The organism is Rhodocyclus purpureus, assembly GCF_016653115.1.
Taxonomy (GTDB): Bacteria; Pseudomonadota; Gammaproteobacteria; order Burkholderiales; family Rhodocyclaceae; genus Rhodocyclus; species Rhodocyclus purpureus.
Genome location: NZ_NHRX01000066.1, coordinates 1 through 114,674 on the forward strand (window position 1 = coordinate 1; position 114,674 = coordinate 114,674).

Genomic DNA, 114,674 nt, shown 5'->3' on the forward strand with positions numbered 1-114,674 from the left:
CATAGCGTTACACACAACTCGTTCAGCATGAACCGTGCGTGATGCCAGTCGCAAATCCTGCCCCCAGATTGAATCTTCCGGGCCACTTCTTGCATACTGATCGCCGACTTTGCGAAAGGATGGCGATGGCGACGTGGGCGATGGAAGAATTTGCTGAGGCTGAACTGGGTGACGTGCGTTTGCGGAACCGGCTGATCAAACTGGCGGCGCGCTTTGCCGACAAGCCGACGGCCAGCATCCCCGGTGCGTGCAACGACTGGGCCGAGACGCAGGGGGTCTATCGCTTCTTCGATCAAGCCAGTGAGGACAAGCGCGGCCTGGGCTGGCAGACGGTTATGGCGCCTCACATCGCGCAGACCGAAGCCAGGATGGGACAGCATCCGGTCGTCCTCTGCCTGCAAGACACGACCGAACTGGACTTCAACGAACAGGGAATCGGGGGGCTCGGCCCGCTCTCCTATGAAGCGCAACGGGGAATGTATCTCCACCCGACCTATGCCGTGACGCCGGAGCGTGAGCCCTTGGGCGTCACCGACGCCTGGATGTGGGCACGGCAGGCGCAGGACGCTGACGGGAATCGTCCGGGAATACGCGAGAGCCTGCGCTGGACTGAGGGTTACGAACGGATCGCGGAAACGGCGCAAAAGATGCCGCAGACCCGACTCGTCTATGTCGCCGACCGCGAGGCTGACATCCTCGACCTCATGCAACGCGCCCATGCCTTGGGCAACCCCGCCGACTGGCTGATCCGCTCGCAGCACAATCGCTGCCTTCCCGAGGGGGGCAAGCTGTGGACGGCGGTGCTGGCCACTTCTGCACTGGGCGAAATTGAGTTCATGATGCCTTCGCGACCGGGCCAGGCGGCGCGCACGGTGCGCCAGCAGGTCTTTGCGCGCCCGGTCAGTCTGCCGGACGATCAGGGTGGTCGCATGCAGGTCACCTGCTTCATCGCCAGAGAAATCGATGCCCCTGCTGGCGTCAAGCCGGTCGAGTGGCGGCTCTTGACGAACCGGAAGGCCGAGACCTTCGAAGCGATCGTCGAACTGATCGATTGGTATCGCTGCCGCTGGGAGATCGAGACCTTCTTCAATGTGCTCAAAAACGGCTGTCGCGTCGAAGCTCTGCAACTCGGTCACGTTGCCAAGATCGAACTGGCCTTGGCCGTCTACATGGTGGTCGCGTGGCGACTGGCGCGGCTGGTGCGCCTCGGGCGAACGCATCCGGAGCTCGAAGCGACCTCGCTCTTCACCGACGAAGAGTGGAAGGGCGCTTACATCCTCGCCAAGAAGCCGGTCCCCAAGACGCCACCCACGATCCGCGAGGTGATCCGCCAAATCGCCATGCTCGGAGGCTTCCTCGGCAGGAAGGGCGACGGCGAACCTGGCGTGAAAACCCTCTGGCTGGGATACCAGCGCATCAGGGATTTTGTTCAGGGCGTCGAGCATATGCGAGCGCTTCATGCGATATGAGTTATGTGTAACGCTATGGGTTAGACCTGCGGCTGTGAATAGACCGCAAAACGAACCTCCGTTGGATCAATTCTTTCCAACGAACCGTTTGTCTTTCTTGAGAAGAAGCCTAGACGTAATTGACTCATTGAAATACATTTTTCAGATTCGAAATACAGAAATGCTTCCTCGTGAAATTCAGTCGGGTTTTCACGGACAGAGGCTTGCCAATTTATGTTGAACCCTTGCTTATTGATCCAGTAATAGATAGCGGCCAAAGACATTGACAGGAAATCTTTTTTTCCAAGAGAGGCGTGCTCGACAAAGAGAGCATTTCTCAGGAAGGAAAACCCTTTCCCATTCTCGTATTCGAAGAACGCTTCGGTACTAAAGCGATTGTTTCGGTCCGGGTTCCGTAACGAACCATGTTTCCAAAAATCTGCCGTGTCCAAAATGACTCTATGTTCAAAGCATTCTGCATTTACTTCTGAGTCTTTTAATCCGAGAGTATCGACTTGATGCCGGATTGCTACGGCAAGCGAACCAGCTAGACGTGTCACATCGGACAAGTCTGGTTGTAGCGCTAACCGCTTGGCCAGTAGAGCGTTCAACTCGTCCCACGGCTTAACGACGTCATTGAGAAAGCGGAGAGCTGACATGATGGTATAACGTGAAGTATCCGTCAAAACGGGAAGTAAACATCTTACGCGACTGGCGGATAAGCTGCCTGCGTCTTCCAAGTTACTGTATAAGCTCACCGTTTCAGCGATGGAGGATGTCGCCATGTCCGATACGCTGTCCACGGTTCCGACCTCGGACCTTCCGCGTAAGCTCGAGCGGGTGCGCGTGCGCGTGCGCGTGCGTCTCCGCGCGGAGCGCTGCGGCGGGCGTTCCGCGGTGGCCTGCGCGGACGGGGTGGGTAGCTTCATTTTCTCTCACGACAAATTTGGCTCGCCCTCGGCAGTCCTGTTGATGACGTAAGCGAATATTTGAGCATAGCCGCATTCCTCCGTCAAAACGCGGATGTGCTATGCGCTGTGGCGGGCGAGGTCGTGGGCGGAATCGTCGGCCCGGTGTGCGCACATTTCGACATCGCACCTGACGGCACCAGCTTGCCCACCCCCGAGCGGACAGGCGAGAAGGTCTCAGCGCAAGCGCGCGGGAATCAGCAGGCGCAGGTACTTCCCGAACAGCTCGCGGAAACGCGGGCTGTGGATGCAGGCGCCGCCGGCCAGACCGACCAGCGCGCCGAGCAGGGTGTCGAAGAAGCGCGCTTCGATCATTGCCATCGGCGAGGAAGATCGTCAGCGGCGTGATGAAGACCGCAGCGATGCCGTAGTGGCGGACGACCAGGGTTTCGATGATGAAGGTCAGCACCATCATCAGCAGCGCCAGGGTCCATTTGTCGAGCGGCGTGAGCAGGGCCCACGACATCAGCAGGCCGACACCGGTGCCGGCGATGCGGTGCGCCTGCCGGGTCCAGACGGCACGCAGCGACGCGCCCTGGATGACGGCGAGGCAGCTCACCGGCACCCAGTACGGGCGTTCGAGCTGCACAAGCTGCGCGATGACGAGAGCGATGCCGACGCAGGCGCCGATCACCACCGAATCGTAGACGACCTCGTCGAAGCTCGCCGGCAGCAGTGGCGGCCCCGGCTGCGGTGCTTGCCGGTGGAGTGTGACGACGCTATAGACGAGCGCGATCAGCTGTCGTCACCAGTCACTTGGGTGTTCCCATCAGGATGCCATTCAGCGCGAGGTTGATGTAGTAATTGCTTCGTCCGACCTTCTGCTTCTGGACGAAGCCGCCCTCGGCCAGTGCGTCCATGTATTTGGTCGCCGTCAGACGGGATACCTCAAGGTCGCGCTGGACGAATTCGATCTTGGTGTAGGGGTGAGTGAACAGGTTGTTGATCAAGTCCTGACTGTAAAACTTGTAGCCGGCACGGATGCGGTGCTTGTAATCGTAGAGTGCAGCCTTGATGGCGTGGATGGTCGTGATGGTCTGCCCGGCGGTTTGCTCCACGGCCTCCAGCATGTATAGCACCCAGTTTTCCCACCCGTCGTTATCGCGAACGGATTGCAGAAGGCGGTAGTAGTCCGCCTTGGTGCGCACGATGTGGCTGCTGAGATACAGCACCGGCACGTCCAGCAGCCCCTCCTTGACCAGGTACAGCACGTTCAGGATGCGCCCGGTGCGGCCGTTGCCGTCGTAGAAGGGGTGGATGCTCTCGAACTGGTGGTGCATCAGCGCCATCTTGATCAGCGGGTCCACCGCAAACCGATCCGGCTCGTTGATGAAGCGCTCCAGATCGCCCATCAGCGCGACGATGTCGGCCGGCTGCTGGGGCGGGGTATAGACGGTCTGGCCGGCGCCGTTCTTGAGCGCCGTGCCCGGCAGCTTGCGAAAGCCGGCGTTGTTCCGCTCCAGTTCCTCCTGAATCTGGAGGATATGGTTGACTGTGATGAGTCTGCTCTGGCGAACCTGCTCGAATCCTAGGCGTAGCGCCTGACGGTAGCGCAGGACCTCCTTGGCCGCCGGGTTGGCGAAGGTTTCCGGCAGCACGTCGTCTTTGAACAACTCGTCATGGGTGGTGACGATGTTCTCGATTTCGGAGCTATCCTTTGCCTCTTGCAGCCCCAGGGTGTTTATCAGGATGCCTTGGTTGGGGATGGAAGCGGCGATGCCCTTGAGTTCGGCCAAGGCCCTGCTGCTGCTGGCCAGCTTCTTCAGGATGGCGGGCGTATCGAAGCGACCGGGGTCCAGGTGCTCAAGAGGCAAAATGGCGGCCATCTAACGGCATCCTTTACTGAAATGTGTATAGGAAATTCGATTTTCTATAGATGTTACTCCGGACATGTATAGCAGACGGGCTTTTCTATACGAATCTCCAAAGCGCTGGGTGTGAGGCTCAGCGCAACCGCGCCGGAATCAGTCGCCGCAACTGCCCTCCGACCACTTCGCGGAAGCGCGGGCTGTGGATGCAGGCGCCGCCGGCCAGACCGACCAGTGCGCCGAGCAGGGTGTCGAAAAAGCGCGCCTCGATCATCGCCATCGGCGATCCTTCGCCGAGCGTCGCCGCCTCGGCGAGGAAGATCGTCAGCGGCGTGATGAAGACCGCAGCGATGCCGTAGTGGCGGACGACCAGGGTCTCGATGATGAAGACGAGCACCATCATCAAGAGCGCCAGGCTCCACTTGTCGAGCGGCAGCATGAGCAGGGCCCACGAGACCAGCAGCCCGACGCCGGTGCCGACGATGCGGTGCACCTGCCGGGTCCAGACGGCACGCAGCGACGCGCCCTGGATCACGGCGAGGCAGCTCACCGGCACCCAGTACGGGCGTTCGAGCTGGAGGATCTGCGCGATGACGAGCGCGATGCCGACGCAGGCGCCGATCACCACCGAGTCGAAGACGACCTCGTCGAAGCTCGCCGGCAGCAGTGGCGGCACCGGCTGCGGCGCCTGCAGGCGGAGTGTGACGACGCTGTAGACGAGCGCGATCAGCGCGGCGAGCAGGCAGCCCATGGTGAGCAGGCCGACCATCAGCGGCACCTCCTCGACCTCCATCGGAGAGTACGCGGCGATCGCCGCCGCCATGATGATGAACAGGCTGCCCGGTGGTCCGACCCGGTAGAAGCGCAGGATCATCGTCACCAGGATGGAGAGAACTGTGAGTACCGGCGCGATCAGTGGCGGGAAGAAGTGGCTGATCGAGCCCAGCGTGTAGCACGCGGACATGCCGAAACCGCAGGCCATCAGCAGCGACATGCGGTGGTGCAGCGGCGTGTTCGGCGTATGCACGAAGAGCATGCCGCCGAGCGCCGAGACCAGCCCGTAGTCGAGGTGGTCGAACCAGGCGCCGACCAGCAGCGGCAGCCCCGACGCCAGCGCCGCGGCGAAGGGCATCTGCCAGCGCCGCTCGCTGGCGTTGAACTTCGCCAACTGCGCCAGTTCGTTACGCGCCAGCACCTGGAACTGGTTCCACCCCATCCAGCGTTTCATCGACCTTAAAACCTCTTTTCAGCCACGAAAAACACGAAATCCACGAAATAAAACATAGGGTTGTAGTCGTTTAGTGGCCAACCTCGTGGGTTATGCCTACTCAGCCTCGAACGTCATGAATGATTTCGTTTTTTTTCGTGCGTTTCGTGGCCAACTGCTTTTTCCAGGATCAATCCTCTTTCGATTCGGTCGCGGTCGACGCTCTGCGCGAGAAGTGCCGAAGGGTGGGAAGTCTAGCGAGAAAGATCGCGCGTTTTTGTAATCGATTGTGCGGATCGCCGAGGTGTCGGCGGCGCGCTTCCTGCATACCGGCGGTAGAACAGCCGCTTCATGAGTTCGACGGCGACGAGGTAGCAAGGCACCAGCGCCAGCATGATCGCGAGGAACAGCGGCGGCGGCGCCACGAAACCGAGCGGTGCTGCCAGCGGCGTGTAGGGCAGGGCGACGGCGAGGGCGACCACCGCCAGCGAGGTCGCGACGAGCAAGCGCGCCGGACGGCTCCTGAACGGGTTGCCCTGGGTGCGGATGACGAAGATGACGAGCACCTGCGAAACCAGCGACTCGATGAACCAGCCGGTATGGAACAGTTCTTCGCCGGCGGCGAAGAATTGCAGCAGGACGACGAAGGTCAGGAGGTCGAACAGTGAGCTGACCGGCCCGATGCTCCACATGAAGTTGCGGATGAAGCCCGTGTCCCAGTGCCGCGGATGCGCGAGGTAGTCGTCGTCGACTTCGTCCAGCGGGATCGCCAGTTCGGAGACGTCGTAGAGCAGGTTGTTGAGCAGGATCTGCGCCGGCAGCATCGGCAGGAAGGCGAGGAAGAGGGTGGCGCCGGCCATGCTGAACATGTTGCCGAAGCTCGAACTGGTTCCCATCATCACGTACTTCATGATGTTGGCGAAGGTGCGTCGCCCTTCCAGCACGCCGGCGTGCAGGATCTTCAGGTCGTGGCGCAAGAGGATCATGTCGGCCGCCGCCTTGGCGACGTCGACGGCGCCGTCGACCGAGATGCCGACGTCGGCGGAATGCAGCGAGGGCGCGTCGTTGATGCCGTCGCCGAGGTAGCCGACGGTGTTTCCCTGCGCCTTGAGGCAGAGGATGACCCGGTTCTTCAGCGCCGGCGTGACGCGGCAGAGCAGGTTCGCTTCCTTGAGGCGTGCGGCGAGCGCCGGCTCGTCGAGCCTGGCGATCTCGCTGCCGCTGAGGACGCCTGTGACGGGCACGCCGAGCTGGCCGAAGACGTGCCTCGTCACCAGTTCGCTGTCGCCGGTGATCACCTTGACCTCGATGCCGCTAGCCGCCAGTGACTTGAGCGCCTGCGCGGCACTCGCCTTCGGCGGGTCGAGGAAGGCGGCGAAGCCGGCGAAGGTCAGTTCGCTCTCGTCGTCGACGACGGCGTGCGGGTGGTCGGGGGCCACCGCCCGCCAGGCGATGCCGAGCACCTTGAAGCCTTCTCGACCGAGGCTGTCGTGCAGTTCCTGCAGCCTTTGCCGGGCAGGCGCGTCGAGCGGCCGCGGGGCGAGTTCTTCACCCTGCGCGTACTGCGTGGACAGGCCTAGGATGTCCTCGGGCGCCCCCTTGACCACGAGCAGACGTTGCCGGCCGTCGTCGACGAGGACCGAGACGCGTCGCCGCTCGAAGTCGAAGGGTACTTCGTCGATCTTGTGCCAGGCGCTGGCGTCGATTTCCTTGTGTTCGAGGATCGCCTCGTCGAGCGGGCTCTTCAGTCCACTCTCGAAATGGCTGTTCAGGAAGGCGAGCTGCAGGACCTGCGCGCTGTCGCGGCCGTCGGCGTCGAGGTGGCGTTCGAGGCGGATCCTCGCTTCGGTCAGCGTCCCGGTCTTGTCGGTGCACAGCACGTCCATGCTGCCCAGGTTGTGGATCGCGGCGAGGCGTTTGACGATCACGTGCTTCTTCGCCATGCGCAGCGCGCCGCGCGACAGGGTCACGGTGACCACCATCGGCAGCAGTTCGGGGGTCAGGCCGACCGCGAGCGCGATCGCGAAGAGGAAGGATTCGAGGAAGGGCCGCGCGAACCAGGCGTTGATCAGGAAGACGAACAGCACGAGCAGCACGGTCAGGCGCATGATCATGATGCCGAAGGCGTGCGTGCCGCGTTCGAAGGCGCTCGCCGGCGGTTTCTCGGCGAGCGAATCGGCGATGTCGCCGACCGCCGTCGCGGCGCCGGTGCGGCAGACCATCACCGTGGCCATGCCGCTGATCACCGCGCTACCCATGAAGACCGCGTTGTCGGCCGCGCCGATGTCGTCGGTCGGCGTTGCCAGTTCGCCCGCGTGCTTCTCGACCGGGTAGGATTCGCCGGTCAGCAGCGCCTGATTGACGAAGAAGTCGCGCGCTTCGAGCACCCGGCAATCGGCCGGCAGCAGGTCGCCGGCGGCGAGCAGCACCACGTCGCCGGGGACCAGTTCGGCCATCGGCACTTCCCTGCGGCTGCCGTCGCGCAGCACCGTCGCGCGCACGGCGACCGTCTGCCTGAGCTTCTCCGCGGCGCGTCCGGCGCGGAATTCCTGGACGAAGTCGAGCGTCACGCTCATCAGCACGATCGCCCAGATGATCATGGAGCCGGTGATCTCGCCGGTCAGCGCCGACACCGCGCTGGCGACGAGCAGGATCATCACCAGCGGGTTCCTGAAGTGGTCGAGGAACTGCAGGAGCAGCGCGCGCTCGCCGTGTTTCCTGAGCACATTGGCGCCGAAGCGCGCCAGCCGCCGCCGCGCCTCGGCCTGGCTCAGTCCCTCGGGGCTGGATTCCAGTTGCGACTGAAGCTGCGTGAGCGGCAGGTTCCAGAACGGCGAAAGTGGGAGGTCCATGGGGATAAGCTGGAATGGTTTACTGAACGTGAAACTGCGAAGTGCCGAAGCAAAGCCGCTGCCCTGAGCCGCCGCGCGTCATCGCGAGCCCGCAGGGCGTGGCGATCCAGTGCGTAGGGCTGGAATGGACGAACGAACTGGATCGCCACGGCGCTACGCGCCTCGCGATGACGAGGTGGAGGCGTTGCGCATGAGTTCGACGGCATTGTCATCCTTGGTCGGATAGCGTGAAACTGCGAAGTGCCGAAGCAAAGCCCCTGCCTGGATCCGCCGCGCGTCATCGCGAGCCCGCAGGGCATGGCTATCCATTGCGTAGGGCTGGCTATTGCTGGGCGACCAGGCAGTCGGTGCTGAGGATGAGGCTGGCGACCGAGACGGCGTTCTGCAGGGCGCTGCGGGTGACCTTGCACGGGTCGAGGATGCCCATCTCGACCAGGTCGCCGTATTCCTCGTTGGCGGCATTGAAGCCGAAGTTGCCGCTGCCGGCGAGGACGCGGGCGAGGAAGACCGAGGGTTCGAGCCCGCCGTTGGCGACGAGCTGGCGCAGCGGCTCCTCGACGGCGCGCAGGACGATGCGGATGCCGCATTCCTCGTCGTGGTTGGCCGCGTGCGTCTGCACGAAATCGTCGCCGAGTGCTGCGCGCGCACGCAGCAGCGCGATGCCGCCACCGGGCAGGATGCCTTCGGCGACTGCCGCGCGGGTCGCGTGCAGCGCGTCCTCGACGCGGGCGCGCCGCTCCTTCATCTCGCTCTCGGTGGCGCCGCCGACCTTGATCACGGCGACGCCGCCGGCAAGGCGGGCGATGCGCTTCTGCAGTCCGTCGCGTTCGTAGTCGCCGCTGACCTCGGCGAGCTGGGCGCGGATCTGCGCGATGCGCGCGTCGATCGCTGCGCGCAGGCCGGCGCCGCCGACGAGGGTGCAGCTGTCCTTGTCCACCTCGACGCGCCGCGCCGAACCGAGTTGTTCGAGCGTCGCCTTCTCCAGGGTGAGGCCGGTTTCCGTGCTGATCAGCGTGGCGCCGGTGAGGACGGCGATGTCGCCGAGCAGCGCGCGGCGGCGGTCGCCGAATTCGGGTGCCTTCACCGCGCAGGCCTTCAGCGTCCCGCGCAGGCTGTTGACGACCAGCATCGCCAGCGCCTCGCCCTCGACGTCCTCGGCGATCAGCAGGAGCGGCCTGCTGCTCTGCGCGACCTGTTCGAGCAGCGGCAGCAGCTCGGGAGCGGACGCGAGCTTGCGCTCGCAGACGAGGATCAGCGCGTCTTCGAGCAGGCTGCGCGCGCCCTCGGCGGTGTTGATGAAATACGGAGACAGGTAGCCGCGATCGAAGCGCATGCCCTCGACCACCTCGAGCGTGCTGGCGAGCCCCTGGCCGTCCTCGACGCTGATCACGCCGTCCTGGCCGATGCGCTCCATCGCGTCGGCGATCAGCGCGCCGATGGCCGGGTCGTTGTTGGCCGAGATGCTGCCGACCTGCGCGATCTCGACCTTGGTCGCGCAGGGCCTGGCCAGCGCCTGCAGCGCGCGGACGATGCCGGCGGTGGCCTTGTCGATGCCGCGCTTGAGGTCGATCGGGTTCATGCCGCTGGCCACGTACTTCATCCCCTCGCGGACGATCGCTGCGGCGAGCAGGGTGGCGGTGGTGGTTCCGTCGCCGGCGACCTCGGAAGTGCGCGCGGCGACCTGGCGGACGAGTTGCGCGCCCATGTTCTCGAAGGGGTCGGCGAGGTCGATCTCGCGCGCGACGACCACGCCCGAGTTGATCACGATCGGCGGACCGTAGGGGCGTTCGAGCAGGACGGTGCGCGCGCGCGGGCCGAGCGTCGCCTTGACCGCATCGACCAGCACCGAGACGCCGTGCAGCATCCTGTTGCGCGCGTCCTCGTGGAACAGCAGTGACTTCGCGGCCATGGTCATTCCTTCCCGGTTGCGTCGTCCGCAGGCGGCCCCGTGCGCTCGGCTGCGCCGGCCTCGGCGCCCGCCGCAGCGCTGCGCGGCATGGTCTGGGCGACGGCGTCGTCCACATCGTCGATGAAGATCAGTTCGAGCTTTTCCCTAGCCTCCGGCGGGATCTCCTCGAGATCGCGGCGGTTGCGCGCCGGCAGCAGCACGCGGCGGAGGCCTGCGCGCATCGCAGCGAGCACCTTGTCCTTGATGCCGCCGACCGGCAGCACCAGTCCGCGCAGGCTGATCTCGCCGGTCATCGCGGTGTCGCCGCGCACCGTGCGTCCGGCGAACAGCGAGGCGAGCGCGATGAACATCGCGACACCCGCGCTCGGGCCGTCCTTGGGAATCGCCCCCGCCGGCACATGCACGTGGATGTCGGTTTTGGCGAAGGTCGCGGCTTCGATGCCGAACTGCTCCGCGTGTGTCTTCACCAGGGTCAGCGCGGCCTCGACCGATTCCTTCATGACGTCGCCGAGCTGGCCGGTGAGGATCAGCTTGCCGCTGCCGATCATCCGCGACGCCTCGATGAACAGGATGTCGCCGCCGACCGGGGTCCAGGCCAGCCCGGTGGCGACGCCGGGCATGCCGGTGCGCAGCGCGACCTCGTTGTCGAACTTGCCCGGACCGAGGATTCCGGCCAGATCGCCTGCGTCCACGCTGATGTGCTCGACCTCGCCGCGCGCGATCCTCACTGCGCCGCGCCGGCAGACGGCGCCTATCTGCCGTTCGAGCGAGCGCACGCCGGCCTCGCGCGTGTAGTCGCGGATGATCGCGCTCAGGGCCGCCACGCTGATGTCTACCTGTCCGTCCTTGAGCCCGTTCTGCTCGAACTGGCGCTTGATCAGGTAGCGCTGTGCGATCTGCAGCTTTTCCTCCTGCGTGTAGCCCGGCAAGTGGATGATCTCCATGCGGTCGCGCAGCGGCCCCGGCACCGTGTCGAGCAGGTTGGCGGTGGTGATGAAGATCATCCGCGACAGGTCGAAGGGCAGTCCCAGGTAGTTGTCGCGGAAGCTGTTGTTCTGCTCGGGGTCGAGCACTTCGAGCAGCGCCGAAGACGGGTCGCCGTGGATGCCGCTGCCGAGCTTGTCGATCTCGTCGAGCATCATCAGCGCGCCGCGCGATCCCGCGCGCCGGATCGCCTGGATGACGATGCCGGGCAGCGCGCCGATGTAGGTGCGGCGATGGCCGCGGATTTCGGCCTCGTCATGGACGCCGCCGAGCGAGGCGCGCACGAACGGGCGGCCGAGCGCGCGCGCGATCGACTGGCCGAGCGAGGTCTTGCCGACGCCGGGCGGGCCGACGAAGCAGAGGATCGGGCCGTGGCCGTCGGGGTTGAGCTTCCTGACCGCGAGGAACTCGACGATGCGCTGCTTGACCTTGTCGAGCCCGAAGTGATCGGCATCGAGGATGCGCCTGGCCTCGTCGATGTCGATGCTATCGGGTTCGGGGGGCTTCCACGGCAGTTCGGTCAGCCAGTCGAGATAGGTACGCAACATCGAGTACTCGGCCGAAGCCTCGGACATGTGGGCGAAACGCTTCAGTTCCTTCTTCGCCTGCGCCGCGACCTCTTCCGGCATCTGCGCCGCCTCGATCTCCTTGCGCAGGGCCTCGATCTCGGCGGCGTTGCCGGCCTCGCCTTCGCCGAGTTCCCTCTGGATCGACTTCAACTGCTCGCGCAGCAGGTACTCACGCTGCTGCTCGCTCATCTTGGCCTGGGTGCGCGCGTCGATCTCGCGCGAGAGGCGCAGCACTTCGAGGCGCTTGAACAGGTAATCGAGCACCCGATCCTGGCGTTCGACGAGATCGATCGTTTCGAGCACCGACTGGCGCTCGGCCGGCTTGATGTCTATCACGCCGGCGACCAGATCGGCGAGGCCGCCGGGCGAAGCGATGGTCTTCACCACATGCACCAGTTCGGAAGGCGTCTGCGGCATGAGTTCGAGGACCTCCAGCGCGCGTTCCCTGAGGCGGATGAAACGCGCCTCGATCTCGTTGTCGCTGTCGTCTGGTTCGTCGATGCGCTCGATGCCGGCGACCGGGAACGGGTAGCCGGCGAGCCAGTTGCGGATGCGGAAACGCTGTTGCCCCTGACAGACGACGACGTGGGTGTCGTCGGGCAGGGTCACGTAGCGCAGGATGCCGGCGACGGTGCCGACCGTGTACAGGTCGTCCGCCGTCGGCGTCTCGACTTCGGCCGTGCGCTGCAGCAGCATGCCGACCGGCAGGTCGGCCTGGACCGCGCGCTGGGCGGCGACGATCGATTCCGGGCGCCCGATGTTGACCGGAACGATCATCCCGGGAAAGAGCACCAGGTTGCGCATCGGCACGATGATCAGGGCGTCGCCGGGGATCGCCGGCAGCGACGGCTCGTGCGCAAAGCCCGCATTGCGCGCATCGCCGTGATTTGTCAGCGCGAGTTTGCCTTCGCTGTCGGTCGATGCCATGGTCGTCGGGCTTTCGTGGACGGTGCAGCGTGAGCGTCAGGAAGCCGTCCTCGATGCAGTTCTCTGCAAGTCGGAGGCTTCCCGGCGGCAGTACGACCTCGCGTTCGAAATCCGTTCGCTGCACCGGGTGGGTCTCCTTCCGTGCCGGAGGCTGCGTTCAGCGCGAGGGACCCTTCAGTGCGTCCAGTGCACGCGCAGCAGGTAGTCCTCGGGGTTGTAGTGGAACTCGAGTTCGCCCTGGTAGGCACTGCGCAGCGCTTCGCCGAGCGCACGCGCGAGGTGGATGTCGGTGGTCGTGACGAGGACGTTCTCCGCCTGCTCCTCGATGCCGATGATGCGCTGGAGCGGATGATCCTGTCGCGCACGCTGCTCCTGATGGCGGACGAGGCTCAGGATCTCGGCGCGATGCGCTTGCAGGAACGGCCCGCTCAGGCTGACGAAGCCGGCCGGCAGCTGGTCGGCAATGCGATGGCAGGCCGGGCAGACCTGCGCGTTCGCCTGGGCGGGGGCGTCGCCCCAGCGCCAGCGTCCTTCGTGGAAGACCGCCTTGCATTGCGGGCAGACGGTCGGCTCGGGGTACTTGCCCCTGGCCTGGTAGGGATCGTGCGCCTGCTCCGGGACCGGGCGGTCGTGAGTGACACGGTGAAAGCCGGATGGCAACTTGCTGTGGCTCATTGCTTGCTTCCTTTCCTCGATCGTTGATCGGCTGCACCGTTGCTGGCCGGAGCGATGCGCCGGCCAGCGCGGGCGTTCACTCGATGGCGATCTTCTTCGTCTCGGTCAGCGCCTTCTTCGGCAACACGAGGCTGAGCACGCCGTCTTCGTACTTCGCCGTGGCGCCCGCCTCGTCGACGCCCTGCGGCAGCGTGAAGGAGCGATACTGCTTGCCGTAGTAGCACTCGCGGAAGACCACCTCTTCGCCCTTCTTCTCTTCTTTTTCCTTTTTCGTCTCGGCGCTGATCGACACCTGATCGGCATTCACCGAGACGCTGATTTCGTCCTTGTTGAAGCCCGGCAGTTCGGCGCGGACCTTGTAGGACTTCTCGTCCTCGGTGACATCGACCGGAATCTGGCCACCGGTGAGATGCTTCGACGACAGCGGCGTCAGCAGGAATCCCTTGAACAGCTCGTCGAATTCACGCCCGAAAGGCTCGAAAGATGTCAGTGCACGGAAGGGGTTGAAGCGGGTGATGTCTGCCATGACGTTCTCCTCGGAGGGTTTCAGATGCCAACTGCACTTGCATTCAGTCCTCGCCCCGACGAAGGGCGCTCTGCCCGGCGCTCCTGGGCGCGACGGCCGTGCTCGCGCAGGGCCAGACCGTTCTCGTCGAGGCGCAGGCATTGCGCTGCCCGCTCGCCGCCGGCCGGTCCTTCGCCATGCGCGCCCACCGCGAAGCGCTCGATCCCGAGCAGTTCGAGGAAGCGGGTAGCCGCCGCGAGCGAATCGAAAATCGTGAGCATGCCGTCGGTGCCGCACAGCCAGCGCTGATCGAGGGTGAGGCCGAAGCAGGAGGGGGCATTGCCCGGCTGCCCGATCGGTCGCACGACGATTTCCCGATCGTCTGCCGTCCCCTCCGTAGAGATCACCGAAAAAGCCAGTTCGAGCCAGGTGACGGGTCTCATTGCGATCCTCCTGCGGGAGCGTGGTCGGGGACGGGGTCTGCGTTTCAGTGCATGTCCTAAGGATATGTCATGCAGAGGTGTTAAGGCAAATGTCATTTTCCGGCGGTGCCCGCAAGCACCGCCGGGCCTGCAAGCAGCGCCCGCTCAGTCGCCCCGGCCCAGGCGGCGGAACATTTCCCGGTCCTGTTCGATGCTGGCGCCCAGGGTCGTCAGGTAGTCGCCGACCAGTGCGGCGCTGATGCCCGCCGCCAGTGCCTTTTCCTGGATGTGGAAGATCAGGTTGCGGCCGCCGGCAAAGCGCAGGTGCGCGGTCGGATTGATGAAGCGGAACAGCGCGATGCTGACCAGGATCTCGTCGTCCGACAGCGGCGCGCTCCCCTGCAGCGGCGTGCCTTCGATCGGGTTGAGGATGTTGATCGGGATCGAGTCGACCGCCAGCTCGCGCAAGGTGAACGCCATCTCGATGCGCTGGGCCATGCTCTCGCCCATGCCGAAGATGCCGCCGCTGCAGACCTTCATGCCGAGGGCCTGCGCCTCGCGGATGGTGCGCACTTTTTCCTCGAAGCTGTGCGTGGTGCACAGCGTCGGGAAGTGCGAAGCGGCGGTCTCGATGTTGCAGTGGTAGCGCTCGACGCCTGCGTCCTTGAGCTTCTGCAATTCGGGGCTACGCAAGAGGCCCATCGAGGCACACAGGCGGATCGGGCTCGTCGTGCCGATCGCCCGGTAGATCCCGCACGCGGCCTCGACCTGGGCGGGCTTGAGCGCGCGGCCGCTGGTCACCAGCGAAAAGCGCTCGACCCCCTGACGGCTGTTGTCCTGCGCCATGTGCACGCCTTCCTCCGCGCTCACCAGCGGGTATTCGGCGACACCCGTCTTGAAGCGGATCGACTGCGAGCACCAGTTGCAGTCCTCGGAGCAGCGCCCGGACTGGGCATTCATGATCGAGCAGAGGTCGATGTGCGGGCCCATGAAATGGGCACGGATGCGGTCGGCCGCTGCGTAAAGCGCTTCCTTCTCGGGTGTTGCCGACAGCGCCAGGGCCTCCTCGCGGCTGATCTCGCCGCCTTCGATCACGCGTTGTTGCAGGGCTTCGATTTGTTCGCTGTTCATGAGGCTTCGCTCCTGGCTGGCGCAGCAATGGCGCCGGGCCGCTTCGTTGAAAGCGCAGGATTCTAGCGTCCCGGCGACGCTCCTTCGGTAACAGTGCCTTACATGGTGGTGCCGATGCGTGCCCGCGCTCTTGCTACAATCGGCGACTTTTCCCCGGCCCGCGGCGGCGGCGATGGCGCCGGCGCCAGCCCTGAAGCTATCCCTCCGATGAACGATCCAAAGAGCAACGCCGAGCTGCTGCAGCGCAGCCTCAATGCCGTCTGGCACCCCTGCACGCAGATGAAGCAGCACGCCGGTGACCTGCCGCTGATCCCGGTCGCGCGCGGGCAGGGCGCCTGGCTGTACGACTTCGACGGCCGCCGCTACCTCGACGGCATCAGTTCGTGGTGGGTGAACCTGTTCGGCCACGCCAACCCCCGCATCAACGCCGCGCTGCGCGCGCAACTCGACGAGCTCGAGCACGTGCTGCTGGCCGGCTTCACGCATCGCCCGGTGGTCGAACTCTCCGAACGCCTCTCGGCGCTGACCGGCGGCGCGCTTGGCCACTGCTTCTACGCTTCCGACGGTGCCTCGGCCACCGAAATCGCGCTCAAGATGTCGTTCCACAGCTGGCGCAACCGCGGTCGCGACGGCAAGCGCGACTTCCTCTGCCTCGCCGGCAGCTACCACGGCGAGACGGTCGGCGCGCTCGCCGTCACCGACGTTGCCATCTTCAAGGACGCCTACGCGCCGCTGGTGCGTACCGCGGCGACCGTGCCGACGCCCGACGCGCGCCTGGCCGAGCCGGGCGAGAGTCCAGCCGACGTCGCCCGCCGTGCCGCCGCCGCGCTCGAACGCCACCTCGCCGTGCACCACGAGCAGATCGCCGCCTTCATCGTCGAGCCGCTGATCCAGTGCGCCAGCGGCATGGTGATGTACGACCCCGAATACCTGCGCCTCGCGCGCGCGCTTTGCGACCGCTACGAGGTGCATCTGATCTGCGACGAGATCGCCGTCGGCTGCGGCCGTACCGGCACCTTCTTCGCCCACGAGCAGGCCGGCATCCGCCCCGATTTCCTGTGCCTGTCGAAGGGCATCTCGGGCGGCTACCTGCCGCTGTCGGTCGTGCTCACCACCGATTCGGTGTATGAGGCCTTCTACGACGACGCGACGGTGCGCGGCTTCCTGCATTCGCATTCCTACACCGGCAACGCGCTCGCCTGCCGCGCCGCGCTGGCGACCCTCGATATCTTCGCCGAGGACCGCGTGCTCGAACAGAACGTCGTGCGCGCGCAGAAGCTCGCCGCCGCAGTGGCGCCGCTCTCAGCGCATCCGCGCGTTCGCCACCTGCGCCAGCGCGGCATGATCGTCGCCTTCGACGTCGCCGACGCCGACCCGCTGTTCTCCAGGCGCTTCTACCGCGCCGGCCTCGAACGCGAGGCACTCACCCGTCCGATCGGCAATACCGTCTATCTGATGCCCCCCTACATCGTCGACGACGAGGAGATCGCCCATCTCGGTCGCGCGCTCGCCGGCGCCCTCGAGGCTTCGCTCCAACCATGATCTACGACCAACTCACGCAGGACCTCGCCGCCATCGACCAGGCCGGCCTGCGCCGCCGGCTGCGCACGCTCGAAGCCCCCTGCGGCCCGCTGGCGCGCGTCGACGGGCGCGAGCTGATCAGCTTCTGCTCCAACGACTACCTGGGACTCGCCAGCGAGCCGGCGCTGATCAAGGCGGCGGTCGCCGGCGCCCGGCAGTGGGGCGTCGGCAGCGGCTCCTCGCATCTGGTCAGCGGCCACTTCGCACCGCACGCGGCGCTCGAAAGACGCCTCGCCGAATTCACCGGCTGGCCCCGCACGCTGCTCTTCTCGACCGGCTTCATGGCCAACCAGGCGATCCTGCCGACCCTGGTCGGGCGCGGCGACGCGATCTTCTCCGACGAACTCAACCACGCCTCGCTGATCGACGCGGCGCGCCTGTCGCGTGCGGAGATCAATCGCTTCCCGCACAACGACATGGCGACGCTCGAAAAGCAGCTCGCCGCCTCGACGGTGCGGCGCAAGCTGATCGTCGCCGACGCCGTCTTCAGCATGGACGGCGATCTCGCGCCGCTGCCGGAGCTGTTCGCACTCGCCGAGCGCCACGACGCCTGGCTGGTGATCGACGACGCGCACGGCTTCGGCGTGCTCGGCGAGCACGGCCGCGGCAGCCTCTCCCACTTCGGCCTGCCGGCGAGCCCGCGTGTCATCTACATGGGGACCCTCGGCAAGGCAGCCGGCGCCGCCGGCGCCTTCGTCGCCGGCTCGGAGACGCTGATCGAATGGCTGGTGCAGCGCGCGCGCAGCTACATCTTCACCACCGGTTCGAGCCCGCTGATGGCCTGCGCGCTGCTCGCCAGCATCGACCTGATCGAGCAGGGCGACGCGCGCCGGCAGCAGCTGCACGCGCTCGCCGCGCAACTGCGCGCGGGACTGGATGGAACGCGCTGGCAGCTGCTGCCGTCGCCGACCGCGGTGCAGCCGATCGTGATCGGCGACAACCGCGAGACGGTGCGTGTCGCCGAGGAGCTCTTCGCGCGCGGCCTGTGGGTGCCGGCGATCCGGCCGCCGACCGTGCCGGCAGGCACTGCCCGCCTGCGCGTGTCGCTGTCGGCGACGCATACCGAGGCGATGGTCGCGCAACTGGTCGACGCCTTGAAGGAACTGCAATGAGCTCCGGAAGCGCCTGGTTCGTCGCCGGCACCGATACCGAAGTCGGCAAGACCTTCGCCACCTGTGCGCTGCTGCATGTGCTGCGCCGGCAAGGCATTCCGGCGATCGGCATGAAGCCGGTGGCCGCGGGGACCGACGCCGCGGGCAGGAACGAGGACGTCGAGCAACTGCTGCTTGCCGCGTCGGTGCAGGCGCCGCGCGAGCTGGTCAATCCCTACCTGTTCGCGCCGCCGATCGCGCCGCACATCGCCGCCGCCGAGGTCGGCGAGACGATCGACTTCGCGCGCATCGTCGCCGCGCTGAACGAACTGCGCCAGCGCGCCGATGCAGTACTGGTCGAGGGCGTCGGCGGCTTTCGCGTCCCGCTCGGACCGCAGACGGACGCCGCCGACCTCGCGCAGACGCTGGGCCTGCCGGTAATCCTCGTCGTCGGCATGCGCCTCGGCTGCATCAGCCACGCGCTGCTCACCCAGGAAGCGATCGCCGCGCGCGGCCTGCCGCTCGCCGGCTGGATCGCCAACCGCATCGACCCGCAGATGGCGCGCTTCGAGGAAAACCTGGAGGCGCTCAAGGAGCGGATGGCGGCACCGCTGCTCGGCGTCATCCCGCCCGACTCGACTCCGGAGAGCGCTGCCGCCGGGCTGCTGCTGCCGGGCGTCCGATCAATGCCGGCAAGCACCTGAAGTCCTGGCGCGGCGCATGAACCCTTGTGGGAACGCCGGCCAGGCCGCCGCCAAGCGTGCCTGAGCACGAACGGCGGCGATGCCGCTAACACGGCACGTGACTCCCGGAGATGGCGTCCCGCCGCGCAACATGAGTTTCAGAATTGGAGCGGCTGAGCGCTGCGGTGCTACCATAAGTGGACCACTGATCCTGCCCAAGGATCAACCCAGATGATGAATGTGATGCGCAGCGGCCTGCTGGCCGCCATCCTCTGCCTCCTCGGCGTTTTCGCCAGCTTTTCCGTGGCGGCGCGAGAAGCGGAGACGCTGACGATCGGGATGTTCGCTGATCGGCCGGCTGCCATCCTTGAGCCGGTGCATCAGGCCATGGTCTCGGCCCGCGTTGCGCCCGTCGACGAGCCGCTGGTGGTCAGCTGGTCCGAATTCATCCGCACGCATGCCGTGGCCAGTACCCTGTGGGGGCTGTTGGCGCTGTCCGTGCTGATCGCAGGCCTATGGATTGCCCTCGGCCATCGGCGGCTGCGTGATGCGCACGCCCGCCTGGCGCTGAAAAACGAGGAACTCGCCCTGTTGCGCAAGGGCTTCGAGCATTCATGGAGTTCGATCGTCATCACCGACGCCAATCCGGAGACGGGCTATCTGGTCGAGACAGCCAACCCGGCGTTCTGCGCGATGACCGGATACAGCCTGGACGAGCTGCGTGGCCATAGCCTGAAGCGGCTCCAGGGGCCCGACACCGACCCGGAGGTGATCGAGCGTCTTCGTCAATGCCTGCGCGAAGGTCGCTATTTCGACGGCACCACCGTCAATTACCGCAAGGACGGCAAGCCCTACACCGTGCGCTGGAACATTTCCCCGGTACGCGACGAACAGGGCAGGATCACGCATTTCGTATCGATGCAGCAGGACCTGAGCGCGCGCATCGAGGCCGAACGGATGCGCGACCTGCTCGCCAGTGCGTTCAACGCAACCAGCGACTCGGTGATCATCACCGATACTCGGCAGCGCATCCTCTTCGCCAACCAGGCGCTGGCCGAATTGACCGGCTACCCGCTCGAAGAGGTGCTGGGCAAGACCCCGGCCCTGTTCAGTTCCGGAAAGCACGATGCCGGGTTTTACGCACGCTTGCGTGACTTGCTCGGGAGCGGGAAGGATTTCCAGGCGACTTTCGTCAATCGACGCGCCGACGGCAGCCTCTATTACTCGGCGCAGAGCATTTCGCCGATCCTCAACGACAAGGGGGGCGTCACGCATTACGTCAGTGTCGGCAAGGATGTGACGAAACAGGTCGAATCCGAGCAGAAGTGGCGACAGGAGGCGGTCGAAGACAAACTCACCGGCCTGCACACGCGCCGCCATGGCGAAGAACTGGCGAAAAAATCGGCGCTCAGGGCGCATGCCCTGGCCACGCCCCTGGCCGTCATCGTCTGCGACATCGATCATTTCAAGCGCGTCAATGACAGCTTCGGTCACGCTGCCGGCGACCGTGTGTTGGCTGCGGTGGCGCACAGCTTGCGCCAGGCGGTGCGCAGTGCCGACGTCGTCATCCGCTGGGGCGGTGAGGAGTTCGTGATCCTGCTCGACAACTGCCCGCAGGCAGCTGCCGTCGACCTGGCCGAACGAATTCGTCGCCAGGTCGAGGCGCAGCCGGATGCGGAGGTGGGTACCGTGACGCTGTCCCTGGGCCTGGCGATGCTCCGTCTTGATGAGACGATCGAGCAGAGCATCGCGCGCGCGGATGCAGCGCTCTACCAGTCAAAGCACGGCGGACGGAACCGCGTCTCGCTGGCTTGAGCCGATCCCGGGCGGCGGATGGCGCCGGTCGGGTAGCTTTTCAGCCGTCGAGCAGGCGGCTGGTCCTGGCGGCCATGATGAAATCGTTTTCGTGCAGGCCGTCGATCTCGTGCGTGCTCCACACGATTTCCGCCCAACCCCAGCCGAAGCTGATGTCCGGGTGATGCCCCTCGCGCTCGGCCAGTTCGCCGAGGCGAGACACGAAAGCCAGCGCCGTGCGAAAGTCCGGGAACGCGATGCGGCGCCGCAGCCGCCGTCCTCCCTCGGCCAAGGTCCATTCCGGAACCTGCGGCATGAGCGCCCGGGCTTCTGCCTCGCTCAGCGGCGGAATGCCGCCCTGGCAGGGAACACAGGATCTGGTGCAGAACTCGCCGCTCATGGCATTCTCCTCGGGGATTCGGGCCAGCCGACAGGGGATCGTCTCGAATCAGCTCGATTCGAGACGGAAGCCGATCTTCAGCGTGACCTGGAAGTGCGCCACCTTGCCGTCGACGACGTGGCCACGTGTTTCGACGACCTCGAACCAGTCGATGTGGCGGACCGTCTTCGCCGTGGTTTCGATCGCATTGCGGATGGCGTCATCGCTGCTAAGCGACGACGAGCCGACGACTTCGATCAGGTTGTAAACGTGGTCAGGCATGGGCTTGCTCCTCGAGTGGGTCGGGCGAAGGGGACGCGCCGCCAGCGACAGCCGGGAAACGGCTGGCCGGAACGGCAGTGCCGCTGGCGCTGCTGCGTACGCTGCCCTTACAGCATACCGGCAAATCCCTTGGTATGCCAAATGAAACACGCGATGCTTGGCACCGCTGGCCGCCGCTGACCTCCTGGCCAATTCACTGCACGCGTTCCGCGTAGCCCAACTCGTCATGCAGGGAGAGAAGCCCGATTCAGTCAGGAGTTCGCTTCAATGCCGTCATTGCGAGGCGCGCAGCGCCGTGGCAATCCAGTTCGTTCTTCTGAACTTGCGGCGTTCCAGCTATACACGAGTGAATCTGCAAGAGCCCTACGCCCTGGATCGCCACGCCCTGCGGGCTCGCGATGACGCGTCGGCATCCCGTCATTGCGAGGCGCGTAGCGCCGTGGCAATCCGGTTCGTTCGTTCTTCCATTCCCGAGTCAATGCTGGCTATCCTCGGGCGAACCGATGTCAGCCCTACGCCCTGGATCGCCACGCCCTTCGGGCTCGCGATGACGGGGCTGCTGATCGCGACGGCTTCGGCAGGCCAGTTCAGCCGATGTTTCACGAAATTGTTCCACGTTTCACGTTAACCCATCGGGTTGTTTCCACTCTGCGTCGAACCCGATGAACGACTTCGTGTTTTTCGTGCATTTCGTGACCGACTGCTTTTGTCAGGATGCACCGGTTTGCTTCCCGAAGCAGCACAAGCAAAAGGCCACTCCTGAGAGTGGCCTTTTGCTTGAATCGATTGGTCGGGGCGGCGGGATTCGAACTCGCGACCCCTTGCACCCCATGCAAGTGCGCTACCAGGCTGCGCTACGCCCCGACGAAGGCCGCATTATAGCGGAAAAAATGGATCGTGCCTAAGAGGATCCTGCATTTTTTTCTTCGCCCGGGGTCTCGGCGCGCGTCAGCAGCCGGGCGATGTCGAGCAGTTCGGCACGCAGTTCGCTGCGCTGGTCGGTGCGCAGTCCGGCCAGCTCCGGCGAACGCTCCTCTGCGGCCGGCCGCGCCGCAGCGGGCGGGCCGGGCTGGGTGGGCTGGGCGACGCTCGGCATGTCGGCGAGACGGTTGCGCGCGCCGCTGATGGTGAAGCCCTCGTTGTAGAGCAGCTCGCGAATGCGGCGGACCAGCAGCACCTCGTGATGCTGGTAATAGCGGCGGTTCCCCCGCCGCTTGACCGGCTTCAGTTGCGTGAATTCCTGCTCCCAGTAGCGCAGCACGTGCGGCTTGACACAGCAGAGTTCACTCACTTCGCCGATAGTGAAATAGCGCTTCGCCGGGATCGGCGGCAACGCTTCGTTGCCGAGGCCTTTACTTGCTGGATCCATTGTTGGCATTTTCAACCTCGGCCTTCAGCTTCTGGCTGGCATGGAAGGTGACGACGCGGCGCGCGCTGATCGGGATTTCCTCGCCCGTCTTGGGGTTGCGTCCGGGACGCTGCGGCTTGTCGCGCAACTGGAAGTTGCCGAAGCCCGACAGCTTGACGCCGTCGCCTTTCTCGAGCGCGTTGCGGATTTCCTCGAAGAACGCTTCCACCATCTCCTTGGCTTCGCGCTTGTTGAGGCCGACCTTCTCGAAGAGCAGGTCGGCGAGTTCTGCTTTGGTCAGGGTCATGCTCTTCCCTCATCAGGCGCGCAGTTGCGCCGAAAACGCCTGGTGGGCATAGTCGATCAGTTGTTGCATCGCGGCATCGACTTCCGCGTCCTGCAAGGTCTTTTGAGTGTCTTGCATGACTATACGGAAAGCAAGGCTTTTCTTCCCGGCGGCGACGCCCTTGCCGGTGTAGATGTCGAACAGGCGAATATCCTGGACGAGCGCCGGGCGATGCGCATGGAGGCCGTCGAGCAGTGCCTGCAGCGGCAGCTCATGGTCGACGACCAGCGCCAGGTCGCGGATCGCCGGCGGCTGCTTCGAGACCTCGGCGAACTGCGGCAGGCGCGCACGCGTCAGCGCGGCGAGTTCGAGTTCGCAGACGACGGGCGCCTGCGGCAACTCGTACTGCTGCACCCACTGCGGGTGCAGTTCGCCGATGAAGCCGATCGCCTCGCCGTCGAGCAGGACGCGCGCGCAGCGGCCGGGGTGCAGCGCCGGGTGCGTCGCCTTCTCGAAGCGTGCGACCGCCGGCAGCAGCAGGGCTTCGAGGTCGCCCTTGAGGTCGAAGAAGTCGACCGCACGTGCCGGGCTACCCCATTGTTCGGGTGTCGCTCCGCCGAAGGCGAGCAGGCCGAGACGCCAGGGCTGTTCGAAACCTTCGACCTGCGTCCCGGTCCGGGTTGAAGTCTGCTCGCTGCGCAGGAAGCAGCGGCCGGTCTCGAAGATGCGCACGCGGTTCTGGCGGCGTCGCAGGTTGGCCTGCAGCGTGCCGACGAGTCCGCCGAGCAGGGTCGAGCGCATCACCGCGAGCTGGCTGGCGATCGGGTTGGCGAGGCGCACCGGGTTCGCGTTGGCGGCGAAATCGGCCTCGCGCGCTTCCTCGACGAAGGCGAAGTTGATCACTTCCTGGAAGCCGCGGTCGGCCAGCGTCTGGCGCAGGCGCGAAAGCGCGCGCGCATCCTCGCTCTGCGGCAGCATGGAGAGGCGCGCGCGCGGCGGCAGCGACGGGATGTTGTCGTAGCCGTGCAGGCGTGCGATTTCCTCGATCAGGTCCTCCTCGATCTCGATGTCGAAGCGGTACGAGGGCGGCGTCACGACGAAGTCGTCGCCTTCGCGCTGGCAGTCGAGCGCGAGGCGCGTGAGCAGACCGGCGATCGCATCGGGCGTGAAGTCGACGCCGAGGACGCGCGCGACGCGCGCGCTGCGCAGGCGGACCGGCGTGCGCTGCGGCAACTCGGCCACCGCTTCGCTGACCGGACCGGCCTGGCCGCCGCAGATGGCGATCACGAGCTCGCTGGCGCGTTCGAGCGCGCGGCGGGCGAGTTCGAAGTCGACGCCGCGCTCGAAGCGGTGCGAGGCGTCGGAGGCGAAGCCGTAGCGGCGCGCACGACCGGCGATCGCGGCCGGCGCGAAGAAGGCCGATTCGAGGAACAGCTCGCGCGTCTCCAGCGTGATGCCGCTTTCCTCGCCACCCATGATGCCGGCCATCGCCAGCGGCTTCTCGTCATCGGCGATGACGAGCACGTCGGCGGCGAGTTCCAGCGTCTGCTCGTTGAGCAGCAGGAGCTTCTCGCCTGGACGCGCCATGCGCGCGCGCACGGTGCCGGCAAGGCGTGCGTTGTCGAAGGCGTGCAGGGGCTGCCCGAGTTCGAGCATGACGTAGTTGGTGATGTCGACCAGCGCCGAGATCGAGCGGATGCCGCTGCGCTGCAGGCGACGGACCATCCATTCCGGGCTCGCCGCGCGCGCATCGACGCCGCTGATGACGCGGCCGCAGTAGCGCGGGCAGGCGGCCGGCGCCTCCAGCGCGACCGGACGGGTCACTTCGCTGGTGACGGCGACCGGGGCGATCTCCGGGAAGACGGCCCGGGCGCCGGTGAGCGCTGCGACCTCGCGCGCGATTCCCGTGAGCGACAGGCAGTCGGCGCGGTTCGGCGTCAGCTTCAGCGTCAGCATGCGGTCGTCGAGGTCGAGCAGGCGGCGCAGGTCGTCGCCGGCGACCGCATCGGCGGCGAGCGGCAGCAGCCCCGAGGCGTCCTCGTCGATGCCGAGTTCCTTGGCCGAGCAGAGCATCCCCGACGACTCGATGCCGCGCACCTTGGCGACCTTGATCACGAAGTTGCCGGGCAGCACGGCACCGGGCAGCGCGCAGGGAACCTTCATGCCGACGGCGACGTTCGGCGCACCGCAGACGATCTGTTGCACCGTTCCGTTGCCGATATCGACGCGGCAGACGTTGAGCCGGTCGGCGTTCGGATGCTTGCTCACTTCGAGCACGTGGCCGACGACAACCTGGGTGAAGGGCGGCGCGACGGCTTCGTCTTCCTCGACTTCGAGGCCGGCCATGGTCAGGAGGTGCGAAAGCTCGTCACCGCTGCATTCGGTGGCGACGAAGGAACGGAGCCAGGATTCGGAGAATTTCATGATCGGTGTTTAGCTCGCGGCGGGTTCTTGACGGATCGGACGAGGGGGACTGGCGGCAGACGCGTGTCAGTCGAGGTTAACTTCAGCGCGGGAGATCTCGGGCCTTACGGCCCTCCCACGGGGGCTGTGCTGCGGGAGCCCCCGTGGGAGCGGCGTAAGCCGCGAATGTGCGCGTTTCATGACATGGGGCGGCGGAGCTCGCCGTCAGGGTCAGACGAACTGGCGCAGGAAGCGCAGGTCGCCGTCGAAGAAGAGGCGCAGGTCGTTCACGCCGTAGCGCAGCATGGTCAGGCGGTCGGGGCCGAAGCCGAAGGCGAAGCCGGTGTACTTTTCCGGGTCGATGCCGGCGTGGCGCAGCACGTTCGGATGCACCATGCCGCAGCCGGCGATCTCCAGCCAGCGGCCCTTGAGCGCGCCGCCCATGAAGGCGACGTCGATCTCGGCCGAGGGCTCGGTGAACGGGAAGAAAGAGGGGCGGAAGCGCACCTGCAGGTCGTCGCTCTCGAAGAAGCGGCGCAGGAAGTCGGCGACGACGCCCTTCAGGTCGGCGAAGCTGACGTTCTCGCCGATCCAAAGGCCTTCGACCTGGTGGAACATCGGCGAGTGCGTCGCGTCCGAATCGACGCGATAGACGCGGCCCGGCGCGATGATGCGGATCTCGGGCATCGTCTCCAGGTGTGCGTATTTGGCGACGTGCGCCTGCATGTAGCGCGCCTGGATCGGGCTCGTGTGCGTGCGCAGCAGGATGCCTTCGGCGACGCCGCCGGCTTCGTCCTGCAGGTAGAAGGTGTCGTGCATCGAACGCGCGGGGTGATCGGCCGGCGTGTTCAGCGCGGTGAAGTTGAAGAAATCGGTCTCGATCTCGGGGCCGTCGGCGACTTCGAAGCCGATCGACGCGAACAGCGCCTCGATCCGTTCGAGGGTGCGCGTCACCGGATGCAGCCCGCCGCGCGTTTCGCCGCGACCGGGCAGGGTGACGTCGAGCGCTTCCTCGGCGAGGCGCGCTTCGAGGGCCTGGCGGCGGATCGCCTCGCGGCGCGCGTTGAGCGCAGCCTCGACGGCGGCCTTGACCGCGTTGATCTTGGCACCGGCGGCCTTGCGTTCTTCGTGGGGGAGGGCGGAGAGGCCCTTCATCAGTTCGGTGATTCGGCCGCTCTTGCCGAGGAAACGTGCCTTGACCTGTTCCAGCGCGTCAGCGTCGGCGGTGGCCGCGAATGCGGCTTCGGCTTCCTGGATGATGGGATCGAGTGTGTGCATGATTTACCGGAAAAACGACCGAAAAAAAAAGGAGGCGAGCGCCTCCTTTTTCGTTGCCTGTTCAGGCTCAGGCGGCGAGACCGGCCTTGGCTTGGACAGCCAGGGCGGCAAAAGCCGGCTTGTCGAAAACGGCCAGGTCGGCGAGGACCTTGCGGTCGACTTCGACGTTCGCCTTCTTCAGACCGTTCATGAAGGTGCTGTACTTCATACCGAGCTCGCGGGCGGCGGCGTTGATACGCGCGATCCACAGCGTGCGGAACTGACGCTTCCTCTGACGGCGGTCACGGTACTGGTACTGACCGGCCTTCATCACCGCCTGCTTGGCGATGCGGTATACGTTCTTACGGCGACCGCGGTAACCCTTGGCCTGGGCGAGGACCTTCTTGTGACGCGCGCGCGCCGTTACACCACGTTTGACTCTGGGCATCTTTACTCTCCTTACGCGTACGGCATCATGGCGCGAACCTGGGCCTTGTCGGAATCATGGACTCCGGTCATGCCGCGCAGCTGGCGCTTGGTCTTGGTCGACTTCTTGGTCAGGATGTGGCGCTTGAACGCCTGCGACCGTTTGATGCCGCCGCTGGAGCGGATCTTGAACCGCTTGGCGGCCCCGCTCTTCGTCTTCATCTTGGGCATTGAATGCTCCTTTTTGACATGGCTACGGGTGTCTCCCGGCGGGAGTCCTTGTCGACCCGGAACCAATTGGTGGTACTGCTGGTGCTGCAAGACCGGCCGGATATGCTGCCCTCCGGCCTGGGAAAAAACTTGGGCAAAGCTTACTTCTTCTTGTGCGGCGAGAGGATCATGATCATCTGCCGGCCTTCCATCTTCGGCATCTGCTCGACCACCGCGTACTCCTGCAGGTCGACCTTGATGCGTTCGATCTGGCGCATGCCGATTTCCTGGTGGGCCATCTCGCGGCCGCGGAAGCGCAGGGTCACCTTGACCTTATCCTCTTCCTCCAGGAAGCGCATCATGTTGCGCAGCTTGATCTGGTAGTCGTTTTCGTCGGTTCCCGGACGCAGCTTGACTTCCTTGACCTGGACCTGCTTCTGCTTGAGCTTCTGCTCGTGCTGCCGCTTCTGTTCCTGGTACTTGAACTTGCCGTAGTCCATGATCCGGCAGACCGGCGGGCTCGCCATCGGGGCGATCTCGACGAGATCGACCTCGGCGTCCTCTGCCATCTGCAGGGCGGTTCTGACACTGACGATTCCGAGCTGTTCACCTTCGACGCCGAGCAGGCGGACTTCCGGTGCGTTGATCTCTTCGTTCAGGCGGTGCGACTTTTGCAGTGCGATGGTCTCGCTCCTCGTTTCGACAAAAACTAAGCCGTGCCACTTCGCGCCGCGACTTCGGCCTGAAGTCGCTCGACCAAGGCCTCGATCGTCATCTGTCCGAGGTCCTGACCGCCGCGGGTTCGCACGGCTACCAGATTGGCTGCCATTTCCTTGTCGCCGACGACGATCTGGTAAGGCAGCCTGTTCAAGCTATGTTCGCGTATTTTATAAGTAATTTTTTCGTTGCGCAAATCGGCTTCGACGCGCAGGCCGGCGCGGCGTAGCGTTTCTGCAACACCCGCCGCGTATTCGCCCTGTTTCTCGGAGATGTTGAGCACCACCGCCTGCACCGGCGACAGCCACAGGGGCATCGCGCCGGCGTAGTGTTCGATCAGGATGCCGATGAAACGCTCGAGCGAACCGAGGATCGCGCGGTGCAGCATCACCGGAACGTGGCGCTCGTTGTCCTCGCCGACGTACTCGGCGCCGAGGCGCTGCGGCAACGAGAAGTCGAGCTGCAGCGTGCCGCACTGCCAGACGCGGCCCAGGCAGTCCTTCAGCGAAAACTCGATCTTCGGGCCGTAGAAGGCGCCCTCGCCGGGCTGCAGCTCGTAGGCCAGACCCTTGGCGGCGAGTTCCTGCGCCAGCGCGCTTTCCGCCTTGTCCCAGGTCTCGTCGGCACCGATGCGCTTCTCCGGCCGCGTCGACAGCTTGACCAGGATGTCGGTGAAGCCGAAGTCGGCATAGACGCGCTGCAGGAGGTCGATGAAGGCCGAGGTCTCCGGACCGATCTGTTCTTCGGTGCAGAAGATGTGCGCGTCGTCCTGAACGAAGCCGCGCACGCGCATGATCCCGTGCAGCGAGCCCGACGGCTCGTTGCGGTGGCAGGAGCCGAATTCGGCCAGACGCAGCGGCAGGTCGCGGTAGCTGCGCAGGCCCTGGTTGAAGATCTGGATGTGGCCGGGACAGTTCATCGGCTTGACCGCGTAGTCGCGGTTTTCCGACGAGGTGGTGAACATGTTCTCGGCGTAGTTCTGCCAGTGCCCGGACTTCTCCCACAGCGAGCGGTCCATCACCTGCGGCGTCTTCACCTCGCGGTAGCCGTTGTCGTTGAGCACGCGGCGCATGTACTGCTCGACTTCCTGCCAGATGGTCCAGCCCTTCGGGTGCCAGAAGACCATCCCCGGTGCTTCTTCCTGCAGGTGGAAGAGGTCGAGGTGCTTGCCGATGCGGCGGTGGTCGCGCTTCTCGGCTTCCTCGAGCATGTGCAGGTAGGCGGCGAGGTCTTCCTTCTTCGCAAAGGCGGTGCCGTAGATGCGCTGCAGCTGCTCGTTCTTCTGATCACCGCGCCAGTAGGCGCCGGCCACCTTCATCAGCTTGAACACCTTCAGCTTGCCGGTTGACGGGACGTGCGGGCCGCGGCAGAGGTCGACGAAGTCGCCCTGGCGGTAGAGCGAGACGTCCTGATCAGCCGGAATCGCCTCGATCAGTTCGGCCTTGTACTTCTCGCCCTGCTCACGGAAGAAGGCAGTGGCGTCGTCGCGCGGAAGCACCGAGCGCGTCACCGGCTCGTCCTTCTTCGCCAGTTCGCCCATGCGCTTCTCGATCGCCGCCAAGTCTTCCGGGGTGAACGGACGCGAGTAGGCGAAGTCGTAGTAGAAGCCGTTCTCGATGACCGGACCGATCGTCACCTGCGCGTCCGGGTACAGTTCCTTGACTGCTGCGGCCAGCAGGTGCGCCGTCGAGTGGCGGATGATCTCGAGGCCTTCGGCGTCGCGCTCGGTGACGATGGCCAGTTCGCTGTCGCGCTCGATGACGAAGCTCGTATCGACGAGCTTGCCGTCGACCTTGCCGGCCAGCGCGACGCGCGCCAGGCCCGCGCCGATCGAGGCGGCGACTGCGCCGACCGAGACCGGTGCGTCGAAAGAGCGGAGGGAACCATCGGGGAGTTTGATCTGGGGCATGAGTGTTCCGGTCACGGAAGTGAAAAAGTGCGGCCAAGCCGCACTTTTTGGAAGGGATGGCTGGCCGATGCTCAGTGTCGGGACCGGCAACGCGTTCGCCAGCACATGCGGATTTCTCCTTGTGCGGGCGCCGATTGTCGCAGAAGCCGGGGTTTAGCTCAACGGGAGCCGTCCCCCGCCCCCGTTCAGCCGCCACGCTCCCGGCGCCGTTCGCCGACCGCGCTCTCGTAGAGCGTCAGATAGGCGTCGGCCGCGCGCTCCCAGGACACGTCGCGGCGCATGCCGTTCTGCTGCAGGCGGCGCCAGAGCGTGTTGTAGCGCCAGGTCTGCGCCGCCCGTTCGAGCGCGAGCCACAGCTCGTGCGCGGTCGGTTCGGCGAAGACGAAGCCGCTGGCGCTGCCGTCGGCGAGCGTCCGCTCGTTGCAGTCGACCACCGTGTCGGCAAGGCCGCCGGTATGGCGGACGACCGGCGGGGTGCCGTAGCGCAGGCTGTACATCTGGTTGAGCCCGCAGGGTTCGAAGCGCGAGGGCATGACGAAGATGTCGGCGCCGGCCTCGATGCGGTGCGCGAGTTCCTCGCTGAAGCCGAAGACGCAGGCGATGCGTCCGGGGTGGCGGCTGGCGAGTTCGCGGAAGCCGGCTTCCAGCCACTTCTCGCCGGCGCCGAGCAGTGCGATCTGTGCCGGCAGGTGGGTGGCGACGCCGTCGCCGAGCGTGAGCAGGAGATCGAGGCCCTTCTGTTCGGTCAGGCGGCTGACGACGCCGAAGAGCGGCAGCTTGTCGTCGACCTCGAGGCCGAGCTGCGCCTGCAGCGCCGCCTTGTTCTCGCGCTTCAGGGTAAGCCGGCGCGCGTCGTAGGTCTGCGCCAGGGCAGGGTCGGTGCGCGGGTTCCAGACGTCGGTGTCGATCCCGTTGAGGATTCCGGAAAGCTGGGCGCTGCGGTGGCGCAGGAGCGGCGCGAAACCGTAGCCGAAGGTCTCGTCGTGGATTTCGCGCGCATAGGTCGGGCTGACGGTGGTCAGGCGGGTCGCGAACTGCAGGCCGGCCTTGAGGAAGGAGAAGTGGCCGTGATACTCGACGCCGTCGAAGCGCCACAGCGAGTCGGGAAGGCCCAGCCCCCACATCGCGCTGCGGTCGAAATTACCGGGGAAGGCGATGTTGTGGATGGTGAGGACGCTGGCGGCACCGCCACCGACGTGCAGCCAGGCGGCGGCGAGTGCCGACTGCCAGTCGTGCAGGTGCACCACGTCGGGTTGCCAGCCGAGCGGCGAGTCGGCCTGGCCGAGCAGCGCAGCGATGCGTGAGAGCAGGCCGAAGCGGCGGTCGTTGTCGGGCTGGTTGTTGCCGCTGGCGTCGAGGTAGGGGTTGCCGGGGCGGTCGTACAGTTCCGGGCAATCGATCAGCAGGAGCGGCAGCCCGCCGGCTTCGGCAGAGAGCAGGCGGCAGGCGGGAAGTTCCGGGGCCAGCGCCGGGATGTCGGCGACCGTCTGTGCCTCCGGGCACGCCTGGCGCAGGGCCGGGTAGGCCGGAACGAGGACGAGCACGTCCTGCTTGCGCCGGCGCAAGGCCGCCGGTAGCGATCCGGCGACGTCACCCAGGCCGCCGGTCTTGATCCAGGGCGCGATTTCGGAGACTGCGGAGAGGATTTTCAGAGCCACAACATCATTCCCATTTCAAAGCGATGAGTCAGCGACGGATGCGCCGGGTAGGCGCGCAGTCGGTATTCGATCTTGCCGCAGTGTTCCGGCGTCAGGTCGAGCGCGTAGCGTTGCTCGCCGTCTTCCTGGCCGTCGACCGGCTGCAGCGCGACGCAGGCGCCGCGCGGCGGCGTGTAATTGGTGCTGGCCGGGCGTCCGAGCATGACCTCGACGGCGATGTCTGTCGGCGACAGGCCGTTCAGGCGCACCATGACCTCGATGCGGATCGTCTCGCCGAACATCATTCGCGGCGGCGGCGTATCGACGCGGCGCAGTTGCACGCCCGACCAGGCCTCGCGCACGCGCGCCTTCCAGTCGGCGACTGCGCGCGCGACGGCGAAATCGTGGGCGGCGTAGTGCCGACCCTGGCGCGACGCCGGCGCGTAGAAGCGCTGCGCATACTCGCCGACCATCCGCGTGACGTTGAAGTACGGCGTGATGGTGGCGATCGCGTGCTTGGACATCGCCACCCATTCCGGCGAGAAGCCGGCGGCGCCGGTCCGGTAATAGGTCGGGATGACCTCTTGTTCGAGCAGGTCGTAGAGGTCGTTCGCCTCCTCGGCGTCGCGCCTCGCTTCGTCGAGCCGGTCGGAAGCCGGCTTGATGCCCCAGCCGTTGGCAACCTCGCTGGTGTAGTTGTAACCCTCGTCCCACCAGCCGTCGAGCACCGACAGGTTGAGCACGCCGTTCATTCCCGCCTTCATGCCCGAGGTGCCCGAGGCTTCGAGCGGATAGACCGGGTTGTTCAGCCAGACATCGACACCGGCCACAAGGCGGCGCGACAGCTGCAGGTCGTAGTCTTCGAGCATCAGGATGCGCCCCTCGAACTGCGGCAGGCGTGACACTTCGGCGATGCGCCGGATCAGTTCCTGTCCCGGCACGTCGGCCGGGTGCGCCTTGCCGGCGAAGAGGAAGAGCACCGGACGCTCGTCGTTGGCGATGATCCTTTCCAGTCGCCCCAGGTCGTGGAAGAGCAGCGTCGCGCGCTTGTAGGTGGCGAAGCGGCGCGCGAAGCCGATGGTCAGCACGTTCGGCTTTTCCGGGTCAGCCAGGCGCAGCATGCGGTCGAGGCGCGACGGCGAGCCCTGGTTGCGCACGTGCTGCCGGCTCAGGCGATAGCAGACGAGGTGCAGCAACTGCTCCTTGAGGATCTGCCGGATGCTCCAGAAGGTCGCGTCGGGGATCGTCTTCACCTTGTCCCAGAAGCCCGCGTCGGTCTGCCGCTGTTCCCAGCCGATGCCGAGATGGCGATCGAAGGTTTCGTGCCACTCGGTGGCGACGAAGGTCGGCACATGCACGCCGTTGGTGACGTGATCCATCGGGTTCTCGATCGGCTCGATCTGCGGCCAGTGGTGGGCGCAGATGCGCGAGGAGACGGTGCCGTGGATGCGCGAGACGCCGTTCTGCTGACGCGAACCGACGATCGCCAGCGTCGTCATGTTGAACTCGCGTTCTCCGGGCGTCTCGCCGAGCGCGAGCAACTGCTCCGGCGTTGCACCGACTTCCCGGCACCATTGCTCGAAGTGATGGACGATCTCCTCCTCGCTGAAGTGGTCGTGCCCGGCCGGGACCGGCGTGTGCGTGGTGAAGCACACGTTGGCGGCGACGGCTTCGAGCGCCACCGCAAACGGCAGCCCCTGCTGGCACAGGCCGCGGATGCGTTCGAGGATCAGGAAGGCGGCGTGGCCCTCGTTGATGTGCCAGACGGTCGGCTTGATACCGAGGGCTTCGAGCGCGCGCACGCCGCCGACGCCGAGCATGATTTCCTGTTCGAGCCGCGCGTGGCGGTCGCCACCGTAGAGCCGGTGGGTGATCTCGCGGTCGTGCTCGTTGTTTTCCGGGACGAAGGTGTCGAGCAGCAGCAGGCGGACGCGTCCGGCGAGCGCCTCCCAGACGCGCGCCTGCACCGTGCGCCCGGGCAGGTCGACGAAGACGCGCCGTTCGCTCCCGTCTGGGTGGGTCAGGCGAGTCACCGGCAGGTCGGCAAAGTCGGCGTCGGTGTAGCTCGCGTGCTGGCGCCCGTCGGCGTCGAGCTTCTGGTTGAAGTAACCCTGGCGGTAGAGCAGGCCGACGCCGATGAAGGGCAGTGCCAGGTCGCTGGCCGCCTTGCAGTGGTCGCCGGCGAGGATGCCGAGGCCGCCCGAGTAGATCGGCAGGCTTTCGTGAAACCCGAACTCGGCGCAGAAGTAGGCGACGACGTCGTCCTTCTGCAGGTGTTGTCCGTCCGGCCGGTTGCTGACGTCCTGGTAGGTGTCGTAGGTCGACAGGACCCGGTTCACGCTGCCGAGGAAGGCCGGATCGCGCGCAGCGGCTTCGAGTCGCTTCTGGTCGACGCGTTTCAGGAAGGCCTTCGGGTTGTGGCCGACGGCGAGCCACAGCGCCGGGTGCAGGCGCGAGAACAGGGCCCGCGTCGCCCGGTTCCAGCTATAGCTCAAGTCGTTGGCGAGTTCCTCGAGGCGCGCCAGACGGGCCGGGAGTTGCGGATTGACTTCGACGACATAGGTGGTTCCAGGCATGTTCAGCCCCATTCGTTGATCTCGATACGGAGGTTGAGACGAGCGTCATCCCCGGCGAGGGGGAGCGCCAGGCACGCTGCGACCATCGTTCCTGGCGTCAATGCGCGCGGCGCATCGTGCCACCGCCCTCGGGTGCACCGTGACCGGCGCCGACCGGCAGGTCGAGCGCGCCTGGTGCCGGCAGCCCGAGCAGGCGATAGAGGTCGCGCAGGTTTTCGCGGAAGAGGCGGTCGAAGGCAGAGACCGCGACGGCGGGGTTATAGTCGCCGAACCACCAGAACCAGTCGGAACTCTCGCACACGGTCAGGCGCGCCTCGATCGCGGCGACGCTGGCGTCGTCGAGCGTCCCGCCGTCGAGCACCATCTGCGCGTTCAGTTTCGCTTCGCACAGCAGGTCCCAGGCGCGGTTCTTGGCGACGTCGCCGATCCAGGTCGAGAAGTTGCCATAAACCCAGCTGCCGGCCGTCAGCTTCGGCAGCGTCGCACAGCGCTCGCGCTGGCTGGTGCAGGCGTCGTTCATGGTCACGATGCGCATCGTCGGGTGCGAGCCGAGTGCCCCGTAGAGGTCCTCGAGGAAATGCCAGCCGTTGTACGGGTAAGTCTCCCAGGCGTTCTCGCCGTCGAGGATGACGCAGACGACGCCCTCGGGGTGGTCGTGGCCGATGCGTTCGACGCGCGCGCAGAAATCCCGTGCGGCATCGCGCCCGTGCCAGCGCGCGTACTCGAAACCGATCAGGTCGGAGAGCTGTTCGTCGCGGAAGAAGAGTTGCAGGTCCTGCCCGTCGAGCCGCCATGGGCGGTAGATCTCGGCGGCGGGGCCCGCCGAATTGTAGAGGACCGTTGCGCTGCTCGCCGCCCAGCGTAGCGGACGCTGGCCGATGAGTTCGACGAACTCGGTCGAGATCGCGCCCTCGGCCGGCCACATGCCCTGTGGTGCCTGGCCGAAACGCCGCTCGTGGCTCGCCAGCGCGGCGTCGATGTGGGCAGCGACGCGACTGCGTCCGCCCGGATAGACGGGGGTCGCCGGCAGGCGGCAGTCGTGCCAGGCCTCGCGCGCGCTGGCAAGGTCGAGCAGCAGGGGCGCCAGCGGATGCGCCTGCGGCGTGCATGACAGTTCGACCTGCCCGCTCTCGGCGAGTGCGCGCCAGCGCGGAATGAGGCCGCGCAAGGCGCGGCCGAGCGCCGCGAGCAGGCGCTGCCGTTCCTCCAGGGTGAAACCGCCGCCGCGCGACATCAGCTCGGGAATCAGCGACTCCTCGCGGCGCAGCGATTCTCCGGTCCACGCCAGCAGGTACCAGACTGCCAGGTCCGTGTAGTAGATGCTGGAGACATAGCGTTCGGCGCCTTCGCCGAATTCCTCGATGTGACGACGGATGTCGCGCAGCCGACGGTAGGGCGCGAACGGGTCGATCATGGTCGGCTGGTGGCAGCGGAAGCCGATCCCCGTCATCCAATCGCGCTGCTCCTGCGTCAGCAAGTCCGGATCGGGGCAGGCGGCGATGGCCAGCAGCGGGTCCCGCCACTGGCCGGTCGCGAACTGGTCGCAGTAGTCCTCGATCTGGTCGAGCAGAACGGGGACGAAATTGACCGTGCAGCGCACCTGCGGGTGACGCTCGAGGTGCGCGGCCATGTCGGTGTAGTCCTTGATGCCGTGCAGCAGCACCCAGGGCTCGGTGAATTCGCCTGATACCGGCCGGCGGTAGTCCGGCTGGTGCATGTGCCAGAGGAGCGCGAGCGAGATCATGGTTTGTGCGGGTACTCGGGTTGGCCGAGCATCGTCGGCGTGATCAGGGTGATTCCCTTCTTGCTCACGTGGAAGCGGCGGCGGTCGTCCTCCGCGTTCACGCCGACGACCAGGCCTTCGGGAATCCGGCAGCCCTTGTCGATGACGCAGCGCTTCAACACTGCATGGCGACCGATGTCGACGCCGGGCAGGATCACCGAATCCTCGACCAGTGCCCAGCTATGCACCTTGACACTGGAAAAGAGCAGCGAGCGGCGAACGGTGCTGCCCGAGATGATGCAGCCGCCGGACACCAGCGAGTCGATCGCCTCGCCGCGGCGACCTTCGTCGTCGAAGACGAACTTGGCCGGCGGCAACTGTGCCTGATAGGTCCAGATCGGCCAGCTTTCGTCGTACATGTTGAGTTCTGGAGTCACCTTGGTGAGCTCCATGTTGGCCTCCCAGTACGCGTCGATCGTGCCGACGTCGCGCCAGTAGGGGACGCCGTCGTTCATGCCGACGCAGGAGTCGGCGAAGCGATGCGCGAACACCTTGTTGCGTGGAACGATGTGCGGGATGATGTCCTTGCCGAAGTCGCGCGAGGATCCGGCGGTTTCGACGTCGCGCAGGAGCTGATCGTAGAGGAACTGCGCGTTGAAGATGTAGATGCCCATCGACGCCAGCGCGCGGTCGGGCTGTCCCGGAATCGGCGCCGGGTTGGCCGGCTTCTCGGTGAAGGTCACCACCCGGTCGTCCTCGTCCACACCCATGACGCCGAATTCGCGCGCGTCCTCGATCGGCACCTCCAGGCAGGCGACGGTCATGTCGGCGCCGCGGTTGACGTGGAAGGCGAGCATCTTGCCGTAATCCATCTTGTAGATGTGGTCGCCCGAGAGGACCAGGATGTATTCCGGACGGTGCCGGCTGATCAGGTGCATGTTCTGGTACATCGCATCGGCGGTGCCCTGATACCACTGCACCTCGTCGATCTGCTGCTGGGCCGGCATCAACTGGACGAATTCGTCGAAACGGCCGTCGAGAAAGCTCCAGCCGCGCTGGATGTGCTGGATCAGGCTGTGCGCCTTGTACTGGGTGGCAACGCCGATGCGGCGGATTCCCGAATTGACGCAGTTCGAGAGGGTGAAGTCGATGATGCGGAACTTGCCGGCGAAGAAGACCGCCGGCTTGGCGCGGTTGTCGGTCAGTTGCATCAGGCGACTGCCGCGACCGCCAGCGAGCACCATGGCGAAGGTGTTGCGCGTGAGCTGGCTGATGAAGCGGGTGTCGCCGTGCTCTTTGAGATAGGCTTCGGTTCTGTTTTCTTCTGACATCGCTTTGCTCCGGACAAACGTGTTAGGTTGTTGGTTTATGGTTATCATACTGCGACATGATGACAAAGACAGCACACCCGGCCGAAATCGCGCCCAGCGCGCACGATCTCTACCTCTTCAACGAGGGGCGCAATACCCGGACCTACAGCATCCTCGGCGCGCACGTCCAGCCGGGTGGTGGTGTCGTCTTCCGCGTCTGGGCGCCGAACGCGACCAAGGTCGCCGTCGTCGGCGAATTCAACGGCTGGGACGGCCGTACCGATCCGCTGGTGAGCCTCGGTGCTTCCGGGGTCTGGGCCGTCCATGTCGCAGCGGCGCGCGCCGGCCAGCTCTATCGCTTCGAGCTGCATGACCAGCACGGGAACCTGCTGGTCAAGACCGACCCCTACGCCTGCGAATGCGAGCTGCGTCCGGGCAACGCCTCGCGCATCGCCGCCGCCGACGATTACGCCTGGGGCGACGCCGGCTGGATCGAGCGCCGCGCTGCTGCCGACTGGCTGCACGCGCCGATGTCGATCTACGAGGTGCATCCGGGTTCGTGGATGCGGCACCCGGACAACAGCCTCTACTCGTGGCGCGAGCTCGCCGAGAAGCTGGTTCCGTACGTCAGCGAGCAGGGCTTCACCCACATCGAGCTGTTGCCGGTGACCGAGCATCCGCTCGACGAATCCTGGGGCTACCAGACCACCGGCTACTTCGCGCCGAGTTCGCGCTTCGGCTCGCCGGCCGACCTCAAGTATTTCATCGATACCTGTCACCAGGCCTGCATCGGCGTCCTGCTCGATTGGGTTCCCGGGCACTTCCCGACCGACGGCTGGGCGCTGGCGAAATTCGACGGTACCGCGCTCTACGAGCACGAAGACCCGCGCCTCGGCGTGCACGCCGACTGGGGCACGCACATCTTCAATTACGGCCGCCACGAGGTGAAGAGCTTCCTGCTCTCCAGCGCGCACTGGTGGCTCGACGAGTACCACTTCGACGGCCTGCGCGTCGACGCCGTCGCCTCGATGCTCTACCTCGACTACTCGCGCCAGCCCGGACAGTGGATTCCGAACCGCTTCGGCGGTCGCGAGAACCTCGACGCGATCCAGTTCCTGCGCGAACTCAACGAGATGGTGCACGGCGAGTTTCCCGGGGCGCTGACCCTGGCCGAGGAATCGACCTCGTGGCCGATGGTGTCGCGGCCGGTCTGGCTCGGCGGGCTCGGCTTCTCGATGAAGTGGAACATGGGCTGGATGAACGACAGCCTGCGCTACTTCCACCGCGACCCGCTCTTCCGGCGCTGGCACCACGACGAGATGACCTTCGGCCAGATCTACGCCTACAGCGAGAACTTCGTGCTGCCGCTGTCGCACGACGAGGTGGTGCACGGCAAGGGTTCGCTGATCGGCAAGATGCCCGGTGACGACTGGCAGCGCTTCGCCAACCTGCGCCTCCTGCTCGCCTGGCAGATGAGCTCGCCGGGCAAAAAGCTGCTGTTCATGGGTGGCGAGCTCGGCCAGTGGCGCGAGTGGAGCGAACAGCGCGAACTAGACTGGGGGTTGCTCGCCGCGGCGCCGCATGCCGGCGTGCAGCGGCTGGTGCGCGACCTCAACCACCTCTACCGCGAGCATCCCGCGCTGCACGAACTCGACTTCGAGGGCAGCGGCTTTGCCTGGATCGACTGCCACGACAGCGAGCATTCGATCCTCTCCTGGCTGCGCCTGGCGCGCGACGGCAGCTTCGTCGTCGTCGTCTGCAACTTCACCCCGGAAGTGCGCCACGACTACCGCATCGGCGTCCCGCAGGCCGGCGCCTGGCGCGAGCTGTTCAACAGCGATGCGGCGCTCTACGGCGGCAGCAACACCGGCAACGCCGGCCTCGTCGAGGCGCAGCCCGGCGAATGGATGCTCCGCCCGGCCAGCATCGCGCTCACCCTGCCGCCGCTCGCCTGCGTGATCCTCGCCCCTCAGTGATGATCACGGGGACGTGATTGACAGTCATGGGGAGTTGCGCCGCCCCATAGAATGAAACGCGCCCGTTCGCTGCCGTCATTGCGAGGTGTGCAGCGCCCTGGCAGCACCGACGTCATTGCGAGGCGTGCAGCGCCCTGGCAGCACCGACGTCATTGCGAGGCGCGCAGCGCCGTGGCAATCCAGTTCGTTCGTTTGAACTTGCGGCGTTCCAGATGGACGCGAGTGAATCGGTAAGAGCCCCACGCACTGGATCGCCACGCCCTGCGGGTTCGCGATGACGGTCTCGGTCCCCTTCCATGCACTCCTGGCACTGCCGTCATCGCGAGGCGCGCATCGCCGTGACAACACTGCCGTCATTGCGAGGCGCGCAGCGCCGTGGCAATCCAGTTCGTTCTTCTGAACTTGCGGCGTTCCAGATGGACGCGAGTGAATCGGTAAGAGCCCCACGCACTGGATCGCCACGCCCTGCGGGCTCGCGATGACGGTTACGGTTTGGGCCCCTCTCCATGCACTCCTGGCACTGCCGTCATCGCGAGGCGCGCAGCGCCGTGGCAGCACCGACATCATTGCGAGGCGCGCAGCGCCGTGGCAATCCAGTTCGTTCTTCTGAATTTGCGGCGTTCCAGATGGACGCGAGTGAATCGGTAAGAGCCCCACGCACTGGATCGCCACGCCCTGCGGGTTCGCGATGACGGTTACGGTTTGGGCCCCTCTCCATGTACTCCTGGCACTGCTGTCATCGCGAGGCGCGCAGCGCCGTGGCAGCACCGACGTCATTGCGAGGCGCGCAGCGCCGTGGCAATCCAGTTCGTTCTTCTGAACTTGCGGCGTTCCAGATGGACGCGAGTGAATCGGTAAGAGCCCCACGCACTGGATCGCCACGCGCCCTGCGGGCTCGCGATGACGGTTACGGTCTGGGCCCCTCTCCATGCACTCCTGGCACTGCCGTCATCGCGAGGCGCGCAGCGCCGTGGCAGCACCGACGTCATTGCGAGGCGCGTAGCGCCGTGGCAATCCAGTTCGTTCTTCTGAATTTGCGGCGTTCCAGAGAGACGCGAGCGAATCGGTAAGAGCCCTACGTACTGGATCGCCACGCCCTGCGGGCTCGCGATGACGGTTACGGTCTGGGCCCCTCTCCATGCACTCCTGGCACTGCCGTCATCGCGAGGCGCGCAGCGCCGTGGCAGCACCGACGTCATTGCGAGGCGCGTAGCGCCGTGGCAATCCAGTTCGTTCTTCTGAACTTGCGGCGTTCCAGATGGACGCGAGTGAATCGGTAAGAGCCCCACGCACTGGATCGCCACGCCCTGCGGGCTCGCGATGACTTCGTGCTGTTCGAGGAACTTGCTGTTGCTTCACTCCTTTGGTTTCACGTCAATCGTCTTCAACGTCCGCATGATTGCGCGAGTGCCAGTGCGCCGAGCAGGCCGAGGCGTTCTTCGTGCACCAGCACGACCGGCATCGACTCTGCCAGTGGCCGGTGCTCGCGCTTGGCGTTGAAGGCGGCGAGGAAGATCGCGGCCTGCGCTGCGCCCATCAGCTTCGCCGCGATCCCACCGGCGAGCCAGACGCCGCCGCGGGCGAGCCAGGCGAGGGCGAGGTCGCCGGCGAAGGCGCCGTAGGCCTCCAGCCACAGCGACAGCGCCGCCGCCGCGAGCGGGTCGTCCCCGCGCAGCGCGGCTGCGCCGATCTCGGCCGGTGAGCGCTCGCCGCCTCCGAGGAAGGCGTGGATGCGCGCGAGTCCCGGACCCGAGACCACGTCCTCGCTGGTGACCCGGCCGTTCCGGGGGAACAGGTACTGCCACAGTGCGGCCTGTTGCGCCGACTGCGGCGAGAATCCCTGATGCCCGCCTTCGCCGGGGACGACTATCGTCTCGCCTCCGTGGCGCAGCACGCCGGCGACGCCGAGGCCGGTGCCGGCACCGACGACGACGCGCGCTGCGTCGGCGACGCCGCTACCGGCCTGCAGGACCGTGCAGGCCTCGGCGGGGAGGCTGTCGATGCCGCTGGCGGCGGCGTAGAAGTCGTTCACGATGCGCACCCGGCCGAGCGCGAAATCACGGGCCAGCGCCTGTGCGTCGAGTCGCCAGGGCAGGTAGGTGAGCCGGGCCGTCTGCCGGTCCGCGGGGCCATCGACCGGCCCGGCGACGCCGAAACAGGCCGCGGCGATCGCTCCCGGGTGGCGGGCGCGGAAGTCGGCGAGCAGCGCGCCGAAGTCGGGCCAGTCGCGGCTCGCGTAGCGCGCTTCGGCGACGATGCGCCGATTGCCGTCGGGAAGGGCTTCGGCCAGTGCCAGCAGCGTCTTGGTGCCGCCGAGGTCGCCGCCGAGCAGCAGCGCGCCGCCGCCGGTGTCTGCACGCCGATGGAGGAGGGGGGCGCCGGTGGCGGCAATCGTTTGCGTGGGTGGCATGGCTCTGTAACGCTCAAAACTCGGGGTGAAGGCGCATGCTAGCGCATCCGGTGAAAGTGCATGGGCCGGGATCAGTGGAGCATGCCGACGCTCGCCCCGCACGACAGCGTGGCGAGCGTCCCCGCCACCAGCGAGCGCGGCGCGATGGCAACGATCTCGGCTCGCCGCTCCGGCACCATCGCCGTCAGGCCGCCGATCATGATGCCGAGGCTGCCCAGGTTGGCGAAGCCGCACAGCGCGTAGAGCATGATCAGGCGGCTGCGCTCCGACAGCGCTTCGGGCGGCAGCGCCGCGAGGTCGATGTAGGCGATCAGTTCGTTGAGGATGGTCTTGGTCCCGAGCAGCGCGCCGGCGGTTCCGGCCTCGTCCCAGCCGACGCCGGCCAGCCAGGCGAGCGGCGCCATCAGCAGGCCGAGCGCGCGCTGCAGCGAGAGCGGACTGCCGCCGACCGGGACCAGCGCCAGCAGCGAGTTGGCCAGGGCGACCAGCGCCACCAGCACGATCATCATGGCGACGATGTTGAGCAGGAGTTGCAGCCCCTCGGCGGTGCCCCGGGTGATCGCGTCCATGCTGCTCGCGTCGACGCGTTCCAGGCTCACCTCGCTGCCGGTCGGCGCGCCTTGCGGCGGAATCAGCAGCACCGAGAAGACGATCGCCGCCGGCGCGCTGATGAACGAGGCGGCGAGGATGTGGCCGAGCGCGCCGGGAATGCGCGGCCCGACGATGCCGGCGTAGAGCGCCATCACCGTCCCGGCGACGCCCGCCATCCCGGCCGAGAGGATGATGAACAACTCGCCGCGCGAGACGCGGGCAAGGTAAGGCTTGACCAGCAGCGGTGCCTCGACCATGCCGACGAAGACGTTGGCCGCGGTCGACACGCCGACCGCGCCGCCGACGCCGAGCGTCTTCACCAGCAGCCAGGACATCGCCTGCACCAGTCGCGGCAGGATCCGCCAGTGGAAGAGCAGCGCCGACAGCGCGCTCATCACGAGCACGATCGGCAAGGCCTGCAAGGCGAAGACGAAACTGGCGCCGGGGGCGTTTTCCGCGTAAGGGAGCGGACCGCCGCCGAGATAGCCGAATACCGTCGAGGTGCCGGCACGCGTCGCCTTCTCGATCGCGATGAGCCCGTCGTTGAGCAGTGCGAAACTGGCCTGCGCGCCCGGCAGCTTGAGCAGTACCGCGGCGAGGACGAACTGCAGGGCGATGCCGCCGGCGACCGTCCGCCGGGGACGCCGCGGCGGTTTTCCGACAGCAGCCAGGCCAGCGCGAGGAAGGCGGCGTAGCCGAGCAGCGACTGGAATATGGGGTCCGGGGGGGCGATCATGGGCCGATTTTACGCAGCCTGCCCTTGCCCGTGCAGATTCATCCCGCTGCTGGCACTAACGATCATGGCGAGTCGTGCCACCCCTGAGCATGAAACGCAGCCATTTGCTTCAATGCCGTCATTGCGAGGCGCGCAGCGCCGTGGCAATCCAGTTTGTTCTTCTGTCTCCTCGCTCTTCACGATGCGAGACCTACGCACTGGATCGCCACGCCCTTCGGGCTCGCGATGACGGTTACGGTCTGGGCCCCTCTCCATGCACGCCCGGCACCGCCGTCATTGCGAGGCGCGTAGCGCCGTGGCAATCCAGTTCGTTCTTATGTCTCCTCGCCCTTCATGATGCGAGATCTACGCACTGGATCGCCACGCCCTTCGGGCTCGCGATGACGGTTACGGTCTCCGCACCTTCGCTCTCCATGCACGCCCGGCACCGCCGTCATTGCGAGGCGCGTAGCGCCGTGGCAATCCAGTTCGTTCTTCTGTCTCCTCGCCCTTCACGATGCGAGACCTACGCACTGGATCGCCACGCCCTTCGGGCTCGCGATGACGGTTACGGTCTCAGCCCCTCTCCATGCACTCCCGGCACTGCCGTCATTGCGAGGCGCGTAGCGCCGTGGCAATCCAGTTCGTTCTTCTGTCTCCTCGCCCTTCACGATGCGAGACCTACGCCCTGGATCGCCACGCCCTTCGGGCTCGCGATGACGGTTACGGTCTCCGCACCTTCGCTCTCCATGCACGCCCGGCACCACCGTCATTGCGAGGCGCGTAGCGCCGTGGCGATCCAGTTCGTTTTTCTGTCTCCTGGCTCTTCACGATGCGAGACCCACGCACTGGATCGCCACGCCCTTCGGGCTCGCGATGACGGAGGGGGGATCGCGACGGCTTCGGCAGATCAGGTCGGCCGATGTTTCACGAAATTGTTCCACGTTTCACGTTAAGGCTTGCCGATGCGGCGGGCGAAGGCGTCGACCTGCTGCCAGTCGGTGAAGTCCACGACGCTGCGCGGATCGGTCGGGCCCTTCGTCATCCACATGATGAAACGAATGATGTTGCGATCGAAGAAGGAGTACTTGGCGTAGTCGATCTTGCCGCCGAAGATTTCCACGTGCTGCGGCTGCCAGGCGATCCGGGTGAGGAACTTGCGCACGTAGGGATTGCTGTCCACCTGTCGCCGGTCCGGCTTCCTCGCCACCGCATTGACCGAGAAGAAGGCGTTCCTCCTGGCGTCGAGCAGGCGCGCGTGGCGGCGCACGAAGTCGTAAACCTGCCGGTGGTGCTTGCCGTAGCGGATGCTGGCGCCGAGGACGATCGTGTCGCGTCGGGCCAGTGCGGCGTTTTCCGGATCGGCGAGCGCCTGCGCCACCGGCAGCAGATCGACCGCGTGTCCCTCGTCCTGCAGCAGCGTGCGGATGCGTTCGCAGATTTCGAGCGTATGCCCGTCGGTCGTCGAGTATACGATCAGGATGTCGCGCTTCATTCGGGATCCCGGAATAGTTCGCGGAGGATGCTATAGTGATATGCAAAAGAACTTGCCCGTTCGGCTTTGCTGGGGGAGACAAAAATGTTCCTGAGTCCCATCACCCGTTGCGTGGTAATCCATCAGATGGTCCGCACCGACCAGTCGCATGCAGAATGTGCGCGCAAGAACGATTGTTCGGTGGAGTCGCTGTGTCCGCTGTGCGGCTACTTTGCCGAGCATAGCCGCATGAACCACGCCCAGGACCAAACGAAGCACGATACCGAGCGCTAGGGCAGCAGACGGGCCGGCGAGTTCCGCGCCCGGTCGAGCAAGTCCGCGGGAAGTCGGCGAGCCAGGCTCACCGGCCTCCCGCGAGTCGTTTCTGCGACATCGCGGCAACGCGGCTGCGATGCCGCCAGCGACTCACACGGCCTGCGCCGAACTGGCGAGCTTCACGCCCAGCGCCATCATCACCCCACCCGCAGCCCGATCGATCCAGGGCTTGCCGCGCAGGTAGGCCTGACGCGGTTTTTCCGCCGAGAGCGTCAGCGCGACCAGCGTGTACCAGCCCGTTTCCAGGATGAACACCAGCGCGACGATCGCCAGGCCGAGCGGCAGCGTCGTTCCGTTCGGCAGGAAGGCGGCGAAGATGCTCGCGTAGATGATCGCGGCCTTCGGGTTGGCCAACTGCGTACCGAGTCCCTGGAGCAGTGCGCGCATCAGCGATTGACGGCGTTCGCCGGCAGGTCCAGCCGCCATCGCGAGCGGCTGCCTGGCGCCACGCCAGATGCAGAAACCGATATAGACGAGGTAGACGCCGCCGGCGAGCTTGAGCGCCAGGTAGAGCGAGGGGACGGCGAGCAGCAGCGCCTGCAGGCCGAGCAGGGCGGCGATGGTGAAGCTGATGCCGCCGAGCCCCATGCCGACCGAGGCGGCGAGCCCTTCGGCGCGACCGGAGGCGACGGCCATGCGCGCGATCATGACGAAGCTCGGCCCCGGGCTGACCGTTCCGAGCGCCAGCGCCGCGGCGATTCCCGCCAGAGAAAGGATGTCGTTCAAGCTGCTCTCCTGGTTGTGAACGTGCAACTGCAGCGTGGGCGGGTCTTCATTCGGGCCTTCCGGCCCGCCCACGGCGGGCTGGTTCTCGTGGGAGTGGCGGCGTTATTGTCTTCGCTGTCGTTGGCCCAATCCGTCCCAGACGCGGGTTCCTTGCTGCAGCAGATCGAACAGGAGCGCGAACTGGCTTTGCCCTCCGCTGTTCCTCTTGAGCAGGTCACCCAGCCACCGCCTGAACTGAAGCCTCGCCCCAAGCTGCCGTTCTATGTCAAGGAGTTCCGCTTCGTCGGCAACACCTTGCTGACCGACGAGCAACTTGCGCTGGCGGTGGCCGGCTTCCTGAACCGAACCTTGAGTTTTGAGGACCTGCAGCGCGCTGAAGATGCCTTGGCCGCCCGCTACCGTGAAGCGGGCTGGATTGTGCGGGGGTACCTGCCAGAGCAGGACATCAGCGAAGGTGTGGTCACGCTGCATGTGGTGGCAGCGCTGAAATTCGATCTCGACAATCAATTCTCAGCATAGGCACGCCGCCCTTCAACACCCAGTCCCCGCGTCGGGCGCATACACCAGTTCCGACTTTAGCTCGGCTTTGAATGTACGCAGCGAGTCCGGATACTATCTTGACATATTTGGGATGTCATATGGATCCTATAAATATTAGATGGTTACGACGCGGATCATACCTCAAAAAGGTGGTGCGCCGGTGCTGGCGGTAGAATAGGCTGTTATGCTAAGTCACGAGGATTGCCTGCCGACCAGACCACCGCTGGTCTATGCCTTTTCGATGCTCAAGCGTAGCATCAAGGTCATCGAGTCCTTTGGCGAGAACTGGAATCCGTAGTGCTCGTTCAAGGTGTCAAAAAACGGCTGTCGCGTCGAAGCCTTGCAACTCGGTTACATTGCCAAGATTGAACTCGCACTGGCCGTCTTCATGGAGGTCGCGTGGGGCGAACGCATCCTGAACACGAAGCGACCTCGCTCTTCACCGACGAAGGGTGGAAGGATGCTTATATTTTGGCGAAGAAACCTTTCCGAAGACGCCACCCACCATCCGCGAGGTGATCCGCCAAATCGCCATGCTGGACGGCTTCTTGGGAAGAAAGAGCGACGGCGACCTGGCGTGAAAACCCTCTGGCTGGGCTTCCAGCGCTCAGGGATTTCGTTTAGGGCGTCGAGCATATGTGGTCGAGTTAGGCGATAGGAGTTGTGTAACGCTATGCGCTTGGGCAGCATTAGGGCGCAAGGTGTCGCGCAAAACTTCGGCGCGTAGGAAAATGTAGGCATTGCAATGCCATGGTAATGCATAGTCGTCTGCGCTCCGTGCAACCGATGCGACACTTGTTCAACTTCATCCTCCTTCTCGCCGGATTCGTCCGGTCGCTTGCCCGATGGCACCGGCCGGCATGGGCGACGGTACTCGCGGCCGCGCTGCTGCTGCCCTGCTTGGTCATGGCGCAGGCGCCCGCATCAGGCGACCCAACCGGCGGCTTGGCCAGCGGCAAGGGCCAGGCCGAGCATCGATACCTTCTCGCTCAGGCCTACTGGACCGATGTCGGCGGCAAGACATCCTTCGCGCAGGCGCGCGAACAGTCGTATACGCCCTACGAGGGCTTGTTGAACCGCGGCTACACCGATGCTGTTCATTGGCTGCGCCTGACCGTGGCGGCCAGCGAGACGCCGCTGGGCCTGTTCATCTCCCCGCCGTGGCTCGACGAAATCACGCTGTACGACCCGGCGACGGACACCCCGCCGATAACGGCTGGCGACCGCTATCCGGCAAGCCAGAGCGCCTTCCACAGTCTGGGCCATTCGTTCAAACTGCCGCCGAGCCCGGCGGCACGCGATGTCTGGCTGCGGCTGCAGAGTACCAGTACCCACATCGTCAATCTCGAAGTCATGGCTGTTGACGATATCCCGAGATCGATTACCGGCAACATACTCTGGGCGGCCGTGTATGCGACCTTGCTGCTGCTTATCTTCCTCGTCTTGCTGGTCATCTGGTGGCTGCAGCGGGACCGTATCCTTTCCGCTTACCTTGTCCGGCATGCGGTCTTCACGTATTACGTCTTTGCCTTCCTGGGTCTGCCCGCGCTTTTGCTTTCGGCTTGGCTGCCGCCCGCGTTTTTCGACAAGTTCTTCTCGCTGAGCGCCACCGTCTTGATGACACTCGGTCTCAGATTCGACATCGAATTGCTGTCGAGCTACAAGCCGAACCGGCATTTGCTGAGACTGATCGAGGCCATCCCCTGGATCGGCGTCGGCCTGGTCATCATGCTGCTCGCAGGTTATGAGCGCCAGGCGCTGCAAATGAACGTCTACATCCTCATGGTGACGACGCTGCTCCTGATGCTGACTGCGCTGTCGTGCAAGCCCGATCCCGGAGTCGAGCGACTCATGTCGAAGCAAGCCCTGCTTGCCTACTACACGATCATCATGGGCGGGCTGCTGGTCAGCCTCATCGCTCTCGTCGGCTGGATACAACCTCGGCCATGGACACTGCAGATCCTGATTTTCAACGGCATGGTCTCCGCGCTGGTCATGACCGGCCTGCTGTTCATCCGTAGCCAGCGTCGCGCCCGTGACGCCCAGCGCAAGAACTGGGAGCTGACAAAAGCGCAGGAAGACCTCGAACTGGAGCATCGGCGGCGGCAGGAGCAGTCCCAGTTTCTGCACATGCTGATGCACGAGCTCAAGACCCCGCTTTCCATCGTCTCGCTGGCGCTGGGTACCAAGGGCAACCGTGAGCAGAACCTCAATCATGCGGGGCGCGCGGTGCAGGACATGAAGGCCATCCTCGAGCGTTGCATCCAGGCGGATCGCAGCGGCGAACTGATGCTGAACAGGCGGGTCGAGCAGATCGACCTCGACGGCATCATCCGGAATCTGGGCGAGACGATTCCCGGATTGCAGAAGCGGCTGCAATTCGCTCCGCAGGCAGCCACCCACCTGCAAACGGACCGCCAGTTGCTAAGGATCGTCCTCGGTAACCTGCTGCACAACGCCGCAGCCTATGGTGACCCCGTCGCCCCGGTCACGGTGAGCCTGCGCAGCGCCCGGTACGAGCATCGGGACGGAACCCGCATTTGCATCGGCAACATCCCCGGCCTCGCCGGCTGGCCCGATCAGCAGCAACTCTTCAGCAAGTATTACCGCTCCCCGGGTGCCCAGCGCGAATCCGGCTCCGGCCTCGGCCTCTACTTGGCCCGGCAACTGGCCAGCAGCCTCGGAGGCTGGCTGCGCTATTGCCCCACCGACACCGAAGTGCGCTTCGAACTATGGCTACCGCAAACCCCCGCCTGAACCTCGTCCTGGTCGAGGACCACGACATCCTGCGGTTGATGCTGCAGCAGGCTCTCGAAGAAGCCGGGCACAGTGTCGTCGCCCTGTCGTGTGCCGAAGAACTCGAAGACGTTGCCGGCGGGCAAGCGGCGGACCTTTTCCTGATCGACCTAAATCTCCCGGGCGAGGACGGACTGAGCCTGACCGAACGCGTGCGCGCCGCCTATCCGCTGGCCGGACTGATCATCGTCACCGCCCGCTCGGGGCTGGAGGATCGCCTGGAAGGCTATGCCCGGGGCGCCGACCTGTACTTGAGCAAACCCGTCGAAGTGGAGGAGCTTTGCGCCGCCGTCGCCGCCCTCGGTCGGCGCCGGCAACGCGTGGAAGATCTGATCCATCGGCGACTTGCCGATGATTTCACCTTGCACCAGCAAACCTTGACGCTGAGCAAGACCGGGCGCGAGCCGGTCGCCCTGACCGCCGCCGAAACGTCGATCCTCGCGGCCCTTGCGCGGGCTCCCGGACAGCGGGTGTCGTACTGGCAGATCGCCGAGATCCTGGGGCTGGATCTGGATACCTACCCCAAGGCCAGTCTCGAAGTGCGTATCGTCCGCTTGCGCAAGAAGCTCGTGTCCGCGGGCGCGCCGCCCGGGTGCATCGAATCCGTGCGCAACCAGGGCTACCAGTTGTGCATCGCCCTGAAGCTCGTCTGAGCTGGGCCAAGGGCCAGTCGCCGCTGTCGCAACGGCACGGCAGGACGCCGCTCAAGCGGATGTAGGTTTTTGTAGGGTTGCCGGCGCTCGCCTTTCTAAGATCACTCCAGACCCTTGTTGCCGAGTCGAAACCGACAAGACGCGCAACTTTCAGCGAACTTTAGTGAGTCGAGCACGGGGTTGATCCACGGGATCTCGCGCAGGGATGTTTGCACCACGCGCCCCCGTCTTGTGCAACTCCGTCGAAAGCAACGTTGCAATGAACGTCCGGCTCGCCAGGTATCTGCTCATCCTCCTCATCGCGGTTTTTTCCACAGCCAGGGGCGCCCAGGCCGAGCCCGTTGCCGGCGATTCTGCGCGGCCCGCAAACAATCAGTCGCCGCAGGCGGTCCAGCCGGGGGCAGTGCCCCAAGCCCCGGAAGTTTCCAGGCTGGCGCTGGCCGTCGCTCAATTGGGCGTTCTCCGCTGTGTCGAACGTGCCGACCAGGTCGCCAGGTTCGTCGGTCGCGGCGTCAAGGAGGTGCTGATCGTCGACCGGCCCGCCCGCGGGACGTCGGCTGACATGGTCGCGGCGACCCTGCTCGTGCCGATGGAAGATGGCAACTACTCCACCGTCGAGATCAACCTTTTTCCGACTGCGAGCGGTTGCAGTGCGAATTACTCGGCGACGCTGCAAGTGCCGGAAAGCTGCACTCAGGCCGAAAAGAAATATTACGGTGACCTGGTTTTCAAGCCGCTTGAAGGTACGCCGTACAGGCTGTCGATGATCAACGACAACGCCCGCGCGCTGTCGAGAAAACTGTCGTCAGGGTGCCTGCTGACAAAACACGAAGCGATCAGATGAGAAAACAGTTTCTGTCCTCTGCCCCAACGCTGGCTGAGTCCATGCCGTTATGGCGGTTAACAACAGACCCAAACTCTTGTATTGAATGGAAGATTTGCAATGAACAAGTTTCAATCCGTTTTAATTGCCGCTGCTTTTGGTTCTGTGCCTCTGACTGCCATGGCTGATGGGATAACAGACGCAACGACCGTTAATAACGTCAACCTCAGTGGTATTGGTGACGGCTGTTATGGCGATGGAGATTTGATTACTCTTGGGTGTACAAAAGTCAATGGTTATGCGCGCGAGAACCACAACCCAAGTGCCTCCGTAGATCAAGTGCTTGTAAATGGCTTAAATACATCTGGTTCTGATGCTACTGGGGTTGGTAACACAAGCGGCGTAACCACGATCACAGGCAGTTCAACGACCATCAGCAGCCCAACGACCATTACCGGCGCCACCACGCTGAATGGTGCGACATTGGTCAACAACTCCCTGAGAACCAACAATGCCAGTGGCGCCAATCTAAGCGTCAACAACGCTGCCAACCAGGCCAGCCTGACGGCCAGCGGCGGGCAGGGGATCACCATCAACGGCACTACCAGCACCCAGATCAAGGGCGGGACGCACAGCGGCATCCTCACCCTGCAGGACGGTGACACCACGGGTGGCACTGTTCCTGCTGGGACAAGCCTGACGATTTCAGGATCTGATGCAGGGAGCCCTACTTCCACAGTCCTTCAGACCACCACCGCAGCGGACGGTACCAACGTCCAGACCAGGATCGGCACCAGCGCCACGGACCGAACCAGCACCGCGACGCTGCAGGCTGGCAACAACGGCGTATCGGTCAACTCCGGAGATTACACCGGGAGCACCGCCGCGGCCGTAACCATCAACGGCACGGTGACCAACAGCACCTCGACCACCGGTGTGTTGATCACCGGCAGCGGGCAGAACGCGAAGGGCTACACCAATGCCGACCGGGCGGCCGGCACCATCCCCACCTGGGCGGATGTCGCTATCCAGTCCAAGAGCTACGGCCAGGGTGATCCGACGCTCGGGTCGGCCATCCTGGTGACCGACTACGGTGTCCAGATCCTCTCGCCGCAGCCGATCGCCGGGCAGCAGATCACCAACAACACCGGCGTCAACAACTCCTCGGGTACCATCGTCAACAACAACGGGTCGAACACCAGTGACGGCAGTGTCATCAACAACAATGGCATGAATAGCGGCTCCGGCAGCGTTGTCAACAATACCGGTGGCACCAGTGGCAGCGGCAGCGCCACCAACAACATCGGCATGAACACCAGCGACAGCTATGGCAAGGCGACGAACAACATCGGCGGCATCAGTGGTAACGGCACCGTGAACAATGGCTTCGGCAACAACACCTCGAACGACAAGGGTGAGGCCAACAACAGCATCGGCATGAACAGCGGCAACGGCACGACGAACAACAGTTTCGGCGGCGGCAGCGGCAGTGGTCCCACCAACAACACGATCGGCCAGAACGCTGGCATTGGGACCATGACCAACGGCATCGGCAACAACACCAGTTCCGGGAGCACCACCAACACCATTGGTGTTAACAGCGGCCCGGGCTCGGTCACCAATGGCTTCGGCGACAACACCGGCTCGGGCAACGCGACCAACACCTTCGGTCAGAACAACGGCAGCGGATCCGTCACCAATGGCCTTGGCGGCGGCAGTGGCGCCTCGACCAACAACATCGGCGTGGGCGACGGCTTGGCGACCAACAACATCGGCACCGGACCCGGAATATCGACCAACACCATCGGCAGCACGACGCTGGGGTCCTCGGTGACCACCCAGGCGGGCAACACCCAGTCCTACATGGCCAACGGCGTTTCGACGACCAGCGTGGCGGCGGGCGGCGGCCTGGGCGGCAGTGTCCTGCCCGGTGGCACGACCACGAACGGCAACAGCGCGATCGTGCTCAAGGGCGCGACCGCCACCCATGTCGTGGTCGACGCGAACGGAAAGCTCTCGATGTCGAATGGCCCGGTCGATCAGACCTCGGCTTCCATGACCATTTCCAATGGCTACGGCAATGTCCACGGTTTGGTGGTGAATGAGCAGCAGGCGACACTCTCCGGCGGCACGCGCTCGACCAGCCTGACCCTGAACGACAACGGCGCCTTCTTCAGCAACTCGGCGACCGGCAAGCCGGTGCGGGTTACCGGGGTGCAAGACGGTACGAGTTCCTTCGATGCGGTCAACTTCCGTCAGTTGCGCCAAGTCTATGCCGGTGTCGCGGGTACCGCCGCGATGGCCAACATCCCGCAGGTCGACCAGAACAAGACCTTCTCCGTCGGTGTCGGTCTGGGCAACTTCCAGGGAATGACCGCGGTGGCCGTCGGTGCCTCGTACCGCATGGCCCCCGACGCCGTGCTCAAGGCTTCGGTGTCCTCGGTCAACGGCGACGGCAACAACGTCGTTGCCGCCGTCGGCGCCGGGTTCTCCTGGTAAGCCGGCAGTTCCCGCACCAGAAGGCTGTACGCTGAATGGCAAGAAGGCCAACCGGAGGGGTTGGCCTTCTTGTTTCTGGTCACGGTGGCGGAGGTCGGCATGAGCGTCGGCGTGACAAGGGGGGAGAACCTGCTATTCGGGGCTGCCGCCCCTCCGACGAAAACCTTCCCTCAGAAACGAATGCCTGCTGGGGGAGGGGCGCCATTTACTGCGCACCGGAAGTGGCGCGCAGAGCAACTAAAGCGCGTGGCTACGTGGCTGAAAGCCTACAGCACCCGAATCTGGCAACTCAGGGCGTAGCCGAAGCCGCGCAGCGTGCGGATCCCGGTGGGGGCGCCGCAGGCGCTGAGCTTCTTGCGCAAGGCGCTGATGCGCATTTCGAGGTTGGCGGCGACCAGTCCCTTCTCCTTGGGATCCACCAACTGCATCACCTGCCAGCGTTCCAGCTTGTGGCCGGCCGCCCGGCTAAGCGCGGCCAGGACCAGGGATTCGCCGTGGCTGAGCGTCACCTGACCTGAGGGGCCGGTCAAGGTCATTGCCAGTCGGTCGAGCGTCAGGCTGCTCGCGGCGAGCGAGGCCTGCGTGTTTTGCAGGCGTTGCGCCAGGTTGTGGATGCAGGCGAGGAGTTCGAACTGATCGACGGGCTTGATGAGGTAGTTATCCGCGCCGGATGAATAGCCTTCCAGGCGGTCGTTGAGTTGCCCGCGCGCGGTCATCAGCACGATCCCCACCAGCGGCTGACTTTCGCGAATGCGAGCGGCCAGTTTGAAGCCGTCTTCACCGGGCAGATTGACGTCGATGACATAGAGGTCGGCGAGATCCCGGGTGGGCGTGTCGTCCACATCCTCGGCGCAAACGACGCCGGTGGCCTGATGACCGTGCGCCTGCAAGAGTTCGACCGTCGCTTCGCGCAGGTTGTCGTTGTCTTCCACCACCAGGATGTGGAGTGAGGGCATGGGGGTCATGGCACTCTTACATTACAAAAAGTAGCGAGACGCTAGCCAAAGAAAGCCAAATCACTCGGTGAGCGGCAGGTCCACGACAAAGCGCACCCAGGTCTCGTCCGGTTGGTAAAGAAGTTCGCCGTCGAGGAGGCGCATGAGTCTTTGTGACAAGAACAGGCCGAGTCCGGTACCGGACTGTCGCTTGGCCTTGGGGCTGCGGTAATACTTCTCGAACAGCCTGGCGGTGTCCGGCCAGCCGCTCTGGCCGGGGAGGTTACGCACCTCGATGAGCAGTTTGCCGGAGGGTGAGTTCTGCCTTAGCTCGACTTCGATGGCGGCATCCGGTGCGCCGTACTTGCAGGCGTTTTCCAGCAGGTTGCTGAGGACGATGAACAGCAACTGCCGATCACTCGAGCAGAGCAGTGTGGTCGGCGCGCTCAGCTTGACGTCGCCCGGTCGCGGGCAGGCCGAGACCGCATCCCGGATCAGTCTGACCAGGTCGAAGCGGCTGAGTTCTGCGTTCAATTCGCCGTCATTGAAGCGCGTCGTTTGCATGCAGCGTTCGATGACGTGGTTCATGTCCTGAATCGCCTGTCTGATGTACGGGGCGCTGCTGCTGTGCGGGTCCAGGCGCATGTGCATGGTGGCCAGCGGTGTCTTGATTTCGTGAGCGAGCATGGCCAGGAGCTTGCTCTGTTCCTCACGCGTCTTCTGTTCTTGCTGGGCTTTCAGTTCGCTGCGCTCGAGAGCCATGGCTGCCTCACGTTGCCGTTTGTTGAGCAGGTGGGCGCGGTATTGCAGCATGAGCAGCATGAGGAAGGCCGTCAGCAAGCCATGCGATTGCACGACGTACAGGGATATTTCCCCTCCTGCCACTGCACCGAGGCCAGGCAACACGGCCAGCGTCATCAGAGCGGTCAATGTGAGATAAAAGCCGAGCACCAGCGGGCGGGACAGGGTGGGGATGTGTTCCGAGCCAGCAGTCCAGGCGCGCGATCGCCAAACGACCACGAGAAAAACGGTGGGGGACAACAACACTTCGACCAAGTTGATTTGCAGCGCGATGACGAGCGCGTCGCCCCAGAACAGGATCAGCTTCACGGCGAGAAAGACCAGTGCGGTCATGAGCAGCCGCCTCGCCAGGAGCGGGGTGGTGAACTCCCGCAAAAGAGTCGCATGGAAGACGATGGCACTGCTGACGGCGACGATGCCGAACAGTGAGGATCCGTAGTCGAGAGGCCATGCCGGCCAGGCAGCCGGCCATAAAAAGCGCAGGTAGCCCAGTGAAAAAAGAGCGTAGATCAGCGCGTTGCCTTGCGAGAGGAAGAATGCACCGACGACACGTTCACGATGGAACGCCCAGCTGACGCCTGCCCAAATCGTGAACACGAGGACGAGGCCGATGTAGCCGGCAAAGAGCAGTGCCTGTCGGTGAGTGGTGCGGTTCAGCTCGTCGACATTCAGGGCTTCGACATGGATCTGTCTTGTGCTGGTGGATGCCAGGCGAACCCACAGATCGCGCGGAACCTCGCCGCGCGCGATGGGCAGCAAGAAATCCAGGCCGTCGAGCTCCGAGAGGCGTGGATGGTGCTGGTCACCGACGGTGCCGAGCAGCCCTCCAGGCGCCAGCGGGTCGTAGACCCGGATGTCGTCCAGATAGGCGGGGCGAATGCGCAGCACCAGCGATGCAGGTTCGTGCACCGGGGCAGGGTGGGCGGCAGGGGAAACGCACAGCCGGAGCCAGATCACCGAGCTGCCATAACCTCGGCTGAGCGTTCCGGTGAAGGCTTGTGCAGGCAGGTGCTGGACCTCGGACCAGCTCAGCTGTCCGCCAGGGTCTTCCAGCCAGGCGCGCTCGCTGATGTAATCCCGTGCCTGGGCCAGGCCCGGACATCCGGCCAGCCACAGTGCCAACACGACAAGCAAGGACCGGAAAGACATCGGTGTGATTTTGCGTTGCCCTGGAAATGAAAAAGCCCTGAAATCCGCAGTCTGCGAAATTTCAGGGCTTCCGAATTGGTAGGCGCGATTGGACTCGAACCAACGACCCCCACCATGTCAAGGTGGTGCTCTAACCAGCTGAGCTACGCGCCTGTCGCTTTGCTGTTGTTGCCTTGCGCTGCGAAAGAGTCGCCATTATAAGGCGAATTCTTCCGAATGCAAGCACTTTTTTCATTTTTCTGAAATCAGCGCGATTTTTCTGCGCGGGGCCTGCACAGAACGGCGGCCTGCGCACTTCGCGCCTGCCTTGCTTTACACTTCTTTCCTTTTCACCGCCTGCGTACGGCGGCCGGTGGCACCGCTCCCGGCCTGCCGACGTTCCTGCTCATTCCCCTCCCGCGACCCATGCCCCACAAGATCCTCAACGTCGCCGAACACGGCGTGCTCGATTCCTACCTCGGCAAGCTCGCCGAGAACGGCTACACGGCCGACGCTGCGCAGCTGGCCGCCGCCAAGCGTCTGCAGCAGCTTTATACGGAACTCCTCGCCTTCAAGGTCGCGCGGCGCACCGCCTGGCGCAAGATGTTGTCGCGCGCGCAGCCACCGCGCGGCGTCTATTTCTGGGGTGGCGTCGGGCGCGGCAAGAGCTTCCTGATGGACTGCTTCTTCGCCGCGGTGCCGTACCGGCGCAAGCGGCGCGTGCATTTCCACGCCTTCATGCAGGAGGTGCACGGCCGGCTCAACACGCTGAAGGGCGGCAGCGATCCGCTGGCCAAGGTCGCCGACCACATCGCTGGCGAACTGCGCCTGCTCTGCTTCGACGAGTTCCACGTCTCCGACATCGCCGACGCGATGATCCTCGGCCGCCTGCTCGAAGCACTGTTCGCGCGCGGCGTCGTCATCGTGATGACCTCGAACTACCCGCCGCATCGCCTCTACCCCGACGGACTGCAGCGCGAGAATTTCCTGCCGACGATCGCGCTGATCGAGCGGCAGCTCGACGTGGTCGAGGTCGACGCAGGCATCGACTACCGCCGGCGCACGCTCGACCGGGTCGAGACCTTCCGAATCCCCGCGGACGCTGCGGCCGAGCGGCTGCAGGCGGAGACCTTCGTCGAACTGGCCGGAGGTGAGGGCGAGATCGGCGGCGAGATCGAGGTCCTCGGCCGGTCGATCCCCTGCCTGCGCCGCGCCGACGGCGTCATCTGGTTCGACTTCGCCGCGCTGTGCGGCGGCCCGCGCTCGCAGAACGACTACCTCGAACTGGCGCGGCGCTTCCCACACGTGCTGCTCTCGGGGATCCCGAAGATGGAGGCGCGCCAGTCGGCCGAAGCGCGGCGCTTCACCTGGCTGGTCGACGTGTTCTACGACTGCCGCGTCAAGCTGATCGCCACCGCCGCCTGCGAGCCCGAGCAGCTCTATACGGAAGGAACCCACTCCGGCGAGTTCTTCCGCACCGCCAGCCGCCTGACCGAGATGCGCTCGCGCGAGTACCTGGAGCTGCCGCACCTCGTCGTCTGAAGTAGAAACGGGGACGGTAGCGTCATCGCGAGCCCGCAGGGCGTGGCGATCCAGACAGCGCGTCATCGCGAGCCCGCAGGGCGTGGCGATCCAGTTCGTGGGGCTGTTATCGATTCACTCGCGTCTATCTGGAACGCCGCAAGTTCAGAAGAACGAACTGGATTGCCACGGCGCTACGCGCCTCGCAATGACGGCGGTGCCGGGAGTGCATGGAGAGTGGCTGAGAGCGTAACCGTCATCGCGAGCCCGCAGGGCGTGGCGATCCAGTACGTGGGGCTCGCGTCGTGAAGGGCGCCGAGACAGAAAACGAACTGGATTGCCACGGCGCTACGCGCCTCGCAATGACGTCGGTTTTGCCCCCCGGCGCTGCGCGCCTCGCAATGACGGCGGTGTTGCTACAGAGCTACGCGCCTCGCAATGACGCGGTGCCGGGAGTGCATGGAGAGGGGCTGAGACCGTAAGCGTCATCGCGAGCCCGTAGGGCGTGGCGATCCAGTACGTGGGGCTCGCGTTGTGAAGGGCGCTGAGACAGAAAACGAACTGGATTGCCACGGCGCTACGCGCCTCGCAATGACGGCGGTGTTGCTACAGAGCTACGCGCCTCGCCATGACGGCGGTGCCGGGAGTGCATGGAGAGGGGCTGAGAGCGTAACCGTCATCGCGAGCCCGCAGGGCGTGGCGATCCAGTGGGTAGGTCTCGCATCGTGAAGGGCGAGGAGACGGAAGAACGCACTGGATTGCCACGGCGCTACGCGCCTCGCAATGACGGCGGTGTTGCCACGGCGCTGCGCGACTCGCAATGACGGCAGTGTTGCCACGGCGATGCGTGCCTCGCAGTGACGGCGGTGCCGGGAGTGCATGGAGAGGGGCTGAGAGCGTAACCGTCATCGCGAGCCCGCAGGGCGTGGCGATCCAGTGGGTAGGTCTCGCATCGTGAAGGGCGAGGAGACGGAAGAACGCACTGGATTGCCACGGCGCTACGCGCCTCGCAATGACGTCGGTGTTGCCACGGCGCTGCGCGACTCGCAATGACGGCGGTGTTGCCCCCCGGCGCTGCGCGCCTCGCAATGACCGGATTCAGGCGAATGTGCGCTTTGCATTCGAAATCATGGGGACGTTACACTTAATTCCAATGAATTAAGCATGACGTCCCCATGACTTGGGCAGGATGACTCATCCTGCCCCGACTCTCCCCTTTATTACAGCAGCTCTTCCAGGCGCAGGCGGATCAGCGGGGCGCGCACGGCGGACAGGGCTTCGATCTTGGCGATCGCGGCGTCGATCTGCTTTTCGCGCGTCTGGTGCGTGAGCATGATGATGTCGGTCTGCTCCTCGCCCTCGCCGGGTTCGCGCTGGATCATCGCGTCGATCGAGATGTGCTGTTCGGCGAGGATGCGCGTGATGTCGGCGAGGACGCCGGGCTTGTCCTCGACGCGCAGGCGCAGGTAGTACGAGGTGGTGATCTCGGCCAGCGGCAGGATCGGCAGGTCGACCACCGCATCGGGCTGGAAGGCGAGGTGCGGGACACGGTGCTCGGGATCGGCCGTGTGCATGCGCGTCACGTCGACCAGGTCGGCGATCACCGACGAGGCGGTCGGTTCGGCGCCGGCGCCCTTGCCGTAGTAGAGGGTCGGGCCGACGGCGTCGCCCTTGACCAGCACCGCGTTCATCGCGCCCTCGACGTTGGCGATCAGGCGCTTTGCCGGGATCAGCGTCGGGTGCACGCGCAGCTCGACGCCCTCGTCGGTGCGGCGGGTGATGCCGAGCAGCTTGATGCGGTAGCCGAGCTGTTCGGCGTACTTGATGTCGTCGGCGGCGAGCTGGCTGATGCCCTCGACGTGGGCCTCGGCGAAGTGCATCGGGATGCCGAAGGCGATCGCGCTCATGATCGTCAGCTTGTGTGCGGCGTCGACGCCCTCGACGTCGAAGGTCGGGTCGGCTTCGGCGTAACCGAGGCGTTGCGCTTCGACGAGGACCTCGGCGAACGACAGGCCCTTGTCGCGCATCTCCGAGAGGATGAAGTTGGTGGTGCCGTTGATGATGCCGGCGATCCACTCGATGCGGTTGGCCGACAGGCCCTCGCGCAGCGCCTTGATGATCGGGATGCCACCGGCGACCGCGGCTTCGAAGCCGACCATGACGCCCTTGTCGCGCGCGGCGGCGAAGATCTCGTTGCCATGAACGGCGAGCAGTGCCTTGTTTGCGGTGACCACGTGCTTGCCGTTGGCGATCGCGCGCAGCACGAGTTCCTTGGCGACGCCGTAGCCGCCGATCAGTTCGACGACGATGTCGATCGACGGATCCTCGACCACCGCGAAGGCGTCGTCGGTGATTTCGGCGCGGTCGCCCACCACTTGCTTCGCCAGCGCCAGGTTCTTGTCGGCGACCTTGGTGATGCGGATCGGCCGGCCGGCACGGCGGGTGATTTCTGCTGCGTTGCGGTCGAGAACGGTGAAGGTGCCGCCGCCGACGGTGCCGATGCCGAGAAGGCCTACGTTGATCGGTTTCATGGTGTCCTTGCGAGTGAAAAGGTTAACGATGCTGCGCCCGGACTGGCCGGGCGCGCGTGGGGACGCGGGGCATGCGTGCCCCGCGCAGGTGTCGATGCTCAGCGGACGGCGCCAGCGCGGCGGCGATAGCCTTCGAGGAAGCGCGCGAGGCGGGCGATCGCTTCGCGCAGCTCGTCTTCGTGCGGCAGGAAGACGAGGCGGAAGTGGTCGGTCTGCGGCCAGTTGAAACCGGTTCCCTGCACCAGCAGCACGCGTTCGGCTTCGAGCAGCTCGGCGATGAATTCCTGGTCGTCCTTGATCGGGTAGACCTTCGGGTCGAGGCGCGGGAACATGTACAGCGCAGCCTTCGGCTTGACGCAGGTGACGCCGGGGATCGCAGTGATCAGTTCGTGCGCGAGGTCCCGCTGCCGGCGCAAGCGCCCGCCAGGGGCGACCAGGTCGTCGATGCTCTGATAGCCGCCGAGCGCGGTCTGGATCGCGTACTGGCCGGGGACGTTGGCGCACAGTCGCATCGACGCCAGCATGTCGAGCCCCTCGATGTAGTCGCGCGCGCGCCGCTTGTCGCCGGAGACGATCATCCAGCCGGCGCGGTAGCCGCAGGCGCGGTAGTTCTTCGACAGGCCGTTGAAGGTGATGGTGAGCACGTCTTCCGACAGCGCGCCGATCGAGGTGTGCTTCTCGCCGTCGAAGAGAACCTTGTCGTAAACTTCATCCGCATAGATGATCAGCCCGTGCTTGCGCGCGATCTCGATGATTTCGAGCAGCAGTTCGGGCGGGTAGAGCGCGCCGGTCGGGTTGTTCGGGTTGATGAGGACGATCGCGCGCGTGTTCGGCGTGATCTTGGCGCGGATGTCGTCGAGGTCGGGCAGCCAGCCGTTGTTCTCGTCGCACAGGTAATGGCGCGGCGTGCCGCCCGAGAGGCTGACCGCGGCAGTCCACAGCGGATAGTCGGGCGCCGGCAGCAGGACCTCCTCACCCGGGTCGAGCAGCGCGTTCATCGCCATCACGATCAGTTCGGAGACGCCGTTGCCGATGTAGATGTCTTCGAGCGTGACGCCGCGGATCTTCTTCTGCTGGCAGTAGTGCATCACCGCCTTGCGCGCCGGGAAGATCCCCTTCGAGTCGGAGTAACCGGCCGAATTGGGCAGGTTGCGGATCATGTCCTGCTGGATTTCGTCGGGCGCTTCGAAGCCGAACGGGGCGAGGTTGCCGATGTTGAGCTTGATGATCTTGTGGCCCTCGTCCTCCATCTGCCGCGCGCGCGCAAGCACCGGGCCGCGGATGTCGTAGCAGACGTTGGCGAGTTTGCCCGACTTGCGGATCGGCGCCTGCGTCAGCGGCGACGTGGAGAAGGGCGCCGGCAGGGAGGCGAGCTCAGGCTCTTGGTTGACGGTGGGCATGGACTTTGGCCTGGAAGACGGGAGGGGGCGGAGGGGGCCGATCGCGTGCAGTACCGCGGAAATTCCGGGGCAGACGCGATTACTACGTCAAGTAGCGGTCGGCAAAAAAGATATAATCCTACTTTATCGTTTTGTGCACCGCAATTTCCATGAAGCTGCATGTTGCCGCGACCGACGGCGCCCATGTCGTGACCGCCTACGGCGCCGGCTTCGTCAGCGTCGATGGCGTCCGTCACGAGCACCTGCACAGTCTCCTGCTGCTGCCGCAGCAGCTCACGCCTGACTGGACCGCTGCCGGCTTCGACGCGCTCACCCTCGCGGACTTCGCCTTCCTGGCCGCCCTCGACGCCGACGTCACCCTGCTCGGGATGCCCGCGCCGCAGCGCTTTCCGCACCCGGAACTGCTGCGTCCTTTCGTCGAAGCGCAGAAGGGGATCGAGATGATGGAATTCGGTGCCGCCTGCCGCACCTACAACCTGCTCGTTGGCGAGGGACGTCGCGTCGCCGCCGCGCTGCTCTTTTCCTGATGAATCCTTCCTCGCCCATCCTTTCCCGGCGCGGCCTGTGGGCCCTGCTGCTGGTGTTCGCCGTCGTCTGGTTCGGCACGCTCGACTACCGCAAGCTGCTCAAGCCGGACGAGGGACGCTACGCCGAAATTTCCCGCGAGATGGCGGTTTCCGGCGATTTCGTGACGCCGCGCCTGAACGGGATCAAGTACTTCGAGAAGCCGCCGCTGCAGTACTGGGCGACCGCCACCGCCTACCAGGTCTTCGGCGAGAACGAATGGACGGCGCGCATCTGGCCGGGAATCACCGGTTTCCTCTCGGTCCTGCTCGCCTTCTTCACCGCCGGCCGCCTGTTCGGTCCGCGCGCCGGTCTGCTCGCCGGCGCGACGCTCGGCAGTTGCCTGTTCGTCGTGCTCATGGGGCACTTCAACGCGCTCGACATGGGCCTGTCGTTCTTCCTGCAACTGGCGCTGTCGGGCCTGCTGCTGGCCAACCGCAGGCAGGCGCAGCCTGCCGAGCAGCGGCGCTGGATGCTCGTCGTCTGGGCGGCGCTGGCCGCCGCGATGCTGTCCAAGGGGCTGGTCGCGCTGGTGCTGTGCGGCGCGACCCTGGTCCTCTACTCGCTGCTGACGCGTGACCTGTCGCCGTGGCGGCGGCTCGAACTGATCCGGGGGATTCCGCTCTTCCTGCTGCTGGCGGCGCCGTGGTTCGTCGCCGTGTCGCTCGCCAATCCCGAGTTCTTCCACTTCTTCTTCATCCACGAGCACTTCGAGCGCTTCCTTTCGAGTGGGCATCGGCGCACGCAGCCGGGCTGGTTTTTCATCGCCGTGTTGCTGCTCGGCGCCCTGCCGTGGACGCTGATGATGCTGCAGGGCTGGCTCGGCGCCTGGTGGCGCGAGCGCGAGAGCGGCTTCCAGCCGCAACGCCTGCTCGCCGTCTGGGCCTTTGTCATCATCGCCTTCTTCAGCGCGTCGAGTTCGAAGCTGCCCTCGTACATCCTGCCGATGGCGCCGGCGCTGGCGATGCTCACGGGCGTCTGGCTCGCCCGCGCCGAACGCCGCGTGCTGCTGCCGCACCTCGCGATCATCGTCGTCCTCGCGCTGGCCGCACTCTACCTCTCGCCGCGCATCGTCGACCGCGCCGACGCCGACACGACCATCGAGATGATGCAGGCCTACGCCGTGTGGGCAGAGGCTGCCGCCGCGGTGCTGCTCGTTGCCAGCCTCGCCGCCTTGCTCCTCGTCTGGCGGCGGCGCGAGGGCGGTGGCCTGCTGACCCTTGCCGCCGGCGCTTTCATCGCGCTGACGCTGGTCATGCTCGGGCACGAGTCGCTGTCGCGTTCCAATTCCTCGTACCACCTGGCGCGGGAAGTGAAGCCGCTGCTGACGCCCGACGTTCCCTTCTACAGCGTGAATACCTACGAGCAGACCTTGCCCTTCTATCTGCAGCGCACGCTGACGCTGGTCGATTACCGCGACGAGATGAGATTCGGGCTCGAACAGGAGCCAGAACTCGCGATCCCGACCGTCGCCGAATTCCGCGAACGCTGGGCAGCAGGTGGCGACGCCTTCGCACTGATGACTCCCGGCATGTACGACAGTCTCGCCGCGGCTGGCCTGCCGATGAGCGTCGTCGCGCGCGACACGCGTCGCGTCGTCGTCCGCCGTCCGCTGCTGGCCGCGGAATCCGCCGCGCCGGTGGCGCCCGCTGCGCCGCTGGCCGAGTCTGCTTCCCCATCTTCCGCAGGTGATCGATGAGCACCGTCGCTTTCTCGCTGATCCTCTTCGGCGTCCTGCTCAACGCGGCGGCGCAGTTGCTGCTCAAGGCCGGCACCAACGCCATCGGCCATTTCTCCTTCTCGCTGGAAAACGCGCTGCCGGTCGGGCTCAAGCTCGCCTTCGAGCCGCACATCTTCGGCGGCCTCTGCTGCTACGTCGTCAGCGTCGTGGTCTGGATCATGGCGCTGTCGCGGGTCCCGGTGTCGATCGCCTACCCGATGCTGTCGATCGGCTACATCGTCAATGCCTTTGCCGCGCACTGGCTGTTCGGCGAGGCGGTGACCGCGCAGAAGCTCCTCGGCATCGGCTTCATCATCGTTGGCGTTTATCTCGTGGCCCGCTCATGATTCCTGCGCATCTTCCATCTCTCCCGCAATTCCTTCCCTTCACCCGTCCGTCGCTCGACGAAGCGACCATCGCCGCCGTCGGCGACACCCTGCGCTCGGGCTGGATCACCAGCGGACCGCGCGTGCAGGAGTTCGAGGCGGCGCTCTCGGCCATGTTCGGCGGGCGCACCGTGCGTGCCTTCAGCTCGGGCACGATCACCCTCGAAATCGCGCTCGAACTGGCCGGCGTCGGACCCGGCGACGAGGTGATCACGACGCCGCTGTCGTGGGTCGCCACCGCCAACGTCGTCCTTCACCGCGGCGCACGCCCGGTGTTCGTCGACATCGACCCGGTCACGCGCAACCTCGACCTCGACCGCGTCGAGGCGGCTGTGACGGCGAAGACGAAGGCGATCATCCCGGTCGACCTCGCCGGCCTGCCGGTCGACCGCGACCGTCTGTATGCGATCGCGCGCCGCCACTCCTTACGCGTGATCGAGGACGCCGCGCAGTCGCTCGGCGCCTCGTGGCGGGGAAGGCCGATCGGTGCCGATGGCGACTTCGTCTCCTTTTCCTTCCACGCCAACAAGAACCTGACCACCGGCGAGGGCGGCGCGCTGGTGCTGCCGGCCGACATCGATCCGGCCTTCTGCGAGCGCCTGCGTCTGCAGGGCGTGCGCCGGCTCGACGGCGGCGAGATGGAGGTGGATGTTGCCGGCCACAAGGGCAACCTCACCGACATCGCGGCGACGATCGGCCTCGGGCAGTTGCGCAGGCTCGACGAATTCACCGCCCGCCGGCGCGAACTCGCGCGCCGCTACTTCGCCCGCCTCGACCCGGCGCAAGGCGCGCCCGACCTCGGGCTCGGCCTGCCGCCGGCCGACTTCGCCGACAGCAACTGGCACATGTTCCAGGTGCTGCTGCCGCTCGAACGCTTGGCGCTGAGCCGCGGCGAGTTGATCGCCGCGCTGCGCGAGCGCAACATCGGTGTCGGCGTGCATTATCCGGCAATGCATCTGTTCGCCCTCTACCGCGGACTCGGCTACGCTGAAGGCAATTTCCCGCACGCCGAACGCGTCGGCGCGGCTACGCTGACGCTGCCGCTGTTCCCGGCGATGACAGACGCCAACGTCGACGCCGTCTGCGACCATCTCATCGACCTGATCCAAAGCGAATGAACTCTCCCGAAGTCTCGGTCATCGTCCCCGTCTACAACGAGGAGGCCGGCCTGCCGACCCTGTTCCAGCGCCTCTACGCGGCGATGGATGCGTTCGGCGCCCCTTACGAAATCGTCTTCATCAACGACGGCAGCCGCGACCGCTCTGCGGCGCTGTTGCGCGAGCAGTTCGAGCGCCGCCCCGACGTCACCCGCGTCATCCTGCTTGCCGCCAACGCCGGCCAGCACATGGCGATCATGGCCGGCTTCGAGCACTGCCAGGGCGAGATCGTCGTCACCATCGACGCCGACCTGCAGAACCCGCCCGAGGAGATCGGCCGCCTGGTCGAGAAGATGCGCGAAGGCTACGACCTGGTCGGCAGCATCCGCCGCCACCGCCAGGATTCGGCCTTCCGCCGCTACGCCTCGCGCGCGATGAACCGCCTGCGCGAGCGCATCACACGCATCAAGATGACCGACCAGGGCTGCATGCTGCGCGCCTACCGGCGCAACATCATCAATGCGATCAACTCCTGCCGCGAGGTGAGCACCTTCATCCCGGCGCTGGCCTACACCTTCGCGATGAAGCCGACCGAGATCGAGGTCGCGCACGAGGAACGCTTCGCCGGCGAGTCGAAGTACTCCCTGTACAGCCTGATCCGCCTCAACTTCGACCTGATGACCGGCTTCTCGCTGGTGCCGCTGCAGTGGTTCTCGATGGTCGGGATGGGCGTCTCTCTGCTCTCGGCGCTGTTCGTCGCCTTCCTCGCGCTGCGCCGGCTGATCGTCGGCCCCGAAGCCGAGGGGGTGTTCACGCTGTTCGGCATCATGTTCTTCCTGCTCGGTCTCGTCCTCTTCGGCGTCGGCCTGATCGGCGAGTACGTCGGCCGCGTCTATCTGCAGGTCCGCCACCGTCCGCGCTTCCTGATCGACGCGGTGCTGGAGACGAAGCCGCGCAAGCACACGGCGAAGCACGCGGCCACCGCGCCGGCCGCTGCGGCCAGTCCCGTCACCACCGATCTCCCCGCGGAGCCGAAACCATGAGCCGCGCCGTCGTCTTCGCCTATCACTCGGTCGGCGCGCGCTGCCTGTCGACCCTGCTCGCGCACGGCGTCGAGGTGAGTCTTCTCGTCACGCACGAGGACAGCGCCGACGAGAACATCTGGTTCGACAGCGTCGCCGCAATCGCCGCGCGTCACGACATCCCGACGATCACGCCGGACGATGCCAACACCCCGGAAGTGCTCGAGCGCGTCGCCGCCGCGCGCCCGGATTTCATCTTCTCCTTCTACTACCGCAAGATGCTCGGGCTGCCGCTGCTCGAACTGGCGCCACGCGGCGCGTACAACATGCACGGCTCGCTGCTGCCGAAGTACCGTGGGCGCGCGCCGGTGAACTGGGCGGTCCTGCACGGCGAGCACGAGACCGGTGCCACCCTGCACGAGATGGTCGCCAAGCCCGACGCCGGCCGCATCGTCGCGCAGCAGCGTGTGCCGATCCTGCCCAACGATACCGCCTTCGAGGTCTTCAACAAGGTCACCGTCGCCGCCGAACTCGCGCTCGACGGCGTCCTGCCCGCACTGATCGCCGGGACCGCGCCGCACCTCCCGCAGGACCTCGCCCAGGGCGGCTACTTCGGCGGGCGCAAGCCCGAGGACGGCCGCATCGACTGGCGGCAGCCGGCGGCGGTGGTGCACAACCTGATCCGCGCGGTGGCGCCGCCTTATCCGGGTGCATTCTTCGAGATCGACGGCGAGCGCCTGATCGTCGGGCGCAGCCAGCACGAGCCCGGGCGCAGCGCGCGTCCCGGCGGCGCCGGCCTTTACGTCGACGGCGACCGATACTACGCCGACTGCGCCGACGGCCGTGTCCTGCGCTTACTCTCGCTGATCAAGGACGGCGCGCCGCTTTCTCCTTCCGACTTCCGCATTCGCTTCAGTGGCCAACTCGGCGACGGCAAACACTTCTTCTGACCTTCCGGAATCATCATGAAAAAAGTCCTCATCCTCGGCGTCAACGGTTTCATCGGCCACCATCTGTCGCAGCGCATCATCGAGACGACCGACTGGGAAGTCTATGGTATGGACATGAACAGCGAGCGCGTCGCCGAACTCGTCGACCACCCGCGCTTCAACTTCTTCGAAGGCGACATCACGATCAACAAGGAGTGGATCGAGTACCACGTCAGGAAGTGTGACGTGATCCTGCCGCTGGTCGCGATCGCGACGCCGGCGACCTACGTCAAGGAACCGCTGCGCGTCTTCGAACTCGACTTCGAGGCCAACCTGCCGATCATCCGCCAGGCGGTGAAGTACAAGAAGCGCGTCATCTTCCCGTCGACCTCGGAAGTCTATGGCATGTGCCGTGATGCCCAGTTCGACCCCGAGAACTCGGAGCTGATCCTCGGGCCGATCAACAAGCCGCGCTGGATCTACAGCTGCGCCAAGCAGATGATGGACCGCGTCATCCACGCCTACGGCCAGCAGGAAGGCCTCGAATACACGCTGTTCCGCCCGTTCAACTGGATCGGACCGGGGCTCGACTCGATCCACACGCCGAAGGAAGGCTCGTCGCGCGTGATCACGCAGTTCCTCGGCCACATCGTCCGCGGCGAGCCGATCAAGCTGGTCGACGGCGGCAGCCAGAAGCGCGCCTTCACCTACGTCTCCGACGGCATCGACGCGCTGATGAAGATCATCGAGAACAAGGACGGCGTCGCCAGCCAGAAGATCTTCAACATCGGTAACCCGAAGAACAACTTCTCGGTGCGCGAACTGGCGACGATGATGCTCGAACTGGCGGCGCAGTACCCCGAGTACGCCGAGAGCGCGGCGCAGGTGAAGATGGTCGAGACGACCTCGGGTGAGTACTACGGCAAGGGCTACCAGGACACCCAGCACCGCGTCCCGAAGATCGAGAACACCATGAACGACCTCGGCTGGGCACCGCAGGTGGACATGCAGACCGCGCTGAAGAACATCTTCGAAGCCTACCGCGGCGACGTCGCCGAGGCGCGCAGTCTGGTCGATTGATCCGTGCACCGCCGTCATTGTGAGGCGTAGGGCCGTGGCAACAATGCCGTCATTGCGAGGCGCGTAGTGCCGTGGCAATCCAGTTCGTTCCTCTGTCTCTGGGCCCTTCACGATGCGAGTCCTGGGCACTGGATCGCCACGCCCTGCGGGCTCGCGATGACGGTCACGGTCTCCGCACCTTCCCTCGCCATGCACGCCCGGCACCACCGTCATTGCGAGGCGTCGGGCCGTGGCGACAATGCCGTCATTGCGAGGCGCGTAGCGCCGTGGCAATCCAGTTCGTTCTTCCGTCTCTGCGTCCTTCACGATGCGAGCCCTGGGCACTGGATCGCCACGCCCTGCGGGCTCGCGATGACGGTCACGGTCTCCGCACCTTCCCTCGCCATGCACGCCGGGCACCGCCGTCATTGCGAGGCGTAGGGCCGTGGTGACAATGTCGTCATTGCGAGGCGTAGGGCCGTGGCAACAATGCCGTCATTGCGAGGCGCGCAGCGCCGTGGCAATCCAGTTCGTTCCTCTGTCTCTGGGCCCTTCACGATGCGAGCCCTGGGCACTGGATCGCCACGCCCTGCGGGCTCGCGATGACGGTCACGATCTCCGCACCTTCCCTCGCCATGCACGCCCGGCACCGCCGTCATTGCGAGGCGTCGGGCCGTGGCGACAATGCCGTCATTGCGAGGCGCGTAGCGCCGTGGCAATCCAGTTCGTTCTTCCGTCTCTGCGTCCTTCACGATGCGAGCCCTGGGCACTGGATCGCCACGCCCTGCGGGCTCGCGATGACGGTCACGGTCTCCGCACCTTCCCTCGCCATGCACGCCCGGCACCGCCGTCATTGCGAGGCGTAGGGTCGTGGCAACAATGCCGTCATTGCGAGGCGCGTAGCGCCGTGGCAATCCAGTTCGTTCTTCCGTCTCTGCGTCCTTCACGATGCGAGCCCTGGGCACTGGATCGCCACGCCCTGCGGGCTCGCGATGACGGTCACGGTCTCCGCACCTTCCCTCGCCATGCACGCCCGGCACCGCCGTCATTGCGAGGCGTAGGGTCGTGGCAACAATGCCGTCATTGCGAGGCGCGTAGCGCCGTGGCAATCCAGTTCGTTCTTCCGTCTCTGCGTCCTTCACGATGCGAGCCCTGGGCACTGGATCGCCACGCCCTGCGGGCTCGCGATGACGGTCACGATCTCCGCACCTTCCCTCGCCATGCACGCCCGGCACCGCCGTCATTGCGAGGCGTCGGGCCGTGGCGACAATGCCGTCATTGCGAGGCGCGTAGCGCCGTGGCAATCCAGTTCGTTCTTCCGTCTCTGCGTCCTTCACGATGCGAGCCCTGGGCACTGGATCGCCACGCCCTGCGGGCTCGCGATGACGGGTACGGTCTCCGCACCTTCCCTCGCCATGCACGCCCGGCACCGCCGTCATTGCGAGGCGTAGGGCCGTGGCAACAATGCCGTCATTGCGAGGCGCGTAGCGCCGTGGCAATCCAGTTCGTTCCTCTGTCTCTGCGTCCTTCACGATGCGAGCCCTGGGCACTGGATCGCCACGCCCTTCGGGCTCGCGATGACGGTCACGGTCTCCGCACCTTCCCTCGCCATGCACGCCCGGCACCGCCGCCATTGCGAGGCGTAGGGCCGTGGCGACAATGCCGTCATTGCGAGGCGCGTAGCGCCGTGGCAATCCAGTTCGTTCTTCCGCGGCCTCGCCAGTCATGTTTTTGCGCACCATCCATCGGCGAGGAGCGGGAAAGCGCTCCCGTGCCGACTTCCATTCCTGTCACTTTCGTCAGTCCAGCATGAAACGCCTTGCCCTCAAGATCGACGTCGACACCTACCGCGGGACCGTGCATGGCGTTCCCGCGCTGGTCGAACTCCTGGTCCGACGGAAAGTCGGCGCCACCTTCCTCTTTTCGCTCGGCCCCGATCATACCGGGCGCGCCATACGTCGGGCCTTCCGCCCCGGGTTCATGAAGAAGGTGCAGCGCACCTCTGTGCTCGAGCATTACGGGCTGCTGACGCTGATGTACGGCGTCGTCCTGCCGGGACCGGACATCGGCCACCGCTGCGCGTCGATCCTGCGCGGGGTGCGTGACGCGGGCTTCGAGGTGGGTGTGCATTGCTGGGACCACGTGCGCTGGCAGGATGGCGTCGCCGGTGCCGACAACGCCTGGGTCGAGGTCGAGATGGCGCGCGCCTTCCAGCGCTTTGCCGACGTCTTCGGCGAGAAGCCGCGCGTCCATGGCGCCGCCGGCTGGCAGATGAACCGGCACGCGCTGCGGCTCACGCAGCGACTGGGGTATGCCTACAGTTCCGACAGCCGCGGCGAGCACCCTTTCATCCCGGTCATCGACGGCGAGATCGTCGCCTGTCCGCAACTGCCGACGACGCTGCCGACCCTCGACGAGATGATCGGTGTTGACGGCATCACTTCCGACACCGTTGCCGACCACGTGCTCGAACTGAGCGCAGCTCGCGAGGACGATCAGGTGTTCACGCTGCACGCTGAACTCGAAGGCATGCGCCTCTTGCCGCAATTCGAGCGCTTGCTCGATGGCTGGCAGGCGCAGGGCTTCAGCCTGGTGTCGCTGGCCGACCTGGCGGGATCTCTGGATCTCCGGCGTCTGCCGACCCATGAAGTGCGTTTCGGCGAGGTGCCCGGGCGCTCGGGAAGTCTGTTCGTGCAGGGACCGCCCTTCCTCGCCGGCTGCGGTGCTTAACGTGAAACGTCGAACAATTTCGTGAAACATCGGCCGACGTGATCTGCGGAAGCCGTCGCGACCAGCAGCCCGTCAGTTGGCAAGGCCGCGAAAGTAGAAGAACGAACTGGATTGCCACGGCGCTACGCGCCTCGCAATGACGGCAGCGAATGGCTGCGTTTCATGCTCAGGGGGCACGACTCGCCATGAACGTAAGCGGCGCTCACGGCGCGTGCTATGATTACGCGCTCCGCTGCCAATGCGCAGCACCCGGAAGCGTGGCAGAGTGGTCGATTGCACCGGTCTTGAAAACCGGCAAGGGGCAACCCTTCGTGAGTTCGAATCTCACCGCTTCCGCCAGAACGTCGGCTGCAAAGTGAAGCCAGCAGGCTGACACACCCGACGTCGATTTCGCCAGACCGGCCCCCGGTCCTTGGCGAAATATTACTTAAGCATCAGCAGGGCGATGCCCCTCCGGGGATCCAGTCCCTGAATCTGCTGCGTCCCCTGCCAGTCCTCGTTCTCAAGGTCCGACCCGCGCTGTGCGGCCCGGGAGGCCGGTACGATTTCCTCATCTGCAATCCATCTCGCGGGGCGCTCTGCTGCTACGCGCGGAAGGTTGCGAGCTGCAATCTTCCCTTGCTGAGACGACGGAATAGCGTTAACCTCTCCACCTACAAATACCAAGCATTGCGAAGGCATGCAGTCGGGTTCTTGACAGCATGAATTTTGCATACTAAGTTCTTTGCGGCGGCTGCGGTTTTTCCGTGGTTGCGGTTTACAAGTCACTAAACTAAAGGAGGTTGTCATGATGAAACTGGCTATGAAGAAGCGTCAAAAAGGTGTGACGATGATCGAGTACGCGCTGATCGCGGCGTTGGTCGGCGTCGCTGCAGTCACCGCGCTCGTGGCACTTGGTGGCAATATTAGCGACAAGTTTGAGGCGGTTTCGACCGAACTCACCACTACGCGATAAAACGGAGGAGTACTGAGTAATCGAAGCATCTGCCTCGGTTGATGCGAGTGGAAAGGTCGTCGTTTGAAGCCTAGTTACCTGATCGGCATCGCCCTCGTCCTGGGGGCGATTGCCGCGTTTCTGGTTTCCCGCTGGCTCAATGTCGGTGTCGGCGGGGCGGGTGGTCCGACGGTGGTCGTTGCCACTGAAAAGATCGAGGCGGGAGCGCCGATTGACCCGGCCAAGCTGAAGGCCATTGCCTGGCCCTACGGCAGCGCACCGCCCGAAGCAGTTGCCGACCCAGCCCAACTGGCGGGGCGCGTGACGCGGCAGGAGATCTGGGCCGGACAGCCGGTGCTCGTTTCCTTGCTGCTGCCGGTGGATTCACGCGGCGGTCTGGCCGCGATTATCAGCGAGGGCATGCGCGCGGTCACCGTTCGCGTCGACGACGTGATCGGCGTCGCGGGCTTCGTCTTGCCCGGCAGCATGGTCGACGTCCTCGCCACGTTCAAGGACGACAAGGGTAAGGAAGTCGCCAAGATCGTCTTGAGCCGGGTCAAGGTCCTGGCTGTCGCGCAGGAGACGGCGGGGGACCCGGCCAAGCCCAAGGTCGTCAAGGCCGTGACTTTGGAATTGAGTCCGCAGGAGGCGGAGCGGCTCGACCTTGCCCGCAACGTCGGCAAGCTGTCGCTGGCCTTGCGCAACGAACTCGACAAAGCCGAAGGCCCGACCAACGGCGCTTCGATCAGCAAGCTGCTCGACGGTGAGGCCGCGGGCGATGCCGCCAGGCGCGCGCCCGATGGCGCGTGCAAGGAAGCACCCCGCCGCTCGGCTCGTACCGCTGCCAGCCCTCATCGTGAAGTGGTCGAGGAACTGCATGGTGGTCAGCGTAGCGTGGTGGTGTTCGGCGGGAGCGGGGCGCGATGATGAAGAAGCACGATTCCTTTACGCTCGGCCGCCTGGGCGCCAGCGCACTGCTTCTTGGCGTGCTGGGCGTGCCGGCTTACGCTGCCGAGAATCTGCAATCGGACTTTCCCGCCAGACTGGAAGTCAAGCGTCCGGACAAGATCGTCGCCGCACCGGTCGCCGAGGACGCTGCTGCGCGTACCTTGAAGCCTGCCGGCAAGGCTGCGCCGAAAGCGGCGGGACAATCGCCGTCGGTGCTTCCTGCCAAAGCGAGCCAACTCGAATCGGTTCGCCTGGCTGCGGACCTGCCGACCTCGCTGGTGGTCACGACCGGGCGCGGGCACCTGCTGCGTTTGTCCGCCCCGGTCAAACGTGTTTCCGTCGGCGATCCGAAGGTGCTTGGCTTCACCGTGGTCAGTCCGACTCAGGTGGAACTGGTCGGCAAAGCTGCCGGCAGCACCAACGTCACGCTGTGGGACAGGGAAGAGCGCAGCCACGAGATCAGCGTCGACGTCGAGATGGATCTGCGGCCCCTGCGCCAAGCCATCCAGTCGGCGCTGCCGCAGGAGAAGGGCGTGAGCCTGAGTGTGCTGGCGAACTCGATCGTCCTGCGTGGGACGGTGTCGGACGTGATCGCTGCCGACGCGATCCAGCAACTGGCGCAAGCCCACCTCGATGCCTTGTTGCTGCGCATGCGTATGACTGCTTCGTCAACGCTGCCGGCCGCGGCAGGTGGCGGTACGCCCTCGTTGGCAGGGGGCGCTGAGATACCTCAACAAACGATGATCGTCGATACGCGGGAAGGGCGGGCGGTCAGGGACAAGGACCGCGAGCCGAAGGTCATCAACTTCCTGAAGATCCGCGACGCGCAGCAGGTGATGCTCGAAGTGCGCATCGCGGAAGTTTCCAAGAACCTGCTGGAAAAGCTCGGTGTCGGGTACCAGGGTTCAGGCACGGCCGGAAGCTACGGCTGGTCGATGTTCACCAAGCTGCTGACGGGGACCACTTCCGCAAACCCGCTGTTCGGCCTGACCAAGGGGGCGCAGTCGCTGAGCGTCGAGGCTTCCAAGAACGACGAGCTGGTCAAGATGCTGGCCGAGCCCACCATCGTCTCGATGAGCGGGCAGGAAGGCAGCTTCCTGGTCGGTGGCAAGATCTTCATCCCGGTATCCCTTGGGGGTCACGGGTGGGGTGAGTCTTGAGGAACGCAGCTACGGGGTCGGCCTCAAGTTCGTGCCGACCGTGCTCGACAACGGCCGTATCAGCCTGAAGGTCGCTCCCGAGGTGTCCGAGTTGTCCCAGGAAGCGGTTACCGCCTCGGTGGTCAACAGCACCACCGAGAATTCGGTCAACAAGGCGACGACGACGATGCCCTCGTTCAAGACCAGCAACGTGTCGACGACCGTGCAGATGCGCGAAGGCGAGAGCCTGGTGATCGGCGGCCTGCTGCGGGACAACATCGTCGAGACGGTCAATGCCGTACCGCTCCTCGGCGAGCTGCCTATCCTCGGGGCACTGTTCCGCAGCAGCGAGTTCCTTTCCAAGCGGACCGAACTGGTCGTGATGGTACGTCCGACGCTGGTCAAGGGCAGCCGGGATCCTGTCCCGCTTCCCACCGACGCCTTCGTCGCACCGAGCCGGTCCGAGTTCTTCCTGGAGGGCAAGCTCGAAGGCCGGCCCCCCTCGCCCCGTTTCGTGGACTGAGTGATCATGCCGATATCGACCCTGCCCGCACATGCTTCGCTGCTGTTTCGTAAAGGCGTCATCGGCGCTGGTGCGGCGACGATCGTCGTCGCCGGCCTGTCCGGGTGCGCGAGCAGCACGCCGCATCTCGACCGGCACGCCGGTCTGGCGCTGCAGGCGGCGAAGGAAAGGCAGCAGATCCAGACTGCGTACGCGCAGGAAGATGCGCTGGCCGGCTCCACCGAGCTGAAGGGCGCGCTGGACACCCACATCCAGGGCAAGGCCGTCTCGGCGGGCAAGGCACTGGCGACGCCCGTCACCAACGGCAACTGAGTTCCCCGGGGGTGGTGTGATTCCCCGTCCGCCTTCGCTGCCGCGCGCGCCCGGCAAGGCACAGCGCGGCGCCTACTTGGTCATCATGGCGGTCGCCATGGCGGTACTGATCGGTTTCGTCGGGCTGGCTGTCGACTTGTCGCGGCAGATGGTGGTCCATGCCGAGTTGCAAAGTGCAACGGATGCGTGTGCCTTGGCAGCGGCGGTGGAACTCAACGGCTTGCCCAGGGCCAGCGAGCGCGCCACGGCGGCGGGGAAGTTCGTGGGTGGCCAGAATCGAATGAACTTCCAGGCGGAGCCAGTCGTCATCGACGAGGTCTCGTTCAGTGCGAGGGCCAGCGGAACCTACGTGGCCAATCCCGGTGAGGTCGACTACCGCTATGTCAAGTGCACGGCCAGGAAAACCGGTTTCGTCAATCATTTCATGGCGGTGCTCGGCATCGCCAAGAATGACCTGAGCGTCGAGTCGATCGCGACGCAGAAACCTGCCCGGGAGGCGTGCACCCTGCCTTTGCTGGTGGTCGTGGACGCTGGCTTGCCATCCCCTTGGGGGCTGTCACGTTCGGTTCCGCTCACGTTGCTATACAGCGGGTCTGAGTCTGGGCCGTTTGCCAGAGTGCGTAGCGCCGGTTCGTCTCAGCTTCAGCTTCTCGCGCAATCCGGATTATGCGGGGTGAACGAGAACGGCCTGAGCACCGAAATGCCCAGTTTGTCGCCCTACACCGTGATGAGCGCTGCACGGGATAGATTGGTCCAAGCATGGAATTCCCGCTTCGGGCTTTACAAGGCAAGTCCTTCTTATTCGCACTACGGTGACCCGCCAGCGCTGCCTGATCTGACCGGGGTCGACCTGCAGAACGATACGGACATCCGCCGCTATGTCGATGGATACCGCGACAGGCAGGGTGCGGTATCCTTCGGCGAATACTCGGAGCCGGACCTCACGCAGTCTCGCGCCTCGGGGCGGCGGGTCGTGCCTCTGCCAATCGTCAACAAGAGCTACACGACGCTGCTCGACTGGGGCTGTTTCCTGCTCAACAGTCCTCTGGATCCCGCCAATGTATCCGGGAAGTGGGCGCTGCGTTTCCTCGATTTGGCCAGCGCTCCCGATTCCCACTGCGTCGTGCTCGGGATTCCCGGTGGCGCCAACGCCATCGGGCCGCTGGTCCCCGCGCTGGTGCAATAGGGGGCGGCGTGCGCGCAAAAGATTTTCGCCCGTCGCTCGGACGACAAAATGGGAGCGTGCTCATCGAGCTCTCCTGCGTCGTGCTGCTGCTCACGATCATGACCCTCGTCACGGTCGATCTGGCGCTCGCCATCTCGGAATACAAGACCGTAGTCAATCAGGTGCGTAACGGGGCCCGCTATGCAACGACCATTTCTCGGCAGAATCAGCTGGATGAGCGGACCCAGCAATGGAAGGCGATCGTCAAGTACAGCCAACTCGAGGCGGGGGAGGGCGCCCTGCCTGTCCTCGATGCTTTCGCAGACGATACCCTGGCTATCGACCATTTCTCGTACGATGACTGGACCGACCCGTCGGGTGCCTCGTCCAGCGCTGCGACGAGGGCAAGCATGGTGACGGTGACGGTCGGTGGTTTCCGGCACAAGCTGCTGTTCGCCGGTTTCTTCGATTCGATTTTCCCCGGCGTGTTTCCGGATGGCTACGTCTATTTTCCCGAGATCGCCGTCACCATGAGGCAGACGAACTGATGTCCAAGGCAAGGTCCCGCGAGAAAGGCGCTGCCCTGATCGAGTTCGCGATCAGTTTCCTGCTCTTCTGGATGCTGGTGATCGGCCTGATCGAGCTGTCGCGCCTGATGCTCGCCTGGAATGCGGCCGGCGACGCCGTGCAGCTGGCTGCGCGCCTGGAGAGCACCTGCCCGGATTCATCGAAAACTGACGAGCGCGTCAAGGCGCTCGTCGCTGCGTCCGGGCAGCTGGCATCGGATGGATGGACTCCAGACGTGGTCCCGAGCGACGACGGTCAGCTATTGAAGGTTCAGTTGAACAATGTCATTCTTAAAACCCTGATCCCGGGTTTTCCGGCAATCACCCTGCCCAGCCATCGCTTCAGTGCGGGGGTCATGCAAGAGGCGGGGGATTGTTAGCTGCCCTGATCCAAACACCCAAAGCTAGAGTGAGTTTCGATGCACATCGTCTGTTACACCCCTGAGCCGTGGAGCGGGGGCGCGCTCGCCGGGGAGCGCCATCGCGTGAGCTGCCTGACCGGTCCGCTCGTCGCGCTGGCGTCCCGGGTCGCCACGGCGTCTCCCGACCTCTTGATCGTACGCGGCTTTGCCGCCGGGGAGGCACTCATCGAGCAACTGGAGGCGCTGGTCAGCCTGCGCCCGCTGGCGGTGGTGGCGCTGGTGCTGCCGCAGGCCGATCCCGAGCTCTTGTTGCGCCTGATGCAGGCGGGCGTGCGCGAGGTCTTGCCCTCGGAAGAGCCGGCGACCATCCTGGCCGCGGTGCAGCGCGCCGAAGCGCGGCTGGGGCGCAGCGTGCCGACGCGGCCTGAGCAGGCGGGACGCTGTCTGGCCTTCATGTCGGCGAAGGGGGGCGACGGTGGCACGGCCGTGGCCGCCAATCTGGCGGCTGCCCTGGCGCGCGAACCCGATACGCGCGTTCTGCTGATCGACCTGTCGCTGCCTTTCGGCGACGCCGACATGTTCCTGTGCAGCCAGACGCAGGCGAGCGACCTGGCCGATATTTGTGGCGAGATGGAGCGCCTGGACGGCGCGCTGCTCGGCCAGATGGTGACTCAGGTGAGCGACACCCTGCATCTCATCCCGTCGCCGGGCCGCCTCGACAAGCTGGTGCGCATTCAGTCGGCGCAGGTGAAGCAGCTGCTCGCCCTGGCGCTGCGCGAGTACCAGTTCGTTATGATGGACATGGGCGACGGCATCGACCCCGTGCGCCTCGATTTGCTCGAAAAGCTCGAGCACCTGTTCCTGGTGACGAGCTTGAGCCTTTCTTCGCTGCGTCGCTCGGGGCAACTGCTGCTCATGCTCGATGGGCTCGAATTCTCCGGTGCCAAGGTGTCGCTGGTCGGCAACCGCGTGGGAGAAAGCCAGGACATCGCGCAGGCCGATTTCGAGAAGGCGATCGGCATGGCGCTCGCGCGTCAGCTGCCGGGTGACGGAGCGGGGCTGAAGGAGTCCGTGGCGAGAGGTACGCCGCTGGTGACCCTGCGCCCGAAGAGCCCCCTTGCTCGCGGCATCGTCGACTGGGCAAACGCCTTGCTCGGCAAAACAACTGGAAAATCGAGCCCATGGCGACTCTTCGCGATCAAATAGCTTCCTGGGGATTCGGGTCAGCGGCGCGCTCGGGTCCGGTTCGCCTGCGTGTGGATCCCGATTCGCGTCTGACAATTCCGGGTAGTGACGTCGAAGTGACGGTCGGCAGCGTCGCCGCGAGCAGCCTGCTTGTCGACGTCGATCATCCTGTTCAGGGAAGAAAAGGCGCTTCTGCGGGCTACTACGCGACCAAGACCCGCCTGCACCAGATGGTGATCTCGCGTGTCGATCTGCAGGCGGTCGAAGCGATGCCTTACGAGCAGTTGCGCTCGTACATCAGGCAACTCGTGCAGATCCTGATCGACGAGAAGCCCCTCGGCACCGACAAGCCCTTGCAGGTCAACGAGCAGGAGCGCAGCCAGCTCATCACCGAGTTGCAGGACGAGATTCTCGGCCTCGGGCCGCTCGAGCCCCTGATGGCCGATCCGGGCGTCTCCGAGATCCTGGTCAACGGCTACGACACCGTCTATGTCGAACGCGAGGGCTTGCTCGAACCGACCAGCGTCCGCTTCAACGACGACGCGCATCTGCGCAAAATCATCGACAAGATCGTCAACCGCGTCGGTCGCCGCATCGACGAAGCCAGCCCGATGGTCGATGCCCGTCTGCCCGACGGCTCGCGCGTCAACGCGGTGATTCCGCCGGTCACCCTCGACGGCCCGGCCCTTTCGATCCGGCGCTTTGCCGCAACGCCCTTGCGCATGAAGGACCTGATCGAGAAGGGGACGCTGACGGCGGGCATCGCAGAACTGCTCGCGGGGCTGGTCAGGGCGAAAACCAACATCGTCATTTCGGGCGGTACCGGTTCCGGGAAGACGACCCTGCTCAACATCCTTTCGGGCTATATCCCGGCGAACGAACGCATCATCACCATCGAGGACACGGCGGAGCTCCAACTGCAGCAGCCGCACGTCGTGCGCATGGAGACGCGAACCGCCAACATCGAGGGGCGCGGCGAGATCCCGATGCGCGCGCTGGTCAGGAACAGCCTGCGCATGCGGCCCGACCGCATCGTGCTCGGCGAGGTGCGCGGCAGCGAAGTCGTCGACATGCTGCAGGCGATGAATACCGGCCACGAAGGTTCGCTGACCACCATCCACGCCAACGGTCCGCGCGACGCGCTGGCGCGCCTGGAAAATCTGGTGGCCATGGGAGGGATGGACATGCCGCTCAAGGTCGTGCGCCAGCAGATCGCCTCGGCGATCCATGTCATCATCCAGATCGGTCGCCTCAACGACGGCAGCCGCAAGCTCCTGAGCCTGCACGAGGTCGCCGGCATGGAAGGCGATGTCATCAGTACCGAGGAAATCTTTGCCTACGAGCGTCGCGGAATGACGCAGGAGGGAATGGTGCGTGGGCGTTTCCGCGCGACCGGCGTGCGTCCGGCGCTGACCGAGCGCCTGAAGACCTTCGGCATCGAGCTTTCCGAAGACCTCTTCGACCCGTTCGTCGAACTGGAGTGATCGTGAACGAGCTCATTCGCAGTTTGCTGCCGGCGCTGGCCTTCCTGCTGGTGGCGTGCATTTCCGTATGGGGAATCTGGTTCTGGTCCACTTACCTGAGCGTGGATGCCAAGGCACGGCGCCAACGTCTCAAGTCGGTGGCCATGCAGCGCCCGACGCTTGCCCCGGCCGGCCGGGTCAATGCCGAGGAGCGACGCGGAGCGTCGCTGACGCCGCTGCTCGCCGTCCAGCCCCTGCTCGCCCGGATCGATGTGCTCCTGCGCAGTGCGGGTAGCCCGAAAAAGGCGCCGGAAATCCTCGCCCTGTGCCTGCTGATCGCGCTCCTTGCCGGCGTCGGCCTGTGGTGGCGATTTCCTGGCTGGGGCGTTTACAGCGTGTTGCCCGCCTTGCTCGTCGGCGCTCTGCCGATCGTCTTCTACCGGCGTCGGCGCGCCAAGCGGCGCGAGCGTTTTCTCGACCAGTTTCCCGACGCGCTCGACTTCATGTCGCGCGCCTTGCGCGCCGGCCACAGCCTGCCGATTGCGATCAGGATGATCGCCGAGGAACTGCCGGATCCGATCGCCAGGGAGTTCCGGATCGTCTTCGACGAGATCAATCTCGGGCAGGCTTTCGACGACGCGCTCGACCTGATGGCGGAGCGCGTCGATAGCCCGGATTTCTGGGTGTTCGTGTCGGCGATCATGATCCAGCGCGAGAGCGGTGGCAACCTGGCCGAGTTGCTCGACAAACTGGCGTCCGTCATGCGCGAACGGCGCAAGCTGTCGGTCAAGGTGCGCATCCTGGCCAACGAGGGACGCGTCTCGGGCTGGGTGCTCGGTCTCCTGCCCTTCGCCATGGCCGGGCTGATCAGCCTGCTCAATCCCGATTACCTGGCGCCACTGCTGCAGTCGCCCAACGCGCGCGAGATCATCGTCGGGACCCTGCTGTGGATGGGGCTGGGCGCCTGGGTGATGCGCAACATCATCCAGGTCAAGGTCTGAGTCATGGAATTCACTTCGAGTACAACGTCGGCCTGGGGGGCGGTGCTGGTCACCTTCATCGCCGTGTTCGCGCTCGTCCTCGCCTTCGGGCAGTGGCTGTCGAGGCGGCAGATGCGCAAGCGCGTCAAGCAAATCGGCGAGGCGAGGCGCGAGCGCCGTTTCACTCCCCCCGTGGCCGGGTCAAGCAGCCGGAAAATGAAAGTCGTCGCCGCGCTGTCGCGTCTGTCGCTCCCCGCGGAAGGCTGGCGGGAGAGCCGGCAGGGACTGAAATTCATCCAGGCCGGCTTGCGTGAGGATACGGCGCCGCCGATCTATTTTGCGGTGAAGACAACGCTGGCCCTGTTCGTCCCCGCCGGGGTCGTGCTGGCAGCGCTGGTCTTCTTTCCGAAGGCGCCGCTCAGCAGTGTTGCGCTCGCTGCCGTGCTTCTCGCCGCGATCGGCTATTACCTCCCCGACCTGTATCTGACCTGGCGTGCGCAGCAGCGTATCGAGCGCGCGCGCCAGAGCCTGCCCGACATGATGGATCTCTTGGTGATCGGCATCGAGTCGGGGCTGGGGATGGATGCTGCGATCAACCGGGTCGCCCGCGAGATCCAGCGCGGGAACCCGGTACTCGCCGAGGAGTTCTTCCTCGCCGGGATGGAGATACGCCTGGGGGCGGGACGGATCGACGCGCTGCGCAACCTGTCCCGGCGCCTGCCGATGGACGACCTGGGCACCCTGGTGGCCATGCTGGCGCAGGCAGACAAGTACGGCACCGGCCTCGGCGCTTCGCTGCGCGTGCAAGCCGATGCGATGCGCGTGAAGCGCGCGCAGCGAGCCGAAGACATCGCCTCGAAGATTCCGCTGAAGCTGGCGTTCCCGCTCGTCTTCTTCATTTTTCCGCCCCTGCTGCTGGTCCTCGTCGGCCCCGCCTTCATCAACGTCAGCAAGGTGCTGATGGGCTAGACGGGAGCTCAGCCGCGAACGGCGTCCGCCCAGCAGTTCGGCGTTTCGTAGAGGCGGACGCGTTCGAGCCTGATCCGGTTGCCGTAAGCGTCACGGTAAAGCGCGTCGAGGATGCGGAAAGCTTCCTGCGCCAGATTCTCCGCGGTCGGTGGCGTGTCGAGGACGACCGTCTTGTGCCCCGGCAGCGACTGCAGGAAATCGAGGACGGCGGTGTCGCCGGAATAGACGAGGAAGGCGTGATCCCAGACGCCGACCAAGTGTTCCTGGGCCAGCGCCTTCACTTCCGAAAAATCCATCACCATGCCGTTGGCCGAGTCGCCTTCGCGCTGGATGATGTCGCCGGAAAGCGTGATCTCGATCGCGTAGCGGTGGCCGTGCAGGTTGCGGCACTGGCTCTTGTGGTCGGGGATCCGGTGTCCGGCGTCGAATTCAAGGCGGCGAGTAATCAGCATCGCGGACTTTCGGCCGCGGGCGGCCTGCGTTGAGAAGCTTTAGATTATATCATTCGCCCTTCGGCCGTCCCCGTGGCGGCGTTGCTTCCAGGGTGCTCCCATGCTCACCATCGCCGATCACCGCCGCGACAGCGCGGGTCTTCTCTACGTCTACCCAGTCGTGTCGCGGCGCGCCCGCGGCGTCTCCGTCGGCATCAACCTCAATCCCAACGCGGCCTGCAACTGGGCCTGTGTGTACTGCCAGGTGGCGGACCTCAAGCGCGGCGGTCCGCCGCCGGTCGACCTGCAGCGCCTTGAGCGGGAATTGCGCGGTTTCCTCGGCGAAGTCGTGCATGGAGACTTCCTCGTCCGTTGCGTTCCTGAGGATTCGCGTCGGCTGGCCGACGTGGCCTTCTCCGGTGACGGCGAGCCGACCACGGCGAGCGAATTCGCTGATGCGGTCGCCATCGTCGAGCGCGTCCTGCGCGATCTGGGACTGCTCGGCAGCCTGATCCCCCGACTGATCACCAACGGCAGTCAGCTACACCGCGAAGGCGTGCGTGAGGGGATTGCTCGCCTTGGCAATCTGGGGGGAGAGGTCTGGTTCAAGATCGACCGCGCCAGCGAGGCGGGGTGCGCGATCGTCAATGGCATCCGGCGTACGCCGCAGCAGACGCAAGCCGCGCTGCTGGCCTGTGCGCAACTCGCGCCGACCTGGGTGCAAACGTGCTGGTTTGCGCTCGACGGCGAGCCGCCGGAACAGGCTGAAGAAGATGCCTACCTCGCCCTGATCGGGGAGGTGCGCGAAAAGATAAGGGGCGTGCACCTTTACGGTCTTGCACGCCCCTCGCAGCAGCCACAAGCCTCACGCCTGGCGCCGCTGACGGCGCCGGACTTCGAACGCTTTGCCCGGAGAATCCGGGAGTTGGGCGTCGAGGTCGTGGCCAACCCCTGACGCCCCGATCGGCCTTCCTCAGGCCGTCTTCTTCTGCTTGGCCTTGGCGCTTTTCTTGAGGGTCTTGTACAGCGTCGGATCTTCGGACTTGAGGAACTCGACGACGTCGAGATCCTCGCGCTTGACGCGCTGGATGTCGATCTGCTCGACGTGCACCAGGCGCAGCAGTTCGCGCACCGGCTTCGGCATGTTGCGGCCGCTCTCGTAACGCGAGCCGCCGCTTTGCGTGACGCCGATCTGCGACCAGAACTGCTGCTGGTTCAGGCCCAGCTTGCGGCGGATTTCACGGGGTTCGATCGTTTCAACTTGCTTGACGGTGCTCATGATTTTCTCTCTGAAGAAGTTGTTGGCCGGCGTCTGCGGTGCGTCAAAGCACTGATCGGCCGGGTGTTGAGTGACTATGACTTTAGTCATAGGTCGAAGTATAAGCGAAACTCATAATATTGCAAGTGGATTGTCAGCGGCATTTGTAAAAAATTTTCTGGAATGACAGGTGCAGGCAGCAGCGCCACCCGCGTCGGCGCGCGCGGGCACCGGTGGCGGCAATCATTTGTCTAGCGTGCGCGATAGCGATAGAATCGCGAGCTTTCGTTGGCCGCATGCCTGACAGGAGTGGAGCAGGAATGGCACTGATCGTGCAAAAGTTCGGCGGGACGTCGGTGGCTTCGACCGAACGCATCAAGAATGTGGCCCGGCGCGTCGCGCGCTGGAAGGCGCAGGGACACGACATCATCGTCGTTCCGTCGGCGATGTCGGGCGAAACCAATCGCTTGCTCGGACTGGCGCGCGAGATTTCGGAAAACGCCGACCCGCGCGAGCTCGACGTGATCGCCTCCACCGGTGAGCAGGTCACCATCGGGCTGCTCGCAATGGCGATCCAGGAGCAGGGATACAAGGCGAAGAGCTATACCGGCTCCCAGGTGCGCGTGCTGACCGACAGCACCTTCACCAAGGCGCGCATCCTGAAGATCGACGACGAGCGCATTCGCGCCGACCTCGACCAGGGCTACGTCGTCGTCGTCGCCGGCTTCCAGGGCGCCGACGCGGACGGCAACATCACGACGCTCGGTCGCGGCGGCTCTGACACCTCGGCGGTGGCGCTGGCCGCGGCGCTGAACGCCGACGAGTGCCAGATCTACACGGATGTCGATGGCGTTTACACGACCGACCCGCGCATCGTTCCCGAAGCGCGCAAGCTCGACACCATCACCTTCGAGGAAATGCTGGAGATGGCCAGCCTCGGCTCGAAGGTGCTGCAGATTCGCTCGGTCGAGTTCGCCGGCAAGTACAAGGTCAAACTGCGCGTGCTCTCCAGCTTCGAGGACGAAGGCGAAGGCACGCTGATTACTGTTGAGGAAAACAAGCCCATGGAACAACCGATCATCTCCGGAATCGCCTTCGCCCGCGACGAGGCCAAGCTGACCGTTCTCGGTGTTCCCGACCGGCCGGGTATCGCCTACCAGATCCTCGGCCCGGTGGCCGACGCCAAGATCGACGTCGACATGATCATCCAGAACGTCGGCCACGACGGCACTACCGACTTCTCCTTCACCGTGGCCCGCGCCGACTACAACAAGACGCTGGGCGTGCTGGAGTCGGTCAAGGCCCACATCGGCGCGCGTGAGATCGTCGGCGACAAGCACATCTGCAAGGTGTCGGCAGTCGGCGTCGGCATGCGCTCGCACCCCGGCGTCGCCAGCAGCATGTTCCGCGCACTGGCCGAGGAGGGGATCAACATCAAGATGATCTCGACTTCCGAAATCAAGATTTCGGTCGTGATCGACGAGAAGTATCTCGAACTCGCCGTGCGCACGCTGCACAAAGTCTTCGGTCTCGATAAGGAAGACTGACGAGCGTTTGACCTGAAGCCGCGAAGTAGGTATCATCGCGGCCTTCTAGGAGACGTGGCCGAGAGGTCGAAGGCACTCCCCTGCTAAGGGAGCATGCGGGCTAAAACTCGCATCGAGGGTTCGAATCCCTCCGTCTCCGCCAGTACTGCAAAACGGGCATTTCCGTAACGAAATCAAGACGTTACGAAATGCCCGTTTTTCATTTTCTACACATGTGTTCAACACATGTCCCGGTTCGGCGAAACAGCGACCAGTCGGACCTCACGCAACAGCCGCCAACCAGTCGCTTTTGTCCGTACTTGTCGCGATGTTGGTCCGCATTCTCCGGATGCCGACCAACTCTCGCCTCGATCGTCCTCCGTTCCATGGTGCACCAGCGGCAGCGAGCACCGTCACCAACGACTTTCCTGTGGCAGAAGCGAGGGCTGTGCTTCCAAGTTGATGGACGATCACGTACGTCACGGATTTGCCCGAGGACGCGACTTCGGGCCGTTGCAAGGCCACTCCACCATCCCCGAGGGGTGAAGAATAGGAGGTTGATCTGAAGCCTTCCCAATCGCTCCAGAATTGCTTTGATGAAGAGTGTTGGTGGTGGGCTTCGACAGCGCATCCTGGCGTTTCCGGACGTCCCTACGTGAAAGTGCAACCATTCCCGTTCATCTGGTTTCTTGAGAACGGATGATCTTCCCTCTTTGATCTTGATCGAGTCCCGTTGATATTGGCGATGAGCCGGTGTCTTTCCGATGAGTCGGGTCGTCAATTTATGCCGATTGGGATTCTCGATGTGTTTTGCTGCCCCTTGCTAAGGCAAGTGCATCTTGCATCTATCCAAAAGACATTACCGAGCATACAATCTCCCGTATGGAGGACTGACACCACGAATTCGGCACCCGTTCCATATCGGGGATATGGATGACATTCCTAATGTTTCCGCGTCAATGTATCAAGTTGCCGCATCAGGTCCGGCAGCAGCTCGTGCTGAATCGTTTTCCAGCGCTGCATGATCTCGACAGGTCGGATGGGATTCATTTGAAGGGGGTGATGTGAGGATGACTTAGAGAATTTCGTCATGCCAGAAATGGCTACCCGCTCCTAATTTTTTGCCGTTCGCGCAAAAAATTCCGCGTGAAGAGGGCCTTTTGCAAGAGGCTCCCAAGAATCGAAATAACCTACTAAAGGCAATCTACTCATCATGAGATCAAATGATCAGTTAGTCCGTGACGCCGTGATGGCGTTCCTTGAGTGCTATGCCCGTAAGGATGTCGGCGCATGCCTGTCCTGTTTTGCGGAATCGTCAGCGGTGATAGCTTTTGGCACCAATCTTGATGAGGTGTTCACAAGCCGGCAGGAAATCCAGGCAGGCTTTGAACGCGATTTCGCCAACATGGACAAGATTGGCTGGGGCGAAGCTCGTAAGTTTTACATTCAGGCTGGCGAGGAAATCGCTATCGCAATGGTCGAGTTACCGATCCGCTATGAAACTGGCGGCAAAGCTGAGCAACTCATGCTGCGCTACGCCTTCGGTCTGAAAAAAGAAGCGGGAAGCTGGAAGATCACGGCCGGATCGGCAAGTGTTCCAACTGCACCCGGTAATTACGACCTCGCAGCCTGACGCCTCAGCGTAATCATTTTTGTGGAACAGCGCACCGTGCAGGCAGGTATCGTTTTAGGTGTAGGCTTTGGTTCGCTGGTAAGAACGGAATACTGAATGGCCAGTTGATAGCCGATGCGGATACAATCAGACGATGACCTTCTCCAGTTTCGGCGTCAACGTATCAAGTTGCCGTATCAGCTCCGGCAGCAACTCGTGCTGAACCGTTTTCCAGCGTTGCATGATCTCGACAGGTCGGATAGGATTCATTTGAGCGGGCAAAGTGATGATGAATTAGACAATCTCATCATGCCAGAAATGGCAGCCCGCTCCTCATCTTTTGCCGTTCGCGCAAAAGAATTCCGCATGGAGCGGGCCTTTTGAAAGAGGCGTCTGGTGACGCTGGTTTCTATCCTTGCTCTTGCCGTTGCATAACATTCCACATCACCAGGAATGAGTGATCGATTAATTCACTCTTACTCTTTTGGTAAGTTCACTGACGCCTCCGGTTCATCTGTGGTTCCTTCTGTATTCAGGAACTGCTCGAACCGGGGGCGTTTTCGTTTTTGCGTGATGAGGGGAAGCCGGGCGATCTGGCTCGGCGGCAGATCGGCAAAGCGCGGCTCACAGCAGGCCTCCAGAATGGTCTGCCGCTCTTCCGGGCTGAGCTTCTGCGCCAGCGACGGGCGTACTGCCTTCGGCCCTCTGTCTCCGCCACTACTGCCAGAAAGCCATATTTCCCCCAGTGCGGTTCGCTGGCGACAGGCTGGCAAAGTACCATGAGTCTCCCTCTAGTTCTTACTTGCCGGGGGCGGATGGCGGCTGCGGGAGCATCCATTGCTGGTGCTGCATCATGTGGTCCATCATCATCTGCTGCATGCCGATATACTGATCGGTCATGTACTGGCGTTGCTTCAACTGGTCCGGGGTGAGCTTCCCATAGTAGTGACGCATGCCCGGCCCGCCCATCATCCCGGGGCCGCCCATCATCCCGTGTCCGGGCCCGCCGCAGCAGCCCATCATTCCCGGGCCCCACATTCCATGCATCGCCGTCATCGACGACTGCATCGTTGCCCAGTGTTCCTGCAGAAGCTTTTGGCGCTCCTGCGGGTCCTGGGTTTGGCGGATGCGCAGCATCTGCTCCTGCATGAGCTTCATGTTGGCCTGGACCTCGGCCAGTTGCTTGTCGAACGCCTGCGCGTCGGGCTGTGTTGATGCACTCGGTGCGCTGGTCTGTGCTTGCCCAGCCAGCGGTACGAGGCTGGCACAGGCTGCGATCGACAGGGTGAGCAGTGTCTTCTTCATCAAAATCTCCTCGCATGCCAGAGGGTAAAGATTCCGACATGTTGCTTCCGGGAAGCCACCCCGGGGCAACGTTCGGCTCGGGCTTGATCAACTCGTCAGGCAGGCGATGAATGCCGCAAGCGCAGCCGCGACGTCCTGTGGAGTCACCTGTCATGACAAGCATAGTTCCAGATTGCGACTTCTGCTGCCCGTACGCGCAGGGGGCAGGCGTTCCGCATTCCAGCAGAAGTCACGGCCGGGCCAGACAGAGCCGGCAGAACTTGGACGACTCGAGTCGGTGGGCCAAGGAGGGCTCACGACTGGAGTTCGCCCCATCATTTTCTTCTGCTCGGTCCTGCGCCCGTCGACGATGAAGGTTCCGTCGCACATCCCATGAACCACGCCATCGAGCAGGTCGACGGCGGGAATGGCGATGACAAATTCCCGATTCCTGTACAAGTTAGAGTACAAGTGATTCCATGCACTCGTGGTGATGGCGAAGACCGGGGGTGAAACCTAGACGCCGATATCCTCGTTCCAGAGTTCGGGTCTGGCGGCGATGAAGCCGCGCATCAGCGCGATGCAGGTTTCGTCCTGCAGGACCGTCAGTTCGACGCCACGCGCGCGCAACAGCTCTTCTTCTCCGAGGAAACTGTGGTTCTCGCCGATCACGACCTTCGGGATGCCGTAAAGCAGGATGGCGCCGCTGCACATCGCACAGGGCGACAAGGTGGTGTATAGCACCGCATTGCGATAGACGCTGGCGGGCTGCCGACCGGCGTTCTCGAATGCGTCCATCTCCCCGTGCAGGATGGCACTGCCCCGCTGCACGCGGCGGTTGTGGCCGCGGCCGATGATGCGACCCTCGTGGACGATCACCGAACCGATCGGGATGCCGCCTTCGGCGAGGCCAAGGCGTGCTTCGGCGATCGCTGCCTGCATGAATTCATCCATGACATCTCTCCTTCGCTGACACTGAACGGGCTTCCATGATCGGGTGCCTCACTCGTTTCTCTCCTGAGCCGCGAGCCAGGCCTCGTAGCCGCCCTTGAGCGGCTTCACCGACAGATAGCCGGCGTTGAGCAGCTTGCGGGCAGCCTGCACGGCACCGGCATCCTCGGGACAGGCGCAGAGGGTCACGATCGCGCGCTCCTTCGGCCAGTCGCCGACCGCATCTTCCAGGAAATCATGCTCGGCCACTTTCGCGCCGACGATGGGGCCGGTCGCGGCGATCATCGTCGCGCCACGCAGATCGAGGACGAGCGGCGGCGCCTCGCTGACCAGTGCCGTCATCAGTTCAGCGGGCGTGATGTGCGGGACCGCGCAGAATTTCCGGAAGCGGTATTTCTGCCAGAGTTTCCAGCACAGCCAGGTGCCGGCGAGGACGAGGAGCAGCAGCAAGGCGCGAGCGGCGTGGCGCTCGAGTTCAGCGATGGCCGCGAGCACGGCATCCTGCAGCAGCCAGCCGCTGCCGAGCGCGAGCGCGGCCCAGAGACCGGAGCCGATACCGGCAGCCAGCAGGAAGAGCGGCTGGTTCATGCGCAAGGCGCCGGCGATCGGAGGTGCCACGGTCGAGAAGCCGGGGATGAACTTGGCGAGCACCAGCGACCACACCCCCCAGCGGATGAAGCGCGCCTCCGTCTGACTGACGCAGGACGAGGGGTTGATCGAGAGCTTGCACAGACCGGCGAGCACGCGGTAACCGAACACCTTGCCGGAGCCGTACCAGACCCAGTCGGCAAGCACCGAGGCGACGATGGCCGCCGCCAGCATCTTGCCGAGGCTGCCCGGGGTCGCTGCCAGGCTGCCGGCCAGCAACAGGGTCGGCACGGCCGGTACCGGCAGGCCGATCTGCTGCAGGAGGACGTTCACGAAGACGACGGTGACCGCGTCCTCGCGCAGGGTCTCGCTGATCTGGGTGATGTCCACGGCGTTCGGTGTGCGAAGCGGAGGATTCATGATGCCAGCCGCCCCCGTACGGCGCAATCGCGGCGCGGGCGGCGGCCAGGGCCTCCGGCTCGACCGGGCGGCGCGAGGGGACGGGCCGCTGGCCCGTCCCGCTGCCGCCCTGCGACCGCTGCCTTCAGGCTGCGGTCATTTCCCGGCCACTGTCAGTCGCCGTTTGCTGTCGCGCGCGTGAAGTTGCGCGACAGTTCGTTTTGCACCTCCTGCGGTGCGAGTTCGTAGCCCCCTGCTTCAAGCACGAATTCGCTCTCGCCGGCGCAGATCGCCTTCAGCCGGGCTTCGAAGCCGTCCATTTCCGCCATCGGCACGCGTGCGCAGAGGATCATCCAGCCCGGCGCCGGGCTGTCGGTGCTGGTCAGCCGGCCGCGGCGGGTCGAGATTTCCCCGCTCACTTCGCCGAACACCGCGTCGGCGACCTTCACCTTGACGTCGAGGATCGGCTCAAGCACTTGCGGCCGTGCCGCGAGCACCGCGTCGACCAGCGCATGGCGCGCCGCGGTGATGAACGAGACTTCGTTCGAATCGACGTCGTGGTGCTTGCCGTCGGTGACGACCACGCGCAGGTCGTGGATCGGGAAGCCGGCGAAGGCGCCTTCGCTGAGCGCCTGGCGCACGCCCTTCTCGACGGCCGGCATGTAGTTGCCGGGGATCGCGCCGCCCTTGACCTCGTCGGCGAGTTGCACGCCCAGGCCGCGTTCGAGCGGTTCGACGCGCAGGGCGACCTCGCCGAACTGGCCGGCGCCGCCGCTCTGCTTCTTGTGCCGGTAGCGCGCTTCGGCGACGGTCGCGATCGTCTCGCGGTAGGGGATCGCGGGTTTGGCGGTGTCGAGTTGCAGGTTCCAGCGGCTGGAGAGTTCTTCGAGCACGATCTTCAGGTGTTGCTCGCCGAGCCCGCGCACGACCGTGTTCCGGCTACGCGCGTCGTAGCTGACTTCGAGGCAGGGATCCTCGTCGGTGAGCCGCGCGAGCGCTTCCGAGAGCTTCTGCTCGTCGGACGGCTTCTTGGTCATCAGCGCCAGGCCGAAGACCGGCTGCGGATAGGACTGCGGCGCCAGGTGGAAATGATCCTCGTCGTGCGAGTCGTGCAGCACCGCGTCGCGCTCGATCTCGTCGATGCGCGAGACCGCGCACAGGTCGCCGGGAACGGCAAGCGGGGTCTCGACCGAGTTGCGCCCCTGCATGCGCAGGAGGTGCGCGACCTTGAACGGCTTGCGCCGGTCGCCGATGAAGAGTTGCGATGCCGGCGTCACCTGCCCCTGGTGGATGCGGAACAGGCCGAGCTTGCCGCGGTAGGGGTCGTTGGTCACCTGGAAGACGTGGCCGACGACATGGCGTTCGGGGTCGAGGGTGACTTCGACCGGGGTCGCGGCAGCGCCTTCTCCCTGCAGGAAGACGGGAGGATTGCCCTCGGTCGGGTCGGGGGCGAGCTTGCCGAGGATGTCGAGCAGTTCGCGCACGCCGGCGCCGGTGCGCGCGGAAACGAAACAGACCGGGATCAGGTGCCCCTCGCGCAGCGCCTGCTCGAACGGTGCGTGCAGTTGCTCGGGGTCGAGCGACTCGCCCTGTTCGAGGTATTTCGCCATCAGCTCTTCGTCGAGCTCGACGATCTGGTCAACCAGCGTGTCGTGAGCGTTGGCGACGCTGGAGAAGGCGGTGGCCGCGCCGTTGTCCGGTGCGAAGAAGCAGTCGACGACCTTGCTGCCGTCCGGGGAGGGCAGGTTGAGGGGCAGGCATTCGCGACCGAACTCGGCGACGATGCCGTCACGGAGTGCCTCGTAATCGACGCCCTCGGCATCGATCTTGTTGATGACGATCATGCGGCACTTGCCCTTTGCCGCCTCCATCATGCGCCGGGTACCGCTTTCGACGCCGGCGATCGCGTTGACGACGATCACGGCCGTGTCGACCGCCGGCAGGGTCGCCAGCGCGCGACCGGCAAGGTCGGGCAGCCCGGGCGTGTCGAGCAGGTTGATCCAGTGGCCGGCCCATTCGAGATGGACGAGCGCTGCGTGCAGCGAACGACCCATGGCCTTTTCCTGCGGGTCGTAGTCGGAGACGGTGTCGCCGCGTTCGACGCTGCCGGGGGCACCGATCGCGCCGGCCGCTGCGAGCAGCGCTTCGACCAGGGTGGTCTTGCCGCTGCCGGCGTGGCCGAGCAGGTTGAGGTTGCGGATGTCATGCACCGAATTGGGGGTCATTGCACTTCTCCCTGGGTTTGTTTAAGTCCTCAGACGAAGTTTCCACCCGCGCGGCTGCGAAGGCAATCCATCGTTCCCGCGCCTGTCCGCTCAGGCCCGGACTTATTCGTGCATTCAGTCACTTGCAATTGCAGCAGCCGCTGCCGGCGGACCCGGCCGCGAGGACATTGCGCACGCCTCACCTGCCGGATCCAGCACTCACAGCACGTTTCCTGAACGAAATAGAATACGGGACCGTCTCGATGTCATCGACGATCACTTCATTCACCCCTTGCGACTCATCGACCATGGCCCGCATCCGCATCGAACTTCCCGACAGCTTTCCGTTCTCGACCGAGATTCCCTTGCTGATCGGACACATCAACTACGGCAATCATCTCGACAACGCGCAGGTGCTGGCGCTCGTCTCCGAAGCGCGCATGCGCTTCTTCAAGTCGCTCGGCTACAGCGAACTCGACATCGATGGACTCGGCATCGTCGTCGCCGATGCCGCCGTGCAGTATCGGTCGGAGGCATTCCACGGCGAGCTCATGGTCGTCTCCATGGGCGCCGGCGACTTCCACGAGCACGGCTGCGACCTTGTCTGGCGGCTGCACGAGAAGGAGAGCGCTCGCGAAGTCGCCCGCGGCAAGACCGGGATCGTCTTCTTCGATTATCAGCTGCGCAGGAAGGCCGCCGTTCCGGAAGGGTTCCGCCGGCGTTTCCCTTCCGCGATTCCGGCCGCTTGAACCGGCGGCACGCAGCCGGAGCGCGCCAGGGCTAGGGGCGCGCCGGGACCGGTTCCCAGCCCTCTGGGCAGACCTGCGCCCAGGGGTGGTAGGCCCCTGCCGAGCGGCAGTAGTACCACATCGGCAGTGGCGGTGGCGTCGGGGTGGCATACACCGGCGGCGGTGCGGGTCGCTGCACCGCCCAGGCGCTCGCTGCCGCAGCACCGACACCGAGCAGCACCAGCGGGGCGACCCAGTTGCCGCCGCCGTGGTGGTGTCTGTACGCATTTCCGTACATGTGTCCGTGCATGTGGCCGTGGCGCATCGGGTGGCCGTAGGGGCCGGCGACGGCGCTGCTGCTGACGGCGATCAGCACGGTGGCCAGGACGGAATTGACGAACTTTTTCATGCGCTCCTCGTTTGTGCGCTCACTGTGCGCATCCATGTCCGGATAACGCACCAACGAGGTCGCCGCCGACCGCGAGATGTAACAGATCGTCTCCGCCGGCTTCGCTCTTCACGAGGTCGGACATTTCCGGCAGCGGGCTCGCAAAAAAAGGGGACGTTGGCCGTCCCCTTTCCTGAAAACCCTTCCGTTCTGGCCGGAGTGTCGATCAGCGCGGCCTTTCGTGCTCCGGGAGCACGATGTTCACTTCGAGCACTTCGAAGTTGCCCTTCTTCTCGCGTGCCACCTTGATGTCGTCGGCGTTGACCGAGACGTATTTGGAAATCACCGCCAGCAACTCCTGCTGCAGGGCCGGCAGGAAATCGGGCGCGCTGGTCTGCTCGGCGCGTTCGTGGGCGATGATCAGTTGCAGGCGCTCCTTGGCGATCGGGGCGCTTTTGGGCTTGTTACCGAAAATCAGTGAAAAGAGGGACATGGCCTACTTCCCTCCGAACAGGCGCTTGAACAGTCCGGGTTTCTCGTAGTCGACGAAACGCAAGGGAAGGTCTTCGCCCAGGAAACGGGCGACCACGTCCTTGTAAGCTTCGGCGACGTCGGTGCCGCTCTCGTGGATCACCGGCGTGCCCTGGTTGGAGGCTTGCAGGACCACGTCCGACTCGGGAATGACGCCGATCATCGGCACGCGCAGGATTTCCTCGATGTCCTTGTACGACATCATTTCGCCGTCGGTCACCCGCTTCGGCGAGTAGCGGGTGATCAGCAGGTGTTCCTTGACCGGCTCGCCGCCTTCCCTGGCGCGCCGGGATTTCGCCTGGAGGATGCCGAGGATGCGGTCGGAGTCGCGCACCGAGGCGACTTCCGGGTTGGAGACGACGAGCGCCTCGTCGGCGAAGGTCAGGGCCATCACCGCGCCACGCTCGATGCCGGCGGGGGAGTCGCAGACCACGTACTCGAAGCCCATCTGTTCGAGTTCCTTGAGCACCCCCTCGACACCCTCTTCGGTGAGCGCGTCCTTGTCGCGCGTCTGCGAGGCAGGCAGCACGAACAGGTTCTCGCAATGCTTGTCCTTGATCAGCGCCTGGCTGAGGTTGGCTTCGTTGTGCAGTACGTTGACGAGGTCATAGACGACGCGCCGCTCGCAGCCCATGATCAGGTCGAGATTGCGTAGACCCACGTCAAAGTCGATCACGGCGGTCTTGAAGCCGCGCAGGGCGAGGCCAGTTGCAAAACTGGCGCTGGTGGTGGTCTTGCCGACGCCGCCCTTGCCCGAGGTCACAACGATGATGCGCATCACGGAATTGTTCTCCGATGTAAAAAACAGATATTGAATATGAAGCGAACTTTAACTCGCAATGCGGCTTACGTTCAATCAAGCTTCATGGTCTCCAGCAGCAGACTGTTGCCGTCGGCGTCCAGGCTGACGTGTACGGCCTGTCCGGCCAGTTGCTCGGGAACCCCCGTCTCGAAGGTGCGATAAACACCGGCGACCGAGATCAGCTCGGGCTCGAAGCGCGTGCTGAAGATGCGCGCGTCGTGGTCGCCACTGGCGCCGGCGAGCGCACGTCCGCGCAGCGGCGCGTAAACATGAATGTTGCCGTCGGCGATGACCTCGGAACCGGCGTTGACCGCGGCGAGGACGACGAGGTCGCCACCGCGCGCATAAACGCGCTGGCCCGAGCGCAAGGGGCGATCGACCACCATCGTCGTCCTGGCCGCGGGAACGGCTGCCGCGAGCGGGGGTTCGCTCGCGCTCGCGGCGGGAGCAGTTACGGGCGCCGCGACGCTGCTGGCGGGCGCTGCGGCAGGGACGGCCTCTTCCTCATCCGCGACTGCCGGCGACTCGCTGCGCGCGCGCGCGTCGCTCGGGAAGACCGCGAGATGCGCGGCCAGTGCCGATTTCTGGAGCGACTCGCTGCCGCCGCGGACGCCGATCAGCTTAAGACCCTTGCCCGCGAAGCATTCCCGGATGACTTTCCAGTCGGCTCGCTCCGCGTCGCCGACCTGGGAGAGGTCGATCAGGCCAGCGTCGCCGTCAAAAAAATCGCTGTCACCGAAGATCTTCTGCGCCTCGTCGCGCAGCGCCTGTGCCTCCAGGCTGCGCACGGTGATGATGATCACGGGGACCGTGCTGCCCTTGAATTCGATCAGTTTTTGCGGCTTGGTGTTTTTCATTGAGATCTAGCGTAGCAGCCTGTTCTGCAAAAAGCGGCATCGTAGAGAAACTTTTCGTCACACGAAAGGGGAATGCTATGCTGCTGCGCCATTTACCGGAAGAAATGATCATCGACCGGCCAGCGAATCCGGCGTCGGCATGGCGTGTGCAACTGCGCGACGCGGGCCGCGCCATCGATTCGCCAGGCTGCCGGTCGCCTTTCGCTTATCGGGAGCTTCATGCGTTTCCAGCAAGCCATCGACCGTGCGCTGTGGCAGATTGCGGTCGATCTCTCCAACACCATGCCGGGCGAGGTCCAGTTCCAGCGACTGGTCGCGGCGATCGGTTCGGTCCTGCCCTGCGACGCGGTCACGCTGCTGCACCTCGACCAGGGCACGCTGGTGCCGATGGCCAGCCAGGGGCTGGCGCCCGACCTGATGGGCAGGCGCTTCGACCCGAAAGCGCATCCGCGGCTGGCGGCGATCCTGGCCTCGTCCGACCCGGTGCGTTTCCCCGCCGACTGCGACTTGCCCGACCCGTTCGACCGGCTGCTTGCCAGCGATCCCGAACACGAGATGCCGGTGCATGCCTGCCTCGGCTGCAGCCTGCATGTCGATCGCGAACTCGTCGGCGTGCTCACCCTCGACGCGCTCGACCAGAATGCGTTCGCTCGTCTCGAAGACTCGACGGTGGCCGCCTTCGCCGCGCTGGCGGCGGCAACCCTGCGCAACGTCGCGCTGATCCGCGCGCTCGAACAGGCCAGCGAGCGCCAGCGCGCGATCGCCCGCGACCTGATGCAGGAGGCGCTGCGCCGCGAGGGTGACCTGATCGGCAACAGCCGCTCTATGCGCGAGCTGCGCCGCGAGATTGCGATGGTCGCGGCGACCGACCTGGCGGTGCTGATCACCGGCGAAACAGGGACCGGCAAGGAACTGGTCGCGCGTACCGTGCACGCGCAGTCGGCACGCAGCGAACAGGCGCTGGTCCAGGTGAATTGCGCGGCGCTTCCCGAGTCGCTGGCCGAGAGCGAACTGTTCGGGCACCGCAAGGGGGCGTTCACCGGCGCCACGGCCGACCGCGCCGGCAAGTTCGAGCTGGCGCACGGCGGGACGCTGTTCCTCGACGAGATCGGCGAACTGCCGCTCGGCCTGCAGGCCAAGCTGCTGCGCGCACTGCAGCAGGGCGAGATCCAGCGTGTCGGCGCCGACGAGGTGATCCGCGTCGACGTGCGCATCATCGCCGCGACCAACCGTGACCTGCTGCACGAGGTCGAGGCGGGGCGTTTCCGTAGCGACCTCTACCACCGCCTGCGCGTCTATCCGATCGCGGTGCCGCCGCTGCGCGAGCATCGCGAGGACCTGCCGGTGCTCGCCGGCTATTTCGTCGATGCGGCGCGGCACAAGCTCGGCATCGGGCGCATCGACCTGCATCCGCAGACGCTCGCCGCGCTCGCTGCCTACGACTGGCCGGGCAACGTGCGCGAGTTGGAGCACCTGCTGCTGCGCGCCAGCCTGAAGGCTGCGCAGCGCGACCCGGAGCGGGTGCTGCTGCGTCCCGACGATCTGGCCTTGCCGGCCGAGTCGGTCAGCGCAGCGGTCGAGCCCGTGCCAGCCGGGGAGAGCGTTGCGGGGAGCGCGGAGGCCGGCGCCAGCCCGCTCGCGCTGCCGGGCGGCGGTCTGCGCGAGGCGGTTGACGACTACCAGCGCCGCCTGATCGCTGCGGCCTTGGCCGAATGCACGAACAACTGGACGCAGGCCGCCCGGCGTCTCGGGCTAGACCGCGCCAACCTGCAGCGACTCGCACGGCGGCTGGGAATCTGAGTTCACGCCGCGGCAAGCCGCTGGCTTGCTTTTCGGAGTCAATCCGACGCCGAATGAGTCGAATTGACTCCGGATGGCCTGGAGTCAATTTGACATGGTTTGCTTCTTGGGCGGAGAGAGTGGTTTTTAAATCAATCGCTTGCACTCCTGGCACGGTCCTCGCTATTGAGTTGGTGTCCTCAATCCAACCAGCAAGGAAGCATCATGTTTTGTGTGCAATGTGAACAGACCACCCGCAACGTCAAGGGCGTCGCCGGCTGCAGCTTCAACAACGGCAAGTGCGGCAAGACTGGTGAGGTTTCGGACCTCCAGGACATGCTCGTGCACCTGCTGCAGGCCGTGTCGACCTACGCCGTCGCCGCGCGCAAGGTCGGCATCGTCGATGCCGAGATCGACGCCTACGTGCCGCAGGCCTTCTTCTCGACGCTGACCAACGTCAATTTCGACGCCGAGCGCATCATCGACTTCAGCCGCCGCGCCGAAGGCTATCGCAACCAGCTCAAGGCGCGCTATGCAGCAGCCTGCGCCGAGCAGGGCATCACCCCGGAAACGCTGCCGGCCGCCGCCCACTACCAGTTGCCCGACGCCAAGGTGGTGATGCTCTCCGACGCCCTGCAGTTCCGCTTCAACCTGCAGAAGGCCGAAGTCGGCGAGGACGTGATCGGCCTGCGTCTCCTCTCCCTCTACGGCCTCAAGGGTGCCGCCGCGTACATGGAACACGCGCGCGTCCTCGGCCAGACCGACGCCGAGGTGGCGGGGAAATTCCACGAGATCATGGCCTGGCTGGCGACCAACCCGACCGATGTCGGCCAGCTCTTCCAGTGCTCGATGGACATCGGCCAGCTCAACTACCGCATCATGCAGATGCTCGACAAGGGTGAGACCGACACCTTCGGCCATCCCGAACCGACCCGCGTCAACACGCAGCCGATCAAGGGCCAGGCGATCCTCGTCTCCGGCCACGACTACCACGATCTCGAACTGATCCTGCAGCAGACCGAGGGCCGCGGCATCAACGTCTACACGCACGGCGAAATGCTGCCGGCGCACGCCTACCCCGCGTTCAAGAAGTACAAGCACCTGGTCGGCAACTACGGCACCGCCTGGCAGAACCAGCAGAGCGAGTTCGCCGCGTTCCCGGGCAGCATCGTCATGACCTCGAACTGCATCATCGACCCGAAGGTCGGCGACTACACTGCGCGCATCTTCACGCGCAGCATCGTCGGCTGGCCGGGTGTCACGCACCTCGCCGACAACGACTTCACGCCGGTGATCGAAGCCGCGCTGGCGCAGCCCGGCTTCACCGCCGATGCCGAGCCGGTCTATACGACCACGGGCTTTGCGCGCAACGCGCTGATGGGCGCGGCACCGGCGGTGATCGAGCAGGTCAAGGCCGGCAACATCAAGCACTTCTTCCTGATCGGCGGCTGCGACGGCATCCGTGACGAGCGCAGCTACTACACCGAGATGGCACAGGCCGTGCCGAAGGACTCGCTGATCCTGACGCTCGCCTGCGGCAAGTTCCGCTTCAACACGCTCGAGTTCGGCGACATCAACGGCATCCCGCGTCTCTTGGACATCGGCCAGTGCAACGACGCCTACTCGGCGATCCAGCTCGCGCTGGCGCTGGCGGACGCCTTCGAGTGCGGCGTCAATGACCTGCCGCTATCGCTGGTGCTGTCGTGGTTCGAGCAGAAGGCAATCGTGATCCTGCTGACGCTGCTCTCGCTCGGCATCAAGGACATCCGCGTCGGCCCGACCGCTCCCGGCTTCCTGACGCCGAACCTGGTCGGCATCCTCAACCAGCAGTTCGGCCTGAAGCTGATCGGCTCGGTCGAGGAAGACCTGAAGGACATGCTCGCCGCCTGATCGCCCGCGGTGCCTGCGGCGAGATTCGCCGCAGGCAGGGGCTTGCGCTCCCCGGCAGTCTTCTCTATAATGCGCAGCTTCTGACGCAGCGCGAACGACAGTTCGAGCAGCAATTCAGATGGCAGCGCGCCCGTAGCTCAGTTGGATAGAGTACTTGGCTACGAACCAAGGGGTCGGGCGTTCGAATCGCTCCGGGCGCGCCAAGAAGTCTTCAAGCAGAAAGCCAACCGCAAGGTTGGCTTTCTGCTTTTGCGCGTCCCGTATCTTGCACTCTTGATCTTGCTTGACAGCCGCTGCCGATGGGCTATAATCCTGCCCTCTGTCACCGACGAAATCGTCCGACAGAGGCAGCGCGCCCGTAGCTCAGTTGGATAGAGTACTTGGCTACGAACCAAGGGGTCGGGCGTTCGAATCGCTCCGGGCGCGCCAAGAAGTCTTCAAGCAAAAAGCCAACCGCAAGGTTGGCTTTTTGCTTTTGGGGTATCCCGAATTTTGTCAGGTGTCGAAGAGCACGTACTTCACCATGACCGCGAAGATCGCGTAGGTCACGGCGAAGAAGAGGCCGGTCCAGACGGTGCTGACGGTCGCTGCCCAGCCGATGATCACGGCCATCGGCAGCAACAGGAAGATGATCAGCTGCTTCTTGGTCCAATCCATTGCACTGTTTCCCGTGAAAAATCCGTTATGAAATCACGTAACGCCGCCTCAGGCTAGAGGCTGCGGGCCGGGCGGCTTCAGTTGAAGCTGCGCACGACCAGGTCTTCAGGCGCGACGGTGCCGCGCTCGACCTCGAGCTTGAGCGTGCCGATCGTGCGCCCGTCCTGGGTCCCGACCACCAGTCGCCAGCTTCCCGGCTGCGGGTCGAGGACCCAGGAATGGCCACGGAAGCCGCCGGCGCGGCCGCCGGTCGACTGGAAGCGGCTGTGCGCGACCGCGCGCCAGCGGCCCTTGTCGAGGAATTCCCAGCGGTGTTCGAGCGCGGCCGTGACGCCTTTCGGCGCGAACACCGCCGACACGCCGTAGAGCTTGTCGCCCGCGGCGACATGGACGGTGGTCGACGCGTCGCGCCAGAATTGCCAGAAGGGGGGGCGTTCCACCAGCAGGTCGGGGCGACCGCCCTCGATGGTCAGGCCGTGACCGACGGCGAGGTCGCGCATGACCAGCGGTACCGGTGCGATCATGCCGAGGTTCCAGGCGAGCAGGAGCACGCTCGTCATCCCCCAGGACGGCCAGATCGACCCCGGTCGCCCCGGCGCCAGCCACCAGGTCAGGTGGGCGAGGAGGAGTCCGGCGATGGTCGATACGTAGAACCAGAGCGGATCGAGGCTGCCGAGCGCGTGCGGCAGGACGAAATTGCAGAGCAGGATGGCGTTGAGCGCGAGCATCGCCCAAGTCAGCGTGAAGCGCTCGCCGTAGCGCTTGCCGACGAATTCGTTGCCGACCAGGAGCGCGCCGAGGAAGAGCGTCATCAGCCAGGTGCCGAGGTGGCCGGAGCTCTTGAAATAGAGGATGAAGAGCGCCGAGAAGATGCCGCCGAACAGGAACTGCAGCGCGAGATAGGGCGCCTGCCAGGCCAGCCCGGCGACCCGTTCGCGCAGTTTCGTACCCGGTTCCGGCGCCACCACCTGCAGCGCCTCGCGGCGTGCCAGCCACAGCGCAAGCAGGCCGGCGGCGAGCAGGTAGGCGCCGAGCTTCCAGAAGTCGGCCGTCTGCACCTTGCGGCCGAGTGTCAGCGCGTCCCAGATGAAGCCGCCGAGGAAAGCCGCCAGCGGATAGAAGCGGCGCAGGAAGTCGAGGGTCTGCTCTTTCACGGGGAACTCGGCGGCGCTGCGGCCGCGGCCGCAGCGTTCAGGTGCAACAGGACGTTCAGCCGCGCTCGAACAGCGCGATCGATTCGACGTGCGAGGTGTTCGGGAACATGTTCACGACGCCGGCGCCGCGCAGGCGGTAGCCCTTCTGGTGGGTGAGGATCGCCGCGTCGCGTGCGAGCGTCGACGGGTTGCACGAGATATAGACGATCCTCGAGGGTCCGTCGTCGGCGAGCGACTTCACCACCTCGACCGCGCCTTCGCGCGGCGGGTCGATCAGCATCTTGTCGAAGCGGCCGAGCGCGGCGATCGACTCGGGCGTCGCCTCGAACAGGTTGGCCACCGCGAACTGCGTCCTGTCGGCGAGCCCGTTGTCCGCGGCGTTCTCGCCCGCGCGACGGACCAGCTCGGCGCTGCCTTCGATACCGACGACCTCGGCGCCGCAGCGCGCGATCGGCAGCGTGAAGTTGCCGAGCCCGCAGAAGAGGTCGGCGATGCGTTCTCCTGGCTGCACGTCGAGCAGGCGCAGCGCACGCCGCACCAGCACGCGGTTGATCGCATGGTTGACCTGCGTGAATTCGGTCGGCGCGAAGAAGTGCTCGATGCCGAATTCGGGCAGCGTGTAGGAGAGGGGCGCTGCGTCGAGCGGATGGAAACGATAGGCGGACGCCGGGCCCTTCGGCTGCAGGTAGAAGACGATGCCGTGCAGGTCGGCGAATTCGCGCAGCAGCACCTCGTCGGCCGGAGTCGGCGCTTCGAGCACGCGCAGGACGAGGACGGTGACGTGTTCGCCGACCGCGAACTCGATCTGCGGCAGGCGCTCGGCGATCGACAGCTGGCCGACCAGCGCGCGCAGCGGCATGATCAGCGCCGACAGTTTCGGCGGCAGGTTCGGGCACTGCGCCATCTCGGCGACGTAGCTGCTCTTGCGCTCGTGGAAGCCGACCAGGACGCCGCCTTTCTTCACCACCTTGCGCACCGACAGCCGGCCGCGGTGGCGGTAGCCCCACTGGCTGCCGTAGATCGCCGGGAACAGCTGCTCGGCTTCGGTCTTGCCGAGGAAGTGCAGGTTGTCTTCGAGAACGCGCTGCTTGGCGGCGACCTGCGCCGCCATGTCGACATGCTGCATGCTGCAGCCGCCGCAGACGCCGAAGTGCGGGCAACGCGGCGTGACGCGGTTGGCCGAGGGCTTGAGCACGCGTGTCAGGCGGGCGACCTCGTAGGTCGGTTTCTTGCGGTGCGCTTCGAACTCGACGAGTTCGCCGGGCAGTGCGCCCTCGATGAAGATCGTCTTGCCATCGAGCCGCGCGATCCCGCGAGCTTCGTGGTCGAGCGATTCGATGATTCCGGTCGGCATGATCATTCCTGCGGCAAAGCGCGGATTGTAGCGAGCGGCAGCGGTTTTTCAAGGTAATGGAGGCCATGCGCCGTGATTTACAATCATTAACAACGCCAATAAGCCCGCGCCCTGCCGAAGTATTGCCAACAGGGTCATCTTCGTGACATGCTGCATCGCGTCAATCACTAGCCGTCCTTTGCGAAGCGGAGTAGGATTGCGCGCTGATCGGCGCCCCCGCCGGTCGAGCCGGCCCAAAAAATGACCGGTTGTTGGTCCAACTTTTGTCCATAAGGATTCAAAAATGAAGAACTCCCTCCTGATTGCCGCCCTGCTCGCCGCTGTTGCCGTTTCCGCTTGCGACAAGAAGCCCGCCGAAGCGCCCGCTGCTCCGGCTCCCGCTGCTGCCCCGGCTGAAGCTGCTCCGGCGCCGGCTGCGACCGAAGAAAAGGCTGCTGAAGAAGCGAAGGCTGCTGAAGCTGCTGCTCCGGCTGCTGCCCCGGCCGAAGAAAAGAAGTAAGCAGCAATATATTGCTGCGCTGAGCGGGTCTCCGACCCGCTTGCCGAAAGAAGCCGGCCTCGTGCCGGCTTTGTCGTTTACGCGCGTTTGCAGCCGCGTTTCCCTGCGTCAGCGGCGGCGGGCAAGGCTTCGCCGACGGTCGTCCGTGCTAGACTTCGCAGCTTCCATCATTCCGCCCGGCCCTGCCATGCGCTACCTGTCGACCCGTGCCGCCTCGTCGGACGCTGCTTCCTCCAAATCCTTCTGTGACATCCTGCTCGGCGGCCTCGCGCCGGACGGCGGGCTCTACCTGCCCGAGTCCTACCCGCAGGTCACGCGCGCCGAACTCGACGCCTGGCGCGGCCTGTCCTACGCCGACCTCGCCTTCGCCGTGCTGTCGAAGTTCATCGACGATATTCCTGCGGACGACCTGAAGGCGCTGGTCAAGCGCACCTACACTGCCGAAACCTACGCCTACGTGCGTGGCGGCGGCGACGCTGCCGAGATCACGCCGCTGCGCTGGCTGGAACCGGGGTTGGGTATCCTCGAACTCTCGAACGGCCCGACCCTGGCGTTCAAGGACATGGCGATGCAGTTGCTCGGCGCGCTGTTCGAGTACGTGCTCGCCAAGCGCGGCGAGGAGATCAACATCCTCGGCGCCACCTCCGGCGACACCGGCTCGGCCGCCGAGTACGCGATGCGCGGCAAGAAGGGCGTGCGCGTCTTCATGCTCTCGCCGGCCGGGCGCATGAGCGACTTCCAGCGCGCGCAGATGTACTCGCTGCAGGACGAGAACATCCATAACATCGCCGTGCGCGGCACCTTCGACGACGCGCAGGACATCGTCAAGGCGGTCTCCAACGACGCCGGGTTCAAGGCGAAGTACCGCATCGGCGCGGTGAATTCGATCAACTGGGCGCGCGTCGTCGCGCAGATCGTCTATTACTTCAAGGGTTACTTCGCGGCCACGCAGAGCAACGACGAAAAGGTTGCCTTCGCGGTGCCTTCGGGCAACTTCGGCAACATCTGCGCCGGCCACATCGCGCGCCAGATGGGGCTGCCGATCGCCCGCCTGGTGCTGGCGACCAACGAGAACGACGTGCTCGACGAGTTCTTCCACTCAGGCGCCTACCGCCCGCGTTCGGCTGCCGACACGCACGCCACCTCGAGCCCGTCGATGGACATCTCCAAGGCGTCGAACTTCGAACGCTTCGTCTACGACCTGGTCGGCCGCGACCCGGCGGTGGTGCGCAAGCTGTGGGCCGAAGTCGACGCCGGTCGCGGTTTCGACCTCGCCGCGACCGACTACTTCGCGCGCATCCCCGGATTCGGCTTCGTCTCCGGCAGCAGCACGCACGCCAACCGCCTGGCGACGATCCGCGACACCTTCGAGCAGTACGGCGTCGTCGTCGACCCGCACACGGCCGACGGCCTCAAGGTTGCCGCCGAATTCCGCGAAGCCGGCGTGCCGATGATCGTGCTCGAGACGGCGCAGCCGGCCAAGTTCGAAGCGACCATCTTCGAAGCCTTCGGCCGCCTCCCCGAGCGTCCGCGCGCGCTGGTCGGCATCGAGCAGTTGCCGCAACGCGTCGAGACCCTCGACGTCGACGTCCAGGCGGTCAAGGACTTCGTCGCCCGCCACGTCGAGGCGTAATAAGTTTCGGGGACGTTATTTCACGTCATCGCGAGCCCGCAGGGCGTGGCGATCCAGTACGTGGGGCTCGCGTCGTGAAGGGCGTCGAGACAGAAAACGAACTGGATTGCCACGGCGCTGCGCGCCTCGCAATGACGGCGCTGTTGCCACGGCGCTGCGTGCCTCGCAATGAACGGCGGTGCCGGGAGTGCATGGAGAGGGGCTGAGACCGTAACCGTCATCGCGAGCCCGCAGGGCGTGGCGATCCAGTACGTGGGGCTCGCGTCGTGAAGGGCGCCGAGACAGAAAACGAACTGGATTGCCACGGCGCTGCGCGCCTCGCAATGACGGCGGTTTTGCCCCCTGGCGCTGCGCGCCTCGTAATGACGGCGGTGCCGGGAGTGCATGGAGATGGGCTGAGAGCGTAACCGTCATCGCGAGCCCGCAGGGCGTGGCGATCCAGTACGTGGGGCTCGCGTCGTGAAGGGCGTCGAGACAGAGAACGAACTGGATTGCCACGGCGCTGCGCGCCTCGCAATGACGGCGGTGTTGCCACGGCGCTGCGCGCCTCGCAATGACGGCGGTTTTGCCCCCTGGCGCTGCGCGCCTCGTAATGACGGCGGTGCCGGGAGTGCATGGAGATGGGCTGAGACCGTAAACGTCATCGCGAGCCCGCAGGGCGTGGCGATCCAGTGCGTAGGGCTCGCGTCGTGAAGGGCGTCGAGACAGAAGAACGAACTGGATTGCCACGGCGCTGCGTGCCTCGCAATGACGGCGGTGCCGGGAGTGCATGGAGAGGGGCTGAGACCGTAACCGTCATCGCGAGCCCGCAGGGCGTGGCGATCCAGTGCGTGGGGCTCGCGTCTTGAAGGGCGTCGAGACAGAAAACGAACTGGATTGCCACGGCGCTGCGCGCCTCGCAATGACGTAAGCTCTCGTCGGGCCTGCCGGCCCTCCCAAGGCCGGCGTCCGTAATTTCAGAGGATGCGCATCGACAGGTCGAGCGCGCGCACGTCCTTGGTCAGCGAGCCGATCGAGATGCGGTCGACGCCGGTGGCGGCGATGCCGGCGACGGTGTCGAGATTGACGCCACCGGAAGCTTCGAGGATGGCGCGGCCGGCGCCGATGTCGACGGCTTGACGCATGGTCGCGTTGTCCATGTTGTCGAGCAGGATCATCTTCGCCCCCGCGGCGAGTGCTTCACGCAACTCGTCGAGGTTCTCGACCTCGACCTGGATGAACTTGCAGCGCGCACCGGCAGCAGCGGCGACCGCGCGTGCCGCCGCCATCGCCGCGCTGATGCCGCCGGCGGCGGCGATGTGGTTTTCCTTGATCAGGATCGCGTCGTGCAGGCCGAGCCGGTGGTTGCCGCCGCCGCCGCAGGCGACCGCGTACTTCTGCGCCAGGCGAAGTCCGGGGACCGTCTTGCGCGTGTCTACGATCTGTGCGCGCGAACCGGGAACCGCGGCGACCGTATCGACGAATTCGCGCGTGCGCGTCGCCACCCCGGACAGCAACTGCAGGAAGTTGAGTGCGCTGCGTTCGCCGGTGAGCAGCGCGCGTGCGGGCCCCTCGATCTCGCACAGGGTCTGTCCCGGTTCGACGCGATCGCCGTCGGCGGCCTGCCAGCGCACGCTCACGCGCGGGTCGATGCGCGCGAAGCAGCGCTCGAACCAGGCGCTGCCGCAGAGCACCGCCGCCTCGCGCGAGATGACGCGGGCGCGGCTGATCGTGTCGGCGGCGACGAGGTCGGCGGTCAGGTCGCCGGCGCCGACGTCTTCGGCGAGCGCGGCGGCGACGTTGGCGTCGATTTCGGAGTCCGCGGGCAGGGCGGGGCGGGCGGCGATGGTGGATTCGGGCGGGGTGGTGTTCATCGTGTTCTCGAGTCGTTCGTCAGCGGCGTCATCGTCGCGCCAGCGTCCGATTGTACACCGGCGCTGCCATGGCGAAGTTGCCGGGGCTGCTACGCCTGGTCGGCTGCTTCGGCGCACCACGCGTTGAGCAAGCGGCGCGCGGCGTCGATCGTCTCGCCCGCACTCATGCCGATCGGGCCGATGCCGGCCTGCACCAGCGCATCTGCGGCGGCACCGTGCAGGTGGACGGCGCCTGCCAGTGCCTGTTCTGCCGGCCAGCCCTGGGCGAGCAGCGCGACGATCATTCCTGAGAGCACGTCGCCCATGCCGGCGCTGGCCATTCCCGGGTTGCCGCTGGTATTGATGAACCAGCGCCCGTCGGCGAGCGCGACGACGCTACCGCAGCCCTTGAGCACGACGGCCGCGCCGTAGCGGCGGGCGAGTTCCCGGGCGGCGGCGACGCGGTCGGCCTGCACGGCGGCGACGGTCGTGCCGAGCAGCCTGGCCGCTTCGGCCGGGTGCGGTGTGAGCAGGCCGGGCGCGCTGCGTGCCGCCAGCGCCTCCCGCAGGGCCGGGTCGGCGGCGACGAGGTTGAGCGCGTCGGCGTCGAGCAGCAGCGGCTGCGGCAAGCCCAGCGCCTCGGCCAGCAGGGCGCGCGCGGTGTCGCTGCTGCCGAGGCCCGGCCCGCAGAGCAGCGCGTCGACGCCGCCGAGCAGCGTTGCGGGCGCGCGCAGCATCAGTTCCGGCTGTCCGCCATCGACGGCTGGCGCGTTGGCGTCGAGCATCCCGACCAGGACTTTTCCCGCGCCCATCCTGAGCGCTGCGCGTCCCGCGAGCAGTGCGGCGCCGACCATTCCCGGAGCGCCACCGACGATGCCGGCGTTGCCGTAGGAGCCCTTGTGCGTGTTGCGCGCGCGCGGTCGCAGTTGCCCGGCGAAGAAGGACCGGGAGAGGAGGTAGCCGCGCGCCAGGGCGGCTACCTCGTCGTCGAGTCCGAGCGCGTCGATGCTGATCGCGCCGCAATGGTCGGGGCCGTCGCCGGTGAACAGCCCGGGCTTGGCGGCGATGAAGCTCAAGGTATGGCTGGCCTCGATCGCGGGACCGCCGACGACGCCCGTCGCCGCGTCGAGGCCGCTCGGGCAGTCGAGCGCGAGCAGCGGGCAGCGCTCGCGCGCGGCGAGCGCGTTGGCGGCGGCCACGAGTTCGGCGGCGCGACCGGCGAGCGGACGCGCGAGTCCGATGCCGAACAGCCCGTCGATGATCAGCGACCAGCGTCTGCCGTCGGGAATTTCCCCGAGCGTCCTGCCACCGCCATCGATCCAGCGCCGGTAGGCAGCCGCCGCTTCGCCCGACAGGCGCCCGGCGTCGCCGATGAAGACCACGGAGGGGGCGAAGCCGCGTTCGGAGAGCCCGGAGGCGGTGACGAAGGCATCGCCGCCGTTGGCACCGGGGCCGGCGAGGACGAGCACCTCGTCGCCGGCGGCGCACAGGGTCGCCGCCAGTTCGGCAGCCGCCGCTCCCGCCCGCTGCATCAGGGGCTGGTCGGCGGCGGCCCGCTCGAGCGTGCGCAACTGCTCGATATCCAGGAGGGGCAGGGCAGGGTGTTGTTCGCCAGGCATGGTCTTTCGCCTCGATGGGCCGCAGCGGCCGGTCCCGGAATGGTAGCCGAAAACGCTCGCCGCGCCGATGCACGCGGCAACCCGGCCGGGAGGCTTCCCGTGGGAGCGCGCGCGTTGCGCAGCGTCCTCGTGGGAGGGCCGGCAGGCCCGAACGGGGCCGCGACCGACGCCCGTTCGTGGCCACCGCCGCCGCCACGCGGGGCTGCGCGTCGATGGTGGACGCGGCAGACGATCGTCCAAGCGCTTGTCCTGCGCATCCCCTGCCGGGATACTCGCGATCTTTCTTGTTGCCTGCTGCGCAAGGCGGGGATAATCGCATGAAAAACTCGAACCAGATGGATGGGTATCATGCCAAAAAGATTTCCTCTTTACCCAAGCTCCCGCCCGCGTGCCCGAAGCAAGCTGCGCTTGCCGTTCGCTCGGCTTCTGGTTCCGCTATTCGGCGCTGCTTGCGTGCTGCCGGCGTCGGCCGAGGAAGCCCTGTCCGAGGACGATTTCCTCGGCGAACTGCCGGCGGTCGTGTCGGCGACGCGAATGCGCCAGTCGCTTGCCGATACCCCGGCGTCGATGACGATCATCGACCAGGAGATGATCCGCGATTCCGGCGCCTGGGATGTCGCCGACCTGTTTCGCCTCGTTCCGGGAATGTACGTCGCCTACAACGTCGACAAGGAAGTCGTTCCCGGTCACGTCGTCAGCTACCACGGAATGACCGATCCCTAAGCCAAGCGGATGCAGATCCTGATCGACGGGCGGTCGGTGTATACGCCACTGTTCGGCGGGCCGATCTGGAGCAACATCCCGCTCACGCTCGACGACATCGAGCGCGTCGAAGTCGTGCGCGGCCCGAATGCGGCGAGCTACGGCGCCAATTCCTTCCTCGGCGTCATCAACATCATCACGCGCCACCCGGCCGAGGTACAGGGCAAACTGGTCTCGCTCTCCGCCGGCAAGGTCGGCAGCGACGCGACGCTGCGCTACGGCGGTCGTACCACCGACATGGACTACCGCATGACCTTGCAGTTGCGTGGCGACAGAGGCTACACCAGGGACTATGACGGGCGTTTCGAGAACAAGATCGATGTGCACACGCGCACCGACAACAAGCGGATCGGCAACCTGTCGTTCCGCGGCGATTACCGGATCAACGCCAGCGACGAATTGCAACTGCAGTTCGGTTATTCGGGCGGTAGTCGCGGAACCGGCGATTATCCCGGCAAATTTACAAACGCCAATCCCCGGCGCGACAAGGACGTCGAAAGTCTGTTCGCGCTGGCGCGCTGGCAACGCGACCTCGGTGCCGACAGTCAGTTCAGTCTGCGCCTGTATCACAACCGCGACCGCCTTTCGGAAGATCTCAGCCAGCTGGTCGGTACGACGCAGGCGCCGTTAACACTGAAGATACCAGAAGCGAACTGCCAATTTCTTGGCTGGGCTTGGTTAAAAGAAACAAAAACGTGTAAGGGGGTTATCACAGCAGGCGTTCCCACCCCTTTCGATCGTCCGCTCGACCACGTCGCCGAGCGCAGCGACGTCGAGGCGCAGCACAGCTTCTGGGCCGGCGAGCACCTGCGCCTGCTCTGGGGCGGCGGGCTCCGCCTCGATCGCGTCAGCAGCACGCTTTACCTCGGCGGCGACGACTTCAAGAGCTTCCACCAGCAGAGCCTCTTCGCCAACGCCGAGTGGCGGCCGCTGGACCCGCTCGTATTCAACTTCGGCGCGATGGTCGAGCACAACAATTTCGTCGGCAGCAATACCTCGCCGCGCGCCGGCGTCAATTACCGCCTGACGCCGGCGCAGACGATCCGCGCGACAGTGAGCCGCGCTTGGCGCAACCCGGTGCTCTATGAGCAGCAGGGCAATTCCCGCTGGGTTTATTCGGTGATCGATCCCCAGTTTCTTGCTGGCAGAACTCTCCCCTTGCAGTACCTGTACGGACAGAACAACCTGCGCCCAGAACGCATCGACTCGCGTGAACTGGGCTACCTGATCCAGCTTCCGCGTGGCGGCTCCCTCGATCTCAAGTGGTCCTACGACACGCTCAGCGACCTGATCGAGATGTACCAGTTCGATTGCTGCGGGACGGCGATTCCGGGCACCGTCCGCACCTTCGGCAATCGGAGCGAAGTCGGCGTCCATTCCTTCGAGGCGCAATGGCAGCAGCAACTCGACGATTTCACGAGAATTCACTTCGGCTGGTCGTCGACGAAGATCGCGCGTCGCACTCCAGCGCTCGATCGACAATCGGAAGATTACAGCTATGACCGGACGGCTTCGCGCCACGGGCAGAACCTGCTGCTGGCGCGCCAGTTAACTCCGTTCTGGCGTGCCAGCATCGGCGTCTATCGCGTCGGTTCGATCGAAGCCTTCGGCGGCAGGTCCCTGGATGCCTACACGCGCTGGGATGTCCGCGTCGCCCGCCAGTTCAAGTGGGACGGTACCGACGGTGAGCTGGCGCTGATCGTGCAGAACCTGGAGGACAGCCAGTATCGCGAGTTCTACGTCGAAAACCTCTGGGGGCGACGCGCCTTCGTGAACCTGCGTCTTGCCTACTGATCCTCCATGTTCCGCGCGCCGCTCCTCGCCACCCTCCGACGTCCTTGCCGACGTCTGGCGTGGCTGTTGATCGCGGCGCAGCTCTTGCTCGCCGGCAGCGCCACGCTGGCGGAGGAGCGTGTTGCGGTGTTGCTCAGCGAGGGTGGCGGCTTCCATCGTGAGTTCGTCGAGGCCTTGCAGCGGGCGCTCGACGATCCGTCGATCAGCGGCCGTTCGCTGTCGCTGGTCGAACTGACCGACCTGCCGGAGCGTGCCGACGATCCGCGCCTGGGCGGGGCTTCGCTTCTCGTCGCCGTCGGGGTGCGGGCGATGCGCGCGGCTGCCGAGCGCAGCGACCTGCCGCCGACGCTCAACGTGCTGGTACCGCGGTCGAGCTACGAGCGCGTGCTCGCCGAGTCGGCGCGGCGGCGTCCGCGCGCGCAGTTCTCGGTGATCTATCTGGACCAGCCGCTGTCACGCCAGCTCGCACTGATTCGAAAGCTGTTTCCCGGCAAGCCGCGGGTGGGGGTGCTGCTCGGGCCGGAGTCGAGCGCCTTCCTGCCCCGCCTGCGGGCCGAGGAGGCGCGCGGTGGACCGGGGGTGGTCAGCGAGAAAGTCCTGTCCGAGCCCGAGATCATTCCGGCGCTCGCGCGCGTGCTGCGCGACGTGGACCTGTTGCTGGCGCTACCCGACAGCGTCGTGTTCACGCGCGATTCGGCGCGTCCGATCCTGCTGACTGCGTATCGTCATGGCAAGCCGCTGCTGGGTTTCTCGCAGGCCTACGTGAAGGCCGGGGCGCTGGCCGCGGTCTTCAGCACGCCGGCGCAGATCGCCCGGCAGACCGCCGAGATCCTGGACAGCTCGCTTGCCAGGCGTTCCGTGCTGCCGGCGGCGTCCTATCCGCGCTATTTCTCGGTCTCGGTCAATCGCGCGGTGGCCCGTGGGCTGGCGATCGAGGCGCCGGCCGACGAGGCGCTGCGGGCGGCGCTTGCCGTTGGCCCGGATGGCGAGTGATCCCGCGGCGGGTATGGGCGCTGGGCTATAATCGCGCCTTTACCACGACGCCTCCGGACGCCCGCCATGGCCGAAAACGTTTCCGCCCTCCCTGAAACCCTCTTCCTGCGCGGCGCCGACGCGCTGTCCGAGTTCCGCCGCCAGCGCCTGCAGGCTGGACTGGCCGCGGTTCTGCCCGGTGCGACGCTCGACTCGGCCGAGTACTGGCACGTCGTCGCGCTGCGCCGGCCGCTCGATCGGGCCGAGCGCGAGCATCTGGCGGCGCTGCTCGCGGAACGCCCGGCAGCGGTGGTTGGCGGCGAGTTGTTCCTGGTAACGCCACGCCTGGGCGCGATCTCGCCGTGGTCGTCGAAGGCCACCGACATCGCCTGGAACTGCGGCCTCGATGGGGTCGAGCGGATCGAGCGCGTGCTCGCTTACCGCATCGCCGGCCCTGCATCGATTCCGGCCGATAAGCGCGCCGCCGTCGCCGCGCTGCTGCACGACCGCATGACCGAGACCGTCCTCGACGACTTCGCGCAGGCGCCGGCGCTGTTCGGCCACGTCGCGCCGAAGCCGCTCGCGCGCGTCGATCTTCTCAGCGGTGGCCGTGACGCGCTGGTCGAGGCGGATTCGCGTCTCGGCCTCGCGCTGTCGCCCGACGAGATCGACTACCTCGTCGACATCTTCGCGCGCGCCGGCCGCAACCCGACCGACGTCGAGCTGATGATGTTCGCGCAGGCCAACTCCGAGCACTGCCGGCACAAGATCTTCAATGCCGCCTGGGTGATCGACGGCGAGGAGAAGCGCGAGACGCTGTTCGGCATGATCCGCGAGACGCACAAGGCGCACCCCGAGGGCACGGTGGTCGCCTATTCGGACAACTCCTCGGTGATCGAGGGCCACGTCGCGCAGCGCTTTTTCCCGGCGACCGACGGTGGCTACGGCTACCACGAGCAGCTCACGCACATCCTGGCCAAGGTCGAGACGCACAACCATCCGACCGCGATCTCGCCCTTCCCCGGTGCGGCCACCGGCTCGGGCGGCGAGATCCGCGACGAGGGGGCCACCGGCCGCGGCTCGAAGCCGAAGGCCGGCCTGTGCGGCTTCTCGGTCTCCGACCTGCAGATCCCGGGTGCGCTGCAGCCCTGGGAAGCCGACTCGGTGGCCTACGGCAAGCCGTCGCGCATCGCCTCGGCGCTCGACATCATGCTCGAAGGCCCGATCGGCGCCGCCGCCTTCAACAACGAATTCGGCCGGCCGAACCTCGCCGGCTACTTCCGCACCTACCAGCAGGCGGTCGCCAACGCCGACGGATCGACCAGCGTGCGCGGCTACCACAAGCCGATCATGATCGCCGGCGGCCTCGGCGCGATCGCCGCCGACCAGTGCTTCAAGGCGGAAAAGCTCTCGCCCGGCGTCCTCTTCGTCCAGCTCGGCGGCCCCGGCCTGCTGATCGGCCTCGGTGGCGGTGCTGCCAGCTCGATGAGCACCGGCAGCAACACCGAGGATCTCGACTTCGCGTCGGTGCAGCGCGGCAACCCCGAGATGGAGCGGCGTGCGCAGGAAGTGATCGACCGCTGCTGGCAGCTCGGCGCGCCCGAGGGGGACGGCTGGGCGGCAGGCGACGGCAACCCGATCCTGTCGATCCACGACGTCGGCGCCGGCGGCCTGTCGAACGCCTTGCCCGAACTCGCGCACGGCGGCGGCTGCGGCGCGCGCTTCGACCTGCGCGAAGTGCATATCGAGGAACCCGGCATGTCGCCGGCCGAGATCTGGTGCAACGAGTCGCAGGAGCGCTACGTGCTGGCCATCCCGCCGACGCGGCTCCCCGAATTCAGCGCGCTGTGCGAACGCGAGCGCTGCCCCTTCGCCGTCGTCGGCGAAGCCACCGACGACGGGCGTCTCGTAGTCACCGACTGTCATTTCGGCGACAACCCGGTGGACATGGACATGGAGGCGCTGCTCGGCAAGCCGCCGCGCATGACGCGCGATGTGGTCCGCCTGCCTTCGCCGGGTTCGGCCTTCGACTTGGGGCAGGTCGAACTGAAGGACGCCGCCTACCGCGTGCTGCGCCTGCCGGCGGTGGCCGACAAGACCTTCCTGATCAGCATCGGCGACCGCTCGGTCGGCGGCCTCACCGCGCGCGACCAGATGGTCGGCCCCTGGCAGGTGCCGGTCGCCGACGTCGCCGTCACCCTCAGCGACTATTGCGGTGTCACCGGCGAAGCTTTCGCCATGGGCGAACGCACGCCGCTGGCGGTGCTCGACGCGCCGGCGTCGGTGCGCATGGCGATCGGCGAGGCGCTGACCAACCTCGCTGCCGCCGACGTCGCCAAGCTCGGCGACGTCAAGCTCTCGGCCAACTGGATGGCGCCGGCCGGCGTCCCCGGTGAGGACGCGCGCCTGTTCGACGCGGTGCGCGCCACCTCCGACCTGTGCCAGGCGATCGGTGTCTCGATCCCGGTCGGCAAGGATTCGCTGTCGATGCGCAGCGCCTGGGAAGACGAGGGCGTCAAGAAGCAGGTGGTGTCGCCGCTGTCCCTGATCGTCACCGCCTTCGCGCCGGTGACCGACGCGCGGCGCACGCTGACGCCGCTGCTGGCGCGTGATCTTTCCGACTCGGACCTCGTCCTGATCGACCTCGGTGGCGGCCGCAACCGCATCGGCGCCTCGGCGCTGGCGCAAGTGTATAACGCCGTCGGCGAGGAGGTCCCCGACCTCGACGATCCGGCGCGCCTCGCCGCCTTCTTCGGCGCGATCAGGAAACTCGCGAGCGACGGCCTGCTGCTCGCCTACCACGACCGTTCCGACGGCGGCCTCTTTGCCGCTGCCGCCGAGATGTGCTTCGCCGCGCGCACGGGCGTCACGCTCGACCTCGACGGCCTCTGCTACGACCCGCTGGCCAACGACGTCGACGGCGCCGAGCGCAAGCCCGAGCTGATGGCCGGCCGCGCCGACGAGCGCCTGCTGCGCGCGCTGTTCGCCGAGGAACTCGGCGCGCTGCTGCACATCCGCCGTGCCGACCGCGACGCGGTGCTGGCCGTGCTGCGTGCTGCGGGTCTCGGCGCCTGCACGCACTTCGTCGGCCACCCGAACGCCGCCGACGAGCTGCGCATCGTGCGCAACGCCCGTGCCGTCTTCGCCGAGAAGCGCGTCGACCTGCAGCGCGCCTGGTCGGAAACCAGCTTCAACATGCAGCGCCTGCGCGACGATCCCGAATGCGCGCAGCAGGAATACGACCGCATCCTCGACACCAGCGACCCCGGCCTCTCGGTGGCGCTGTCCTTCGACCCCGCCGAGGACGTCGCAGCCCCCTTCGTGGCTACCGGCGCGCGTCCGCGCGTCGCCATCCTGCGCGAGCAGGGGGTCAATGGCCAGGTCGAGATGGCCGCCGCCTTCGACCGCGCCGGCTTCGCGTCGGTCGATGTGCACATGAGCGACATCCTCTCCGGTCGCGTCAGCCTCGCCGACTTCAAGGGCGCTGTCGCCTGCGGTGGCTTCTCCTACGGCGACGTGCTCGGTGCCGGGCAGGGCTGGGCGCGCACCATCCTCTTCAACGAGCGCGCGCGCGACGAGTTTTCCCGCTTCTTCGCGCGTCCCGACGTCTTCGCGCTCGGCGTCTGCAACGGCTGCCAGATGATGAGCGCCTTGAAGGAGCTGATCCCCGGCGCCGCCGACTGGCCGCGCTTCGTGCGCAACAAGGTCGAGCAGTTCGAGGCACGCTTCGTCATGGTCGAAGTGCCCGAGTCGCCGTCGATCTTCATGAGCGGCATGGCCGGCAGCCGCCTGCCGGTGGTCGTCTCGCACGGCGAGGGCCGTGCCGAGTTCGTCTCTGCCGATCCGGCCGCGCAGCAGCAACGCGTGATCGCCGCGCTGCGCTATGTCGATAACGCCGGTCGCCCGACCGAGGTCTATCCGTACAACCCGAACGGATCGCCCGCCGGCCTCACCGGCGTCACCACCGCCGACGGCCGCTTCACGATCATGATGCCGCATCCGGAGCGTGTCTTCCGCGCCGCCCAGATGTCCTGGCGTCCGGCCGAGTGGGATGCAGAGGGCGTCGAAGCATCGCCGTGGCTGCGCATGTTCAGGAACGCGCGCAGGTACGTCGGCTGATGGCTGCAGGGACAGTATGCTTGATTTATGGTGAATCAAGGATACTGTCCCCCTGATTAGCATGGCTGCCTCGCCGCCTGCCGCCGAAGCCTTCTCCGCCTGGAACCCGGGCATCGAACCGGGCGT

General features: G+C 65.4%; 94 protein-coding genes, 6 tRNA genes and 6 pseudogenes (1 of these 106 running past the window's edge). 53 read left to right on the plus strand and 53 right to left on the minus strand.

Annotated elements, in window-relative coordinates:
- Positions 1–119 precede the first annotated feature (119 nt).
- Positions 120–1,469 (plus strand): IS4 family transposase, encoded by a 1,350-nt coding sequence (locus CCR84_RS14150; RefSeq protein WP_476705553.1) that lies wholly within the window; start codon positions 120–122, stop codon positions 1,467–1,469.
- Positions 1,470–1,489: 20 nt separating this feature from the next.
- Here the strand turns inward: CCR84_RS14150 and CCR84_RS14155 are convergent, their stop codons facing one another.
- A complete protein-coding gene (locus CCR84_RS14155) occupies positions 1,490–2,233 on the minus strand; it encodes a hypothetical protein (RefSeq protein ID WP_201213594.1) in 744 nt (247 codons plus the stop codon).
- On the opposite strand from CCR84_RS14155, the gene CCR84_RS14160 reads away from it, so the two are divergent.
- Positions 2,232–2,429 (plus strand): hypothetical protein, encoded by a 198-nt coding sequence (locus tag CCR84_RS14160; protein ID WP_201213596.1) that lies wholly within the window; start codon positions 2,232–2,234, stop codon positions 2,427–2,429. The genes CCR84_RS14155 and CCR84_RS14160 overlap by 2 nt on opposite strands.
- 164 nt (positions 2,430–2,593) lie before the next feature.
- On the opposite strand, the gene CCR84_RS16580 is transcribed toward CCR84_RS14160, so the two are convergent.
- From CCR84_RS16580 to bioB, 11 genes and pseudogenes are all read right to left on the minus strand, one after another.
- Positions 2,594–2,737: a hypothetical protein gene (locus tag CCR84_RS16580; RefSeq protein ID WP_242508750.1), complete on the minus strand. Its 144-nt coding sequence runs from the start codon at positions 2,735–2,737 to the stop codon at positions 2,594–2,596.
- Positions 2,738–2,795: 58 nt separating this feature from the next.
- Positions 2,796–3,053 (minus strand): annotated as a pseudogene (locus CCR84_RS16585) (FUSC family protein); the annotation flags it as partial.
- A gap of 115 nt (positions 3,054–3,168) precedes the next feature.
- Positions 3,169–4,242, minus strand: a complete 1,074-nt coding sequence (locus CCR84_RS14170; RefSeq protein WP_201213598.1) for a Fic family protein — start codon at positions 4,240–4,242, stop codon at positions 3,169–3,171.
- A 118-nt stretch (positions 4,243–4,360) separates the two neighbouring features.
- On the minus strand, positions 4,361–5,440 hold the full coding sequence (locus tag CCR84_RS14175; protein ID WP_242508751.1) for an FUSC family protein: 1,080 nt from the start codon (positions 5,438–5,440) through the stop codon (positions 4,361–4,363).
- Positions 5,441–5,685: 245 nt separating this feature from the next.
- Positions 5,686–8,283 carry a magnesium-translocating P-type ATPase gene (mgtA, locus tag CCR84_RS14180; RefSeq protein ID WP_201213602.1) on the minus strand — a complete coding sequence of 866 codons (2,598 nt, stop codon included), beginning with the start codon at positions 8,281–8,283 and terminating at the stop codon, positions 5,686–5,688.
- A gap of 322 nt (positions 8,284–8,605) precedes the next feature.
- A complete protein-coding gene (gene groL / locus CCR84_RS14185) occupies positions 8,606–10,192 on the minus strand; it encodes a chaperonin GroEL (RefSeq protein ID WP_201213604.1) in 1,587 nt (528 codons plus the stop codon).
- A 2-nt stretch (positions 10,193–10,194) separates the two neighbouring features.
- Entirely contained in the window at positions 10,195–12,672 is a 2,478-nt protein-coding gene (gene lon, locus CCR84_RS14190; RefSeq protein ID WP_201213606.1) for an endopeptidase La, read from the minus strand.
- Positions 12,673–12,846: 174 nt separating this feature from the next.
- The gene (locus tag CCR84_RS14195; protein ID WP_201213608.1) at positions 12,847–13,347 is read right to left on the minus strand and encodes a BCAM0308 family protein; all 501 of its coding nucleotides are present in this window, start codon (positions 13,345–13,347) and stop codon (positions 12,847–12,849) included.
- 76 nt (positions 13,348–13,423) lie between these two features.
- Positions 13,424–13,873 (minus strand): Hsp20/alpha crystallin family protein, encoded by a 450-nt coding sequence (locus CCR84_RS14200; protein ID WP_201213610.1) that lies wholly within the window; start codon positions 13,871–13,873, stop codon positions 13,424–13,426.
- 20 nt (positions 13,874–13,893) lie between these two features.
- Positions 13,894–14,295 carry a hypothetical protein gene (locus tag CCR84_RS14205; RefSeq protein WP_201213613.1) on the minus strand — a complete coding sequence of 134 codons (402 nt, stop codon included), beginning with the start codon at positions 14,293–14,295 and terminating at the stop codon, positions 13,894–13,896.
- A 144-nt stretch (positions 14,296–14,439) separates the two neighbouring features.
- Positions 14,440–15,405, minus strand: a complete 966-nt coding sequence (gene bioB / locus CCR84_RS14210; RefSeq protein ID WP_201213615.1) for a biotin synthase BioB — start codon at positions 15,403–15,405, stop codon at positions 14,440–14,442.
- 207 nt (positions 15,406–15,612) lie between these two features.
- Between bioB and CCR84_RS14215 the strand changes: the two genes are divergently transcribed.
- From CCR84_RS14215 to CCR84_RS14230, 4 genes are all read left to right on the plus strand, one after another.
- On the plus strand, positions 15,613–16,947 hold the full coding sequence (locus CCR84_RS14215; protein WP_201213617.1) for an adenosylmethionine--8-amino-7-oxononanoate transaminase: 1,335 nt from the start codon (positions 15,613–15,615) through the stop codon (positions 16,945–16,947).
- Positions 16,944–18,098: an 8-amino-7-oxononanoate synthase gene (gene bioF, locus CCR84_RS14220; RefSeq protein WP_201213619.1), complete on the plus strand. Its 1,155-nt coding sequence runs from the start codon at positions 16,944–16,946 to the stop codon at positions 18,096–18,098. Before CCR84_RS14215 ends, bioF begins: the two co-directional genes overlap by 4 nt.
- Positions 18,095–18,781 (plus strand): dethiobiotin synthase, encoded by a 687-nt coding sequence (bioD, locus tag CCR84_RS14225; RefSeq protein ID WP_201213621.1) that lies wholly within the window; start codon positions 18,095–18,097, stop codon positions 18,779–18,781. The genes bioF and bioD overlap by 4 nt, the downstream gene beginning before the upstream one ends.
- Before the next feature lie 210 nt (positions 18,782–18,991).
- The gene (locus CCR84_RS14230) at positions 18,992–20,575 is read left to right on the plus strand and encodes a sensor domain-containing diguanylate cyclase (protein ID WP_242508752.1); all 1,584 of its coding nucleotides are present in this window, start codon (positions 18,992–18,994) and stop codon (positions 20,573–20,575) included.
- A gap of 40 nt (positions 20,576–20,615) precedes the next feature.
- Here CCR84_RS14230 and CCR84_RS14235 read toward each other — a convergent pair whose 3' ends face one another.
- Positions 20,616–20,954 (minus strand): 4a-hydroxytetrahydrobiopterin dehydratase, encoded by a 339-nt coding sequence (locus tag CCR84_RS14235; RefSeq protein WP_201213623.1) that lies wholly within the window; start codon positions 20,952–20,954, stop codon positions 20,616–20,618.
- Positions 20,955–21,002: 48 nt separating this feature from the next.
- On the minus strand, positions 21,003–21,215 hold the full coding sequence (locus CCR84_RS14240) for a dodecin (RefSeq protein WP_201213630.1): 213 nt from the start codon (positions 21,213–21,215) through the stop codon (positions 21,003–21,005).
- A 157-nt stretch (positions 21,216–21,372) separates the two neighbouring features.
- Between CCR84_RS14240 and CCR84_RS14245 the strand changes: the two genes are divergently transcribed.
- Positions 21,373–21,843: a hypothetical protein gene (locus CCR84_RS14245; protein ID WP_201213632.1), complete on the plus strand. Its 471-nt coding sequence runs from the start codon at positions 21,373–21,375 to the stop codon at positions 21,841–21,843.
- 159 nt (positions 21,844–22,002) lie between these two features.
- On the opposite strand, the gene CCR84_RS14250 is transcribed toward CCR84_RS14245, so the two are convergent.
- The 13 genes and pseudogenes from CCR84_RS14250 to glgC form a co-directional block, all read right to left on the minus strand.
- Positions 22,003–22,079, minus strand: a tRNA-Pro gene (locus CCR84_RS14250).
- Positions 22,080–22,311: 232 nt separating this feature from the next.
- Positions 22,312–22,584: pseudogene (locus CCR84_RS16590) on the minus strand (MerR family transcriptional regulator); the annotation flags it as partial.
- The gene (locus CCR84_RS14260) at positions 22,568–22,870 is read right to left on the minus strand and encodes an integration host factor subunit alpha (RefSeq protein ID WP_201213636.1); all 303 of its coding nucleotides are present in this window, start codon (positions 22,868–22,870) and stop codon (positions 22,568–22,570) included. The gene CCR84_RS14260 and the pseudogene CCR84_RS16590, both read right to left, overlap by 17 nt.
- A 12-nt stretch (positions 22,871–22,882) precedes the next feature.
- Positions 22,883–25,273, minus strand: coding sequence for a phenylalanine--tRNA ligase subunit beta (gene pheT / locus CCR84_RS14265; protein WP_201213644.1), 2,391 nt, complete (start codon positions 25,271–25,273; stop codon positions 22,883–22,885).
- Positions 25,274–25,483: 210 nt separating this feature from the next.
- The gene (gene pheS / locus CCR84_RS14270) at positions 25,484–26,530 is read right to left on the minus strand and encodes a phenylalanine--tRNA ligase subunit alpha (RefSeq protein ID WP_201213646.1); all 1,047 of its coding nucleotides are present in this window, start codon (positions 26,528–26,530) and stop codon (positions 25,484–25,486) included.
- A 67-nt stretch (positions 26,531–26,597) separates the two neighbouring features.
- The gene (gene rplT / locus CCR84_RS14275) at positions 26,598–26,957 is read right to left on the minus strand and encodes a 50S ribosomal protein L20 (RefSeq protein ID WP_201213648.1); all 360 of its coding nucleotides are present in this window, start codon (positions 26,955–26,957) and stop codon (positions 26,598–26,600) included.
- A gap of 11 nt (positions 26,958–26,968) precedes the next feature.
- Positions 26,969–27,166 (minus strand): 50S ribosomal protein L35, encoded by a 198-nt coding sequence (gene rpmI, locus CCR84_RS14280; protein ID WP_201213650.1) that lies wholly within the window; start codon positions 27,164–27,166, stop codon positions 26,969–26,971.
- A gap of 140 nt (positions 27,167–27,306) precedes the next feature.
- Positions 27,307–27,828, minus strand: a complete 522-nt coding sequence (gene infC, locus CCR84_RS14285) for a translation initiation factor IF-3 (protein WP_201213872.1) — start codon at positions 27,826–27,828, stop codon at positions 27,307–27,309.
- A gap of 26 nt (positions 27,829–27,854) precedes the next feature.
- Entirely contained in the window at positions 27,855–29,771 is a 1,917-nt protein-coding gene (gene thrS, locus CCR84_RS14290) for a threonine--tRNA ligase (RefSeq protein WP_201213652.1), read from the minus strand.
- A 185-nt stretch (positions 29,772–29,956) separates the two neighbouring features.
- On the minus strand, positions 29,957–31,429 hold the full coding sequence (glgA, locus tag CCR84_RS14295) for a glycogen synthase GlgA (RefSeq protein WP_338052622.1): 1,473 nt from the start codon (positions 31,427–31,429) through the stop codon (positions 29,957–29,959).
- Positions 31,420–33,984 (minus strand): alpha-glucan family phosphorylase, encoded by a 2,565-nt coding sequence (glgP, locus tag CCR84_RS14300; protein WP_201213654.1) that lies wholly within the window; start codon positions 33,982–33,984, stop codon positions 31,420–31,422. Before glgP ends, glgA begins: the two co-directional genes overlap by 10 nt.
- Positions 33,985–34,081: 97 nt before the next feature.
- Positions 34,082–35,728, minus strand: coding sequence for a glycoside hydrolase family 57 protein (locus tag CCR84_RS14305; protein ID WP_201213656.1), 1,647 nt, complete (start codon positions 35,726–35,728; stop codon positions 34,082–34,084).
- Positions 35,725–37,038, minus strand: a complete 1,314-nt coding sequence (glgC, locus tag CCR84_RS14310) for a glucose-1-phosphate adenylyltransferase (protein WP_201213658.1) — start codon at positions 37,036–37,038, stop codon at positions 35,725–35,727. The genes CCR84_RS14305 and glgC overlap by 4 nt, the downstream gene beginning before the upstream one ends.
- Before the next feature lie 56 nt (positions 37,039–37,094).
- On the opposite strand from glgC, the gene glgB reads away from it, so the two are divergent.
- Positions 37,095–38,993 carry a 1,4-alpha-glucan branching protein GlgB gene (gene glgB, locus CCR84_RS14315; protein ID WP_242508753.1) on the plus strand — a complete coding sequence of 633 codons (1,899 nt, stop codon included), beginning with the start codon at positions 37,095–37,097 and terminating at the stop codon, positions 38,991–38,993.
- A gap of 1,384 nt (positions 38,994–40,377) precedes the next feature.
- Here the strand turns inward: glgB and CCR84_RS14320 are convergent.
- The 5 genes and pseudogenes from CCR84_RS14320 to CCR84_RS14340 all read right to left on the minus strand — a co-directional run bounded on the left by CCR84_RS14320 (position 40,378) and on the right by CCR84_RS14340 (position 45,245).
- Positions 40,378–41,403 carry a glucokinase gene (locus tag CCR84_RS14320; RefSeq protein WP_201213661.1) on the minus strand — a complete coding sequence of 342 codons (1,026 nt, stop codon included), beginning with the start codon at positions 41,401–41,403 and terminating at the stop codon, positions 40,378–40,380.
- A 71-nt stretch (positions 41,404–41,474) separates the two neighbouring features.
- A complete protein-coding gene (locus tag CCR84_RS14325; RefSeq protein WP_201213663.1) occupies positions 41,475–42,389 on the minus strand; it encodes a NupC/NupG family nucleoside CNT transporter in 915 nt (304 codons plus the stop codon).
- A 144-nt stretch (positions 42,390–42,533) separates the two neighbouring features.
- A pseudogene (locus tag CCR84_RS16940) lies at positions 42,534–42,707 on the minus strand (hypothetical protein); the annotation flags it as partial.
- Between the two features lie 954 nt (positions 42,708–43,661).
- Positions 43,662–44,204, minus strand: coding sequence for a menaquinone-dependent protoporphyrinogen IX dehydrogenase (gene hemG / locus CCR84_RS14335; protein WP_201213665.1), 543 nt, complete (start codon positions 44,202–44,204; stop codon positions 43,662–43,664).
- A 405-nt stretch (positions 44,205–44,609) separates the two neighbouring features.
- The gene (locus tag CCR84_RS14340) at positions 44,610–45,245 is read right to left on the minus strand and encodes a LysE family translocator (RefSeq protein WP_201213667.1); all 636 of its coding nucleotides are present in this window, start codon (positions 45,243–45,245) and stop codon (positions 44,610–44,612) included.
- Between the two features lie 21 nt (positions 45,246–45,266).
- Here CCR84_RS14340 and CCR84_RS14345 point away from each other — a divergent pair, with 21 nt between their 5' ends.
- From CCR84_RS14345 to CCR84_RS14365, 6 genes and pseudogenes are all read left to right on the plus strand, one after another.
- On the plus strand, positions 45,267–45,764 hold the full coding sequence (locus CCR84_RS14345) for a POTRA domain-containing protein (protein WP_201213669.1): 498 nt from the start codon (positions 45,267–45,269) through the stop codon (positions 45,762–45,764).
- Positions 45,765–46,089: 325 nt separating this feature from the next.
- Positions 46,090–46,443: pseudogene (locus CCR84_RS16945) on the plus strand (IS4 family transposase); the annotation flags it as partial.
- 137 nt (positions 46,444–46,580) lie between these two features.
- The gene (locus CCR84_RS14350; protein WP_201213671.1) at positions 46,581–48,542 is read left to right on the plus strand and encodes a sensor histidine kinase; all 1,962 of its coding nucleotides are present in this window, start codon (positions 46,581–46,583) and stop codon (positions 48,540–48,542) included.
- Positions 48,518–49,234 carry a response regulator transcription factor gene (locus tag CCR84_RS14355; RefSeq protein ID WP_201213672.1) on the plus strand — a complete coding sequence of 239 codons (717 nt, stop codon included), beginning with the start codon at positions 48,518–48,520 and terminating at the stop codon, positions 49,232–49,234. Before CCR84_RS14350 ends, CCR84_RS14355 begins: the two co-directional genes overlap by 25 nt.
- A 259-nt stretch (positions 49,235–49,493) precedes the next feature.
- Positions 49,494–50,078: a hypothetical protein gene (locus tag CCR84_RS14360; RefSeq protein WP_201213673.1), complete on the plus strand. Its 585-nt coding sequence runs from the start codon at positions 49,494–49,496 to the stop codon at positions 50,076–50,078.
- Between the two features lie 99 nt (positions 50,079–50,177).
- Positions 50,178–52,556 (plus strand): beta strand repeat-containing protein, encoded by a 2,379-nt coding sequence (locus CCR84_RS14365; protein ID WP_201213674.1) that lies wholly within the window; start codon positions 50,178–50,180, stop codon positions 52,554–52,556.
- 266 nt (positions 52,557–52,822) lie between these two features.
- On the opposite strand, the gene CCR84_RS14370 is transcribed toward CCR84_RS14365, so the two are convergent.
- The 3 genes from CCR84_RS14370 to CCR84_RS14380 all read right to left on the minus strand — a co-directional run bounded on the left by CCR84_RS14370 (position 52,823) and on the right by CCR84_RS14380 (position 55,594).
- Positions 52,823–53,521 carry a response regulator transcription factor gene (locus tag CCR84_RS14370; RefSeq protein ID WP_201213675.1) on the minus strand — a complete coding sequence of 233 codons (699 nt, stop codon included), beginning with the start codon at positions 53,519–53,521 and terminating at the stop codon, positions 52,823–52,825.
- A gap of 51 nt (positions 53,522–53,572) precedes the next feature.
- Positions 53,573–55,441, minus strand: a complete 1,869-nt coding sequence (locus CCR84_RS14375) for a sensor histidine kinase (protein WP_201213676.1) — start codon at positions 55,439–55,441, stop codon at positions 53,573–53,575.
- 76 nt (positions 55,442–55,517) lie between these two features.
- Positions 55,518–55,594: transfer RNA gene (locus CCR84_RS14380), tRNA-Val, on the minus strand.
- A 252-nt stretch (positions 55,595–55,846) separates the two neighbouring features.
- Between CCR84_RS14380 and zapE the strand changes: the two genes are divergently transcribed.
- Positions 55,847–56,962 carry a cell division protein ZapE gene (gene zapE, locus CCR84_RS14385; RefSeq protein WP_201213677.1) on the plus strand — a complete coding sequence of 372 codons (1,116 nt, stop codon included), beginning with the start codon at positions 55,847–55,849 and terminating at the stop codon, positions 56,960–56,962.
- A 1,199-nt stretch (positions 56,963–58,161) separates the two neighbouring features.
- On the opposite strand, the gene CCR84_RS14390 is transcribed toward zapE, so the two are convergent.
- On the minus strand, positions 58,162–59,472 hold the full coding sequence (locus tag CCR84_RS14390; RefSeq protein WP_201213678.1) for a homoserine dehydrogenase: 1,311 nt from the start codon (positions 59,470–59,472) through the stop codon (positions 58,162–58,164).
- Between the two features lie 98 nt (positions 59,473–59,570).
- Positions 59,571–60,872, minus strand: a complete 1,302-nt coding sequence (locus CCR84_RS14395; RefSeq protein WP_201213680.1) for a pyridoxal phosphate-dependent aminotransferase — start codon at positions 60,870–60,872, stop codon at positions 59,571–59,573.
- Between the two features lie 149 nt (positions 60,873–61,021).
- On the opposite strand from CCR84_RS14395, the gene CCR84_RS14400 reads away from it, so the two are divergent.
- The 21 genes from CCR84_RS14400 (at position 61,022) to CCR84_RS14500 (ending at position 80,925) form a co-directional block, all read left to right on the plus strand.
- Complete coding sequence (locus CCR84_RS14400) at positions 61,022–61,399, plus strand: Mth938-like domain-containing protein (protein WP_201213682.1); 378 nt, start codon at positions 61,022–61,024, stop codon at positions 61,397–61,399.
- On the plus strand, positions 61,399–63,135 hold the full coding sequence (locus tag CCR84_RS14405) for a glycosyltransferase family 39 protein (protein ID WP_201213684.1): 1,737 nt from the start codon (positions 61,399–61,401) through the stop codon (positions 63,133–63,135). The genes CCR84_RS14400 and CCR84_RS14405 overlap by 1 nt, the downstream gene beginning before the upstream one ends.
- Positions 63,132–63,503, plus strand: a complete 372-nt coding sequence (locus CCR84_RS14410) for an SMR family transporter (protein ID WP_201213686.1) — start codon at positions 63,132–63,134, stop codon at positions 63,501–63,503. Before CCR84_RS14405 ends, CCR84_RS14410 begins: the two co-directional genes overlap by 4 nt.
- Entirely contained in the window at positions 63,500–64,660 is a 1,161-nt protein-coding gene (locus CCR84_RS14415; RefSeq protein WP_201213693.1) for a DegT/DnrJ/EryC1/StrS family aminotransferase, read from the plus strand. Before CCR84_RS14410 ends, CCR84_RS14415 begins: the two co-directional genes overlap by 4 nt.
- A complete protein-coding gene (locus CCR84_RS14420) occupies positions 64,657–65,682 on the plus strand; it encodes a glycosyltransferase (protein WP_201213695.1) in 1,026 nt (341 codons plus the stop codon). The genes CCR84_RS14415 and CCR84_RS14420 overlap by 4 nt, the downstream gene beginning before the upstream one ends.
- Positions 65,679–66,611, plus strand: coding sequence for a formyltransferase (locus tag CCR84_RS14425; RefSeq protein WP_201213697.1), 933 nt, complete (start codon positions 65,679–65,681; stop codon positions 66,609–66,611). Before CCR84_RS14420 ends, CCR84_RS14425 begins: the two co-directional genes overlap by 4 nt.
- Positions 66,612–66,626: 15 nt before the next feature.
- Positions 66,627–67,670 carry a bifunctional UDP-4-keto-pentose/UDP-xylose synthase gene (locus tag CCR84_RS14430; protein ID WP_201213699.1) on the plus strand — a complete coding sequence of 348 codons (1,044 nt, stop codon included), beginning with the start codon at positions 66,627–66,629 and terminating at the stop codon, positions 67,668–67,670.
- Between the two features lie 1,788 nt (positions 67,671–69,458).
- The gene (locus tag CCR84_RS14435; protein WP_201213700.1) at positions 69,459–70,379 is read left to right on the plus strand and encodes a polysaccharide deacetylase family protein; all 921 of its coding nucleotides are present in this window, start codon (positions 69,459–69,461) and stop codon (positions 70,377–70,379) included.
- A 251-nt stretch (positions 70,380–70,630) separates the two neighbouring features.
- Positions 70,631–70,718: transfer RNA gene (locus CCR84_RS14440), tRNA-Ser, on the plus strand.
- A 448-nt stretch (positions 70,719–71,166) separates the two neighbouring features.
- The gene (locus CCR84_RS14445; protein ID WP_201213702.1) at positions 71,167–71,334 is read left to right on the plus strand and encodes a Flp family type IVb pilin; all 168 of its coding nucleotides are present in this window, start codon (positions 71,167–71,169) and stop codon (positions 71,332–71,334) included.
- A 63-nt stretch (positions 71,335–71,397) separates the two neighbouring features.
- A complete protein-coding gene (cpaB, locus tag CCR84_RS14450) occupies positions 71,398–72,240 on the plus strand; it encodes a Flp pilus assembly protein CpaB (protein ID WP_201213704.1) in 843 nt (280 codons plus the stop codon).
- The gene (locus tag CCR84_RS14455; protein ID WP_201213706.1) at positions 72,237–73,421 is read left to right on the plus strand and encodes a pilus assembly protein N-terminal domain-containing protein; all 1,185 of its coding nucleotides are present in this window, start codon (positions 72,237–72,239) and stop codon (positions 73,419–73,421) included. Before cpaB ends, CCR84_RS14455 begins: the two co-directional genes overlap by 4 nt.
- Entirely contained in the window at positions 73,411–73,923 is a 513-nt protein-coding gene (locus CCR84_RS14460) for a type II and III secretion system protein family protein (RefSeq protein WP_201213708.1), read from the plus strand. Before CCR84_RS14455 ends, CCR84_RS14460 begins: the two co-directional genes overlap by 11 nt.
- Before the next feature lie 6 nt (positions 73,924–73,929).
- Positions 73,930–74,235 (plus strand): hypothetical protein, encoded by a 306-nt coding sequence (locus CCR84_RS14465; RefSeq protein WP_201213711.1) that lies wholly within the window; start codon positions 73,930–73,932, stop codon positions 74,233–74,235.
- 16 nt (positions 74,236–74,251) lie between these two features.
- A complete protein-coding gene (locus CCR84_RS14470; protein WP_201213713.1) occupies positions 74,252–75,421 on the plus strand; it encodes a pilus assembly protein TadG-related protein in 1,170 nt (389 codons plus the stop codon).
- 56 nt (positions 75,422–75,477) lie between these two features.
- Complete coding sequence (locus CCR84_RS14475) at positions 75,478–75,948, plus strand: hypothetical protein (RefSeq protein ID WP_201213715.1); 471 nt, start codon at positions 75,478–75,480, stop codon at positions 75,946–75,948.
- Complete coding sequence (locus CCR84_RS14480; RefSeq protein WP_201213716.1) at positions 75,948–76,346, plus strand: TadE/TadG family type IV pilus assembly protein; 399 nt, start codon at positions 75,948–75,950, stop codon at positions 76,344–76,346. Before CCR84_RS14475 ends, CCR84_RS14480 begins: the two co-directional genes overlap by 1 nt.
- A gap of 39 nt (positions 76,347–76,385) precedes the next feature.
- Positions 76,386–77,534 (plus strand): P-loop NTPase family protein, encoded by a 1,149-nt coding sequence (locus CCR84_RS14485; protein WP_201213719.1) that lies wholly within the window; start codon positions 76,386–76,388, stop codon positions 77,532–77,534.
- 50 nt (positions 77,535–77,584) lie between these two features.
- Positions 77,585–78,997: a TadA family conjugal transfer-associated ATPase gene (locus tag CCR84_RS14490; protein WP_338052623.1), complete on the plus strand. Its 1,413-nt coding sequence runs from the start codon at positions 77,585–77,587 to the stop codon at positions 78,995–78,997.
- 2 nt (positions 78,998–78,999) lie between these two features.
- Positions 79,000–79,977: a type II secretion system F family protein gene (locus tag CCR84_RS16815; RefSeq protein ID WP_201213728.1), complete on the plus strand. Its 978-nt coding sequence runs from the start codon at positions 79,000–79,002 to the stop codon at positions 79,975–79,977.
- A 3-nt stretch (positions 79,978–79,980) separates the two neighbouring features.
- Entirely contained in the window at positions 79,981–80,925 is a 945-nt protein-coding gene (locus tag CCR84_RS14500; protein ID WP_201213730.1) for a type II secretion system F family protein, read from the plus strand.
- A gap of 8 nt (positions 80,926–80,933) precedes the next feature.
- Here the strand turns inward: CCR84_RS14500 and queD are convergent, their stop codons facing one another.
- The gene (gene queD / locus CCR84_RS14505) at positions 80,934–81,377 is read right to left on the minus strand and encodes a 6-carboxytetrahydropterin synthase QueD (protein ID WP_201213732.1); all 444 of its coding nucleotides are present in this window, start codon (positions 81,375–81,377) and stop codon (positions 80,934–80,936) included.
- A 100-nt stretch (positions 81,378–81,477) separates the two neighbouring features.
- Between queD and CCR84_RS14510 the strand changes: the two genes are divergently transcribed.
- On the plus strand, positions 81,478–82,311 hold the full coding sequence (locus CCR84_RS14510) for a radical SAM protein (protein WP_201213734.1): 834 nt from the start codon (positions 81,478–81,480) through the stop codon (positions 82,309–82,311).
- Positions 82,312–82,329: 18 nt separating this feature from the next.
- Here CCR84_RS14510 and CCR84_RS14515 read toward each other — a convergent pair whose 3' ends face one another.
- Positions 82,330–82,635, minus strand: coding sequence for a helix-turn-helix domain-containing protein (locus CCR84_RS14515; protein WP_201213737.1), 306 nt, complete (start codon positions 82,633–82,635; stop codon positions 82,330–82,332).
- 299 nt (positions 82,636–82,934) lie between these two features.
- On the opposite strand from CCR84_RS14515, the gene CCR84_RS14520 reads away from it, so the two are divergent.
- From CCR84_RS14520 to CCR84_RS14530, 3 genes are all read left to right on the plus strand, one after another.
- Positions 82,935–84,161, plus strand: coding sequence for an aspartate kinase (locus CCR84_RS14520; protein WP_201213739.1), 1,227 nt, complete (start codon positions 82,935–82,937; stop codon positions 84,159–84,161).
- 48 nt (positions 84,162–84,209) lie between these two features.
- A tRNA-Ser gene (locus CCR84_RS14525) sits at positions 84,210–84,303 on the plus strand.
- A 1,050-nt stretch (positions 84,304–85,353) separates the two neighbouring features.
- Complete coding sequence (locus tag CCR84_RS14530; protein ID WP_201213741.1) at positions 85,354–85,773, plus strand: nuclear transport factor 2 family protein; 420 nt, start codon at positions 85,354–85,356, stop codon at positions 85,771–85,773.
- A gap of 132 nt (positions 85,774–85,905) precedes the next feature.
- On the opposite strand, the pseudogene CCR84_RS16605 reads toward CCR84_RS14530, so the two are convergent.
- A pseudogene (locus tag CCR84_RS16605) lies at positions 85,906–86,022 on the minus strand (IS1182-like element ISCARN109 family transposase); the annotation flags it as partial.
- Between CCR84_RS16605 and CCR84_RS14535 the strand changes: the two are divergent.
- On the plus strand, positions 85,969–86,136 hold the full coding sequence (locus tag CCR84_RS14535) for a hypothetical protein (RefSeq protein WP_201213742.1): 168 nt from the start codon (positions 85,969–85,971) through the stop codon (positions 86,134–86,136). The pseudogene CCR84_RS16605 and the gene CCR84_RS14535 sit on opposite strands and share 54 nt — an antisense overlap.
- A gap of 414 nt (positions 86,137–86,550) precedes the next feature.
- Here CCR84_RS14535 and CCR84_RS14540 read toward each other — a convergent pair whose 3' ends face one another.
- From CCR84_RS14540 to fusA, 4 genes are all read right to left on the minus strand, one after another.
- Complete coding sequence (locus tag CCR84_RS14540; protein WP_201213744.1) at positions 86,551–87,057, minus strand: hypothetical protein; 507 nt, start codon at positions 87,055–87,057, stop codon at positions 86,551–86,553.
- A 495-nt stretch (positions 87,058–87,552) separates the two neighbouring features.
- Complete coding sequence (locus tag CCR84_RS14545) at positions 87,553–87,990, minus strand: nucleoside deaminase (RefSeq protein ID WP_201213746.1); 438 nt, start codon at positions 87,988–87,990, stop codon at positions 87,553–87,555.
- Positions 87,991–88,038: 48 nt separating this feature from the next.
- Positions 88,039–88,995, minus strand: coding sequence for a VTT domain-containing protein (locus tag CCR84_RS14550; RefSeq protein ID WP_207186297.1), 957 nt, complete (start codon positions 88,993–88,995; stop codon positions 88,039–88,041).
- 152 nt (positions 88,996–89,147) lie between these two features.
- A complete protein-coding gene (gene fusA / locus CCR84_RS14555) occupies positions 89,148–91,199 on the minus strand; it encodes an elongation factor G (protein ID WP_201213747.1) in 2,052 nt (683 codons plus the stop codon).
- Positions 91,200–91,486: 287 nt separating this feature from the next.
- On the opposite strand from fusA, the gene CCR84_RS14560 reads away from it, so the two are divergent.
- A complete protein-coding gene (locus CCR84_RS14560; RefSeq protein WP_201213880.1) occupies positions 91,487–91,927 on the plus strand; it encodes an acyl-CoA thioesterase in 441 nt (146 codons plus the stop codon).
- Between the two features lie 31 nt (positions 91,928–91,958).
- On the opposite strand, the gene CCR84_RS14565 is transcribed toward CCR84_RS14560, so the two are convergent.
- From CCR84_RS14565 to minC, 4 genes are all read right to left on the minus strand, one after another.
- Positions 91,959–92,315 carry a hypothetical protein gene (locus CCR84_RS14565; protein WP_201213749.1) on the minus strand — a complete coding sequence of 119 codons (357 nt, stop codon included), beginning with the start codon at positions 92,313–92,315 and terminating at the stop codon, positions 91,959–91,961.
- Between the two features lie 205 nt (positions 92,316–92,520).
- The gene (gene minE, locus CCR84_RS14570) at positions 92,521–92,787 is read right to left on the minus strand and encodes a cell division topological specificity factor MinE (protein WP_201213750.1); all 267 of its coding nucleotides are present in this window, start codon (positions 92,785–92,787) and stop codon (positions 92,521–92,523) included.
- Between the two features lie 3 nt (positions 92,788–92,790).
- Positions 92,791–93,603: a septum site-determining protein MinD gene (gene minD / locus CCR84_RS14575; protein ID WP_207186298.1), complete on the minus strand. Its 813-nt coding sequence runs from the start codon at positions 93,601–93,603 to the stop codon at positions 92,791–92,793.
- Between the two features lie 74 nt (positions 93,604–93,677).
- The gene (gene minC, locus CCR84_RS14580) at positions 93,678–94,484 is read right to left on the minus strand and encodes a septum site-determining protein MinC (protein WP_201213754.1); all 807 of its coding nucleotides are present in this window, start codon (positions 94,482–94,484) and stop codon (positions 93,678–93,680) included.
- A 219-nt stretch (positions 94,485–94,703) separates the two neighbouring features.
- On the opposite strand from minC, the gene norR reads away from it, so the two are divergent.
- The 4 genes from norR (at position 94,704) to CCR84_RS14600 (ending at position 98,582) form a co-directional block, all read left to right on the plus strand.
- Positions 94,704–96,284, plus strand: coding sequence for a nitric oxide reductase transcriptional regulator NorR (gene norR, locus CCR84_RS14585; protein ID WP_201213755.1), 1,581 nt, complete (start codon positions 94,704–94,706; stop codon positions 96,282–96,284).
- 204 nt (positions 96,285–96,488) lie between these two features.
- Positions 96,489–98,153 (plus strand): hydroxylamine reductase, encoded by a 1,665-nt coding sequence (gene hcp / locus CCR84_RS14590; protein WP_201213756.1) that lies wholly within the window; start codon positions 96,489–96,491, stop codon positions 98,151–98,153.
- A gap of 126 nt (positions 98,154–98,279) precedes the next feature.
- Positions 98,280–98,356, plus strand: a tRNA-Arg gene (locus CCR84_RS14595).
- A gap of 149 nt (positions 98,357–98,505) precedes the next feature.
- A tRNA-Arg gene (locus CCR84_RS14600) sits at positions 98,506–98,582 on the plus strand.
- A 66-nt stretch (positions 98,583–98,648) separates the two neighbouring features.
- Here the strand turns inward: CCR84_RS14600 and CCR84_RS14605 are convergent.
- From CCR84_RS14605 to rlmD, 3 genes are all read right to left on the minus strand, one after another.
- The gene (locus tag CCR84_RS14605) at positions 98,649–98,810 is read right to left on the minus strand and encodes a hypothetical protein (RefSeq protein ID WP_201213757.1); all 162 of its coding nucleotides are present in this window, start codon (positions 98,808–98,810) and stop codon (positions 98,649–98,651) included.
- Positions 98,811–98,887: 77 nt separating this feature from the next.
- Positions 98,888–99,964 (minus strand): DUF2914 domain-containing protein, encoded by a 1,077-nt coding sequence (locus CCR84_RS16820; RefSeq protein ID WP_201213758.1) that lies wholly within the window; start codon positions 99,962–99,964, stop codon positions 98,888–98,890.
- A 55-nt stretch (positions 99,965–100,019) separates the two neighbouring features.
- On the minus strand, positions 100,020–101,318 hold the full coding sequence (gene rlmD, locus CCR84_RS14615; protein WP_201213760.1) for a 23S rRNA (uracil(1939)-C(5))-methyltransferase RlmD: 1,299 nt from the start codon (positions 101,316–101,318) through the stop codon (positions 100,020–100,022).
- 283 nt (positions 101,319–101,601) lie between these two features.
- Here rlmD and CCR84_RS14620 point away from each other — a divergent pair, with 283 nt between their 5' ends.
- Entirely contained in the window at positions 101,602–101,817 is a 216-nt protein-coding gene (locus tag CCR84_RS14620; RefSeq protein WP_201213761.1) for a hypothetical protein, read from the plus strand.
- Between the two features lie 187 nt (positions 101,818–102,004).
- On the plus strand, positions 102,005–103,450 hold the full coding sequence (thrC, locus tag CCR84_RS14625) for a threonine synthase (RefSeq protein ID WP_201213762.1): 1,446 nt from the start codon (positions 102,005–102,007) through the stop codon (positions 103,448–103,450).
- Between the two features lie 956 nt (positions 103,451–104,406).
- On the opposite strand, the gene nadC is transcribed toward thrC, so the two are convergent.
- Together nadC and CCR84_RS14635 are read right to left on the minus strand one after the other, a co-directional pair.
- Positions 104,407–105,303: a carboxylating nicotinate-nucleotide diphosphorylase gene (gene nadC / locus CCR84_RS14630; protein WP_201213763.1), complete on the minus strand. Its 897-nt coding sequence runs from the start codon at positions 105,301–105,303 to the stop codon at positions 104,407–104,409.
- 89 nt (positions 105,304–105,392) lie between these two features.
- Entirely contained in the window at positions 105,393–106,901 is a 1,509-nt protein-coding gene (locus CCR84_RS14635) for an NAD(P)H-hydrate dehydratase (protein ID WP_201213764.1), read from the minus strand.
- 534 nt (positions 106,902–107,435) lie between these two features.
- Between CCR84_RS14635 and CCR84_RS16825 the strand changes: the two are divergent.
- The 5 genes and pseudogenes from CCR84_RS16825 to CCR84_RS14660 form a co-directional block, all read left to right on the plus strand.
- A pseudogene (locus CCR84_RS16825) lies at positions 107,436–107,777 on the plus strand (TonB-dependent receptor plug domain-containing protein); the annotation flags it as partial.
- 135 nt (positions 107,778–107,912) lie between these two features.
- Positions 107,913–109,457 carry a TonB-dependent receptor plug domain-containing protein gene (locus tag CCR84_RS14645; protein ID WP_338052627.1) on the plus strand — a complete coding sequence of 515 codons (1,545 nt, stop codon included), beginning with the start codon at positions 107,913–107,915 and terminating at the stop codon, positions 109,455–109,457.
- A gap of 6 nt (positions 109,458–109,463) precedes the next feature.
- Positions 109,464–110,450: an ABC transporter substrate-binding protein gene (locus tag CCR84_RS14650; protein ID WP_201213771.1), complete on the plus strand. Its 987-nt coding sequence runs from the start codon at positions 109,464–109,466 to the stop codon at positions 110,448–110,450.
- A 66-nt stretch (positions 110,451–110,516) separates the two neighbouring features.
- Positions 110,517–114,548 (plus strand): phosphoribosylformylglycinamidine synthase, encoded by a 4,032-nt coding sequence (gene purL, locus CCR84_RS14655; protein ID WP_201213772.1) that lies wholly within the window; start codon positions 110,517–110,519, stop codon positions 114,546–114,548.
- 61 nt (positions 114,549–114,609) lie between these two features.
- Positions 114,610–114,674, plus strand: the start of a protein-coding gene (locus tag CCR84_RS14660; RefSeq protein ID WP_201213773.1) for a DEAD/DEAH box helicase family protein. The gene runs 1,651 nt beyond the window's last position; the window shows 65 of its 1,716 coding nt (coding positions 1–65); its start codon is at positions 114,610–114,612; the stop codon falls past the right edge of the window.

Bases quoted from the DNA above. Each gene is read 5' to 3' on its own strand.
- CCR84_RS14150 (WP_476705553.1), top strand. From the start codon at position 120: ATGGCGATGGCGACGTGGGCGATGGAAGAATTTGCTGAGGCTGAACTG.
- CCR84_RS14160 (WP_201213596.1), top strand. From the start codon at position 2,232: ATGTCCGATACGCTGTCCACGGTTCCGACCTCGGACCTTCCGCGTAAG.
- CCR84_RS14155 (WP_201213594.1), bottom strand. From the start codon at position 2,233: ATGGCGACATCCTCCATCGCTGAAACGGTGAGCTTATACAGTAACTTG.
- CCR84_RS16580 (WP_242508750.1), bottom strand. From the start codon at position 2,737: ATGGCAATGATCGAAGCGCGCTTCTTCGACACCCTGCTCGGCGCGCTG.
- CCR84_RS14170 (WP_201213598.1), bottom strand. From the start codon at position 4,242: ATGGCCGCCATTTTGCCTCTTGAGCACCTGGACCCCGGTCGCTTCGAT.
- CCR84_RS14175 (WP_242508751.1), bottom strand. From the start codon at position 5,440: ATGGGGTGGAACCAGTTCCAGGTGCTGGCGCGTAACGAACTGGCGCAG.
- mgtA (WP_201213602.1), bottom strand. From the start codon at position 8,283: ATGGACCTCCCACTTTCGCCGTTCTGGAACCTGCCGCTCACGCAGCTT.
- groL (WP_201213604.1), bottom strand. From the start codon at position 10,192: ATGGCCGCGAAGTCACTGCTGTTCCACGAGGACGCGCGCAACAGGATG.
- lon (WP_201213606.1), bottom strand. From the start codon at position 12,672: ATGGCATCGACCGACAGCGAAGGCAAACTCGCGCTGACAAATCACGGC.
- CCR84_RS14195 (WP_201213608.1), bottom strand. From the start codon at position 13,347: ATGAGCCACAGCAAGTTGCCATCCGGCTTTCACCGTGTCACTCACGAC.
- CCR84_RS14200 (WP_201213610.1), bottom strand. From the start codon at position 13,873: ATGGCAGACATCACCCGCTTCAACCCCTTCCGTGCACTGACATCTTTC.
- CCR84_RS14205 (WP_201213613.1), bottom strand. From the start codon at position 14,295: ATGAGACCCGTCACCTGGCTCGAACTGGCTTTTTCGGTGATCTCTACG.
- bioB (WP_201213615.1), bottom strand. From the start codon at position 15,405: ATGAACAGCGAACAAATCGAAGCCCTGCAACAACGCGTGATCGAAGGC.
- CCR84_RS14215 (WP_201213617.1), top strand. From the start codon at position 15,613: ATGAACGATCCAAAGAGCAACGCCGAGCTGCTGCAGCGCAGCCTCAAT.
- bioF (WP_201213619.1), top strand. From the start codon at position 16,944: ATGATCTACGACCAACTCACGCAGGACCTCGCCGCCATCGACCAGGCC.
- bioD (WP_201213621.1), top strand. From the start codon at position 18,095: ATGAGCTCCGGAAGCGCCTGGTTCGTCGCCGGCACCGATACCGAAGTC.
- CCR84_RS14230 (WP_242508752.1), top strand. From the start codon at position 18,992: ATGATGAATGTGATGCGCAGCGGCCTGCTGGCCGCCATCCTCTGCCTC.
- CCR84_RS14235 (WP_201213623.1), bottom strand. From the start codon at position 20,954: ATGAGCGGCGAGTTCTGCACCAGATCCTGTGTTCCCTGCCAGGGCGGC.
- CCR84_RS14240 (WP_201213630.1), bottom strand. From the start codon at position 21,215: ATGCCTGACCACGTTTACAACCTGATCGAAGTCGTCGGCTCGTCGTCG.
- CCR84_RS14260 (WP_201213636.1), bottom strand. From the start codon at position 22,870: ATGACCCTGACCAAAGCAGAACTCGCCGACCTGCTCTTCGAGAAGGTC.
- pheT (WP_201213644.1), bottom strand. From the start codon at position 25,273: ATGAAATTCTCCGAATCCTGGCTCCGTTCCTTCGTCGCCACCGAATGC.
- pheS (WP_201213646.1), bottom strand. From the start codon at position 26,530: ATGCACACACTCGATCCCATCATCCAGGAAGCCGAAGCCGCATTCGCG.
- rplT (WP_201213648.1), bottom strand. From the start codon at position 26,957: ATGCCCAGAGTCAAACGTGGTGTAACGGCGCGCGCGCGTCACAAGAAG.
- rpmI (WP_201213650.1), bottom strand. From the start codon at position 27,166: ATGCCCAAGATGAAGACGAAGAGCGGGGCCGCCAAGCGGTTCAAGATC.
- thrS (WP_201213652.1), bottom strand. From the start codon at position 29,771: ATGCCCCAGATCAAACTCCCCGATGGTTCCCTCCGCTCTTTCGACGCA.
- glgP (WP_201213654.1), bottom strand. From the start codon at position 33,984: ATGCCTGGAACCACCTATGTCGTCGAAGTCAATCCGCAACTCCCGGCC.
- CCR84_RS14305 (WP_201213656.1), bottom strand. From the start codon at position 35,728: ATGATCTCGCTCGCGCTCCTCTGGCACATGCACCAGCCGGACTACCGC.
- glgC (WP_201213658.1), bottom strand. From the start codon at position 37,038: ATGTCAGAAGAAAACAGAACCGAAGCCTATCTCAAAGAGCACGGCGAC.
- glgB (WP_242508753.1), top strand. From the start codon at position 37,095: ATGATGACAAAGACAGCACACCCGGCCGAAATCGCGCCCAGCGCGCAC.
- CCR84_RS14320 (WP_201213661.1), bottom strand. From the start codon at position 41,403: ATGCCACCCACGCAAACGATTGCCGCCACCGGCGCCCCCCTCCTCCAT.
- CCR84_RS14325 (WP_201213663.1), bottom strand. From the start codon at position 42,389: ATGAGCGCGCTGTCGGCGCTGCTCTTCCACTGGCGGATCCTGCCGCGA.
- hemG (WP_201213665.1), bottom strand. From the start codon at position 44,204: ATGAAGCGCGACATCCTGATCGTATACTCGACGACCGACGGGCATACG.
- CCR84_RS14355 (WP_201213672.1), top strand. From the start codon at position 48,518: ATGGCTACCGCAAACCCCCGCCTGAACCTCGTCCTGGTCGAGGACCAC.
- CCR84_RS14360 (WP_201213673.1), top strand. From the start codon at position 49,494: ATGAACGTCCGGCTCGCCAGGTATCTGCTCATCCTCCTCATCGCGGTT.
- CCR84_RS14365 (WP_201213674.1), top strand. From the start codon at position 50,178: ATGAACAAGTTTCAATCCGTTTTAATTGCCGCTGCTTTTGGTTCTGTG.
- CCR84_RS14370 (WP_201213675.1), bottom strand. From the start codon at position 53,521: ATGACCCCCATGCCCTCACTCCACATCCTGGTGGTGGAAGACAACGAC.
- CCR84_RS14375 (WP_201213676.1), bottom strand. From the start codon at position 55,441: ATGTCTTTCCGGTCCTTGCTTGTCGTGTTGGCACTGTGGCTGGCCGGA.
- zapE (WP_201213677.1), top strand. From the start codon at position 55,847: ATGCCCCACAAGATCCTCAACGTCGCCGAACACGGCGTGCTCGATTCC.
- CCR84_RS14390 (WP_201213678.1), bottom strand. From the start codon at position 59,472: ATGAAACCGATCAACGTAGGCCTTCTCGGCATCGGCACCGTCGGCGGC.
- CCR84_RS14395 (WP_201213680.1), bottom strand. From the start codon at position 60,872: ATGCCCACCGTCAACCAAGAGCCTGAGCTCGCCTCCCTGCCGGCGCCC.
- CCR84_RS14400 (WP_201213682.1), top strand. From the start codon at position 61,022: ATGAAGCTGCATGTTGCCGCGACCGACGGCGCCCATGTCGTGACCGCC.
- CCR84_RS14405 (WP_201213684.1), top strand. From the start codon at position 61,399: ATGAATCCTTCCTCGCCCATCCTTTCCCGGCGCGGCCTGTGGGCCCTG.
- CCR84_RS14410 (WP_201213686.1), top strand. From the start codon at position 63,132: ATGAGCACCGTCGCTTTCTCGCTGATCCTCTTCGGCGTCCTGCTCAAC.
- CCR84_RS14415 (WP_201213693.1), top strand. From the start codon at position 63,500: ATGATTCCTGCGCATCTTCCATCTCTCCCGCAATTCCTTCCCTTCACC.
- CCR84_RS14420 (WP_201213695.1), top strand. From the start codon at position 64,657: ATGAACTCTCCCGAAGTCTCGGTCATCGTCCCCGTCTACAACGAGGAG.
- CCR84_RS14425 (WP_201213697.1), top strand. From the start codon at position 65,679: ATGAGCCGCGCCGTCGTCTTCGCCTATCACTCGGTCGGCGCGCGCTGC.
- CCR84_RS14430 (WP_201213699.1), top strand. From the start codon at position 66,627: ATGAAAAAAGTCCTCATCCTCGGCGTCAACGGTTTCATCGGCCACCAT.
- CCR84_RS14435 (WP_201213700.1), top strand. From the start codon at position 69,459: ATGAAACGCCTTGCCCTCAAGATCGACGTCGACACCTACCGCGGGACC.
- CCR84_RS14445 (WP_201213702.1), top strand. From the start codon at position 71,167: ATGATGAAACTGGCTATGAAGAAGCGTCAAAAAGGTGTGACGATGATC.
- CCR84_RS14455 (WP_201213706.1), top strand. From the start codon at position 72,237: ATGATGAAGAAGCACGATTCCTTTACGCTCGGCCGCCTGGGCGCCAGC.
- CCR84_RS14465 (WP_201213711.1), top strand. From the start codon at position 73,930: ATGCCGATATCGACCCTGCCCGCACATGCTTCGCTGCTGTTTCGTAAA.
- CCR84_RS14480 (WP_201213716.1), top strand. From the start codon at position 75,948: ATGTCCAAGGCAAGGTCCCGCGAGAAAGGCGCTGCCCTGATCGAGTTC.
- CCR84_RS14485 (WP_201213719.1), top strand. From the start codon at position 76,386: ATGCACATCGTCTGTTACACCCCTGAGCCGTGGAGCGGGGGCGCGCTC.
- CCR84_RS14500 (WP_201213730.1), top strand. From the start codon at position 79,981: ATGGAATTCACTTCGAGTACAACGTCGGCCTGGGGGGCGGTGCTGGTC.
- queD (WP_201213732.1), bottom strand. From the start codon at position 81,377: ATGCTGATTACTCGCCGCCTTGAATTCGACGCCGGACACCGGATCCCC.
- CCR84_RS14510 (WP_201213734.1), top strand. From the start codon at position 81,478: ATGCTCACCATCGCCGATCACCGCCGCGACAGCGCGGGTCTTCTCTAC.
- CCR84_RS14515 (WP_201213737.1), bottom strand. From the start codon at position 82,635: ATGAGCACCGTCAAGCAAGTTGAAACGATCGAACCCCGTGAAATCCGC.
- CCR84_RS14520 (WP_201213739.1), top strand. From the start codon at position 82,935: ATGGCACTGATCGTGCAAAAGTTCGGCGGGACGTCGGTGGCTTCGACC.
- CCR84_RS14530 (WP_201213741.1), top strand. From the start codon at position 85,354: ATGAGATCAAATGATCAGTTAGTCCGTGACGCCGTGATGGCGTTCCTT.
- CCR84_RS14540 (WP_201213744.1), bottom strand. From the start codon at position 87,057: ATGAAGAAGACACTGCTCACCCTGTCGATCGCAGCCTGTGCCAGCCTC.
- CCR84_RS14545 (WP_201213746.1), bottom strand. From the start codon at position 87,990: ATGGATGAATTCATGCAGGCAGCGATCGCCGAAGCACGCCTTGGCCTC.
- CCR84_RS14550 (WP_207186297.1), bottom strand. From the start codon at position 88,995: ATGAATCCTCCGCTTCGCACACCGAACGCCGTGGACATCACCCAGATC.
- fusA (WP_201213747.1), bottom strand. From the start codon at position 91,199: ATGACCCCCAATTCGGTGCATGACATCCGCAACCTCAACCTGCTCGGC.
- CCR84_RS14560 (WP_201213880.1), top strand. From the start codon at position 91,487: ATGGCCCGCATCCGCATCGAACTTCCCGACAGCTTTCCGTTCTCGACC.
- CCR84_RS14565 (WP_201213749.1), bottom strand. From the start codon at position 92,315: ATGAAAAAGTTCGTCAATTCCGTCCTGGCCACCGTGCTGATCGCCGTC.
- minE (WP_201213750.1), bottom strand. From the start codon at position 92,787: ATGTCCCTCTTTTCACTGATTTTCGGTAACAAGCCCAAAAGCGCCCCG.
- minD (WP_207186298.1), bottom strand. From the start codon at position 93,603: ATGCGCATCATCGTTGTGACCTCGGGCAAGGGCGGCGTCGGCAAGACC.
- minC (WP_201213754.1), bottom strand. From the start codon at position 94,484: ATGAAAAACACCAAGCCGCAAAAACTGATCGAATTCAAGGGCAGCACG.
- norR (WP_201213755.1), top strand. From the start codon at position 94,704: ATGCGTTTCCAGCAAGCCATCGACCGTGCGCTGTGGCAGATTGCGGTC.
- hcp (WP_201213756.1), top strand. From the start codon at position 96,489: ATGTTTTGTGTGCAATGTGAACAGACCACCCGCAACGTCAAGGGCGTC.
- CCR84_RS14605 (WP_201213757.1), bottom strand. From the start codon at position 98,810: ATGGATTGGACCAAGAAGCAGCTGATCATCTTCCTGTTGCTGCCGATG.
- rlmD (WP_201213760.1), bottom strand. From the start codon at position 101,318: ATGCCGACCGGAATCATCGAATCGCTCGACCACGAAGCTCGCGGGATC.
- CCR84_RS14620 (WP_201213761.1), top strand. From the start codon at position 101,602: ATGAAGAACTCCCTCCTGATTGCCGCCCTGCTCGCCGCTGTTGCCGTT.
- thrC (WP_201213762.1), top strand. From the start codon at position 102,005: ATGCGCTACCTGTCGACCCGTGCCGCCTCGTCGGACGCTGCTTCCTCC.
- nadC (WP_201213763.1), bottom strand. From the start codon at position 105,303: ATGAACACCACCCCGCCCGAATCCACCATCGCCGCCCGCCCCGCCCTG.
- CCR84_RS14635 (WP_201213764.1), bottom strand. From the start codon at position 106,901: ATGCCTGGCGAACAACACCCTGCCCTGCCCCTCCTGGATATCGAGCAG.
- CCR84_RS14645 (WP_338052627.1), top strand. From the start codon at position 107,913: ATGACCTTGCAGTTGCGTGGCGACAGAGGCTACACCAGGGACTATGAC.
- CCR84_RS14650 (WP_201213771.1), top strand. From the start codon at position 109,464: ATGTTCCGCGCGCCGCTCCTCGCCACCCTCCGACGTCCTTGCCGACGT.
- purL (WP_201213772.1), top strand. From the start codon at position 110,517: ATGGCCGAAAACGTTTCCGCCCTCCCTGAAACCCTCTTCCTGCGCGGC.